This window comes from Microlunatus sp. GCM10028923 (assembly GCF_042666975.1).
Taxonomy (GTDB): Bacteria; Actinomycetota; Actinomycetes; order Propionibacteriales; family Propionibacteriaceae; genus Microlunatus.
Genome location: NZ_JBHTFF010000009.1, coordinates 1,172 through 113,852 on the forward strand (window position 1 = coordinate 1,172; position 112,681 = coordinate 113,852).

Consider the following 112,681-nt stretch of genomic DNA (forward strand, 5'->3'; position numbering starts at 1 on the left):
GCCGGTCGGAGCCCTGCCCTCGGCTTGCCTTCGCCGGTCTGATGGTGATCCGGCCGGGCCAGTGCCAGCACCGGCTGCAGCGGTCTGCAGCCTTCGGTCTGCCTTCTTCGCGGCATGGCCGCCTCGGCTTGCCGGTGCAGTCGCCGTGTTGGCCCCGACTCGTCCTCCGTGCCTTCAGCTATGTCGCTGCCGGTCGGAGCCCTGCCCTCGGCTTGCCTTCGCCGGTCTGATGGTGATCCGGCCGGGCCAGTGCCAGCACCGGCTGCAGCGGTCTGCAGCCTTCGGTCTGCCTTCTTCGCGGCATGGCCGCCTCGGTCTGCCGGTGCAGTCGCCGTGTTGGCCCCGACTCGACCTCCGCGCCTTCAGCTACGCCGCTGCCAATCGGAACCCTGTCCCTCGCCTTCGCAGACCTGATGGCGATCCGGCCTAGCCGGCACCGGCTGCCGCGGTCGGCAACCCGAAGCGAATCGCGTCAGTGCCGGTGCCTCCGGCAACTTCGACCCCGCTGACCGGTCACCTGCGCAGCGACACGCCGCAGAAACGCCTGCGTTTGTGCCCGGTCAGCGGCGGGGCGGGGGTGGTGGGGGCGTTGGGGTTAGGGGTTAGGGGTGAGGGATTTGGCGAGGGTGGCGAACTGGTCCGGGTGGCTGAGGGCGCCGATCCCGAGGCGGATCAGGGCGGGGCCGCCGTTGAGTACCTGGTCGTCGGACAGGCCGGTCAGCATCAGGGCCAGGACGCCGGTCCGGCCGTCCTGCCAACGTACGTTGAGGCCGATGTTGACCGTTCTGGGCAGGCTGCCGCCCTTGAACCCGACGGCGGCCGCGCCCTCCGGCACCAGCGAGGCGAGGCCGCGTTCCAGGTGCCCGCGAATCACCGGCAGAGCCGACCGGGGTCGGAAGGTGCCGGCGGCGACGGCGTGGTGCAGCCCGGCCAGCTCGGCCGCCGTGCCGTGGGCGTGGCCCTGGGTCCACGGCCACTGCTCCTCGGAGGTCGCCGGCATCTCCGGGATCCGGTCCCAGACCTGCTTGCGGAACGTCAGATCGTGGATGAAGCGCTGGGCCAGATGATCACCGATCACCCGCCGCAGGGCGGTCGGCGCACCGACCGGGGCCGCGTGTTCGGGCAAGATCAACTGCAGCACTTCGCCTTGCAGGGAACGGGTATCGGGACGGTGCCAGCCACCGGCCGCGGCGGCCCGGTGCAGGGCCGGATCGCCCAACCGGCCGCGCAGGTAGTCGGTGGCGGCGTTGTCGCTGAAGTCGATCATGGCCGCGACCAGGGTGTCCAGGGGTACGGTCCGGTCCGGGTCGTCCGCGATCCCGTACTCGTTGCACGGGATGCCCAGTGCGGTGAGGGCCGAGAAGTGGGCCCGGCCGTCGCTGACGTACGGATGCCGGGCGTCCCAGTCGCCGAGCCGAATCGGCTCCGCCGGGTCCAGGAGTCCCCGGCTGACCGCGGTCGCGTACGCCGCGAGATGGACGACCTTGATCGTCGAGGCGAGCACCCGGGGCTTGCGGTCCAGGTGTCTGATCCGCCCGCCGGACCCGTCGATTGCGGCGACCGAGACCGAGTCCCGGTGGCCCGCGATCCAGTCGAGCCAGGCTGCCGCCTCCGGGTCGGACGACCGGCGTGGTTCGGCGGCGGCCGGCGCGGAACCGAAGGCCAGTGCCCCCGGGATCGCCAGCGATCCGGCGATCAGGAAGCGGCGCCGAGTGAACATGGGTCTCCTCAAGCTCGATGGATTACGTAATATCGTAAATCTTATAAGTCCATCGGGTCACGGTCAATCGAACCGAGGGCGGTCCGCGTTCAAGATCATCTGCGTGGCTAGAATCCTGCTCCGGACACCCGGGGGATGGGGGACCCATGAGTGTGGTGCGTGCGTTCAGGCTGGTGGTGATCGCCGTGCTCTCGCTGGTGCTGCTGGCCTGGGTCGGGCGGGTGCTGTTCGGGGTGGACCAACGTGGTCCGCTGTTGCCGTTCCTCGCGCCGTTGTCGTTCGACGCCGTGATGGACGCGCTGGCGGTGCCACTGCTCGCCGGTGTCGCCTGGGGTGCCCTGCTGACGTTCGGCGGATCGTCCTGGGACTCGACGTCGAAGACGGTCAAGGGGCCGGTCGCCATGGCGACGGTGATCGAGTCGTCGACCACCGGGCTGTCGGTGAACGACGTGCCGCAGCACCAGCTGTATCTCGAGGTGAAGCCCACCGACGGCCAGCGGTACGTGAGCCAGTGCCGGCTGCTGGCGTCCGGGCGGGACGCGTGGATGATCAAGCCGGGGGTTGCCGTCCCGGTGCACTACGACCTGAACGACCCGGACTTCGTCACACCGGCCGAGCACGCCGAGCCGGAGGTTCGCCGGGCCGTGCTGCAGTGGCGGATCGAACGCGGGCTGGTCGAGCCGCGGTTGGTCCGCCCGCTCCTCGACGGCCGCTCCGAGCACGCGTCGGTGATCGACCTTCGGCCCACCGGGCGGCACCAGGACGGTCAGAGTGAACTGGAGGTCCGGCTGCTGGTCTCGCCGGACGGCCAGGACCCGTTCGAGACGACGAGCCGGGTGTTCGTCTACCCCGACTCGGTCTCGGAACTGCAGGTCGGCTCGCCGGTCCGTGCCTACTGGATGCCGGGCGACCGGGAGAACGTCGCGATCGCCGTCGGACGGGGGATCGGCCGATGAACTGGCTTCTTGATCAGCTGGTCTGGCTGGCGAACTTCCCGGCCAACACCGGTTACATCTGGGTCTTCGTCTCGGGCTTCGGTGCGTTCGGGGTGGGCCGGCACATGATCAACCGGAGCGGCCGGCAGTCGCGGCTGACCGAGCTGCGCCGGGAACGCGAGGCGCCGCTCGGGCTTCGGGACCGGCCGGTGCTGGAGGCGCTGCGGATGATCAAGGCCTGGCTGGCCCGGGTGGTGTTCGTCGGGTTGATCTTCGCCGGGGCGATCGGGATCGCCTCGCTCGGTGGCTTCACGCCCACGCTCAGCTACATCCATGCCAACGGTGTGACGGCGCCGGCCACGCTGGAGAACGACTACGTGACGTTCACCGCGAGCAACGGCCGCACCTACACGCTGCCGTACGACTTCTTCACCACCCCGGCCTACCCGGACCGGGACTTCTTCCACACCGGCGACGGCAAGATCGTCGTGCGCTACCTGGAATCCCACCCGCAGGCGTACGTCCTCGACACCGAATTGACGCCCGAAGAGTGATCACTCACTGCTGCCGGGCGTAGGCGCGGACGGCGAGCGGGCAGAACACCGCCACCAAGATCGCGCACCAGATCAAGGTGGTGACGACCGAGGTCCCGGGCGGGGTCCCGTTGAGCAGGGCCCGGCAGGCGTCCATCGCCTGACTGAACGGGTTCACGCCGGCCCGGGCTTGGAGCCAGCCCGGCAGCGAGTCGACCGGAGCGGCCAGGCTGGTGCCGAGCTGCAGCGGCAGGAAGGTGATGAACCCGATCGCGGTCACCCCGTTCGGGTCCTTGATCAACACGCCGAGGAAGACGGTGATCCAGCTGAGACAGCTGCCGAAGAGGATCGCCAGGCCCACCGCGGCGACGGCCGCTGGGACACCACCGGCGATCCGGAATCCGGCCAGGCTGCCCAACCCGAACAGGATCGCGGCCGCCGCCAGGTAGCGGACCAGGTCGGCCAGCAGGGAGCCGAACAAGGGCACGACCCGGGCGATCGGCAGGCTGCGGAACCGGTCGGTGATGCCGTTCTTCAGGTCCAGGCCGATGTTGGTGCCGGTGGACAGCAGGCCCGCCGTCGCGGCGCCCATGACCAGGACCCCGGGGAACAGGTACTGCACGTAGGCCGCGGTGGAGCCCGCGACGGAACCGCCGAACAGGTAGAGGAACACCGCGCCGAACAGGGCCGGCGTGACGACCGCGTTGATCACGGCGCCCGGGTTCCGGCCGGTCTTGATCAAGCTGCGCCGGGCCAGCACGGCGCTGTGCCGGAGCCAGCCGAGCGGTCGGGGCGGGGCGTCGGGCCAGGTGGTGATCATGAGGCGTTCTCCGTCGGTGTCGCGTGGGTCAGGACGTGGAAGGCCTCGTCGAGGCTGGGCAGGCGGAGCGCGAGTTCGGTCACCGCGACCGAGTCCTCGCGCAGCCGGGCGGCGATCTCGAAGAACTCGGCGTCGTCGGTGATCGGCAACCGGAGTCGCCGTCCCGTGTGTTCCGGGGTGTTCCGGCTCACCGCCGTCATGATCTTGGTCGCCTGAGCGGCGGCGGCCGGGTCGACCAGCCGGACCTCGACGGTACGGCCGCCGACCCGCGCCTTGAGGTCGTCCGGGGTGCCCTCGGCGATCACCCGGCCGTGGTCGATCACGGTGATCGCGTCGGCCAGGGCGTCCGCCTCCTCCAGGTATTGCGTGGTCAGCAACACGGTCACGCCGTCGGCGCGCAGGCCGCGGATCAGCTGCCAGAGCTCGTCGCGCTTGCCCGGGTCGAGGCCGACCGACGGCTCGTCGAGGAAGATCACCTCCGGCCGGCCGACCAGGCTGGCCGCGAGGTCGAGCCGCCGCCGCATGCCGCCCGAGTAGCCGGCCGCCGGCCGGTCGGCCGCCTCGGTGAGGCCGAACCGGTCCAGCAGTTCCCCGGCCCGGACGATCGCCTGCCGGCGGGGCAGGTCGAGCAGTTGGCCGATCATGATCAGGTTCGCCCGGCCGGTCAGTTCCTCGTCGACGCTGGTGTGCTGGCCGGACAGCGCGATCCGCCGGCGCACCTCGGCCGGCTGCCGTACGACATCGAAGCCGGCCACCGTCGCCCGGCCGCCGTCCGGGCGGACCAGGGTGGCCAGGATCCGGATCGCGGTCGTCTTGCCGGCACCGTTCGGGCCGAGCAGGCCGAGCACCCGGCCCCGCTCGACGGTCAGGCCGACTCCGTCCAGGGCCGTGGTCCTGCCGAATCTCCGGCTGAGGCCCTCGGCCTCGATTCCGTACGTGCTCACGCGATCTCCCTCTCGATTTCAGATGATGTCATCATCTGAATGGTGACAGTATCGTAGTCGGTCGTTCGACGAAAGGAGTGCGATGGCCCGGCTGACCCGCGCCGAGCAGCAGGTCCGGACGCGTGCCGCCGTGGTCCGGGCGGCGACCGAGGAGTTCGCCGAGCACGGCTATGCCGGCGCCAAGATCGACCGGATCGCCGACCGGGCCGAGCTGACCAGGGGAGCGGTCTACTCCAACTTCCCCGGCAAGCGGGCGCTCTACCTGGCCGTGCTGACCGAGCTCGTCGATGCCGGCCGCGCCGCCGATACCGCCGAACCGCCCGGCGACCCCGGTGCCGCCCTGGCTGCCTTCGCCCGGGTCTGGCTGGAACGCCTGCCACTGGCCGCCGACTCCGCCGAACAGGGCCGGCTGCAGCTGCGCTCGCTCACCGACGCCGCCGACGACGCGGTACGGGACACGCTGGCCCAGACGACCCGGCTGCAGGCGCTGCTGCTCGGGCTGGCGCTGGAATCGACCCGGCCGCCCCGGGCGCGCCGGCGACGCCGGGTGAAGCAAGCCGAGCTGGCGCTGACCCTGCTGGCCGGCGCGGCGCACCTGGCTGAGATCGCCCCCGGCTTCGGCGACCCGTTCGCCGTGGTCCAGGCCTGTGCCGGGCTGGCCGCGGCGGAGCCGGACGACGACTGGGACCCGCCGCACCTGGCCTACGCGCCCGAGGCCAAGGCCGAGCACGGTGCCGTGGTGCAAGATCAGGAGCCGGCCGAGGATCTGATCTCCGGCCGGCCGGTCCGGCTGGACGAGGACGGCGTCGTGGTGGTGCTCGGCACCGGCCGACTGTCGGCGGCGGAGGAGGCGGTCCGGGCGACCGACCATGATCAGGTCACCGTCGTCGTCACCACCCGGGATCCCGACGAGCGCGGCCGGCTGGTCCGGCTGCTGCTGGCCGACCTGATCGGCTGCCTGCGCCGGGTGTTCCCGCCGGAGAGCTGGGCCGGGCCGCGGCTGCTGCTCGACCAGGACGGCCGGTTCGCCGAGGCGCTCGGGGTGCCGGAGCCCGGCGACGACACGGAGGTGGCCGTCCGGGTCGCGGGCGGCGTGATCGTGAGCCGCGCCGAAGGGCGAGGCGCCGGCCACAGCGCGGCGAGCGCGACCGTGCCGCGCTGACGTACCCGGGACGGCTTAGGGTGACTCCATGCCGCGCTATGAGTTCCGCTGTCGCGAGTGCAGCACCACGTTCGAGGTCGACCGGCCGATGGTGGCCGCCGCCGATCCGGCCGACTGTCCGCAGGGTCATCCGGACACGGTGAAGCTGCTGTCCACCGTCGCGCTCGGCGGCCGGGCCGGTGCCGGCGCTCCCGTACCGGCGGGCGGCGGTGGCGGCTGCTGCGGCGGAGCCTGCGGCTGCGGCTAGAGCGGCTGTGGGCGGCCGAACCGGGCCGCGACCCCGGGGCTGTAGAGCACCGAGTCCGGCGGCCGGTCGGTCACGCCGGGCAGACCGGCGGCCGCGACAAGATCATCGTCGAAGTCGATCAAGGTCGCCCGCCGCAACGGCCACGGCTGGTGGGTGTTCGGCAGCCACAGTGTGCGCCGGCCCCGCGCGGTGAACAACGCCCAGCGCGCGGTCAGGAAGCTGTCCAGCTCATCGGCCCCGAGTTGATCATGGTCCGGCCGTACGTCGAGCGAGAACGACTCACCGGTCCGGTGCCGGCGGGACCGGTAGCCGATCACCCCGTCGCGATCGGCCTGCGTCGTCCTGGCCCAGCGGTACGGCAGCGAGTAGAGCGCCTGCGCGGTGATCACGGCGGCCAGCCGGGAGGCCTCCAGGGACCGGAACACGACGCCGCGGCGACCGCGCCCGTCGACGCCGTACAGCCGGACGTTCACCTCGGTGAAGGTGCCGAAGTACGGGATCGGTGGCCCGGGTAGGAAGCGGGCCCGGGCCAGCCGGAACGCGATCAGCCCGACCCAGCTCGACCCGTCGAAGCAGTCCGGCTCGATGCCGGGCGGCAGCAGCGGCGCGGCGCGGTGCGGCGGGATCCGCCAGTGCAGGAAGGTGACCGCCTGCCACAGCTGGGCCGCCATCGCCGGCCCGGTCAGCCCGGGTGAGGCGGCCAGGATCGGCTCCGGGACGATCACCGGGACTCGAGCGCCAGCAGGGTCGCCTTCGCCTCCGGGCCGCCGGCGTACTGGCCGATCCCGCCGCCGGACGGCACCACCCGGTGGCAGGGCAGCACGATCGGCAGCGGGTTCAGGGCACAGGCGGTGCCGACCGCGCGGAACGCCCGGGGGCTGCCGGCCCGCTCCGCGATCTGCCGGTAGCTGGCCGTGCTCCCGTACTCAATCGTGGGCAGTTCCCGCAGCACCTGCTGCCGGAATCCCGCGGTCAGCACCAGGTCCAGTTCAAGATCGAACTCGGACCGCCGGCCGGCGAAGTACTCGTCCAGCTCCCGGGCCACCGGATCCAGCCGGCGCGGCGCCCGCAGCACCCGCGGGCTGATCTTGTCCGACAGCTCGGCGATCACCCGGTCATGATCTTGCACCTGGTACGCGACCCGGGCCAGGCCGCGTTCGGTCGCAGCCAGCAGCAGTGGCCCGAGCGGGCTGTCCATGATCAGGTAGCCGACGTCGAGCAGGCCGGAATCCCCGGCCAGCTTGGCCAATCGGTCCTTCAGCCCGGCCAGTCCGGCCGGTTCCTCGTCGATCAGCGGACCGAGCGTTTCGTCGATCATGATCATGCTCCCTTCGGGTCCTGCAACAGTGTGCGCAGTGCGCGGATTCCGTCCGAGGCGGCCTTCCGGGCCGACGCGGCGGAGCCGCCGATCAAGTCGGCGACCTCGGCATGGCGGAGCCCGCCGAGATGGTGGTAAGCGACCGCCTGGCGCTGTTTCGGCGGCAGGCCGCGGACCGCGTCCCAGAGTTCGTCGGAGCGATCCTGCGGGGCCGGTTCGGGCGCCGGCTCGGTGATCTCGGCGACCGGGATCGGGCGTCGGGCGCGGGCCCGGGTGACGTCGATCGCCTTCCGGTGCGCGATCGTCACCAGCCACGCCTCGACCCGGCCGTCGTCGGGAAAGTCCGGCCAGGCCTTGAGCGCGGCCAGGAACGTCTCCGACCAGGCGTCGTCGGCGTCCGCGGTCGGCCCGAGCACGGCCCGGCAGACCCGGAGGATCCGCGCACCGTGCTCGGCGACCACCGTGTCGAACGGCTGCTTGGCCAGCGGCGTCATGTCAGAGCAGCCGCCCGGCCTCGGCCGGCACCGGCTGCTCCAGGTCGAGCAGCCGCTGCTTGCGCTCCAGCCCGCCCGCGTAGCCGGTCAGCCGGCCGTCCTTGCCGAGCACCCGGTGGCACGGCACGAGGATGCTGAGCGGGTTGTGCCCGACCGCCCGGCCGACCATCCGGGCCAGGGCACGCTCGCCGAGCTGCTCGGCCAGGTCGCCATAGCTGGTCGTCTCCCCGTACGGGATCGCCCGGAGCAACGCCCAGACTCGCTCCGAGAACGCGTCGCCCTGCGTCGCGGTCGGCACGTCGAAACCGGTCCGGCGCCCGGCCAGGTAGTCCTCCAGCTGGGCGACGGCTTCGGTGAACAGGGCGTCGTCCGCCGCGTCGACGTACTCGCCGATCGTGCCGGGGGCCGGCGGATGCCAGTGGCCGGGGAAGTAGATCCCGGTCAGCGCGTCACCGGCGGCCACCAGCGTGAGCTCGCCGATCCCGGTCGCGGCCCGCGTGTGTCGAACGGTCATGGCCCGATCCTTCCTTGTGGATGCTGTCACGAGGAAGACGCCCGGCGGCGGCGAAATGTGAGGTCGCCGGGGAACGAGGGCGGGGCGGTTTTTCACGTTACGTGAAAAACTGGCGCTTCCCGTCAGATATATCTCGCGGGAAGCGCCAAGAAGTGTGGGGAAGTGGTCGGGTCAGGGCCAGGTGCGGCCGGATTCCTCGGCCAGGGCCAGGATCAGGGCCTGGGTGCCGGAACGGCCGTGGCCGAGCCGCTGCACCGATCGGTAGAGCCGCTCGGCGAGCTCGACGCCGGGCAGCGCGAGCCCGGAGCGGCGTGCCTCGGCCAGGATGATCCCGAGGTCCTTGAGGAAGTGTTCGACGTAGAAGCCGGGGGTCCAGTCGCCGGCGATGGTCTTCGGTGCCAGCGCCGTCAGGGCGGCGGAACCACCGGCGCCGCGGCTGACCGACTCGAGCACCCGGGTCGGGTCGAGGCCGGCGGCGCTGGCGTACAGCAGCGACTCGGACAGGGCGATCATGGCGCCGGCCACCAGGATCTGGTTGGCCGCCTTGGTGTGCTGGCCGGCGCCGGGTCCGCCCTGGTGCACGATCGTCTCGCCGAAGCTGCGCAGCACCGGCTCGGCCGCCGCCACCGCGTCGTCGGCACCGCCGACCATGATCGACAACGTGCCGCGCTCGGCGCCGCCCTGGCCGCCGGACACCGGTGCGTCGACCGCACCGATGCCTTGTTCGGCGGCGACCTCGGCGATCCGCCGGGCCAGCTCCGGCTTGCTGGTGGTCAGGTCGACCACGGTGCCGCCCGGCCGCAGGTTCGCAATCACGCCGTCGTCGCCGAGCAGCACCTGCTCGACGTCGGACGGCATCCCGACGATCGTCGCGACCAGGTCCGAGCCCGCCGCCAGTTCGGCCACCGAGGAGGCGATCCGGGCCCCCGCCTCGGCCAGCGGGGCGGCCGCCTCCGGCCGCCGGGCGTAGGCGATCACGTCGAACCCGGCGTCGATCACGTGCCGGCACATCGGCCCGCCCATGATCCCGAGCCCGATCCAGCCGACGGTCGGTCCGGTCTCCCGCTGCTGTTCTGCCACGGCTGGTCCCTCCATGATCATCCGGTCGCCGGCGGTCGCCGAAGATGATCAACGTACCGGCCGGGGTCCGGGGCGGGGGACCGGGGGATCAGCGGCGGTACGCCTCCTCGTCGATCGAGGCGAGCCGGGACGACGCCACCCGCGGGGTGAGCCCGTACAGCTGCTGGAAGCTCATGATCAACGGGCGCCACCGGTCCGGGTCGATCCGGTTCGGCCGGCCGGGCAGCAGCAGTTCGGGATGTACGTGCACCCGGACCACCCGGAGCTCGGTCACCGGTGCGCCGTCCGATCCGGGCTCGCTGTGGAAGGCGACCACCTCGGCCTCCAGGGCGATCGGCGTCTCGGCCGGGATCGGCGCGTCCACCAGTTCGGCCGGCACCTGGGTCAGGCCGGCGCGGGCGAACTTGTCGGCGACGTGGGCGTAGCCGCGGGCGAGCTTGTAGGCGGCCGGGCTCGGGTTGCCGGTGGTGAGGGCGAGCCGGTTGACGACGTCGGCCTGATCGCTCGACGGCAGCGCGATCACGGCCTGGCCGGTGCGGCGCAGGTTCCCGTACGTCTGCGAGCCGTGACTGGCACCGAGCACGGCCCGGTCGCCCAGCCAGAACGCCGACGAGAACGGCGCGAGATTCGCCGTGCCGTCGGCGTTCCGGGTGCTGACCAGCACCACCGGCGTGCCGAAGTACAGGATCGCGGGGTTGGTCACGACGTGCCGGGTGTCCGGCGCCGTCAGCGGGGTCTGGTCGGTCAGGGTGTCGGTCATGCCCGGAAGACGCTCCGGACGGGCCCGATGTGAGGTCGGATCAGGTCGCGGTACGAAAATCCTGGAGGCCGATCACCGACAGCAGGGCCAGCTTGTCGGCGGCGTCGGTGCCCTCGAGCGGGAAGAAGGCGACCAGTCGGACGTCCTCGTCGGGCGTCAGCAGCACCTCGCAGTTCAGCCGGATCAGGCCGAGCTCCGGGTGCAGCACGTCCTTGCGGTCCGAGCGCCGTACCGCGACGTCGTGCTGCTCCCACAGCGCCCGGAACTCCGCGCTGCGGTCGATCAGGTCCCGGACCAGGCTGGTGATGTCGTGATCACCCGCCCGGCGCGAGTACGTCGAGCGGAGGTCGCTCACGTGCGAGGCCGAGAGCCGCGCCCAGCCCTCGGCCGGGGTCCGGTCCCGGATGCCCGGCTCGGTGAACCAGCGCCAGATCAGGTTGCGGTCGCGGCCGGCCCGGGCGTCGCCGTCGTGGATCCCCATCAGGGCGGCGAGCAGAGCGTTGTGCCAGAGCGCCTCGCCCAGGTCGCTGTAGATGCAGACCGGTACGTCGACGAGCCGGTCCGCCAGCGCGATCAGGCCCGGCCGGACGTGGCCGCCGGAGCGGCGCGGCGGCGCCGGGTAGCCGGCCAGGTGCAGCAGGTGGTCCCGTTGGTCCAGGTCGCACCGGAGCGCGCGGGCGATGGCGCCGACCACGGCCTCCGACGGCGCCGAGCCGCGGGCCTGCTCCAGCCGGGTGTAGTGGTCGGTGGACACCCCGGCGAGCTGGGCGACCTCCTCCCGGCGCAGGCCCGGGGTCCGGCGGCGCGGGCCGTCCGGCAGCCCGACGTCGGCCGGGTGCAGCAGCCGGCGCCGGCGGCGCAGGAAGTCGGCGAGTCCGGGGCGGTCGATCACGCCTCCATCGTGCCGCTCCTGCCGCAGCCGATCCAGGGAGAGCCCGTCCCTGGATGATCCGTGCCTGTCCCGGGACGTAACGCCGGGCCACGCTGGCGCCATGATCACTTCCTTCGAAACCCGGACCCTCGGCCGCACCGGCCCCGCCGTCAGCTCACCCGGACTCGGCTGCATGGGCCTGTCCGGCGCGTACGGCGACGTCGACGAGGACCAGTCCGTCCGCGTCATCCACGACTACCTCGACGCCGGCGGCACCCTGCTGGACACCGGCGACTTCTACGGCGCCGGGCACAACGAGACCCTGATCGCCCGCGCCCTCCGGGACCGCTCGCGGGACGACGTGATCCTGTCGGTGAAGTTCGGGGCGCTGCTCAACCCGGCCGGCGGGATGGGCGGGATCGACACCCGGCCGGTCGCCCTGCAGAACTTCCTCACCTACTCGCTGCGCCGGCTCGGTACCGACCACGTCGACGTCTACCGGCCGGCCCGACTCGACCCGGCGGTGCCGATCGAGGAAACCGTCGGCGCGATCGCCGAGCTGGTGAACCAGGGCCTGGTCCGCCACATCGGGCTGAGCGAGGTCGGCGCCGAGACGATCCGGCGGGCGGCCGCCGTCGCGCCGATCTGCGACGTGCAGCTCGAGTACTCGGTGCTCAGCCGCGGGATCGAGGACGAGATCCTGGACACCTGCCGGGACCTGGGCATCGGCATCACCGCGTACGGAGTGCTGGGCCGCGGCATGATCGGCGGCACCGGCGAACCCACCGGCGGCCGGGCGATCCAGCCGCGGTTCCAGGGCGACAACCGGGCCCACAACGAGGCGCTGGTCGCCCGGCTCGAGGAGCTGGCCCGGGCCAAGGGCGCCACGATCGCCCAGCTGGCGATCGCCTGGGTCGCCGCCCGCGGCGACGACCTGGTGCCGGTCATCGGGGCCCGGCGGCCGGACCAGGTGACGACCATGATCGACAGCGCCCGGGTGGTCCTGGAGCAGGCCGAACTCGACCTGATCGACGAACTGATCCCGCCCGGCTCCGCGCGCGGCGACCGCTACCCGACCCGGTACATGGCCGATCTGGACAGCGAACGCCGGTCCGGAACGTACGCCATTTCGTCAGAGAGCTGAGGTCGCTGCACAATCGGTTGAAGAGTCAGTGACCTGTCGTCCGGTGTCGGCCGGCGGTTGCTTCCCGCAGCTCGACCCGAGGACAGCCATGGCCCATGACGAAGAGCAGGAAATCGATGCGGTGCTGGAGCGGCTCCGGCAGCGGTTCAGCGGAATCGAACCGGACGCCATCGAGTCGACACTGCGTGCGGTGCACCAGCGGTTCGAGGGCAACCCGATCCGCGACTACGTGCCGCTGCTGGTCGAGCGGGCCGCGACCAGCGAACTGAACCGCAGCGCCGCCGGCTGACGGTCCGCTCCCGGGCTCAGCCGACTGCGGCGCGAGCCCGGTCCGCGTGGGCGGTCAGCACGGCGGCCACCTCTTCGGCCAGCCGTTCCCGGTCCGCCGCTGCCGGTTCCCGGAGTTGCAGCATGCCCTGAAGGGCGAGTTGCAGCGTGTGTTCCTGATCGGCGTCCGGCTGCGGGCCGACGTCGGCGACGGAGAAGTAGCCGATCACCAGCAGGGAGACGGCGTCCGCCTGCTGCCGGGCGGGCCAGTCGGTCCGGACGATCTCGTACGTCCTCCAGACGGGCAGCAGATCGCGCAGGATCGGGCCGCTCCCGTGTGCCTTGACCAGGTCGAGGGCGCCGGGCTGGTCGATCAGGCCGCCGAGCACCAGGTCGTCGGAGGTCTGCAGGGCGCGGATCAGCGGCCGGGTCACCCAGGACCTGGTCACGGTGACGCACAGCAGGTCCGGTTGCGCGACGGCGGGATCGGCCCGGACCTGCGCGGCCAGCTCGTCGAGCACGTCGGCGAGCTCCCCGGCGAGCAGCTCGAGGAACAGCTCCTCCTTCGTCCGCCAGTACTGGTAGGCGGTGCCCTTGCCGACGTGCGCGTGCTGGGCGACCGAGGCCATCGTGACCGCCTTGAACCCCTGCCGCAGGATCAACTGCCGCGCGGCATCGAGGATCGTGCCGGCGCGGGCGCTGCGCCGGCCGGGTTCGGTGGCTGGGTCGGTCATCGGCTCCTCAGGCGGCGGCCAGGTCGCTGTTGCGCAACCGGAAGTGCTTGGTCTGCGACAGCAGGCGGATCAGGGGCGGGAAGCGGAACATCAGCTTACGGATGCCGAGCGTGCGGTTGTGCCGGCGCTGCTCCTGGGCCGACGTCTGGGTGAAGATCCGCCGCATCGGGTAGGCCGACTCCTGGAAGTCGGCGATCGCCGGGCGGAGCTTGCGTTCCCACTCGGTCAGGGCGGTCTCCAGGTCGTCCGGGTGCCGCCGCAGCATCAGGCCGAGCAGGTCCGCGCCGGCCAGGCCCGAGGTCGCGCCCATCCCGGAGTACAGGGTCGGGCACCAGGCGGAGTCGCCGACCAGCACCACCCGGCCCTGGTGCCAGCGGTCCACCCGGGCGTGCTCGACCGAGTCGAAGAGGAACTCGTCGGCCCGTTCGAGGTGCTGCAGCGCCGCCTCCATCAGGTCGCCCAGCGGCTCGGGTCCGTAGAGCTCGCGGAGCCGGGCGGCCACGCCGACCTGCTTGGCCCTGGCGCGTTCGGCGGCGACATCGTCCGTCTGGTACGAGAACAGGACGGTGGGCGGGTGGTCGGCGAACGGGAAGACCCAGAACGACCGGCCCGGCTCGGAGAGGATCGCCCCGTCCTGCGACGCCAGCCCGGGCAGCGCCTCGGGCAGCTCGAACGCGGTGATCATGAAACCGAGCGGGTGCAGGTGATCTTCGTGCGGTCCCCAGACGAGCTTGCGTACGGTCGAGCGCAGGCCGTCGGCGCCGACCACGAGGTCGAAGCGTTCTGTTGTCGTGCGGTCGTTCCGAGTGTCGTGCAGGGTCACCGTGACGCCGTCGGCGTCCTGGTCGATCGCGGTCGGGGAGGTGGCGAACCGCAGGTCGGTATCGTCCGGCAGCGCCTCGAACGCCGCCCGCTCCACGTCGCCGCGCAACATCATCCACGGCCCGCCCGGAAGGTCCTGGAAGCCGAGGGCCGGCCGGCGCCGCCCCTGCCGGTCGACCTGGTGCGTTCCGCTCGCCGTGATCCGGTTGCGGATCCCGCGGAGCCCGATCCGTTCGGCGGCGATCCGGCCGCAGCCGTACATGGCGATGAGGTAGCCGCCCCGCCGCCGGGCCTCGGAACGCTCCACGATCACCGGATCCCAGCCGGCCGTGTGCAGGGCGGTGGCAGCCGAGAGGCCGGAGATTCCGGCCCCCACAACGAGTGCGCGCCGACGGACGGCGGTGGGCCGCGGGATGTCTGAGCTGGTCATGCACCAAGCCTAGACAAACTGACCAAAACAGTCAGATGGTCAGTTTGTTGTCTTGGTCACGACGTCGCGCCGGTGTAGCGCCGCAGACCCAGCCGCCAGCAGCCGACCGCGAGCAGGCAGGCGGCACCCGCACCGGCCACGGCGGATCCGAGCACCGCGACCTGCGGTCCGTGGAGCAGGGTCGAGGTCGGAATCGTGGCGATCAGGGTCAGCGGGAACAGATAGGTGAGGGCGAAGCGCAGCGGGCGGCGGTAGATGTCGGTCGGGTAGCGGGCCAGTTCCCAGGCCGAGCCGTAGAAGACGTCCAGTTGCAGGCGTGGTGCCCAAAACGCCAGGCAGGCGAGCAGGACGCCCATCGCCCAGGTCACCGCCAGCGCGACGATCAGGGTCAGGACCCAGGCGACCACGGTGCCCGCGGTCGGCGTCCGGCCGTGCCGGCCGAGCCCGATCATGATCACCACCAGCCCGAGCAGGAACTGGACCAGGGACAGCGGGGTCGAGCGCGAGAGGCTGGCCAGGAACAGGGTCGGCGCCGGCTGCAGCAGGAAGGTGTCGAGCTTGCCCTTGCGGATGCCGTTCTCGGGGAACCAGGACAGGTTCGGGTCGATGAAGGTGTGCTTGAGACTGCTGATCACCTGGAACGTCCCGATCAGGACGTACGCCTCCGGCTCGGTCCAGCCGACCAGCGAATCGGTGCGCGCATAGACGATGATCACGGTGGCCAGGCTGGCGAGCAGGCCGATGATCGACAGCAGGATGTCGAAGATCAGATTGATCCGGAAGGCGAGCGTGGCCTGGGCCGACCGGCTGAAGCCGGCGCCGAACAGCTTGATCAACTTCATGCGCCGACCACCGTATAGCGCCGCAGTCCGGCCCGCCACAGCAGTACGGCGGCCGTGATGAACACGACGATCCAGGCGGCCTGGTAGCCGAGCCCGGTGATCAGCGGGCCCAGGCCGTGCACCCGGCCCGCGACGACGTCGGCCGGCAGTCCGAGCATGCCGTAGAAGGGCAGCACCCGGCCCACCTCCGGTAACGGGCCGGGCAGGAAGGACAGCGGCGCGATGGTGCCGCCGAGCAGGGAGTTCAGGGTCCAGCCGAAGCCGACGATCGCGTGCACCCGTTCGGTCCAGAAGGCGGTCAGCGAGAGCAGGAAGATCCAGCAGAAGCTGAGGGTGGCGCCGAGGACGAAGACCGGGACCGCCGACAGCACGGCGGCGCGGTCCAGCGAAACGCCGAAGGCCACGCCGGTCAGCACGGCCACGGGCAGCCCCATGATCGTCAGCCAGGCCCGGATCGCGATGTTGGTGCCGATCGTGGCGATCACCACGGGCTGCGGGCGCAACAGATCGTGGCTGATCGTGCCGTCGTAGATCTTCTCGGAGAAGGTGAACTGCTCGAACGACTCGGTCATCACCGTCACCAGCAGCAACGCCACGTAGTAGGTCGCCACGTACGGATCCGCCGGATACACGGCCGACCAGACGAACAGGCCGATCAACGGGCCGAGCACCGCCTGCACGACCAGGGTCAGCAGGAACCACCAGGTGCCGGACCACTCCAGCACCTCCATCCGGATCCGCAGCATGATCAACAACAGCAGGCGGGCCGGCGAGATCATCAGACCCCCTCGCGGTAGGCGCGATCGATGACCGCCTCGAGCGGCGCCTCTTCGACGGCGAGATCGGCGACGTCCAGTTCGGTGAGCAGCCGTGCGGTGATCTTGGCGACGTCGGCCCGGGGCACCCGCAGCACCCAGGTCTCATTCGTCGTCTCGATCACCTCGCCGGCCGCGCGCAGCCGGTCCGGGTCCGCACCGGGTGCGGTGATCCGGAGCAGCTTGTACGGCGACAACCTGGCCGCGAGCTCGTCGAGCCTGCCGTCGTACTGCACCCGGCCCCGGTCGATCAGGACCAGCCGCGGACAGAGGGCCGCGACGTCGGCCAGGTAGTGACTGGTCAGCAGCACGGTGGCGCCGGTCTGCTCGGCGTACCCGGCGAAGTAGCGGCGCATCGCGACGGCGCCGACCACGTCGAGGCCGATCGTCGGCTCGTCGAGGAACATCACCTCCGGCCGGTACAGCAGCGACAGGGCGAGCCCGGCCCGCATCCGTTCGCCCAGGCTGAGCGCCCGCAGCTGGCGCGGCAGGAGTTCGCCGAGGTCCAGCAGCTCGGTCAGTTCGCCGAGGGCTCGCCGGTAGGCATCCTGCGGGACCTCGTACAGCAGACGTTGGTAGCGCAACGTGTCGAGCACGGTGAGCTCCTGCGATCCGCCGACCGGCTGGCTGCCGCGGACGAAGGCGATCCGGCGCAGGAAGTCGGACCGGCGTTGCCAGGGCGCCTGGCCCAGCACCCGGACCCGGCCCGAGCTGGCGTGCAGCAGTCCGGACAAGATCTTCATCGTCGTCGTCTTTCCCGCACCATTGGGGCCGATGAAGCCGACCACCTCGCCCGGTGCGAGCCCGAACGTCACGTTGCGGACCGCCGGCACTTCCCGGTAGCGGCGGTTGATCACCGACCTCAGGGTCTGCCGCCACCCGGAGCCGCGGATCGGTGCCCGATAGGTCATGCACAGGTCGTCCACCTCAACTGCTGTCACGCCAGCGACCCTAGAAAGGAAAGACGACAGCTGATGGCTTATTTTCCTGGCATAGTCGTGCCATGCGTGCGGAACGGCTCCTCCGGCTGCTGCTGCGGCTGCAGAGCGGCGGCCGCGCAACGGTCGGCGAACTGGCCCGGCACCTCGAGGTCTCGCCGCGCACGGTCCAACGTGATCTTGATGCGCTGAGTCTGGCCGGCGTCCCGGTGTACGCGACCCGGGGCCGGGGCGGCGGCTGGGCGCTGCTGCCCGACTACCGGACCCGGCTCACCGGCCTCACCCCGGCCGAGGTGATGTCCGTGTTCGTCGGCGCCACCGCGCACGTCCTCGCCGATCTCGGACTGGACGCGTCCAGCGACCGGGCCATGATCAAACTGATCGCCGCGCTGCCCGAGGGCACCCGCCGGGAGGCGGAGTTCGCCCGGCAGCGCCTGCTCGTCGATCACGCGGGCTGGGACGACCGGCGGGAGGTGCCGCCGTGGCTCGACCTGTGCCGGGAGGCGATCTGGGCCGAGCGGCGGATCATGATCGGTTACCGGGACCGGAAGCGGCCGTTCCCCGTCGAGCCGCTCGGGCTGGTCGCCAAGGCCCGTACCTGGTATCTGGTCGCGGCCCGGACCGACGGAGCACTCCGGACGTTCCGGATCAGCCGCCTGACCTCGGCCAGCCCGACCGCCGATTCCTTCACCCGGCCGCGCGATTTCGATCTTGCTGCCTACTGGTCCGAGACCCAGCGACGCTTCGCGGCAACCCTGCCGTCCTACCCGATCCGGCTGCGGGTGCGTGACCACGTGCTGCCGCGGTTCCGGCCGACCGCACCGGTGCGCTCCGACGGCGATGGCTGGTCCGTCGTCGAGGCCGATCTGGAGAACCCCGACGAGGCCTGTTCGACCGTGCTGTCGCTCGCCGGCGACGCCGTCGTCCTCGCGCCCGCGGAACTGTTGATCATGGTCCGAGACGCCGCACGCCGGATCCTCGGAACGGCGTAGTGGGCAAGAAAAGACCCGCCCTCGCGTGGAGAGGCGGGTTGATGAGACGACAATAGCACGCGCCCATGGCTGATCGACAACTACCAGCTCGCGGGCTTCGAGATCCCGGCAACCGGGTCCGGCAGCTGGCTTTGCTGAAGGTCGACCGGTCTCAGCCGCCTCCACCAGTGTCCTCCGACTCCGTCGGTCGGTTGGCCCTTCAGCGCGCCGGCCAGTGGTCTCGGTCCGGGGTTGATGACTCCGGTCGGTACGTGGTCGCGAGCAACCTGGATCGGCAGACCGAGATCCGAATCATTGGACACGACAATGGCCGCGTCAACCCGACTCTGCAGCACATCGGCGAGCAGGTGCGTCGCCACGTTGACGTCTGAGCCCTTCTCCTCGCGCTTCCGTACGGTGGCGAACAGGACCCCGAGGTTGTTGCGGCGAACCGAGAGCCCCGGCGTCCAGGAGAGTCGGCCTTGTGGATCCAGCATCACCGTCGGAGCTCTGGTGCCCGCGGGCTCGACCGTCATCACGGATTCCTTGGCCCAGGACGAGTAGTAGCCCTCTTCGATGGTGTCAACGGAGCCACTGCGGCGGAGGGCTTCCAGATAGAAATCCTGTCGTTGGGTCTGGCCCGGATCACTCGGGTCGTTCACCCGCGCTGTGCAATAGACGACGCGGTCCACGACCGCACCACCCCAGGATGCATACCGCCTGGCCAGGGCGCGGAGGTCGAGCCATTTCCATCCGGGCACGCTGCCGAGCTGGGCTACCGCGCCGTAATAGAGGTTGAACCCGTCGACATAGAAACCGACTCGCACAGCGTCACGCTAACGCAGTGCCGACCAGGCCCGGATGAGTTTCGACGTGCGGATCGAACTCGCCTCCGCGGCGAGGTCAGCGCCGCGGGCCGTCCTGGCGTCCGGCGACCCGGGGGAACAGCCAGATCGCGAAGCCGACCAGCACGGCGCCGGCGATCAGGGGCAGCACCGGCAGGGCCAGTTGCAGGGTGCCGACCCAGCGGCCGGCCAGCCCGAACGCCTGGACGGCGGCCTGGATCACCAGCCAGCGCAGCAGCAGGGGGCGCAGGGTCGAGGCCTCGAACCGGGCCGACCAGCCGGCCGAGCCGAGCAGGCAGGACAGGGCCACCAGTAGATGGACGACGGCGGTGGCGACGAACCCGGCCGGCGCCCACGGATCCGGCTGCACCAGGACGCCGAGCCCGATCAGGGCGGTGTACAGGGCGACGGCGACGCCGCCCGGCCGGATCAGCCAGAGCAGCAGGGCCGCCGAGGTCAGCACCAGCAGCGGGATAGCCGGCCAGAGCAGCAGCAGGCAGGCGGCGCCGAGGGCGAAGCCGACCAGCCGGAGCGCCCAGCCGGGGACCGGATGGCGTACGTCGACGTGGACCAGCGGCAGCGGCCGCTGCGACTCGGGCCGGTTGATCCGCAGCGCCCAGAGCAGCCGGATCCCGCGCTCCCGCCACGGCTCCAGCCGGCCGCGGGCGGATCGGGTCAGCCGGGTCCGGACCCGCCCGCCGACGGTTCCGCTACTCATCGGCGCCGCCTGAGCCGGCTCATCGCGGTCAGCGCCGCGTCGGCCGGTACGGACTCGCCGCCCAGCTCGGCGCCGGCCGGCCGCGGGTCCCAGCGGATGAGTTCGATCCCGGTCCGGGCCAGGCCGCGGAACCGCAGCACCCGCTCCAGCATGATCATCCGGTACGCGGTCCGGCCGCGGTCGCTCAGATCCCGGGTCACCGGGCGGGGGAGTACGTCGACCGCGACCACCCGGTGCCCGGTCCGGTGCCAGTCGATCGCGATCCGGGCCACGTCGTCGTCGAGGAAGGTCGAGCAGAGCACGATCATCGAGCCGGACGGCAGCCGCGGCACCCGTTCCCGGCGGCCGGGCTCGCCGAGCGGCGCGGCCAGGGCCAGGTGCAGGGCGAGCCGGCGGGCCTGGTGCTGGCCGCCGGCCGGCCGGACCGGGCGCTGCATCCGGCCCAGGTCCTCCAGCCCGACCCGGTCGCCGCCGCCCAGGTAGCGGTCGGCGATCGACAGGGCGGCGACCCGGGCGATGTCGAGCGAGGTGGCCTGGTCCTCCCGGACCTCGGTCGCGTCGCCCCAGCTGCTCACCACCGGGCCGATCTCGTCCCGCGAGTCCAGCACCAGCATCACGCAGGCGTCGGCGGTGGCGTAGGTCCGGCGGACGTACAGCTCCGCGAGCTGGCTCATGCCCTGGCCGCCGGTCCGGTCGGCGGCGCGCCGGGCGGTCACCCGCCAGTCGATCCGGCGCAGCCGGTCGCCCGGGGCGAACGGCCGGACGTCGTGCAGCTCGCCGCCGTCGCCGGCCCGGCGCCAGCTGTGCGGCCCGGTCAGACCCTGCAGCCGGAACGGCAGCGGCACCAGGGACAGTCGTTGCAGCCCGGGCAGTACGGTGATCGCGACCGGCCCGGTCTGCTGCGGCTCGGTCCGGGTCACGCCGGCGGTGCCGGCCTCGTACCACTCCACCCAGAACAGGTCGCGCCGCCCGGTCCGTACCGTCTCCATGGAGATGCCGACCCCATGATCACGATCTTCGAGCCGGGTCGCATCCAGGACGGCCTCCCGCGGCCGGTGGCCCGGCGCGTTCACCCGGACCATGATCAACTCGCCGGCCGGTTCCATGATCATCCGGGCCGGGATGACGCCCGGTGCCGGTTGTTGATCATCGGCCCGCAGGTCCAGCCGGCCGGGTGCGGCGGGCCGGCCGAGCCAGCCCCAGAGCACGAACAGCACCACCGGCAGCGCGAACGTGACCACGTCCGGCCGGCCGGCGAGCAGCGCGAACATGATCAAACCCACGGCCACCGGGAGGCTCAGCCCGGCCGCAAGGCTGAGCCGTGGCGGCAGCGTCTGCTCCGGGCGTGCTCGCTCGCGCGCGGGCGGGTCGTCGCGGGAGAGTACGGTCATCGGCCGGCCGGCTGGGCGGCAGCCCCGCGCAGGCTCGGCGGCGCGGCGACCTGGCCGAGCAGGGTCTTGATCACGTCGCCGGCCTGCAGCCCGGTCGCCCAGGCCTGCGGGTTCAGGGTCAGCCGGTGGGCCAGGGCGCTGACCGCGATCTCCTTGACGTCCTCTGGGGTGACGTACCCGCGCCCGTCGAGCACCGCGATGCCGCGGGCGACCAGCATCAGGGCCAGCGACCCGCGCGGCGAGCAGCCGACCTCGACGCCCGGGTGGGTCCGGGTGGCGGAGGCCAGGTCGACGCAGTAGCGGACCACGTCGCGGTCCAGCTCGACCCGCTCGGTCCCGGCCTGCATGGCCAGCACGGTGGCGGCGTCGACGACCGGCCGGACCGGCGCCTCCTCGCGGCGCCGCTCCAGCCGCCGGAGCAGGACGTCGATCTCGGCGTCGGGGTCCGGGTAGCCGACCGCGAGCCGGACCATGAAGCGGTCCAGCTGCGCCTCAGGCAGGGGATAGGTGCCCTCGTACTCGACCGGGTTGGAGGTGGCCATGACATGGAACGGCGGCTGCAGCCGGTGGCTGACGCCCTCGACGGTGACCTGCCGCTCCGCCATCGCCTCGAGCAGCGCCGACTGGGTCTTGGGCGCGGTCCGGTTGATCTCGTCGGCCAGCAGCAGGCCGGCGAACACCGGTCCCGGCCGGAACTCGAACGCCGACGCCGCCGGGTCGAACACGTACGACCCCGTGATGTCGGCCGGCAGCAGGTCCGGCGTGCACTGGAGCCGGCGGAACTCCAGCCCGAGCGCGGTGGCCAGGCTCCGGGCGGCGAGCGTCTTGCCCAGCCCGGGTACGTCCTCGAACAGCACGTGCCCGCCGGCGAGCACCGCGGCCAGCGCCGTCCGCAGGGCGGTCCGCATGCCGACGACGACGGTCCCCACCTCCTCCAGGACCTGTTCGCCCAGCCGTGCGACGTCGGCGACGTCCAACGCCCGGTCGGCCACTGCGTCGTTGATCCCTGTGCTGTCGTTCAACTCTGCGCTCCTTTGTCCTGCGGTACGGCCAGCAGTTGCTCCAACCGGTTCAGCACGCCGACGAACTCGTCGTAGTGCGGCCGGTCCGCCTCCAGCGTTCGATAGGCCCGTTCGCCGAGCAGCGCGCGGCAGCGCTCCTGGTCCTCGTCCCGGGTCAGGTCCAGACCGTGTTCGGCCAATGTTTCCGCCGCGAGGGTACGGAGCCGGCGGCCGGACCGGGCGTCCACCTGCGAGGCGTGGCCCTGCAGCGTCCAGGACAGCCGGGCCACCTCCCGCCGGGCGCCGCGGTCCCGGCCGCGGTCGTTCGGCTCCGGCCAGCCGGCGTTGTCGCCGAACTCGGTGAACAGCCGGAACGACCCGAAGAGGGCGACCGCGATCACGATCAGCAGACACTTCAGCGGATCCAGCCCGACCAGCCAGGCCCCGCCGCCGAGGATCGCCGCGACGACCAGGCTGCCGAGCGCCGTGGTCCGCAGTTCGGCCCGGTTCACCGGTCGGACTCCCGGCTCTCGTCGGCCGGCGCGCTCGGGCTGCCCGGGCTGCCGCCGCGGCTGATCCGGTCCACCGCCACGTCGGCGGCCGACCAGTGCTCGGCCAGGGCGAACAAGGCCTGCTTCGCGTGCCGGACGTCCTCCGCGGTGGCCGGCGCCGAGCCGAACCGGGCGGCCAGGTAGAGCCGGAGCAGTCGCTGCACCGGCTCCGGCGGCGCCGGCGTCCGGTCCAGGACGTCGACGGTGAACTCGGTCGGCGTCTCGGACTGCTCCCGCGGCACCCCGGACGCCTCGGCGGCCTCCTCCAGCGCCAGCCAGGCCCGGATGATCGCGTCGTTCGGGTCGGCGATCCGGTCCAGCAGCCGGGCCGCGGCGGCGGCGCCGCGGCGCAGCACCGGCAGTTCCGGCTCGGCCTGGACCTGGGCCAGTCCGGCCCCGATCGGCACCGGCTCGTCCTCCAGATCGGGCCGCATGGCCCGGAACCGGCGCCAGATCAGCCAGGCGACGAAGCCGAGCGCCGCGACACCGGCGAGGATGGCGAGGGTGAGCAGCACGTTGTTCAGCCAGCTCAGGTCGGGCGGCGGTTGCCGCTCCGACGGCGGCGGAGTCGCGCTGGCGAACGGGTTGCTGATCGGCTGCGGCGGCCGCGACATCGGCGCCGGGGTGCCGAAGATCAGGCCCCACCGGTCGACCACCGTCCACGGTCCGCCGACCCCGGCCGCGATCAGCGCCATCAGGCCGACGACGCCGGCCAGCACCAGCACCGCTCCCGCTGATCCAGACTTCCGTCGCACGGGTGATCACCCCCTCGTGGCGTGCTCCTCAACCTATCCTCTCGTCCCGCCGCCACGCGGGTAGAGTCGCCCCCGTGATCGAGCCCCACCACCAAGAGGTCGAGGTGGCGGGCTGTCGTACCGACTGCTTCACGTATGCGGAGGGGGTCCCCGGCGGCCCCGTGATGATCTTGGTGCACGGCTTCCGCGGTGATCATCACGGTCTCGCCCGGATCGCGGAGGAGCTGGCCGCCGCCGGAGGTCCGTACCGGATCGTGGCGCCGGACCTGCCCGGCTTCGGCAGCTCCGAACCGTTCCCGGACCGGCCGCACGACCTGTCCGCGTACGCATCCTGGCTGACCGGCTTCACCACCGCGGTGGCCGGCGGCCGTCCGGTGATCATGGTCGGCCACTCGTTCGGGTCGATCGTCGTCTCGGCCGCGCTGGCCGGCGGGCTGGCGGCCGAACGGGCCGTCCTGATCAACCCGATCGGGGCGCCGGCCCTGAGCGGTCCGCGCGGGTTCCTCAGCCGGCTGGCGGTCGGCTACTACTGGCTCGGCGCGAAGCTGCCGGCACCGATCGGCCTGCCGCTGCTGCGCAGCCGGGCGATCACCCGGCTGCTCAGCGAGGTGATGGCCAAGACCAAGGACCCCGAGCTGCGCCGCTGGATCCATGATCAACACCGGCAGTACTTCGGTGCCTTCGCCGACCGCGACGTCGTGCTGGAGTCGTTCCGGGCGTCGGTGTCGTCGGACGTCAGCCAGTTCGCCGCGGAACTCGATCTCCCGGTGCTGCTGATCGCCGGCGAGGTCGACGACATCACCGAGGTGGACCGGCAGCGGGTCCTGGCCGACCGGTTCCCGCGGGCGGAGCTGGTCGTGGCGGAGGGGGTCGGACACCTCATCCACTACGAGGCGCCGGCCCTGGCCGCCGAGGCGATCGGCGCCTTCGCGGGTCATACCCATGGCGTAGCCGGCCCTGAGTCCTGATCCCGCTCCAGTAGGGCTACCCCTACCGCAAGATCGGTAGACAGCCTGATGGAGATGCCGGGCGCCAACTGCGAGGGTTGAGCCGTGCCAAACCCAGGTGTGCCAAACCGTGATCGGCGCCCCGGCTCTGCGAGGTTGGGTCGTGAGCCACGGATCGTTAGTGTCGGGGCCGTGAGTGCTACCACATTGCCCGGTGCGCGGGTGGGTGTGGCGCCGACTGCGCGCCACGTTCCTGTGCTACGCATTGGCCCTGTGGAACGGTTTGGCCCGGTCAGTCGGGTGATCCCTGTGGGACGGACAGGCTCTGCGGAACGAGTTGGCGAACCGTCGTGACGCAGAACAGTCTGTTGACGCTCCTTGCGGTCGGCATCGCCGTGTGCGACGCCGCCTGCTTCGCCTTCGGCGCCATCCTGCAGCACGACGCGGTCCGGCGCACCATCTCGACGCCCTCGGGCCAGAACGCCAGCCTGGGGCTGCGGGGCATGCTCGCCCTGCTCCGGCAGCGGCGCTGGCTGGCCGGTCTGGCCCTGATCGCGCTCGGTGCCGGCCTGCACGTGGTCGCGCTGGTGCTCGCGCCGGTCTCGGTGGTCCAGCCGATCGGCGTCCTCGGGGTGCCGCTCGCCGTGATCGTCGCCGCCCGCCGCGGTCACGAGCACGCGACCCGGGGCGTGGTGGCCGGGATCGCCATCTCCGTCGTCGGTACGGCAGCGTTCGTCTGGCTCACTGCGGGCAAGGCGACGTCGGTGCCGCTGACCGGGGAAACCCTGGTCCTGGCCGGGATCCTGGTCGGCCTGCTGGTCGGCGCCGCGATCATGGTCGCGAAGGTGAACCAGGGCTGGGTCCGGGCGCTCGCCTGCGCCTTCGGCGGAGCGGCGGCGTTCGGCCTGGTCGCGGCGGGGATGCGGGCTCTGTCGCAACTCATCGCCGGTGATTTCAGCCGGATCACCCAGCCGGTCGTCATCGGCACGCTGCTCGGCATCATCGCCGCGGCCGCGATCGGCGGCACCCTGGTGCAGCAGGCCTACACGGTCGGCTCGCCCGAGGTGGTGCTCGCCTGCGTCACGGTGACGGACCCGTTCGTCGCCGTACTGATCGGCCTGATGCTGCTCGGCGAGGGCAAGCACATGGATCCGCTGACCGGGTTCGGGATGGCCGCAGCGGCCGTGGTCGCCACGGTCGGCGTGTTCGTCCTGGCCCGGCACCATCCGGACGCCCAGAAGCAGAAGGACAGCGACACCGACCGCGACGCAGGAATCAGCGGTCCCCGCGGGGAACTCGGCACCGGACAACCGGACGCCGCCACCGAACTGAACATGGGCGGTCAGTCGATCGCCGTGCCGTCGCCCGATCCGGACGACACCGACCCGAAGAGGACACTCGATGAAAATCCTGCTTGGCGCTGACACCTATCCGCCCAACGTCAACGGTGCCTCCACCTTCACCCACTCGCTGGCGAACGGCCTCGCGGCCCGTGGCCACGAGGTCCACGTGGTGTGCCCGTCGGTCGACGGCCCGCCCACCACCCGTGTCGTCGGCGGTGTGACCGAGCACCGGATCCGGTCCTACCGCTACCCGCTGCACGACAGCCTCCGGATCTGCACGCCCTGGCAGGCACTGCCGGCCATCGACCGGCTGATCCGGGAGCTCCAGCCGGAGGTCGTGCACTCGCAGTCGCACATGCTGGTCGGCCGCGGCGTGCTCCGGTCGGCCGCGCGGCAGGGCGTCCCCGCGATCGCGACCAACCACTTCATGCCGGGCAACGTGCTGGGCTACCTGCCGCTGCCGAAGGCGCTGTACGGCCCCGTGTCGCGCTGGTGCTGGAACGACCTCGGCCGGGTGTTCGGCCGGGCCGACGCCGTCACCGCGCCGACCCCGCTCGCGGTCCAGGTGATGCAGGACAACACCACGATCACCGGCGCCCAGGCGATCTCCTGCGGCATCGAGACCGACAAGTACTGGCGGGCCACGCAGGCCGCCGCCGCGCCGATGACGCCGACCATCCTGTTCGTCGGCCGGCTGGACGCCGAGAAGCACGTCGACCAGCTGATCAAGGCCGTGGCCCGGTTCCCGCTGGACCGGCCGGTGCGGCTGGAGATCGTCGGCAACGGCGACCGGCGGGCCTCGCTGGAGGCGCTGGCGGGCCGGCTCGGGCTCGGCGATCGGGTCAAGTTCCTCGGCTTCGTGGACGACGACGAACTGCTCCGGGCGTACGGCCGGGCCTCGGTGTTCTGCATGCCCGGCGTCTCGGAGCTGCAGAGCATCGTCACCCTGGAGGCGTTGGCGGCCGGCAAGCCGGTGGTCGCCGCCGACGCGGTCGCGCTGCCGCACCTGGTGCACCCGGGCGAGAACGGCTGGCTGTTCACGCCCGGCAACATCGACGAGCTGTCCGACCGGCTGCTCAGCCTGATCGCCGACCCGGCGCTGCGCCGCCGGATGGGCGCGGCCAGCCGCAAGATCGTCGAGCGGCACAGCATCGCGGCCACCCTGGACGCGTACGAGGGGCTCTACCGGCAGATCCAGCCGTCCGGCCGGCTGGTCTCGCTCAAGAAGCACCGCCGGTTCTCCCGCCGCGCCGCCTGATCCTGCGCGCGCCCTGAGCCTGGCGCAGGGCAAAGGTGGACCTCTGCGGTCCCGGCGGCCCGGAAGGGGTACGTTGCTCCCGTTCCCGGCACCGATCCGGGAGAGGGAGGAACGACGATGACTGCAGCACAGGAGGCCCCGACGGGCACGCTGCGGGTCAAGCGAGGCATGGCCGAGATGCTCAAGGGCGGCGTGATCATGGACGTGGTCACCGCCGAGCAGGCCAAGATCGCCGAGGACGCCGGAGCCGTGGCCGTGATGGCGCTCGAGCGCGTACCCGCCGACATCAGGTCGCAGGGCGGGGTGGCGCGGATGAGCGACCCGGACCTGATCGACGGCATCATCGAGGCCGTCTCGATCCCGGTGATGGCGAAGGCCCGGATCGGGCACTTCGTCGAGGCGCAGGTGCTCCAGGCGCTCGGCGTCGACTACGTCGACGAGTCCGAGGTGCTGACCCCGGCCGACTACGCGCACCACATCGACAAGTGGCAGTTCACCGTGCCGTTCGTCTGTGGCGCGACCAACCTGGGCGAGGCGCTGCGCCGAATCACCGAGGGCGCCGCCATGATCAGGTCGAAGGGCGAGGCTGGCACCGGCGACGTGTCCAACGCGACCACCCACATGCGCCAGATCCGTGACGAGCTGCGCCGGCTGCAGAGCCTGCCGGCCGACGAGTTGTACGTCGCGGCCAAGGAGCTCCAGGCGCCGTACGACCTGGTCGCCGAGGTGGCCCGGACCGGCAAGCTGCCGGTCGTCCTGTTCACGGCCGGCGGCATCGCGACCCCCGCGGACGCGGCGATGATGATGCAGCTGGGCGCCGAGGGCGTCTTCGTCGGCTCCGGCATCTTCAAGTCCGGCAACCCGGCCCAGCGCGCCGCCGCGATCGTCAAGGCGACCACCTTCTACGACGACCCGGACGTGCTCGCGAAGGTGTCCCGCGGCCTCGGCGAGGCGATGGTCGGGATCAACGTGGAAGAGGTGCCGGAGCCGCACCGGCTGGCCGAACGCGGCTGGTAGCGGGTGGGCGTGCTCGGGGTAGCGTCGGCGCGTGCTGCTGCCTGACTCGTCGGTGCCCGGGGCGGACCTGCCGGTCCGGTCGGTGCTGCCGGCCACGGTCGAGGCGGTGCGTTCGCACGGTGCCGCGGTGCTGGTGGCGCCGCCCGGATCGGGGAAGACCTCGCTGCTGCCGCTGGCCCTGGCCGACGCGCTCGAGGGTACGGTCATCGTCGCCGAGCCGCGCAGGATGGCGACCCGCGCGGCCGCGACTCGGCTGGCGGCACTGGTCGGCGAACCGCTGGGGCAGCGGATCGGTTACGCGATGCGTGGGGAACGCAGCGGCGGCCGAGGGTTGCGCGTCGAGGTGGTGACGACCGGGCTCCTGGTCCGGCGGCTGCAGCAGAACCCGGACCTGCCGGGTGTCGCCGCCATCGTGATCGACGAGTGTCACGAGCGGCACCTCGATGCCGATCTGCTGCTCGCGTTCTGCGTCGACATCCGGGCGAATCTTCGTGAGGACCTGGCGCTCGTGGCGACCTCGGCCACGGCCGACACGGTCAGGCTGAGTCGCGTCCTCGGCGCTGAGGTTCCGGCGCCCGTGATCACCGCGTCCGCTGCGCTGTTCGATGTGGGGATCGAGTGGGCCCCGCCGCCGATCCCCGTTCCGCTGCTTCCGGGTGGGCGGGTCGACCCGCGGCTGTTGGATCACGTCGCGGCGGTCGTCCGGCGCGCGGCTGCCGAGAACGACGGCGACCTCCTCGTGTTCGTACCGGGGGAGGCCGAGATCAACGGGGTGGCCCGCCGGCTGGCCGGGGAGAACGTCCTGCCGTTGTTCGGTCGCCAGTCGAGGGCCGACCAGGACCGCGCGCTGGCGCCGGCCGCCACGCGCCGGATCGTGGTCACGACGTCGGTGGCGGAGAGTTCGCTGACGGTGCCCGGGGTCAGGGTCGTGGTCGATTCGGGGCTGGCCCGGGAGCCGCGGACCGATCAGTCCCGCGGTCTCGGTGCGCTGGTCACCTGCCGGGTCTCGAGATCGGCGGCCGACCAGCGGGCGGGCCGAGCCGGGCGGGAGGCGCCGGGCCGGGTCTATCGGTGCTGGTCGGCCGCGGATCACGCGCATCTCGATGATCATGCGGCGCCGGAGATCGCGATCGCCGACCTGGCCGCCTTCGCCCTCGACCTCGCGGCGTGGGGTGCGCCGGCCGGTGACGGTCTGACCTTGATCGAGGCGCCGCCGGCGGTGGCGATGACCGCGGCCACGGAACTGCTGCGCCGCCTTGATGCCGTCGACGACCGCGGCCGGATCACCGAGCGGGGACGGCGGATGGCGGCGATCGGCGTACATCCCCGGTTGGCCCGGGCCCTGCTGGACGGGACGCCGCGGGTCGGCGCGGAACGGGCCCGGGAGATCGTCGCGATGCTCTCGGACGACTCCGGCCGGGATTTCGGCGATGATCTTCCGGCCCGCTGGCGAGCCCTCCGCCGTGGCGTCGATCGTGGGGCGACGGCCCGTTGGCGGGAAGAGACGAAACGCCTCGGCCGCGGCGGCCCGGTCGGTGGGCCGGCGCGTGACGTACCGGACGATCTTGGGGTGGGGATCGTGGTCGGGTTGGCCTATCCGGATCGGATCGCGCGGATCCGGGGCGCCGAATCGACGACGTACCAGATGGCCGGCGGTACGGGTGCCGCGCTCGACCCGGAGTCACCGTTGCGGACCTCACCCTGGCTGGCGATTGCGGTCGCCGACCGCCCACCCGGTCGCGCCGACGCCAGGATCCGGGCCGCGGCGCCGGTCGATGAGCAGACCGCGCGGGACATCGCCGGCGACCTCGTCACGACGACCGACCGGATCCGCTGGGACGACGGCCGGATCGTGACCCGGCGCGTTGAAGCACTCGGCGCGATCGTGCTCAACGACCTCCCGCTGGCCAACCCCGACCCGCTGCTCGTCCAGGCGGCCGTCCGCGACGGGATTCGGGCCAATGGCCTGTCGGTCCTGCGCTGGTCGGACGCCGCACTCGCCCTGCGGGAACGGCTCGCGTTCTGCCGGGCCCACCTCGGGGACCCCTGGCCCGCGGTCGACGACGACGCACTCCTGGCCGGCCTCGACGACTGGCTGGGTCCCGAACTCGCCTCGGTCCGAGGCGCGGGCGATCTGGCCCGGATCGACGTGACCTCGGCGCTCCGGCGACTGCTGCCCTGGCCCGCGGCGGCCCGGTTCGGCGAACTCGCGCCGGAACGGCTCCGGGTCCCCTCGGGCTCCGAGGTGCGACTCAGCTACGACGGCGTCGAGCCGCCGGTCCTCGCCGTGAAGCTGCAGGAGGTGTTCGGCTGGACCGCCACGCCGACCGTCGCGGACGGGCGCGTCCCCGTCGTGCTGCATCTGCTGTCGCCCGCCCGGCGCCCGGTCGCGATCACGAGCGACCTCGGTTCCTTCTGGGAGCAGGGCTATCGCCAGGTCCGAGCCGAGCTGCGGGCCCGCTACCCGCGCCACCCGTGGCCGGAGGATCCGCTCACCGCCGTCCCGACCAAGCGGCCGAAACCCCGACAGTGAGGGAATGATCATGCTCGACCGACCTGAGATCGTGTGCATCTGCGGTTCGACCAGGTTCGTGGCTGAGCTGCGTGCGGCGAACCGTGAGCTGACCTTCGCGGGCGCCATCGTCGTCGCGCCGGGCGAAGCGGGTGAGTTGATCACCGACGAGCAGAAGGCCGGGCTGGACGCCCTCCACCTGCGCAAGATCGACCTGGCCGACCGGGTGCTGGTCGTCAACCCCGGCGGATACGTCGGCGAGTCCACGAGCAGGGAGATCGCGTACGCCCGGGCCAACGGCAAGCCCGTCTCGTTCACCGATCCCGCCTGATCCGTACCTGGCCGTCCGGAGCTCGATCCGACGAGGGTGCAGGGCGTACTGTCAGGGCATCCCTCGCGGGGCGGATAGGTCCTAGTGTCGTTGTCGACAGCACCGGGCAGCCACGGACGAAGGAAATGATCATGCACACCAGAACACTCGGCCAGGGACTCGAGGTCTCGGCGATCGGGCTCGGCGCGATGGGCATGTCCCAGAGCTACGGCCCGAACCCCGGCGACCGCGACGAGATGATCATGGTGCTGCGGTCGGCGGTCGAGCACGGTGTCACGTTCTACGACACGGCTGAGGTGTACGGGCCGTACGTCAACGAGGAGCTGGTCGGCGAGGCCCTCGAACCGATCCGGGACCGGGTGGTGATCGCGACCAAGTTCGGCTGGGACATCCGGGACGGCGCGATGGCCGGCCTGGACAGCCGCCCCGAGCAGATCCGTCGGGTGGCCGAGGCGTCGCTGAAGCGGCTCCGGACCGACGTGATCGACCTGTTCTATCAGCACCGGGTCGACCCGGCCGTACCGATCGAGGACGTCGCGGGCACCGTCGGCGAGTTGATCACCGAGGGCAAGGTCAAGCACTTCGGGCTCTCCGAGGCTTCGGCCGCCACGATCCGCGCCGCGCACGCCGTCCATCCCGTCGCGGCGGTGCAGAGCGAGTACTCCCTGTGGACGCGGGATCCCGAGGCCGAGGTGCTGCCGACGCTGGCGGAACTCGGCATCGGGTTCGTACCGTTCAGCCCGCTCGGCAAGGGCTTCCTGACCGGCACCGTCGACACCTCCACCACGTTCAGCGAGGGCGACATCCGGCACCGCGTGCCGCGCTTCGAGGCGGAGAACCTCGCCGCGAACCAGGCGCTCGTCGACCAGGTCAAGGTGCTCGCCGAAGCGAAGGGCGCGACACCGGGACAGATCGCACTGGCCTGGCTGCTGGCCCAGCAGCCGTGGATCGTGCCGATCCCCGGTACCCGGCGCACCGCGCGGGTGCAGGAGAACGCCGCGGCCGCACAGGTCGCGCTGTCCGCCGACGAACGGGCCGATCTGGACGGGCTTGCCCAGCGGGTCGGCGTGCGCGGCAACCGCTACAACCCGGCTGGGATGGCCATGGTCAACCGTTGAGGGTTTGGGACTTCTCCGACATGCGGCGGTGATGCCCGAGGGTTCGATGCAGTGCTCGATCCGCGCGAACCACGAAGCCTCGGCCCGCTCGTCCGACGAGAATCGCGCGGCCGCGCTATGGTGTAGCTACACCCCCAGGTGGCTTCGGCCCCTGGTTAGAGGGCCCCACTACGGTGGGGCCCTCGGAATTTGTAGCCCATTTCGCAGGGCGATGGATCGTTCCCCGCGCGTCATCCAGTTCATCCGGGAGTTGGCATGCCGCCAGGTCTGTGGGCGTGATCTGCCGGTGCCAGGCTGGACCGGTCTGCTTCAGTTCGTTGCTGGCGCGCTTCGGCTCCACCGGAGACAGAAGACCGACCTGGCGATGGAGTTCTTCCTTGACGAGGCGCATGGGCATGACGAGGTCGGAGTCGTTCGTACACACGACGTAGATGTCGGCGATGCCCTTCATCGCGTCGATGAGCAGGCGGCTGGCCAACGCGACATCGGAGCCCTTCTCCTCGGTCTTCTTGACCTTCACACGCTTCGGTGCACCATCGGCATCCAGAACCGTCGGATGCAGCGGCATCACCCGAGGATCGATGCGGAACTTGCCCCGATAGATCTTGGTTCGGGGCAAGGTGTCAAGAGCCCGAAGATAGGCCTGTTGGCGCTGCGGCGATCGGAGATCCTTGCCGGGAAGCGCCTTGATGATCGCAGTGAAGTACGAGATCGACGTGACCCGATAATCGGGAAGCACCCGCTCCGCAAGTGCCTCAAGATCGAGCCACTTGTGTTGCGGATGGCCTTCCAACAGCCGCCGATAGAGGTTGAAGCCGTCGACGTATAACGATGCGGTGGGTCTCGTGTCGGCATCGTCCACGGAGTTCATGCTTGCACCGACCTCTGACACCTGCACGGGCCTGGGGAACGGGCGAAAGTCGACCTGAGCCCGCTTGTAGCCATGATCGACAAACCCTGCGGCAGCTTGAACTGACTGTGTCGGAGTCCGGCTGAGATCTCGGGCCGGGGCCGTGTCAGGGGCATGTCAGGTGGGTGACAGGCGGCGCTTCGATAGTCGTACCCATGAGAACTTCGACGACCGCGGCGACCGGCCTGCGGAACACGACAGACGGCGGCAGGTTCCTGGCCGTCTCGGGGCTGCAGAAGAGCTACGGCACAGGGGTTGTCACGCCGGTGCTGCGCGGCACCGACCTCGAGCTCGAACGCCATCGGATCGGGGTCATTCTCGGTCCGTCCGGTTCCGGGAAGTCGACGCTGATGAACATCATCGGCGGGATCGACCGGGCCGACGGCGGGACGGTGGAGGTGGACGGCGAGCGGCTCTCCGACTTCACCGATGATCAACTACTCGAGTACCGCCGGACGAGTGTCGGCTTCATCTTCCAGTTCTACAACCTGGTGCCGAACCTCACCGCGGGTGAGAACGTCGAGGTGGTCTCGAACCTCAGCGAGAAGCCGCTGAAGACCGACGAGGTGCTCGCCGCAGTCGGGCTGGGCGACAAGAAGAACCGGTTCCCGCGCGAGCTCTCCGGCGGTGAGCAGCAGCGGGTCGCGATCGCCCGGGCGATCGTGAAGAGCCCGCAGTTGCTGCTCTGCGACGAGCCGACCGGGGCGCTCGATCTGGAGACCTCGCTCGGGGTGCTCGCGCTGTTGCAGCGGGTCAACGCCGAGTTCGGTACGACGATCCTGATGATCACCCACAATGCCGCGATCGCCGACATGGCGCACTCCGTCTACCGGATGCGCGACGGCCAGGTCGAAGAAGTCACGCACCATGATCAGCCGGTGCCCGCGGAACGGATCCAGTGGTGAGCGCGCTCAACCGCCGGATCGGGCGGATGCTGCGCGAGCACCTGGGCCGCTACGTCGGCATCGCCGTCCTGGTCCTGCTGGGCAGCTTCTATTTCACCGCCGCCACCGGGGTGGCCGGCAGCATGGAGCGGATGGTGGTCGGGTTCGCCGACCGGAATCAGCAGGAGGACCTGACCTTCAGCACCGACCGGCCCCTCGACATCGACGCTTGGGAGGGTACGGCCGGCGCGACCATCGAGGCCGCGCTGCGACACGACGTCCGGCTGCCCGAGGGGGAGCTTCGGCTGCTCAGCCCCGGCACCAAGATCAATCTGGCCCAGGTGACCTCTGGCCGCGCCCTCACCGATCCGGGCGACCTGCTCGTCGATCCGCACTTCCTGCAGACCCAGGGGCTGAAGCTCGGTGATCAACTGACCCTCGACGGCAGGAGCTTCACCGTCGTCGGCACGGTGGCGGTGCCGAACTACGTGTATCCGCTGAAGGGGCTCTACGACGTCCTGCCGACCGCCGGGTTCGGCGTCGGCGTGGCGGCGCAGGCTGACATCGAGGTGCTTCCGTCGGCGACCGAGGCGACCACGACGTACAGCGTGCGTTTCCATGATCGCGATCAGCTCGAGGCACAGACGACCGCGCTGCGGAATCAGCTGGCCGATGACGGTTTCCGCCTCCGGGAGTGGATCGAAGCCGAGCACAACCAGCGGATCAACATGCCGTGGGGAAACATCTCGAGCATGCAGTCGATGAGCTTCCCGGTGGCGATCGCCTTCTTCGCCCTCGGCTGCGTGATCGTCGGCGTGATGATCACCCGTACCGTCAAGGCGGACAGCGTCATCGCCGGCAGCCTGTACGCCCTCGGCTACCGCCGGAGCGAGCTGACCCGGCACTACCTGGCCGTTCCGGTGCTGGTCACCCTGGCCGGCAGCCTGGCCGGGACGCTGCTGGCGCTGCCCGCCGTCGGGCCGGTGGTCGGCAGCATGCTGGCCTCGTACAACCTGCCGGACACCGGGCTGCAGTTCGCGCCGCACAACCTGGCGATCTCGGTGCTCGCGCCGGTGATCTTGATCGGTACGGCGAGCGCGCTGTCGATCCGCCGGATCCTCCGCAAGCCCGCCGCCGAGCTGATGAAGGGCGGCGAGAAGTCCGGCAAGGTGTCGGCCCTGGAGCGGGCGCTCCGGCTGGACCGGTTCCGGTTCGCCACCGCCTTCCGGATCCGCGAACAGGTGCGGAGCATCCCGCGACTGCTGTTCCTGGTGCTCGGCGTGGCCGCCGCCTCGATGGTCATGCTGTTCGGGCTGACGTACAGCCACTCGATGGACGTCGTCACCGAGCGCGGTGCGCTGACCCGGTACAACTACAAGATCGAATACAACTTCACCGAGGTGCAGAACCTGAAGGACGCACCGGTCCCGGCCGGCGCTGAGCCGTACAACACGATCCGGGTGCATCCGGAAGGGCGCGAGGCCGTCGGGTTCTACCTGACCGGGATGCTGCCGGATTCGGTCGGCATGAAGCTGAACGACACCCGCGGCTCTCCGCTGCCGCGGAACCAGGTCAACATCACCGAGCCGCTGGCGACCCGGCTGAAGCTCGGGGTGGGCGACACCCTCACGATCGTCAGCAAGCTGGACGGCGCCCGCTACAGCCTGCGGATCGACGGCATCGTTCAGGCCTACGGTGAGCAGTTCGTCACGATGCCGCTGGCGGAGTTCAACCAGCTGACCGGCCAGCCGGCGGGGAGCTATCGCACGGTGCTGGCCAGCCAGGAGATGGATTTCGACGAGTCGAAGCTCTCCGGCATGCTGGACACTCGCGATCCCGGCGCCTTCGAGCAGATCGGCACACCGACCTCGTTGATCATGGGATCGGTGTCGGCGCTCGCCGTGCTGATCGCGGTCGTGATCTTGTTCCTCGTCACGTCCTTGATCATCGAGGAGAGCCACGGGACCGTGGCGCTGTTCAAGGTGCTCGGCTATCGCCGCCGCGAACTCGCCGGATTGATCTTGAACAGTGCGACCCCGGCGGTGATCGTCGGGATCCTGCTCGGCTTCCCCGCCATGCTCGCGTTCGCGAACCTGCTCTTCGGGATCGTCGCCGACACGCTCAACATGCTGATCCCGATGACGGTGAACCCGTGGCACGTCGTGATCAGCTTCGCGACGATCTTCGTGGTGTACGAGATCACCAAGCGGCTGTCCGGGCGCAAACTCGGCAAGATCGCCATGAGCGACGCGCTCAAGGGGGCCGAATGAGCCCAGCGGACTGGTTGTGACTCAGATCACTGTTGAGGTTGACCCGAGGTCAAGGCGGAAGCTCGGCGCATCGGCAGGAAGCCGACCGAGCTTCGAAAGGCGAACCACCATGACGATCCCCGTTTCCGATCAGGACAAGATCACCGACCCGAGCGCCGGGACGGACCGCGCCGAGCTGCAGCAGACGATCGAGGAGATCGTCGAGTCCGGGCTGGTCGGCATGTCGCTGCACGTCCACGACGAGCAGGGTGCCTGGGCGGGAAGTGCCGGCGTGGCCGAACTGGGCGGGACCGCGAAGCCGCCGGTCGACGGTCACGCCCGGATCGGCAGCAACACCAAGACCTTCACCGCGACCGTGGTGCTGCAACTCGTGGCCGAGGGCAAGATCAACTTGGACGCACCGGTCGCCGACGAACTGCCCGAGTTCGGGCTGGACCGGCGGATCACGGCGCGGATGCTGCTGCAGCACACCAGCGGCCTGTTCAACTTCACCGGCGAGGTGTACGAGGACGGGTCGATCGTGTACGGGGTCCCGGTGCCGTACGGGACGAACGGCCGGGAGTGGCTGGACGACCGGTTCCACAGCTACCGGCCCGAGGAACTGGTCCGGCTGTCGCTGTCCAAGCCGGCCCGGTTCGAGCCGGGTACGGGCTGGAGCTACGCCAACACCAACTACGTGCTGGCCCGGCTGCTGATCGAGCGGGTCACCGGCCGCTCGCTGGCCGAGGAACTGCAGCAGCGGATCCTGGGGCCGCTCGGGCTGACCGGCACCGTGGTGCCGGGTGACTCGCCGGAGCTCCCCGAGCCGCATGCCCGGATCTACTACCGGGACGGGGAGCAGACCGTCGACGTCACCCGCTACAACCCGTCCTGGGTCTGCACCGGCGGCGACATGATCTCGACCGCCCAGGACCTGCACACGTTCATCTCGGCACTGACGGGCGGCAGGCTGCTGCCGGCCCCGCTGCTGACCGAGATGTGCACCCCGCGCGTCACGGGCGTCCCGAACCTGGACTACGGCCTGGGGGTGATCGTCGAGAAGACCGACAGCGGCAACACCCTGATCACCCACAACGGCGGCAACGTCGGCTCCATGGTGCTGATGTACAGCACGCTCGACGGCCGGAAGACCCTGACCGCCGTTCTGAACTGGGTGGACGACGCCGGCCTGTCCAAGGCGGCCGTGGTCCAGCAGGCCCGCCAGCGGCTCGTCAACCAGGTGTTCGGCGGATAGGACGTACGGGCAGGAGGCAGGATCGTGTCCATGAACGGAGTCACGATCGGGCAGGCGGCGGCCTTCGTCGGGGTCACCGTGAAGACGGTGCGCCACTACCACCGGCTCGGCCTGGTCAAGGAGCCGGACCGCGACAGCTCCGGCTACCGCAGGTACGGCTCGGCCGAGCTGCTCCGGCTGGTGCAGGCCCGGACCCTGGCCGCGGCCGGGGTACCGCTGGCCGAGGTCGGGCCGCTGCTGGACGCCGACCCGGCGCGGTTCGCCACCGCGCTGACCGACGTCGAGCGCCAGCTCACCGAACGGATCGAGGAGCTGATCGCGCGCCGGGACATGCTGCACCGGCTCGCCGACGGAGACCGGGCGCTGCTGCCCGACCGCGCCGTGGCGCTGTTGGAACGGATGTCCGGGCTCGGCATCCCGGCGTCGGAGCTGGCGGCCACCCGGGACGGCTGGGTGCTGGCCCGGGCCCTGGTCCCGGACGGCTTCGACGAGTTCCTCACCGACGTCGAGCAGGCCCTCGACGACCCCGCCTTCGTCGCGTTGAGCCTGCGGGCCATCGAAGCCGCGGGCTGGGAGCCGGACGACCCGCGGCTGGCCGAGCTCGCCACCGCGATGGCCGACCACTTCCTCGCCAACCCCGCCCAGCTGAGGATCGTGACCGGCCTGCAGGCCCGGACCGACGCGGCGACCCGGTACCACCTGATCGCCCATCACGGCGAGGAGCAGGGCTCGGCCGCGGCCACCGGGGCCGCTCTCGTCGAGGCCAAGCTCCGCGCCGCCGGGATCCGCATCCCCAGACCGGCCCCCTGACCGGGGGCAGGCCCGGCCAGCCGAACGATCCTGCGCCTGCTGCCCTGGCGGTGAGCCGCAGGTTCATGCCCAGCCGGCGCTATCCCGAATGCTGGCGGCTGGTGGCCGTGACCGCGGCCCGGATCGCCTTGTCCCGGGCGGCCGGGGTGCGGGCCTTGAGCACCGGGAGGATCAGGGCATAGCGGTCCGAGCGGCCCAGTACCGCGAAGGCGGCGGTCGCGCCGGGGTCGGCGGCCAGGGCGGTGGCGAGGTCGTCGGGCACCTCGGCCGTCGCCTGCGAGGCGTACGCGTTTCTGCCAGCGCCCGTCCGCCCTGGCCATTTCGATCTCGACCAGGCCGCCGGGGCGCATCCGGCCGGCCGCGATCAGCGCCTCGGCCTTGCCGACGTTGACCGCCGACCAGCTGCTTCCCCTGCGCCGTGGCGAATACCGCTGCAGGAACGACACGTCGTCCAGGCCATTGCGCTGCCCGTCGATCCAGCCGTGACACAGGGCGACGTCCAGCGCCTCGCCGATCGACAGGTACGGTGCGCGGGCGTTCCGCTTGCCGATCCGCAGCCAGGCGTCGGGCGCCCCGGGATGCCCGTCGAGCCAGGCGTCCCAGGCGGCGCCGTCGGGGAGTTCGAGGACGTCCATCACTTCCCCGCCATCTCGACGTAGTGCGGGTTGTGCATGATCGCCAGGAGGTTGCCGAACGGGTCGATCACCGCCGCGGTGGCGAACCCGTCGTCGCGCGGGGTGATCGGCTGCAGCGCGGTCGCGCCGAGCTCGAGCAGCCGGGCCAGGGTGCCCTCCAGATCGTCGACGTGCCAGTGCATCAGCGCGCCGCCTGCGGTGGACGGTACGCCCGGGAAGGCGTACCTGCGGTCGATGATGCCCAGCTCGGCCTGGAGGTCGCCGATCCGGAACTCCCGGTAGGCGGGTCGGCCGTCGGGGCCGGGGGTTTCGAAGTACGGCGCCACGCCGACGACCTGCTCGTACCAGGCAGCGGCGGCGGCGACGTCGTCGGCCCAAATGGTCAAGGTGGCGAATCCACGGAAGTTCATGAGCAGCACGCTACCGGCGCTTGTGGAAGCTATCGTTCCTCAAGTGCGACTGACTTCGATCCGGCTGCTGCGACTTCTGGGCCTGCTGCAGGCCCGCCGGGACTGGTCGGGTGCCGAGCTGGCCCGCCGTCTCGAGGTCAGCACGCGCACCGTCCGCAACGACATGGACCGGCTCCGCGAACTCGGCTACCAGGTGCAGTCGCGGACCGGCACCGCGGGCGGCTACCGGCTCGCGGCCGGCTCGGCGGTGCCGCCGCTGCTGCTCGACGACGAGGAGGCGGTCGCGGTCGGGCTCACCCTGCGGGCGGCCGCCGCGGGCTCGATCACCGGCATCGAGGAGACGGCGCTGCGGGCCCTGGCCAAACTGGAGCGCACCCTGCCGGCCCGGCTGCGGCCGCGGCTGGACGCGCTGCGGAAGGCCACCGTGGTGCACACCGGCGGCGGGCCGACCGTCGACCCGGAGACCCTGACCGTGCTGGCCGCCGCCTGCCGCGACCACGAACGGCTCCGCTTCGCGTACACGGGGCACGACGGCGCGACCAGCAGCCGCAGCGTCGAACCGCACACCCTCGTCTACACCGGCCGGCGCTGGTACCTGCTCGCCTGGGACCGCGACCGGGCGGACTGGCGCAGCTTCCGCGCCGACCGGGTCGTCCCGCGGCTGCCCACCGGCCCGCGATTCGCGCCGCGCGAGCTGCCCGACGACGCCGCTCGCCGGGTCGTCCGCGGCGCGGCCTCCACCGCGTACCGGCATCCCGCCCGGATCCTGTTCCAGGCGCCGATCGCGACCGTCGCCGCGCACGATCGCGTCACCCCGGCCGCCGGACTGCTCACCGCGGTCGACGACCGGAGCTGCCTGTTCGAGACCGGCAGCGAGTCGCTGCGGGAGCTGGCGCGCTATCTGGTCGGCCTCGACCTCCCGTTCGAGGTGCTCGAGCCGCCGCAGCTCCGGGACGAGCTGCGGGAGCTGGCCGCCCAATGCCTCGCCGCGGCGGGCCCTCGGTTACCTTGATCAACATGATCACTCGTACGGCCGCACCATGATCGGCGTCCTGGCGCTGCAGGGAGACGTCGCCGAGCACTCCCGGCTGATCCGGCAGGCCGGCGGCGAGGTGTGCCCGGTGCGGCGGCCGCGCGAGCTGGCGGGGCTGGCGGGCTTGATCATTCCGGGCGGGGAGTCGACGACGATCGGCAAGCTGCTGGTGGCCTTCGACCTGTACGACGAGCTGCGCGGCGCGATCAAGGAGGGGCTGCCGGTGCTCGGCACCTGCGCCGGTTTGATCATGCTCGCGGACACGATCGTCGGCGGCACCGAGGATCAGCGCACGCTGGGCGGGATCGACATGGTGGCCCGGCGGAACGCGTTCGGGCGGCAGGTCGACTCGTTCGAGGCCGACCTCGCGGTGCGCGGGCTGGACGACCCGTTCCGGGCGGTGTTCATCCGGGCGCCCTGGGTGGAGCGGGTCGGGTCGGGCGTCGAGGTGCTGGCCGAGTACGAGGGCCACCCGGTCGCGGTCCGCCAAGGATCGCTCTGGGCCACCTCATTCCATCCCGAGCTGGCCGGCGATCCGCGGATCCATGCGGCGTTCCTGTCAGCGACGGCGGTGCAGTAGCCAGGCAGCCAGGACGCCGCCGATGGCGCCGCCCAGGTGGGCCTGCCAGGAGACCCCGGCGGCGCCGGGCAGGACGCCGACGATGAGGCTGCCGTAGAACAGCAGCACGGCCACCGCGATCACCACCTGGCCGGGCTTGCGGGACCACACCCCACGCGCCAGCAGGTACGTCAGCCAGCCGAAGATCAGCCCGCTGGCGCCGATGATCACCGTGTTGGCCGGTGTCAGCAGCCAGGCGGTCAGGCCGGAGCTGATGATCGCGATCAGGCTGGACCAGATCCACCGGGCCAGCCCGCCGAGCAGGACCAGCAGGCCGAGCACGAAGAACGGCACCGAGTTGCTGATCAGGTGCGCCCAGCCGGCGTGCAGCAGCGGCGCGGTGAAGATGCCGGGCAGCCCGTCCAGTTCCTGGGCATGGATGCCGTACCCGTCCAGCCGGCCGCCGATCAGCGAGTCGAAGCCCTCCAGGATCCACAGCAGCGCCAGCAGACCGCCCATCACGACGGCGGACCGGACGGCGGTCGCCGCTCCGGCGCGGACCGGGGACGGGCCGGCGGGGGACAGGCTGCTGGACACGGTGGCTCCTCTGGTCCGGGTCTTCCGGGGCCATCCAGCTTGCCCGCTCCTGCCAAACCACGCGCGGCACACCCGCGATTCCGGGGCCACCCGGTGCGGCGGGTACGCGGACGATGTCGTCTCGGCGCCGGCCCATCCGGACGACTCTTCCTTTTCCGGTACGGATCCGGCGGCCCGGCCGGTGCGCTGCGGCGAGCTCCGGGTGATCGATTGACCGACCCCGGTCTCGCCCCTCGCAGACCGGTCGGGCCAGAATGGTGCACCACCTCCTCGGTCCACCGGGGGTCGAGTCCACTGTGAGAGAGGGAGCCACTCGATGGCGGAACCATTCACTGTCGGCATGATCGGCGCCGGAGCGATCGCCAGTGCCCACCTGCCCGCCTGGCTGAGCCTCGGCGTCCGCGTCCTGGTCTATGCCAAGGACGACCCGACGCCGCTGCTGAGCCGGGTCGGCGGCGGCGAGGCCGTCGGTTCGCTGGACGAACTGCTCGCCTCGGTCGACGCGGTCGACGTCTGCACCCCGACCACGACGCACGCCGAACTGGTCCGGGCGGCTGCCGCGGCCGGCCGGGACGTGCTGTGCGAGAAGCCGTTCGCGCTGTCCAGCGCCGACGCCGAGTCGATGATCACGGCCTGTGCCGACGCCGGCGTGCAGTTCTACCCGGCGCACGTGGTGCGCTACTTCAGCGAGTACGTGACCATGCACGACGCGGTGGCCGCCGGCAAGATCGGCGAGATCGCCGTGCAGCGGTTCACCCGGGCCGGTTCCCGGCCGGTGCGGCCCTGGTACCTGGACGACGCGCTGAGCGGCGGCCTGGTGGTCGACCAGAGCATTCATGATCTTGACTTCGCGCGCTGGAACGCCGGCGAGGTGGCGACCGTGTTCGCCCGCGACACCGGCGCGGATCCGGCGGTCCCGGTGCGCAGCACGCAGGTGATCTTGACCCACACGAACGGTGCGATCAGCTACGTGAACGGCACCTGGGCCCGGCCCGGTACGACGTTCCGTACCACCTTCCAGATCGCCGGCACCGGTGGGCTGCTGCAGCACGACTCCACCGAGCACCGGCCGCTGGCGATCGACGGCGGCGCCGCCGACGACTCCGGCACTGGCCTGTTGCCGGACGCGGGATTCACCGAAAGCCCTTATCTGACGGAGATCCGGGAGTTCCACGCCGCGTTCACGACCGGCGCGCCGACCCGGGTCACGGCCGCCGACGGCCTGGCTGCGGTCAGGATCGCCGAGGCCGCCGCGACCTCGATCCAGACCGGTCAGCCGGTCCACCTGACCAACGGTTCCGCCGACGATGCCGAGGAGGCAGCCCGATGAAGATCGCGATGATGTCGTTCGCCCATCTGCACGCGGTCTCCTACGTGCACGCGCTGAAGCGGCTCGGGATCGAGGTGATCGCCAGCGATCCCGATCATGACACCCGGCCGGCCGGTGAGGCGGGCGGTGCCGGCCTGGCCGCCGACCTCGGCGTACCGTACTTCGACGACTACCAGGCGCTGCTCGCGACGAAGCCGGACGGCGTGATCATCTGCTCCGAGAACGCCAAGCACCGCGAGCTGACCGAGCTGGCCGCGGCCGCCGGCGCGCACGTGATGTCGGAGAAGCCGATCGCCACCAGCACGGCCGACGCGCGGGCCATGATCGACGCCTGCGCCGCGGCCGGGGTGAACCTGATGGTCGCCTACCCGGTCCGGTTCTCGTCGGCGTTCGCCGCGACCAAGGCCGCGTACGACTCCGGGTCGCTGGGCCAGGTGCTGTCGGTGACCGGCACCAACAACGGCCGGATCCCGCTGGACTCCCGGTCCTGGTTCGTCGATCCGGCGCTGGCCGGCGGCGGCTCGCTGGCCGACCACACGGTGCACGTGGCCGACCTGCTGGACTCGCTGTTCGACGGCACCCGGGCCGCCGAGGTGTATGCCTCGGTCAACAAGATCCTGCACGCCGACAAGGTCGAGGTGGAGACGGCCGGCCTGGTGTCGATCCGGTACGCCAACGGGGTGCTCGCCACGATCGACTGCAGCTGGTCGAAGCCGCCGAACTACCCGACCTGGGGCGGGCTCACCCTGCAGCTGGTCGGCACCGGCGGGATCGCCGACATGGACGCGTTCAACAGCCGGGTGGACGGCTTCTCCGAGGCCGACAAGAAGTCCCTCTGGCTGGCGTACGGCGGCGACGCGGACACCGCGCTGGTCGCCGAATTCGTGGACTCGATCGCGACCGGCCGGCAGGCCCAGCCGGACGGCGAGGCGGGGCTGCGCTCGATGGAGATCGTCGAGGCCGCGTACCAGTCGGTGAGCAGCGGCGAGCCGGTGGCGATCAGCTGAACTGACGGTGCACCCGGGGTGACCTTTATGATGTGAACGCCCCAAGATCTTCCGGCGACGGCGACGGGCGGATCCAGGCATCGGAGGTGTGACGGCATGGGCAAGGGCTCGAATCTTCGAACCCTCGGCGACTTCAATCAGGCGGTCGTCCTCGATGCCATTCGCCGTTCCCCGCACGGCCGCAGCCGGGTGGAGCTGGGTGAGCTGACCGGGCTCACCCAGCAGACCATGTCCAACATCGCCCGGAAGCTGCTGCAGGCGGAGCTGGTGCTGGAGACCGGCAAGGTGGCCCAGGCGCGGGGCAAGCCGCGCACCCTGCTGGAGGTCAACCCGGACGGGCACTACGCGATCGGGGTGCACGTCGACCCGGCCAACCTGAACTTCGTCCTGGTCGATCTGGCCGGGCACGTCCGGGCGGACCGGCGGCTGCCGACGCCGTCGAACCACACCCCGGCCGGCATCGTGAACCTGATCAAGGTCACCTGCGACGCGTTGATCACGGAGGCGGCGATCGACCAGACCCGGCTGCTCGGGCTGGGCGTCGCGGCTCCCGGCCCGATCGACATCGAGTCCGGGGTGCTGCTGGATCCGCCCCAGCTGCCGTCCTGGCACAACGTCGGCCTGCGTTCGGAGCTGCGCGAGGCGACCGGGCTGCACGTCCTGCTGGACAAGGACGCCACCGCGGCGGCGACCGGCGAGCTGTGGGCGTCCAGCGAGCGGCGGCGGAACTTCCTGTTCTTCTATCTCGGCAGCGGCGTCGCGGCGGGCGTCGTGATCGGCGGCGAGGTGATCCGCGGCGTCAGCAACAACGTCGGCGAGGTCGGCGAGATCGTCGTCGATCCCGAGGCCGAGGATCTCGACTACGGCCGGCGCGGCTCACTGAACACGTCCTGCGCGCCGCAGGGGCTGGTCCGCCAGGCGGTCCGGCACGGGCTGCTGGACCCGCCGGCGACCGAGACGGACTATGCGGATCTGCAGCAGCGGTTCACCCGCCTGTGCCAGCTGGCCGACGAGGGCAACGCTGAGGCGACCGCGATGCTCGAGGCGTCGGCCCGCCGGCTCGGCGCCGGGATCGCGTTGATGATCAACATGCTCGATCTCGATCTTGCGGTGATCGGCGGGCCGATCTGGTCACTGGTCCGGGATCGCTTCCTGGAGGTCGTTCCGGAGGGCATGAAGGGCTGGCTGGTCCGTCCCGACGCCGAAGTTCGGGTCGAGGGCTCGATCGTCGGCGACCGGGTGGCGGCCCATGGTGCGGCGGCCCTGGTCCTTGATCATTTCCTGTCCTCGCACCCGTCCGTCCTGCTGATGGAGTGATCAGCCCGGCCATGGTTCAGTGAGGTTGCCAGGTCCGGAGCATCGGGTTCCATCGGCCGCTGGCTCGCGACGCACTGAGAACGTCGTTCAGGCAGGCACCAGCGAACGCCAGTGCTGCGGTCAGGTCTCGATAGCTCCGCGGATACTCGGCGAACCCCGCGGCGGCCGCGGGGAACCGGGTGGCCCACTCGGGGCTCGGTGCTTCCAGGCTGTTGGGCAAGATCATCCGTCGTCGGCGCGCCTCCCGATCCAGGACGGTTGCCAGGCGGGCGGCCTCGAAGGGAACGGCGGCCACGATGCGGACGATGTCGGCCAGGTCTCGATACCGAGTCGATGCGCTGGTGCCGCGCTGACCGTACAACTCGTACAGGGCACAGATCTTGTCGGCGAGATGCTTACGCACCAGATCGACGGCGACTCCTCTTCGGTTCGCCTCGTTGGCGAGTTTCGCCCCGAGCGACTTGATCAACTTCGCGGCTTCCAGTCGGTTCAGAGGTGGTGGCGGCATCGGCGTCATCCTCTCGCTGCGGCAGTTCGGCCCTGACTCTGACCGGACCATCGCGCCCGGTCAGAAAGGAAAGATCAACATCGGGTGTCAGTCGTTCCACGAGGTCAGGAAGTCGTGGTGCGAGAAGCCGAAGAAGCCGCACTTGCTGCTCCGGCGTCGCCAGGTCCAGTGCCGCGGCATCGGGTCGGTACCCGCCGGCCTTCAGCAACGCCGTGAGGAGGGATTCCCCGTCGGGAGACCCGAACCTGCCCGCGGCCGGCTCCAGGGCTTCGGCGAGTCGGGCTGAGGTCGCGGCCGAGGTGGTGAAGGCGTCGCGTACGACGACGGCGAGGTGATCGAAGTCGGTTGCCGGGGCAAGATCAGCAACGGTGCGGGCCACGGTGGTCACCGGTAGTCCGTCCACTCGGGTGATCTCCCGCGACGACAGCTCTCGCTTGCGGTACCGGACATCCCGTTGGGTCGTCTGTCGGCGCGACGGGACGGAGAACTCGTGCTTCGAGGGCACCAGATCGCCGAGCCCGTGGACGGCCGCGGCCGACTCGCCGGACACCACGGCTGCCGGTCGGTCGTCGGCCTGTGCAGCGCTGGTGGCCAACCAGGCCGCCCGGAGTTCCTGCAACGGGCCCGGCCCCGCTGACGGGAGAGCGTAAACGCCATGGCGTACCCGACGCAGGGTGCCTCGGTCGGCGAGGCGGGACAGGCTCATCTTCGACACGCCGGCTTCCTGCGCCTGGTAGGCCGTGACCAGGTTCCATTGACTCGAGCCGATCAGTTCCAAGGTCTCCAATACGTCGACGGCGCGCATGTCCACCTCCGATACTGCTTCCAAAGTAACACTCAGGGCGATACTTTAGAAGTATCTCGGGTGGGAAAGCTTGCTACTCTCCAGGTGCGGTCAGTCGGCGCGCCGGGTGATCATGAGGTTCGCCGGCAGCCGTAACTCCTCGCCGCCGACCCGCGCATGCACCTCGGCCGGCCGGACCTCGGTGCCGACCCAGTCCGGCGCCGCGAACCGGGTGATCAACTCGTCCTGGCCGGCGTCGGCGTGCTGGCTGCCCGGATCGTCCCGGGCCAGCAGGCAGAGCATGGCGCCGGGTTCGCAGAGGTCGCGCAGCCCGGTGACGTACGCGGTCCGGGAGGCGTCGTCGAGGCCGTGCAGCAGGCCGGAGTCGATCACCGTACGGGGCCGCAGCGGCAGGTCGCCCAGCCCGGTCGCGTCGGCGACCAGGAAGGTGACGTCGAGGGTGTCGTCGGTGATCTTGGCCCGGGCCTGCTCGATCGCGGCCGCGGAGAAGTCGAAGGCGAGCACCCGGTGTCCGCGGGCCGCCAGCCAGAGCGCGAGGTCGCCGGTGCCGCAGCCGGCGTCCAGGACCGGGTCCTCGACCGGTTCCCGGCTCAGCAGTTCGGCCAGGGCGGGCTGCGGACCGCCGAGCTCCCAGGGTGGTCGCCCGTCGGCGTACACCTGTTCGAAGTCCTGCCGGCTGCGGTGTTCGGCCATGAACTCATCGTGTCGCATCGCGAACCAGAACTACAGGTCCGGAGCCCGATCGCCTAGGCTCTCCTGGATAGTTTCGCGACAACACAAACACCTTCCCCACCAACCCCAACCCCAACCCCATCCAAGCATCGGAGACAGATCCATGAAGATCGGTGTCATCGGCACGGGCCAGTTCGCGGGAAGCTTCATCCGGCTATGGCAGCTGCACCCGGACGTCACGTCCATCGTCGTCACCGACCTGCTGCCGGAGCGGGCCGAGGAGACGAACGCGAAGTTCGGCATCGACGGCACGGTGCCGACGGCGGAGGAGATGCTCGCCTCCGATGTCGACGCGGTGGCGGTGATGACGCAGCGCTGGACGCACGGCGAGTTGGTGATCAACGCGCTGAAGGCCGGCAAGCACGTCTACTCGGCGGTGCCGATGGCGGTATCGGCGGAGGAGATCGCAGAGATCATCAAGCTGGTCGAGCAGACCGGCCTGATCTACATGATGGGCGAGACCAGCTACTACAACCCGGCCGTCGTCTGGACCCGGGACAAGATCGCGGCCGGCGAGTTCGGCCGGGTGTTCTACGGCGAGGGCGACTACGTCCACGACATGGACAACGGGTTCTACTCGGCGTACCAGTTCAGCGGCGGCGAGAACTGGAAGTCGACGGCGTCGTACCCGCCCATGCTGTACCCGACCCACGCGGTCGGCGGCGTGCTGGGCGCCTGGCCGACGCACGCAACCTCGGTCAGCTGCATCGGCATCGTGGATGACCGCGGCGACGGCGTGTTCGACCGCGAGGTGTCGATGTTCGACAACGACTACTCCAACATGAGCGCGCTGTTCCACCTGGCCGACGGTGGCGTGATGCGGACCAACGAGTTCCGCCGGGTCGGGCATCCCGGCCGGGTGCACGAGTCCCGGTTCCGGTTCTACGGCACCGAGGGCGTGATGGAGCAGACCTCGACGGGTGCGAGCTGGAGCGATCGCAAGGAGATCGAGGACATCAGCGAGCTCTTCTACACCCGGGAATACCAGGCCGAGCGGCACACAGATCTCGCCGGGCTCGATCCGGAGCTGCTGCACAGCTTCAGCTCCGGGATGGCCAAGGCGCATGATCGTTCCCGGCTGCCGAAGGAGTTCGAGGGCGCTCCGAACGGCCACGAGGGCTCGCACCACTTCCTCGCCGACGACTTCGCCAAGGCCGTCACCAAGAAGACGCAGCCGCCGATCAACGCCTGGGTCGCGGCCCGGTTCACCCTGCCGGGGGTGACCGCGTTCGCCTCGGCCCGGCAGGACGGGGCCCGGCTCGAGGTCCCGGACCACGGTCCCGGGCCGGACGTGGACCTGGCCGCCTTCCGCTGATCGTGCGAGTCCTCGCCACCGGCCTCAGAAGTCGGTGGCGAGGATCGCGAAGCTGAGCAGCCAGTGGGTGGAGGCGAAGTGGGCCTCCGTCACCAGCGGCTGGGCCGGCTCGCGGAGCTGGATCGCGGCGGCGACGAGCCGGCTGTGCCGCGGGTCCTCCACCGGCATCGAGCCGGCCAGCCGGGACAGCTGCCAGGACTTGGACAGCGCCAGCCCGGTCAGGTGCGCCAGCTGCCCGTCCGCGGTGTCCTCGACCGGCGCCGGGCGCAGCAGCCGGTCCAGGTCGGGGTCGGCCTTCGGCTTGCGGGCCAGCCCGGGCAGGAACCGGTCCAGCCAGGCCGGGAACTCGGCGTCGAGGACCCGCAGCATCAGCTCGGCCTCGCTCAGCGCCGGGGACAGGAAGTCGGTCCCGGACGGCTCGTACGCGAGCGGTGCCGCAGTGTCGCCGCCGTACGCCTTCCGGGCGTAGTCGTTGATCAACTCCACCACGTCGGCCCGGCCGATCACGGAGAACGCGTGGTGCATCAGGCTGAGCGCGAAGGCCGTGTTGCCGTGCAGCCCGTGCCGTACCGGATGCGGCAGCCGGGGCAGGAAGTCGATGATCAGGTCGGCGATGCAGGCGACGAGTTCGCTGGTCGCCTCGACCCAGGGATCGGCGAACTGGTCCAGGCAACGCCAGGTCTCGGCGCCGAGCATCGCCGCCCAGGCCCAGCCGTACGGGCGCTCGAATCCGTGATGATCATGGAGGTAGGCGACCTCGGCGGCGATCTTGGCGGGCGTCAGCCGGGCGTCCAGCAGGTCGCAGATCGGGCCGGTCAGGCGTTCGGCGTCCAGGGCCGGGCGGTGGATCGTCAGCAGCCGGACCAGGGACCACTGCAGGTGCACGCTGGAGTGCCAGTCGAAGCTGCCGTGGAAGGCCGGGTGCAGTTGGCGCGGGGTGACGTCGTTGTCGTAGACGTCGCGGCTGACGTGGTGGCTGGCGTACGGGTACTCGGTGCCGAGTGAGCGTGCCGCGACCCGTACCCAGGATCTGATCCGTTGCTGATCGACCATCGTGGCCCGCCCCTCTCGGTCGGTCGGTTCGTGACTGTGCCTACTGCGTGCGCGGGTGCACGGTCAGGGCCAGTCGCGCATGCAGGGTCTCGTCCGGCTGCACCCAGACGGTCGCCTTGGAGATCCGGCGGGCGTCGTGGATGCCGTGCGCCGGCCAGCTGCTCGACGGCGTCAGGGCGAGGAAGTAGCCGTCGCCGAACCAGGGGAAGCCGCGGCGGTGGCCGGACTCCAACGAGTACCAGGCGTACGGCCATGACTCGGCGTCCCAGGTCAGATCCAGCCCGAGGTCGGCCGTCGGATTCCGTACGGTGAGCTTGGGGTCGACGAAGTCGGTCAGGTACGCCAGCCGGGCGTGATCGGCGCGCGGGCCGACCACCCGGCGCAAGTTGATCATGGAGTCCTCGCCGACCGAACGCGGCCAGGGCATCACGTCGTTGTAGTTGGCGCCCGAGGTCGCGGTCGGGTCCGGGTGGACGACCGTCGCGCCGCTCTCGATCACCGTGTCGGAACCGAGCAGCGGCGCGCCGAGCACGACCTGCTGGCCCCACATGACCTCGACCGCTTCGGCGGCGTCGTTGTGCACCGATTCCTCGATCGTGATCGTCGGTCCGTCGACGGTGACGATCTTGGTCACCTGGAACGGGCTGCGGACCAGCCGGGTGGTCATGATCACCGACGGTCCGTCGACCCGCCAGTCGAACGGGGCGAGCCGGGTCTCGCCGTTGTAGCCCCATTCGACGCCGTGCGCGTGGGCGGTGTCGCCGCCGTTGGGGAACAGGGTCTGCCAGCCGCCCGGGAAGTGATCAAGCATCGACGCCTCGGCGTTGCCGGGCAGTGTCGGCGTGAGCGGCCGCAGGCCCCAGGGCGTACGCCAGAGCAGGTCGGGGTCGTCGTCGGTCCGGCGGAGCGAGGTCACGGTGCCGCCGAGGCCCGGGACCAGGTCGGCGACGAGGCCCTCGGAGCGGATCCGGAGCACTTCCCAGCCGCGTTCGGTGCGGGTTTCGATCGCGGCCGTCGGCTGCGGGACCGCGTCCTGCGGTGCGGGGTCCGGCCCGCGGTTCGCGGCGTGGTCGCCGTTGCGGTCGGCGCCGCCATCCTCGTCGCCTCCGCCTTGCGGCGCACGCTGGCGGGGATCCACGGATACAGGCTCGGTCATAGCGATGAAGCCTACTGATCGACCCACGCCCGCACTGACGCGCCGTCAGGATCGTGATTCAGTCGACGATCTTGATCGCGGTGATCCAGTCGGCGGCGTCGCTGGACATCATCAGTGTGACGTCGCCGCGGGGGAGCAGGAAGGTGAGATAGCCGCGGGCCGCGTCGCCGGGATCCAGCACGCCGACGTCCAGATCGCCGTGGGCGAAGGAGTCCTCGGCGCGGACCGGGTTGGCCAGGTCGCGGGCCGCGAAGAAGAACGCCGGATCGTATTCGACGACGCCGTCCAGGGCGCGGAGCTCGACCTGGACCCGGAGCCGGACCTCCGACGAGCCGGGCTTGCGGAGCCAGGTGTGGTCGATGACGGTGAGCTCGCCGCGTCCCTGCGGGGTGGTGAACTCGATGGCGTCCGGCTCGCCGGTCGGGTCGGACGCGACGGCCGGCGGCGCGGTGATCACCGGCGACGGGGCCGGCCGGCGGGCCTCCTCGGCGGCCTTCCGGTTGTCCTGGACGCTGCCGGTCACGATGATCACGGCGGCCAGGGCGAGGATCACGAAGGTGCCGACGGCGGGGGCGATCCGGAGCAGCAGGGATCGGCGGCGCGGCGGTTCGGGCGGCGGTTGGGGTGCCGGCGGCGGCGTACCCAGGGGTCGGTCGGCCAAGGGGAGCCCGGAAGCGGGTGGCGCGAAGGTGGGGCCGCTGGAGTTTCGACCGAGACCGGGGGCGGTCCGACTGGTCGAGTCCGCCCGCTCGATCTCGTGACTCACACCCATCACGTTACCGTGGCGCCGGACGAGATGCAGCAAGTCCGCGTCCGCCGCCGGCGCTGTCCACAGGCGGCGGCCGACTTTCTGCGTTGTCCACAGATTTTCTTCCCGGCGGCGGATTCGGCGCGAACTGCGCAGAACCATGGGCATGAAACGTGCCCCCTCTCATCGGCCTCCGCCGCCGACCGTCCGGCTCGACTCCCGCGACCCGCAGGAGCTGCTCGGCCTGATCCCGTACCTGCTCGGGTTCCGCCCCGAGGAGTCGTTCGTCCTGCTCCTGTTCCACGGCGGCGAGCTGCTGCTGTCCGCCCGGGTGGATCTGCCGCCGGTCGCCGAGGCGGACCAGTTGGCCGACTACGGGCATGCGCTCGCGGTCGCGCACCAGGCGACCGGCGCCGTCGCGGTGGCGTTCGGCAGCGACTTCACCGCGGCGACCGTGCTGCTGGACCGCTGGCGGGCCCGCTGGGCCGACGCGGAACGGCCCCGCCGGAGCTGCGTCCTGCACGACGTGCTGTACGCGGATGGCGAGCGCTGGTGGTCCCGGACGACGGCGTTCGGCCGATCCCGGACCGTCGGCGTCCCCTACGATCCGCGGGCCAGCGGCGCGGCCGCGGCCGCCGTGATGGCCGGCCTGCCGGCGCTGGCCAGCCGGGCCGAGCTGGAGGCTAGCGTCGCGGGCCCCGACGAGTCCGACCGGCCCGGTCTCGCGGCCCTGGCGGCCCGCGCGGTCCGTGACCTGGACAGGCTGGACCTGCCGGCCCGGCGGATGGCGATGATCGAGGCCGTGCAGGCGAGCTTGGCCGCCGAACCGTCGGACCAGGACTGTGCCCGGCTGGCCGTGCTCGCGGCGGCGATCGACGCGCGGGACGTGGCCTGGTCGATGATCACCGTCGACCGTGCCGACGACCACCTCGCACTCTGGCGCCGGGTGGTGCGCCGGACCGTCGACCGGTACGCGCTCGGCCCGCTGGCGTTGACCGGCACCGCGGCCTGGGTCGGCGGTCATGGAGCGCTGCTGAACTGCTGCGTCGAGCGCGGGCTGACGCTCGATCCGTCGTACAGCCTGATCACGCTGCTGGCCGAGCTGAGCAGCAGCGGCATCCCGCCGACGCTGTGGCACGAGCTCGGCCCGCGGATCCGGGAGGAGGTGTGGCCGGAGACCGGTTGATCAGTCGTCGTCGGTGACGTGCGGGAAGCCCTGCACGGCGATGGTGATCCGGCGGCTGTCGGGGGCGAGCTCGCGCTTGCTGGTCAGGGGCCGCAGCACCTCGCTGATCTTCTCGCCGATCTCCTTCAGCTCCTCTGCCGACAGGTTGGTGTCGATCTGCATCTCGAACCCGACGCCCTGCCAAGGCTCCGGCAGGTCGCGCTGGTGCCGCGCCCACGCCTCGATCCGCCGGGCCAACGCGCCGCGCAGCGCCTGGCCCATCGCCAGGGCGGCTCGCCGGGCGTCGCCGGCGAGGTTCTCCGGCTCCACCCGCATCCAGCCGTGCCGGATCTGCCAGGGCCGGTTGCGTCCCTTGCCACCCTCGGCTTCCTCGATGAAGCCGTACTTGGCCAGGGTGCGCAGGTGGAACGAGCAGTTCGCCGGACTCTCGTCGATCCGGTCCGAGACCTCGGTCGCGGTGAGCGGCCCCTCGTCGTCCAGGAGGTCCCGGATCCGCAGCCGGATCGGGTGCGCCAAGGCCCGCATCGCCCGCGGGTCCTCGAGCGGGTCGACCTTTTCGAAAGACATGTTTCGAATTTAGTCGGGCCTGGGCGGGTGGTCAACGTGGCCTGCGTGGCCGGGCTCGGCGGCAGGCGAGGGCTCGGCGCGGACCGTCGCGCGCGTGGCGGAGGGCCGGCGCGCGGCGGACGCGGGGCGCGGCGGACGCGGGGCGCGTGGCGGAGGGGCGGGGCGCTTGATCACCACCAGCCGCCGCTGATCCCTGGGCCCCCCTGAGACGGCGCCGGTCCGGGTGTCGACGCCGAGCTTCTCGTAGATCCGGCCGAGGTGCGTCTTCACGGTGGCCTCGCTGAGGAACAGGGCCTTGGCGATGTCGCGGTTGGACAGGCCGAGCGCGAGTTGGCCGAGGATGTCGTGTTCGCGGGGCGTCAGGGTGGGCCGGGGGCTGCGCATCTGGGCCATCACCCGGTGCGCGACGGGCGCGGACAGGGCGGTGCGGCCGGCGGCGGCGCTGTGGATGGCGGCGAACAGTTCCTCGGGGCGTTCCGCCTTGAGCAGGTAGCCGGTGGCGCCGGCGGCGATGGCGCGGGTGATGTCGGCGTCGGTGTCGTACGTGGTCAGGACCAGGACGTGGACGCCGCCGCCGGCCGCGACGATCTGCCGGGTCGCCTCGATGCCGTCGATGCCGTCGCCGAGCTGGAGGTCCATCAGGACCACGTCGGGGGCGAGTGCGGCGGCCTGGGCGACTGCCTCCTCGCCGCTGCCGGCCTCGCCGACGACCTCGATGTCCGGGGCGCTGTCGAGCAGGGCGCGCAGGCCGGCCCGGACCACGACGTGGTCGTCGCAGAGGAGGAGCCGGACGGTTCCGGACGGGGCCGGGCCGGAGCCCGCGGGGCCGGGGCTGGTCATGGGGTGGGGACCTCCAGGGTCGCGGGTACGGCGACGGACACGACCGTGCCGTCGCCGGGGGCGGACTCGACGGCCAGGGTGCCGCCGAGCTGGCCGACCCGGGCCCGCATGGCGGGCAGTCCGTGGCCTCGGTCGGCCGAACCGGGTGCGGGGGCGGCCGGGTCGAAGCCGCGGCCGTTGTCGGCGATGTCCAGCCGTACCTCGTCGCCGAGATAGGTGACCGTGACGGCAGCCCGGGTGGCGCCGGAGTGTTCGCGGACGTTGGCGAGCGCGCCCTGGGCGACCCGCAGCAGGGCCGACTGGACCCGGTCCGGCAGCGGTCCGGGCGGGCCGTCGACCTGGCAGGTCACGGTGCGTTCGGCGGTGGTCTCGCGGTCGGCCAGCGCGCGCAGGGCGGTCTGGAGGTCGCCGCCCTCGGCCAGGTCGGCCGGCGCCAGGTCGTGGACGAAGCGGCGGGCTTCGGCGAGGCCGCGTTCCGCGACCGCGGCCGCGGTGTGGACGTGCTCGCGTGCCCGTACCGGCTCCGAGTCCCAGAGCCGATCGGCGGCCTGCAGCAGCATCCGCTGGCTGGACAGGCCCTGGGCGATCGTGTCGTGGATCTCCATCGACAGCCGCTGCCGCTCGGCGAGGGTGCCCGCGCGGCGTTCGGTGGCGGCCAGCTCGGCGCGGGTCCGGACCAGGTCGTCGATCAGGGCGGCCTGCCGGGTGGACTGCCGGTCCATCACCACGAAGACCGCGGTGGCCAGCGCGGCGACCGCGGGCGGCCCGACGACCCAGTCCAGGTCGAACCGGCCGGCCAGCCTCAGCTGGGCGAAGATCACCAGGCCGGTGAACAGGATGATCATGACCAGGGCGAGCCGCAGCGGCAGCATCCGCAACGCCAGATAGAACAGCGGTACGGCGCACCAGGCGAAGCTCGGGGCCAGGTTCACCAGCACCGACCAGACCGCGACCACGCCGCAGAGCCAGATCAGGCGAGCTGCCCCGGCGCCGAGCAGCCGGGACAGGGCGAGGCCGTACAGCACGACGAGGGCGGCGGCCATCGCGTAGACGACGGCGGCCTGTACGTCGGCGCCGTGCCGCTGGGTGAACCGGAACAGGGCCGACCCGAGCAGCACGAAGAACGCGACGTGGATGACGAGCGCCAGCCGGCGGGCGTCGCCGGCACCGGCCGCCAGGTCGCCGGCGAGTGAGGCATCGCCGGTGAGTGAGGCGTCGCCGCCGGGTGGGGTATCGCTGCGGGCCGTGGGACCGCTGCCGGGCGCCGGATCCTTGCCGGGCGCCGGATTGCTGCCGGCCATGGGTCCGCTCCTCTCCGACCTGCGCGAACTCCCATTCTGGCCCAGCCGCCCTGGCCCGGGGGTCAACCGAATGGCTGACCCTGGCCTCACCCGTACGGCCGCCGAGGACCAGCCACTGCGACGACGCGCGGACGGGGGTCTCGGCAGCAGGCTGGAAGCACAGCAGGAAAAGCCAACACCACAACGGAATGGGGAGTCACCATGCAGGTCAAGAAGTTCTCGACGCGAGTCAAGGTCATCACCGCCGCCGCGGCCGTCGCCCTGGCCGGATTCGGCACCGCGGGTGTCGTGTCCGCCGCCGCTCAGCCGCCCGCCCAGCAGCCGGCCGCCGTGACCGAGAAGGCCACCACCACGAGCACCCACCTCACGATCGACGCCGCGACCGACGCCGCCCGGGCCGCGCTGGACGCCGCGGAGAAGGAGGGGCAGCGGGTCACCGTGGCCGTCGTGGACCGCAACGGCAACACCATCGTCACCCTGCGTGGCGACGGCGCCGGGCCGCAGTCCTACGAGTCGGCCGTCCGCAAGGCCTACACGGCGGTCTCCTGGAACGCGCCCACCTCGGAGCTGGTCAAGCGCCTCGAGTCCGCGCCGACGCTGAAGGACATCCCGGGCACCCTGTTCCTGGCCGGCGGCGTGCCGGTCACCGCGGACGACGCCCCGATCGCCGGCATCGGCGTCGCGGGTGCGCCGTCCGGCGACCTGGACGAGAAGTTCGCCCAGGCCGGTGCCGCCGAGCTCGGCTGACTTCGAACGACGAAAGGCTCTCGACACCCGGCGCGGTGTCGAGAGTCTTCGGCGTTCCCGGACGACCGGACGGGCTCCGCGGATCGGTCTATAGGGTGCGGCCATGAGCCGATTCGTCGTGTGTGGTGAGACCCTGATCGACCTGGTCCGGGTCGCGGAGCCGTCCGATGATCATTTCCGGACCACCTGGCAGGCCTTGTCGGCCGGCGGCCCGATGAACACGGCCGTCGCCCTGAGCCGGCTGGAGGCGGACAGTCACTTCCTGGGCCGGCTGTCCCGGGACGCGTTCGGTCGGCAGCTCCATGATCATCTCTCCGGCGCCGGGGTCGATCTTGATCTTGCCGTCGTCACCGATCAGGCCACCTCGCTGGCCGTGGTCGAACTGGACTCCGACGGAGTGGCGAGCTACACGTTCCACTTCGACGGAACGGCGAATTTCGACTGGCAGCCAGAGGAGTTGCCCGAACTCGGCGCCGCGGACTGGCTGCACATCGCCTCGCTGGCCTGTGTCGTCGAGCCGGGCGCCGGGGTGCTGCTCGACTGGGCTGCCGCGTCGAGTGCGCCGCTCTCGTACGACATCAACGTCCGGCCCACCGTGATCACCGACCCGAAGGTGTACTGGGCGAAGGTCGAGCCGTGGCTGGAACTGGCCGGGCGCAACGGCGGCATCGTCAAGGCGAGCGACGCCGATCTCGCGGCCCTCGCCGCGGTGGCGCCGGGCGGTGCCGACCCGGCCGGGACGGCCGCCCTGTGGCAGGAGCGGTACGGGCTGCGCGCGGTCGTGATCACCCTCGGCCCGGACGGCGCCGTGGCCGTCGACGCCGACGGTCGCACCGAGGTGCCCGGCCGTGAGGTCGAGGTGGTCGACACGGTCGGCGCCGGCGACACGTTCATGGCCGGCTTCCTGGACGGCTTCGTCGGCCGGCAGTTCTCGATGCGGGACGCGCTGCGCCGCGGGGTCGCCGCGGCGGCGATCGTCTGCGCACGGCAGGGCGCCCAGCCGCCCACGGCCGACGAGGTCGACGAGCTGCTCGCCACCGACTGAACCCGGAAACCCGCCCCTTCGGCACTCGGCCCGCCGAAGGGTTCCCTCGGCCTGCCCGGACCACACGGCGCTTTCGCGAGGGGTTGACACGGTTCAACGGTGGCGGCACCCTGGTCCTCGTACGAGATTAAGCAAGCACGTTCGACAATGTAGAACGGATGTCCGATGGCCGACGCCGACCAGCTCTCCGCGACCCAGCAGGTTCCAGCCGAGGGCGTGACGCCCGAGCGCGCCAAGAGCCCGATCCAGGCGATCGACCGCGCGGTCGCGCTGCTGGAGGCGGTGGCCCATGCCGGCCCGCAGGGCGCGAGCCTGAAGGAGCTGTCCGAGGCCACCGGCCTGCACGCGTCGACCGGCCGCACCCTGCTCAGCTCGCTGATGATCAACGGCCTGGTGGACCAGCTGGCCCGGAACCGCCGCTACGTGCTGGGCACCCGGCTGATCGAGTTCAACCGGATCTACGTGGCCCAGGCGGACCTGTCCGCGGTGGCGGCGCCGATCATGCGGCAGCTCTGGGAGGACACCGCCGAGACGGTGCACCTGTCCGTGCTGCAGAACGATCTCCGGGTCGACATCGCGGTGCTGGTCAGCCCGCAGCTGCTCAACGTCAACCCGACCGCCGCCCGGTTCGCCGAGGCCGGCCCGTCCAGCCTCTACCGCACCGCGGCCGGGAAGGTGCTGCTGGCCGGACTGTCCGACGACGGGATCCGGGCCACCCTGGATTCGCCCCGCTTCGCCGACGCCCACCACGCGCTGCCGGTCGAGCAGGTGCTCGAGCTGACCGCCGGGGTACGGGCTCAGGGCCACGCGACCAACTTCGAGGAGGAGGTCGCCGGGGTCTGCGGCGTCGCGGCGCCGGTCTCGGACAGCCGCGGGGTGACCATCGCGGCACTCTGCATCGGCTACCCGGCGGTCCGGCACGCGCCCGACTACGACGCGTCGCTGCTCGCCGCGGTCACGGCCGGGGCCAAGCAGATGTCCCGGCTGCTGGGCGGTGCGGCCGATGGCTGATCAAGGAACGGTTGATCATGACGTGATCGTGATCGGCGGTGGCGCGGCCGGGTGCAGCGCGGCGATCCAGGCCGCCCGGCTCGGCGCCGACACGCTGCTGGTGGAGAAGAACGGCGCCCTCGGCGGCACCACGACCGTGGCCGGCGTCGCACTGCCCGGGCTGTTCCACGCCTGGGGACGGCAGGTCATCGCCGGGATCGGCTGGGACCTGGTCACCGAGGCGGTCCGGATCGCCGGCGGCCGGCTGCCCGACTTCAGCGCCTGGCAGCTGCCGCACTACAAGCTCCAGATCCCTGTGTCGGCAGCGATCCTGGCCGCCGTGATCGACCAGGCCATGATCGACGCCGGGGTACGGCTGCGGCTGCACACCATGCCGGCGGAGGTTCGCTGGACCGGTGATCACTGGGTGGTCCGGCTGTGTACGAAGGACGGCCTGATCACCACCACCGCCCGCCGGCTGATCGACAGCTCGGGCGACGCCGTCGCGGCCGGGCTGGCCGGGCTGCCCCGGCGGCGCAACGAGCGCCGGCAGCCGGGCACGATCATGATCACGCTCGGCGGCTACCGGTACGAGGAGCTCGACTTCGAGGCGCTCGACCTGGCCTACGCCGAGGCGCTGCGGACCGGCGAACTGCAGCCGGCCGACCTGCTCAAGCCGGTCGACGCGGTACGGCAGTTCCTGCGAGCCCGCGGCCGGAACAGCATCCACGTGCCGGGCATCGACGGCGGTACCGCGGCCGGCCGGACCGAGGCCGAGCTGGCGGCCCGGGCGACCATGCTGCGGATCTTCCGCTTCCTCAAGCGGCAGCCCGGCCTGTCGGACCTGATCATCGAGGACTGGGCCGTCGAGTGCGGCATCCGGGAGACGTACACGATCGAGGCCCGGGGCATGATCACCGCGGCCGACTATCAGGCCGGCACCGTGCACGACGACGCGGTGAGCTACAGCTTCTACCCGATCGACGTGCACCGCCCCGACGGCGACGGGATCGACATCCGCCCGCTCCCGTACGGCACCGTCCCGACCATCCCGCGCAGCGCCATGGTGCCGCGGGACAACGGGTACCTGGTGGTCGCGGGCCGGCCGGTCGCCGGTGATCAGGAAGCCAACTCGGCCTATCGGGTGCAGGCCTCCTGCATGGCGATGGGCCAGGCCGCCGGCGCGCTGGCCGCACTGTCCGCCGATCGGGGCGGCGAGGTCGACGAGATCCCGATCACCGAACTGCGGGAGACGTTGCGGCGGCACGGAGCGATCGTGCCGCCCGACCTCACCCACGCACGGCAGCCGATCCCGGCCGCCCGTATCTCAGAGGAATGATCATGAAGCGCAACGACGTGCTCACCCGCCGGCCCCGGCCCTTGCGCACGGCCCGGCTGGCGATCTCGGCGATCCTGGTCGCGGCCCTGGCCGGCTGCGGCTTCGTCAACACCGACTCCGGCGGCGGTTCGGCCGACACGGTGACGGCACTGGTCTCGCCGGAGCAGAAGCGGGGCCTGGACGCCGTGCTCGGCACCTGCCAGCAGCAGACCGGGATCACCGTCGACCTGCAGCAGGCCGCCGTGAACGACCTGAACACCCAGCTCCGGGTCCAGCTGACCTCGGGCACCGCGCCCGACCTGTTCCGGGTCTCGCCCGGCAACAGCAGCCCGGTCGCGGCCGGCGTGCTGGGCCGGTCCGGCGAACTGACCGATCTGAGCGGCTCCGGCTGGGCCGAGCACCTCGGCGACGGGACCAGGATGCTCGCCGCGGTCGACGGCAAGGTGCAGGCCTTCCCGACCAGCCGGAATGCGATCGTCGTTGCGTACAACAAGAAACTCTTCGCCGAGCTCGGGCTGGAGCCGCCGACCACCTGGTCCGAGTGGCAGGCCGCGAACGCGAAGCTGCTGGCCGCCGGCAAGACGCCGATCGCGGCCGGACTCGCCCAGGGCGTGGCGATCCAGTTCCCGGTGTACGGTCTCGCCGCCTCCCTGGTCTACGGCCCGCGGCCGGACATCGACGCGGACCTGGCCGCCGGCAGCACCACCCTGGCGAAGTCGCCGGAGTGGAACGCGGTGTTCGAGAAGTTGATCACGCTGCAGCGGGAGAAGTACCTCAGCCCGGAGGCGCTCGGCCAGCCCGAGGACCAGGCGTTCCAGCAAGTCGCCGGCGGCGAGGCCGGCATGATCGTCATGGTCTCGGCCGGGCTGGCGCAACTGACCGAATACGCCGACGGGGGAGCGGAGACGATCGGGGTCTTCGCGCTGCCGGCCACCGACGATCCGGAGCAGACCCGGGTCGCCACGGCCCCGGACTTCCTGGCGATCAACGGGGCGTCGAAGAAGCAGGACGCGGCCCGCAAGCTGCTCGACTGCCTGGCCCAGCCGGCCCAGGTCACCACCTACGCCAAGACGCTCGGATCGCTGCCCGGGCTGGATCTCGAGGCCGTCGAGGTGCCGCCCGGCCTGGCGCCGATCGCGCCCTGGCTCGAGCAGCAGAAGACCACCCCGTTCGCCAACTACGTCTGGCCGAACGGCGACGTCCAGCAGCGGCTGCTGCAGAGCGGCCAGGAGTTGATCAGCGGCAAGATCGACACCGCGGAGCTGCTCGGCCAGCTCGACGCCGAGTACGCCAAGGGAACACCGTGAGCACTGGCCTGGCCGCCCGGCCCCGGCCGGTCGCCGCCGGACCAGGGCCGGTCCGGCGGTTCCGGCGCGGACACCGCGCCATGATCGTGCCGTACCTGTTCTGCGTGCCCGCCCTGATCGGGTACGGCCTGGTCGTCCTCTACCCGACCCTGGCCGGCGGTTACCACGCCTTTACCGACTGGACCGGCGGCGCCGAACCGGCCCGGTTCGTCGGCGTGGACAACTTCCTCCGGCTGGTCGAGCACCCGAACGCCCGCTCGGCGGTGATCAACACGCTGCTGATCGCGCTCGGCTGCACGGCCGTGCAGACCGCGCTCGGACTGGCGATCGCGGTCGCCCTGCACAGCAGGCTGCGCAGCCGGAACGTGCTGCGCACCCTGTTCTTCGCGCCGGCCCTGCTGCCGCCGGTGGTGATCGGCTTCCTCTGGCAGTACGTGCTCACCCCGGACGGCCCGCTCAATTCCGTGCTGCGCGGAATCGGTGCCGACGGGCTGGCCCGGAACTGGCTCGGCGACGAGGCGGTGGCCCTGCCCAGCGTGATCGCGGTGATCATCTGGCAGAACACCGGCCTCACCATGGTGATCTTCCTGGCCGGGCTGCAGGGCATCCCGGCCGAGTTGTACGAGGCCGCCTCGCTGGACGGCGCGACCGGATGGCGCCGGTTCACCCAGATCACGCTGCCGATGCTGATCCCGGCCACCACGATCACCCTGTCGTTGACCCTGATCGGCAGTCTCAAGCTGTTCGACCAGGTGTTCGTGATGACCGGCGGCGGCCCCGGCTACGCGACCGAGACGCTGTCCCTGGTGATGTACAAGACCGCCTTCGTCTCCGGCGAGTACGGCTACTCCGCCGCGATCGCGATGGTGCTGACCATGATCGTCTTCGCCTTCGCCCTGATCCAGCTGCGGGCCCTGCGCCGATTCGAGGTGGACGCATGAGAACGAAGCTCTCGCTGCGCGGTCTCGGCCTGGAGGCGATCATGATCATCGCCGCGCTGATCTTCGTCTTCCCGATCTACGTCTTCGTGGTGATCGCGTTCAAGAAGCCACAGGACGTCGTGGCCGCTCCGTTGACGCCGCCGACGGAACCGTACCTGGGGAACTTCGTCGAGGCCTGGCAGGCGGCCTCGCTGGGCAGCGCCTTCGGCAACAGTGCGGTGATCGCCTCGCTGAGCGTGGCGCTGCTGATCGTGTTCGGTTCGCTGGCCGGCTACCAGCTGGCCCGGCGCCGGACCAAGCTCAGCTACGGGCTCTATCTGATGTTCCTGCTCGGGCTGATGATCCCGCTGCAGCTGGGCATGGTGCCGCTCTACCAGTTCATGCGGGACGCCAACCTGCTGCGCACGTACACCTCGTTGATCATCTTCCACGTCGGACACCAGCTGCCGTTGACGATCTTCCTCTACGCCGGCTTCGTCCGGGCCCTGCCGCGGGACTACGAGGAGGCGGCCTACGTCGACGGGGCGTCCCGGCTGAAGACGTACGCCATGATCGTCTTTCCGCTGCTCCGGCCGGTCACCGGCACGGTGATCATCCTCAACGCGATCGGGATCTGGAACGACTTCCTGACCCCGATGCTCTACGTCGGCGGCAGCGCCCAGCAGACCCTGCCGGTGTCGATCTTCTCGTTCCGGGGCGAGTTCGCCACCCGGTGGGGACCGATCTTCGCCGGGATGGCGCTGGCGATCGTGCCGATCATGATCGTCTACTTCATGCTGCAGCGGTCGATCATCAAGGGCTTCGCCAGCGGGCTCCGCGGCTGACCGGCGTCGTCATGGCCGATCCACAGGTGATCGTCCCTAGACTGGCGACCCGACCCCCCGACCCCCAGGGAGCCCGTGATGCCGGAAGTTCGCAATCAGCTCGACCAACTCGTCGCCGGCGCCCGGAGCCGGCGCAGGCTGCTGAGACAGGCCGGACTGGCCGCGGTGGCGATCGGCGCCGGTGCCGGGATCGCGGGCTGTTCCACCGGCGGCAGCGCGGGACCCTCGACCTCGGCGGCGCCCTCGTCCGGCGCTCCCTCGTCCAGCAGCGCGGCGAGCCCGAGCGACTCGCCGAGCGCGAGTTCGAGCCCCAGCGCGAGCGGTTCGGGATCCCCGGCGCCGCAGGGCATCACGGTGGCCACCGCCGACGTGCCGGAGGGCGGCGGGGTGATCGTCCAGGAGAAGTATGTGGTGACCCAGCCGACGGCTGGCGAGTTCAAGGCGTTCAGCGCGGCCTGCACCCACCAGGGCTGCCCGGTGGACAAGGTCGAGAACTCCGAGATCGTCTGCCCCTGCCACGGCAGCCACTTCGCGATCGACAGTGGCGAACCGGTCGCCGGCCCGGCGGAGGCGCCGCTGCCGGCCGTCGAGTTCACCGTGTCCGGCGACAACCTGGTGCTGCCCGAGTAGTCCCCGGCGGGCGCTGTCGGACCGGGGTTCTACGCTGAGAAACGTGGCCGACCCGACCTCCTACCGACCCAAGCCCGGCTCGATCCCGGAGCAGCCCGGCGTCTACCGGTTCTCCGACGCGGACGGGCGGGTCATCTACGTCGGCAAGGCGAAGAGCCTGCGGCAGCGGCTGAACTCCTATTTCGCCGACCCGGCCGGCCTGCACACCCGGACCCAGGCGATGGTGTTCACCGCGGCCCGGGTGGACTGGACCGTGGTCCGGTCCGACGTCGAGGCCCTGCAGCTCGAGTACTCCTGGATCAAGGAGTTCGACCCGCGGTTCAACGTGAAGTACCGCGACGACAAGTCGTACCCGTGGATGGCCGTCACCTGGGCCGAGGAGTATCCGCGGGTGATGGTCGGCCGGGGCAAGAAGCGCAAGGGCAACCGCTACTTCGGTCCCTACTCGCACGCCTGGGCGATCCGGGAGACGGTCGACCTGCTGCTCCGGGTGTTCCCGATGCGGTCCTGCTCCAACGGCGTCTTCAAGAACCACAAGCAGATCGGCCGGCCCTGCCTGCTCGGCTACATCAACAAGTGCTCAGCGCCCTGCGTCGGCCGGGTCGACGCCGACGAGCACCGCGACATCGTGGACGACTTCTGCCAGTTCGTCGCCGGCCAGTCCGGGCCGTTGATCAAGAAGCTCGAACGCGAGATGGCCCAGGCCAGCGCCGCGATGGAGTACGAACGCGCGGCCGTGCTCCGGGACGACATCGGCGCCCTGCAGCAGGCCATGTCGAAGAACGCGATCGTGCTCGGCGACGGCACCGACGCCGATGTGATCGCGCTCGCCGAGGACCCGCTCGAGGTCGCGGTGCAGATCTTCCACGTCCGCGGCGGCCGGGTCCGCGGCGAGCGCGGCTGGGTCGCGGACCGGGTCGACGACATCGACACCGCCGGCCTGGTGGAGCAGTTCCTGCTGCAGTTGTACGCGGCGCCGGAGGAGGCCGACGGCCCGGAGCAGCCGCAGCTGCCGCGGGAGATCCTGGTGCCGGCGCTGCCGCCGTCGGCCGACTCGCTGACCGCGCTGTTCAGCGAGCGGCGCAAGGCGCAGGTGGCGATCCGGGTGCCGCAGCGCGGCGACAAGCGGACCCTGCTCGAGACCGTCGCCCGCAACGCCGGCGAGACCCTGGTCCGGCACAAGACCAGCCGGGCCGGCGACCTGTCCACCCGGAACCGGGCGCTGGAGGAGATCCAGGAGGCGCTCGAACTGCCGACCGCGCCGCTGCGGATGGAGTGCTTCGACATCTCCAACCTGCAGGGCACCGAGGTGGTCGCGTCGATGGTCGTCTTCGAGGACGGGCTGCCCCGCAAGAGCGAATACCGGCGCTTCGTGATCAAGGGCGTGGACGGGCAGAACGACGTCGCCGCGATGAAGGAAGTGATCACCCGCCGGTTCCGTCGGCTGATCGACGACCGGGCCCGGAACGGTCATGATCAACAGGCGGCCGACGATCCCGACGGCCCGATGCTGGTCGACCCGACCACCGGGGCCCCGCGCAGGTTCGCCTACGCGCCGGCGCTGGTGGTGGTCGACGGCGGCCCGCCGCAGGTGGCTGCGGCGGCCGAGGCGATGGGGGAGCTGGGCATCAACGACATCGCCCTGTGCGGGTTGGCGAAGCGGCTGGAGGAGGTCTGGCTGCCCGACGTCGAGGACCCGGTGATCCTGCCCCGCACCTCGGAGGGCCTCTACCTGCTGCAGCGGCTCCGCGACGAGGCGCACCGGTTCGCGATCACGCACCACCGGTCCCGGCGGAGCAAGTCGATGGTCGAGTCCGTCCTTGATCAGGTTCCCGGCCTCGGTGAGGTCCGTCGCCGTACCCTGCTGAAGCATTTCGGCTCGCTGAAGAAGCTCCGCGAGGCCCGGGTGGAGGAGATCGCCGCCGTCCCGGGCTTCGGCGACAAGACCGCCCTGGCGATCAAGGCGGCCCTGTCCGAGACTCCGAAGGCGGAGGCGATCAACACCGCCACCGGCGAGATCCTGGACTGACTCGGGGAGCGTGGTGGCTGGCTACAGGTTCCGGTAGGTCCAGCGGCCGCCGAGCAGGGTGCCGGACACCGGCATCGACCGCAGCTGCTCCGGGGTCGCGGCCAACGGGTCGACGTCGGTGATCACCAGGTCCGCCAGGTCGCCGGGTTGGGGTCGGGCCCGGCCGCCGGTCGACGCGTCCAGGGCCGCGGCGAGGCCGATCTCCTGCTCGGGGTGCCAGGCGGGCCGGTCGTCGGCGCTGCGGTGTACGGCGGCGGCGATCGTCAGCCAGGGGTCGAGCGGGGAGACGGGGGCGTCGGAGCCGAGGATCAGGGTGGCGCCGGCGTTCAGCAGCATCGCGTACGGGAACGCCCGCCCGGTCCGGCCGGCCCAGTGCCGGTCGGCCACGTCGCGGTCGGTCACCGCATGGTCGGGCTGCACGCTCGCGACGACCCCCAGCCGGGCGAACCGCTCGGCGTCGGCCGCATGGAGCAGTTGGGCGTGTTCGATCCGGCCGGCGATCCCGGCGGCCTGGAAGGCGTCCAGCGCGATCGTGTTCGCCTCGTCGCCGATCGCGTGCACGGTCGAGGCGAGGCCGGCCGCGGCGGCTTCCTTGATCATGGCGACCAGCTCGTCCCGGTCGCGCAGCAGGATGCCGTGATCATGTTCCGGGTCGCCCGGTTCCGGGTACGGGTCGTGGCAGAACGCGGTCCGGGTGTTCAGCGAACCGTCGGCGATGATCTTGAACGGCCCGACGGTGAGCAGTCCCGCCCCACCCGGCACCGGGTCACCGGTCCGCAACCCGCGGCGGACCGCTTCGCTGAACTCCGGCGGATAGATGCCGCAGTCGACCCGGAGCGCGGTGGTGCCGGCGGCGACCCGGCGCGCCCAGTGTTCGGGAGTGAACCGCCGCTCCAGATCGACGATGCCGACCACGCCGCGGGCCGCCGCGGCCTCGGCCGCCTCGGTCACCCAGCGGTCGAGCAGCGGTTCCGGCACCTGCCGGAGCTCCCGCGCCACAGCGGCCATCGCGTTCTCCCGGAGCACGCCGTCCTCGGACGGGACGGCGCCGAACCGCCGGAACGCCGCCGAGTTCAGCCAGCCGCTGTGCAGGTCGTTGCTGATCAACGCCACCGGCCGGTCGCCGGAGACCCGGTCCAGGTCGGCTCGGGTCGGCCGGTCCGGCCAGGTGCCGTCGCGGAAGCCGTACCCGACCAGGACCTGATCATGGTCGGCCTCCGGGTCGGCGGCGAGCCGCTCCGCCACCACGGCGAGCACGTCGGCCGCGGACCCGGTTCCGGTCAGGTCCAGCCGGCGCCGGGCCAGCGACCACTGCTCGAAATGGACGTGGAAGTCCCACAGGCCGCGGGTAACAAAGCGGCCGGCAAGATCGAGCTCTTCGACCGAGCCCGACGGGTCGTTGGTGATCATGCCGTCGACGATCATGATGTCGACCGGTTCCGTACCGCCGACCAGCCGCGCGTTGCGGAGCCGGATCGGGCCTGGCGTGTCGGTGATCATCGGGACCTCACTTTCTGATCATGACCGGTCACCCAGTCGACGATCCGGCGGTTGTAGTCGAGCCGGTGCGAGGGCCGGCCGTCGACCAGGAACTGGTGCGAGGCGTCGGGATAGCGGACCAGCTCGACCTCGACGCCGCGATGCCTGAGGGCGGCGAACCACTCCTCGGACTGCCCGATCGGGCAGCGGTGATCATGCTCGGCATGCAGCAGCAGGGTCGGCGTCCGGACCCGGTCGACCCGGCTGATCGGGGACTGCCGCAGCACCTCCTCGGGCGCCCGGTACGGGTCGCAGCCGAGCTCGGTGATCATCACCCCCGTCGCCACATCGTCGCTGCCGCCGAGGCTGAGCAGGTCGCTGATCCCGCCGCCGGCGACGGCAGAGCGGAACCGGTCGGTCAGCGTGGTCAGCTGCAGGGCCATGAAGCCGCCGTACGAGTAGCCCGCGACGGCCAACCGGTCCGGGTCCGCGGTGCCGTCGGCGACCAGCGTGTCCACCGCGGTGAGCAGATCGCCGGCGTCCTCGACGCCCCACCGGCCGAGCCCGGCGGTGTAGAACGGCTCGCCGTACCCGTCGCTGCCGCGCGGGTCGACCAGCAGTACCGCCCAGCCCTGAGCCGCCAGGACCTGGTGGTACGGGTTCGCCTGCTGGACCGCGTCCGGCCAGCACAGGTGCGGCCCGCCGTGCACGTCCAGCAACATCGGCCGCGGACCGTCGAGGTCCGGATCGCTGATCAGCCAGCCCGAGTACGACGTGCCGTCGGCCGCCGTGAACGCGCGCCGCTCCGGCATGATCAGCTCGACCTCCGGCAGCGCGGTGGCGGTGTGGCGGGTGAGCCGGCGCGGGCCGGAATCGGGCCGGTCGAGGTCCAGCACGACGACCTCGCCGTAGCTTCCTTGATCGGCGACGACCGCCGCGAGCCGGCCGGCCTGCGGACCGGAGCAGCCGACCACCATGCCGCCACCGATCAGCTCCCGGACCGCGCCGGTGCCGGGATCGACCGCGAGCAGCGGAAACCGGCTCCGGTCCGAGACCCCGAGGGCCAGTTCATGATCGTTCAGCCGGACCGGCCGGGCGCCGGCCCACTCGCCGCCGCCGGCAGCCGGGTTCAGCCCGCCGTCGAGCGGGCAGCGGACCGGAGCGGCGTCGGTCTCCGGACCGTACGGGTCGGCCAGCCGCAGCAGTTGATCATGGCCGATGACCGGATCGGGTCGCCCGGTCGCCCACAGCCCGTCCGCGGTCCAGAGCAGGGTCGCGATCCGCGCCCCGTCGGGGACCAGCCGGCGCGGCGCCGGCTGATGATCATCGTCGGCGGCGACCAGGAACGCGCCGTGGGTCAGCGGATAGTGGCCGGACGCGTGATCGTCGCCGAGGAAGGCGATCGCGGTGCCGTCCGGCGACCAGCACGGCTCGGTGGCGTCCCAGGCCAGGTCGGTCAGCTGCCGGACCACCTGGTCCTCGAGCGACAGCCGGTGCAGTTGCCGCCGCACGCCGACCCGCAGCCCGGCTCCGTCGGCGCGGTGGTCGGTGTCGGTGATCACGATCGGGGCGCCGGGTTCCGGCTGGCCGGGACCGGCGACCGGGGCCGCGAACGCGATCGCCGTACCGTCCGGCGACCAGACCGGCGGGCCCGCGCCGAGCGGCAGATCGGTCAGTTCGGCGCAGTCCCCGGTGGCCGGTTCGAACAGCCACAGCTGGGCCTGGCCGCCGGACGAGCGGAGGAAGGCCAGCCTGGTGCCGTCGGGCGACCAGGCGGGCGCGCTGTCGTCCACGCCGTCCACGGCGTCGAACAGGGGACGGGCGGGTGCGGAGCCGTCCGCGGCCACCTGCCACAACCGGCCGACGTTGCGATCGTTCTCGGTGTCCAGGGTGCGCAGCCGGTAGATGATCATGGCACCGTCCGGGCGCAGCGCCGGGGCGCTCGGGACCGGGATCTCCAGCAGGTCGGTCAGCCGGTAGCGGCGATTGCGCGGCGGCCCGTCGCCAGGCTCAGGGTTCGGTGGATTGATCAACATCGAGATCCATTCTGGTGCCGAGGCGGGGGATGGCCGCCAGAAGTTCCTGGGTGTACGGGTGCGCCGGGGAGCCGATCACCTGGTCGGTCGGGCCGAGCTCGACCAGGCGGCCGCGGCGCAGCACGGCGATCCGGTCGCTGACGTACCGGACGACGGCCAGGTTGTGCGACACGAACAAGATCGTCAGGCCCAGCTCGCGCTGCAGCTCCAGCAACAGGTTGAGCACGGATCCCTGGACGGACACGTCCAGCGCCGAGGTGATCTCGTCGGCGATGATCACCTCGGGCTCGGCGGCCAGGGCCCGGGCCAGGGCGACCCGCTGCCGCATCCCGCCGGACAGCTGGGCCGGCCGCGAGCGCCGTACCGTCTGGCCGAGGTGGGTCAGCTCCAGCAGCTCCGCCACCCGCCGGGTCCGCTCGACGGCACCGACCCGGCGGCCGGTCGCGACCAGGCCCTCGGCGATCGACTCCTCGATCGTCATCCGCGGGTCGAGCGAGGAGTACGGGTCCTGGAAGATCAACTGGATCCGGCGGCGGCGGCCGGACGGCCCCGGCACGGGCGCGATCACCTCGTCGCCGAGCAGCACCCGGCCCGCGGTCGGCGGCAGCAGCCCGACCGCGATCCCGGCCAGGGTGGACTTGCCGGAGCCGGACTCGCCGACCAGGCCGAGCGTGCTGCCCGTCGGCAGGTCGAGGCTGACCTGGTCGACCGCCGTGATCGCCGCCGGCCCGCGGCCGAACCGGACCGACACGTCCTCGAACCGCAGGCCGCCCGGCGCGGAGTCCGGTGTGGTGGTGATCATCGCAACCTCCCCACCGGCTCGGCCGGCTCCGGTTCCGCCGGGTCCGGGACCGGCTCGGCCAGTTCCTCGGCGATCGTCCGCAGCGGAGCGCTCTTGTCCGTCTCCAGATCCGGGATGCAGGCCAGCAGGGCCCGGGTGTACGGATGCTCGGCCCGGGTGGTCAGGTCGGCCGTCGGCAGCTGCTCCACCAGCCGGCCCTGGTACATCACCAGCACCCGGTCGCAGAAACCGGAGATCAACGCGATGTCGTGCGAGATCAAGATCACCGCGGCGCCGGTGGACCGCCGGGCCCGGTCCAGCTGCGCCAGCACCTGCCGCTGCACGGTCACGTCGAGCGCCGTGGTCGGCTCGTCGGCGATGATCAACTTCGGGTCGCCCATCAGGCTCATCGCGATGCTGGCCCGCTGCCGCATGCCGCCGGACAGCTGCTGCGGGTACTGCCGGATCCGCAGCTCGGGCTGGTCGATCCGGACCTGGGCCAGCCGGTCCACCGCCCGCCGGCGCGCCGCGGCACGGCCCTCGCCGAGATGGGTCTCGGCCACCTCGGCCAGCTGGGTGCCGAGCCGGAGCGACGGGTTCAGCGACGTCATCGGGTCCTGGAAGATCATGCTCAGCGTGGTGCCGAGCCGGCGCCGTTCGGCCCGGGACAGCGAGGCCGTCGAGGCGGGCACCGGCCGCCCGTCGAAGGTCAGCTCGACCGCGTCGACGACGGCCCGCGGGTCGCTCAGCCCGGCGCAGGCGAGGGCGGTCAGCGACTTGCCGGAGCCGGACTCGCCGACGATGCCGACCACCTCGCCGGGGAAGACGTCGAACGAGACGCCGGTGACCGGGGTCGTGCCGGCCCCGGGGAAGCTGATCTCAAGATCACGAACCGAGAGCACGGGGGCGTCGGCCGACGTGGCCTGGCCCTTCGACAGGCTCAGGGCGCGGGGGTCGGGTCGGGTGCGTCGGCTTCCCTTCCGTACCAGGGAATTCAGGCCGACCGAGGTGCGCAGGCCGGCGGCCGCGGCCAGCGCCTCGCCGAGCACGGTGAAGCAGATGCTGGCCAGGATGATCGCCAGGCCGGGGCCGAGGGCGGCGATCGGGCTGACGTACGCCCGGTTCATGCCCTCGTTGAACAGCCGGCCCCAGTCCAGGTACGGCGGCTGCAGCCCGATGCCGAGGAAGGACAACACCGAGAAGGCCAGCAGCATCCCGCCGGCGGCCGCCGCGGCGTTGACGATCAAGGGTTCGGCGATGTTGGGCAGCAGGTGCCGCAGTACGATCCGGGGCCGGCCGACGCCGAGCACCCGGGCCGCCCGGACGTAGTCGCGGCCGGCCGCCCCGGACGCCAGCGTGTACGTGAGCCGGGCGAACGACGGCGCGCTGGCACAACCCAGGGCCAGCACCGGACCGGCCAGGCCGCCGCTCCAGATCACCGAGAAGAACATCGCCGTGAGCAGCCATGGGAAGGCCAGCGCGACCTCGAGCGCGCCGACCAGCCAGCTCCGGGCCCGGCCGCGGAGGACGGCCGGGACGAGGCCGAGCAGCAGTCCGAGCCCGACCGCCAGCGCGGTCGCGGCCAGGGCCAGGCCGATCGAGAGCCCGGCCGCGGACAGCGTCCGGGCCAGGATGTCCCGGCCCAGCTCGTCGGTGCCGAACGGGTGCGCCGGGCTGGGCGGCGCCAGCCGGGCCGCCACGTCCATCGCCGCCGCCGGGCCGGAGGCCAGCAACGGACCGAGCACCGCGAGCAAGATCAACACCGCCACCGCCGTGATCGCCGCGACGCCGAGCACCCCGCGGAAACCGCGCCGGCGCGGCGCACCGGGTACCGCGTCGAGGGTCGGTCGGAGCCCAAGGGTCATGGTCAGGCCTCCCGGAGCGTGGAGCGCGGATCGATGATCACCAGCAGCAGGTCGACCAGCAGGTTGATCACCAGCACCAGCAGCGCGTACACCAGCACGATGCCCTGCACGGTCGGGTAGTCCTTGCCGGCGATCGCGTTGACGATCGTCGAGCCCATCCCGGGCCAGGCGAAGATCGTCTCCACCACCACGGTGCCGGCGACCAGCCCGGTCAGCATCATCCCGCTGGTGGTCAGCGCGGCGGTGATCATGTTCGGCAGCGCGTGCCGCAGGTAGAGCAGCCGCGGCGGCAGCCGCTTGGAGCGGGCGGTGCGCAGGTAGTCCTGATCGAGGACGGCGAGCGCCTCCACCCGCACGATCCGGGCCAGGTACGCCGCCGGGGCCAGCACCAGCGTGGCCACCGGCAGCACCAGGTGCGCGAGCGTGCCCTGGCCGGCCACCGGCAGCACGCCCAGCCCGACACCGAAGACGATGATCAGGCTGACCGCGAGCATGAACTCGGGGATCGCCACGAACAGCCCACTGATCATGGTGAAGCCGAGCTCGGTCCGCGGCCGGCGGCCGGCCTGGGTGGCCACCGCCATGATCATCCCCGCCGGCAGCCCGATCAAGATCACGAACACGAAGGCGAGCAGCGCCAGCGCGACCGTCACGCCGAAGCGCTGGCCGATGATGCTGCCGACCGGGATCTGGCTGACCAGCGAGGTGCCGAAGTCGCCGCGGAACAGCCCGGTCAGATAGTCCAGGTACTGCACCGGCAGCGGCTGGTCCAGGCCCAGCTGCTGCCGGCGCGCCTCGACCAGCTCCGCCGGCGCGCTGACCCCGAGCGCGGCCCGGATCGGGTCGCCCGGCACCAGCTGGATCAGCGCGAACGACGCCGTGATCACGACGACGACCGAGATCACCAGCCGGATCAGCCGGCGCCGGACGAAGTCGAGCCGCGGGGAGAGGGTCACGGACGGCTCACTGGTAGAGGCGGATCGAGGTCGGGTCGAGGGTGCCCCGGAAGGCGAACTCGGCCTTGTTGGCGAAGACGGGCTCGACCAGGTCGACCACCGGGATGACGTCGAACCGCTCGACCAGGGCCACCTCGGCCTGCACCCAGAGCGGGCAGGTCTCCTCCGGGCTCGCCGACGCCGCCTGCTTGGCCAGCCGGTTGTAGTCCGGGTTGTCGACGAACATGAAGTTGTTGCCGTTCGGCGGCGGCTCGCCGCCGAAGAAGTTCGCGATGAAGGACGGGAAGCCGCTGCCGACCAGGACGAAGCCGGCGTCCCAGTCGTGCGTCTTGTAGAGCTTCTCGTCCCAGCCGGCGCTGTTCAGCGACCGCAGCTCGGTGCGGACGCCGAGCTGCTTCCAGGAGTCGGCCACCAGTTCGGCCGCGGCCGGTCCGGTGGGCCGGCCCTCGTCGTAGATGAACTCGACCGACAGCGGCTTGCCGTCCTTGGTCCGCTGGCCGTCCGGCCCGGCCTTCCAGCCCGCCTCGTCCAGCAGCGCGCCAGCGGCGGCGAGATCGTAGTCCGGCAGCTTCCAGGGCGCCTGGTCCGAGGCGCAGGCGAGCGGGTCCAGGGTGACCAGCGAGGTCGGCGTGGTGCCCTTCCCGTCGGACAGTACGGTCGCGACGGCGGCCCGGTCCACCGCCGTGGCCAGGGCCTGCCGGACCAGCGGGTCGGTCATCACCCGGCCCGGCTTCTCGTTGAACATGAACTCCCCGATCGGGAACTTCACCCCGTCGGAGAACAGCCCGGCCTGCTCGGCCCGGGCCCGGTCCGGACCGGTCACCTGGGCCGCGGTCAGCTCGCCGGAGAGCAGCAGGTTCGCCGCCGTACTCTCCTCGGGGATGATCCGCAGCACCACGGTCTTCGGCAGCCCGGCCGTGGTGGCGCTGATCCCGTTCGGGCCCCAGGTCCACTCCGGCCGCCGCTCGAACACGTACCGGTCCTCGGCGGCCAGCTCGGTCAGCCGGAACGCGCCGGTGCCGTTGGTCTCGGTGGTGATCGACTTCGGATCCTTCAGCCCGGCGTCGCAGACCAGCTGGATCAGCCCGGTCTGCACCAGCAGGAACGGATCCGGGCCCGCGGACCGTACGGCGACCGTCCGGGCCGCGTCGTCGGCGGTGGCCTTGGTGCCGGCCTGGATCATCGAGCCGAAGTAGAAGGACGCGTTCTTCTTGTCCGCGTGGTAATTGATGTTCGCGGCCGCCGTACTCGCCGTGAACGGGGCGCCGTCGGAGCAGGTCACGCCGTCGCGGAGGGTGAACGTCGCCTCGGTCTCGGTCGCGGTCCACTTCTCGGCCAGCCACGGTTTCGGCTCGCCCGACTTGTCGGTCCAGAGCAGGCTTTCGTAGCTGTACGACATCGCCTCCCGGGCCGCCGGAGCGACCGAGTGCAGCGGATCCAGACTGCCCGGATCACCGGACAGGGCCATCGTGAACGTACCGTCGATCAACGGTTGTCGTGCGCCGGGTTCACCGGCCGGTGGTGCGCCGGTTCCGAGAAGCGCCCCGCATGCGGTCATCGGTAACAGCGCGACGGCGAGACCCAATCGGGTCATGATCATCTTCGGTGCCATCGCTGTTCTCCTCCTGTGAGTGGAATCAGAGCCAGCCGAGGGTTCCGGCCGCTTTGACGGTGACCCGGACGGACGGCTGCGGAAGGTAGGTCAAGGGGGTCTCGACGATCTCGACGATCTCCACCGAGCCGGGCCGGGCGCCGGCCTGGATGGCCCGGTCGCTGGCCAGCTCCGAGGCCCGGTCGATCGCCTGGCGGCGGTCGTCGATCGAGCTGGCCAGGGTCTCGGCGCGGCCGCTGACCGGGGCGATCGCCGCCCCGACCGCGTTGGCGACATCGGCATCCGCGGGGTGGATCACCCGGCTCGCGCCGGGCACCTTCTCCGGGATCAGGAAGCTGCCGCCGCCGACCGCGATCAGCGGCTTGTCGAACCGGCCGAGGGAGACCCGGTCCACCGCGTGTTCGAGGATCTGGTCGGCCTGCTCCAGGGCGGCGGCGAACGCGGTCCCGCGGTCGCCGTCCAGCCGCGGCGCGGTGATCCCGGGCAACGAGCCGCGGCCCAGCGCCAGGGCCGCATCGGTCAGCGTGGCCGTGGCGCCACCGAAGCAGAGCGCCTCGGTGGTGATCTTGTAACCGACCGACCGCGGGCCGAGCTGCGACCGGCCGCCGACGGTGCTGATGATCGTTCCGCCGCCCAGGGCGACGGCGTGGATGTCGGGCATCCGGAAGTTGGTACGGACGCCGCCGATCTCCGTGGCGAGCGTCGACTCGCGGGGGAATCCGCCGGCCAGCACGCCGAAGTCGGTCGAGGTGCCGCCGACATCGGCGACGATCGCCTCCGACTCGCCGGACAGCCGGGCCGCCCCGCGCAGCGAGTTCGCCGGGCCGGAGCCGATGGTGAGGACGGGGAACCGGGACGCGTGCTCCAGGGCCATCAGGGTGCCGTCGTTCTGCGCGAAGAACGTGGCCACCTCCAGCCCGTGCGCCTCGATCACCGAGGACAGCGCGTCGATCACCGCTCCTGCCACCGGCCGCAGCGCGGCGTTGAGGACCGTCGCGTTCTCCCGCTCCAGCAGGCCGAGGCTGCCGACCTCGTGACTGACCGAGATCGACGCATCGACCCCGACCCGCTCCCGGATCCGTTCGGCGACCCGCAGCTCGTGGTCCGCGATGGCCGGGCTGAACACGCCGGTCACCGCGAACCCGTCGGCCTGCTCGGCGACGGTGTCGATGAACCGGTCCAGTGCGGCCAGGTCCAGCCGGCTCAGCTCCAGCCCGTCCACCAGGTGCCCGCCGCCGATGATCACCGCGTCGGCGCAGACCGCCCGGCGAAGATCATCCGGCCAGCCGGTCAGCGGCGGCACCTCGGTGGTCGCCGGCGCGCCGATCCTGATCACGCCGAGCCGGGCCAGCCCGCGGCGTTCCAAGATCGCGTTGGTGGCGTGGGTGGTGCCGAGCATCACCCGGCCGACCCGGCCCGCGCGGTCACCGAGCTCGTCCAAGATCGTCTGCAGGGCGGCGCCGAGGCCGTCGTCGACCCGGGCCGTCGTCGGCTGCTTGTGCCGGGCCAGGATCCGGTCGGCGGTGTCCATGCAGACCGCGTCGGTGTTGGTGCCGCCGACGTCGATGGCGATGGTGAGATCGGCCGTGGCTTCGGTCATGATCACAACTCCCGGGCTGCTTCGATGGCGACGTGGTCGAGGTCGTACCCGAAGGCGCGCGGGCCGGCCAGTTCCATGCCGCGTTCGGTGCGCCAGATCGGGTCGCTGGGCCAGGCGAGTGCCGTCACCCGCTGCCCGTACGCGAGGTCCTCGGTGAAGATCGCCGCCGCGGACTGGGTGTCCACCACCGTGATCAGATCCGGCACGCTGGCCAGCACGGCGCCGTCCTCGAGCGCGATCAGGTTCTCGTTCTGGAACTCGATCCGGACCATCCGGCCCTTGTCCGGGCCGGTGCCGGCGATGATCAGATTGCCCCGGGCGAAGCCGCCGCTGGTCTGCCGGTCAACCTCGATGATCTTGCCCTCGACCAGAGCGGTGGCGTCCAGCACCCGGCACAACCCCTCCAGCGGGTCCGGCGCGGTCCGGACCGCGTGGCCGATCGCGATCGCGCGGCTGACGCTGCCGGCGATCACGCTGCGGCGGGCCTCCCGGCCCGGCATGATGTGGCCGCCGGCCATGGTGCTGGCCCCGCTCGCGACGCAGAGCGCGCGGACGTGCCGCTCCGACCAGTGCGCGTCGATCGGCCGCAGCCGGGCCACGTTGCCCAGCGCATCGACCATGATCACCAATCCCTGCGGCTGACCGACGATCGTGGTCGAGGTCATCTGGCCCTCGGGAAAGGCGCGGCCCATCAGGTCCGCGTCGAGCAGCGGGAGCCCGCCGCGGGCCGCCCAGGCGACCGGCGAGACCCCGTTGCTGCCGCCGATCTCGGACGCCATGATCGCCCGCGGAGGGTGCCCAATGGCTGCGGTCAGCTCCTCGATCACCCGGACCGACTGGTCGGCGCTGCCGAGCATCTCCTGGCCGACGGTCGGCGCGCCGATCATCGCCATCGCCGCGATCACGTCGTCGTCACCGAGCTCGTCGACCGGCAGCAGGGGGACCGGGCCGGCGGCGTCGAGCGCGGCCGTGGCCACCGCGACGGCTCCGGTGACCGCGCCGCCACCGCCGGTGCCGAGGATGGCGGTGCCGAGCGCCAGGTCGGGAAGCTGCTCCCGGCCGATCCGGTCGTTGGCTGAATCCATGGCACGACTATTCCGGCGCCGTCGTCGGCGAGCAATGTCCGACCGGCACAGAAGTTAGGCTCGGATTGTGGTGAACCACCAAGGCGGGTACGTCGCGGGGCTGGCCGCCGTGCTCAGCGACCCGCGACTCGAGCTGCGGCTGCTGGCCGGGCCGCGGCCCCACTCCGGCCGTCGGGTGACCGGCGTGATCCCGGCCGGCGGTCTGCCCGACCTGGACGCGGCCGGCCCCGGCGCGCTCGCGGTGATCACCGAGGAGTGGGACGCCAAGCTCACCGGCTACCAGGTCGACGTGGCCCTCCGGCACGCCGCGGCCGCTCCGGTCTCGGCCCTGGTCTTCCCGCGGCCGCGGTCCCTGGCGACGTCGGCCGGTCACCTGGCCGAGCGGGCCGGCCTGCCGGTGCTCGCCTGCGTGACCGCGATCGAGTCGGCCTGGCAGCTGGTGCTCCGGCTGGACCGGACCTTCCGGCAGCCGGACGCGGAACGCTCCGGCCAGATCCGGCAGGCAATCCTGGCCGCCACTGACCCGGCGCAGGACCCCGAGGCGCTGGTGCTCCGGGTCGCCGACCTGCTCGAGTGCGGGATCGAGCTCGTACCCGAGGACCATGATCGTTCCGGTGTCGATGACCAAGATCACGATGTGGAAGATGATCATGGCCGGCTGCTGGCTCCGGTGCCGGGGCTGCGGCCGATGCTGCTGGTGGCGGACCGTACCGACGCCGCGATCGAACTGGTCCTGCCGGTGCTCGCCCTGGCGCTCGGCCGGCTGCTCGATGATCAGGTGGACCGGGATCGGGCGCCGATGCGGATCAGATCGCAGTTGATCTTGCAATTGCTGCTGGCCGACCGCAGCCAGGTCGCCGACGTCGCCGTGGAGGCGGAGGGCACCGGGCTGCCGATCCACCAGACCCACCTGGGCGGCTGGCTCAAGATCACCGACCGGTCCGGCGCCGGCCGGGTCGCCGCCCAGCGCCGGCTCTGGCGGCTGCTGGAGCGGGTCGAGGCCGAGCTCTCCCGGCAGGGCTCGGCGGCCTGGCACGCCACCCTGCTGTCCGGCGGCATCGCCGTCGTGTGCACCCGCCCGGCCGGCGACGCCCGGCTCTACCGACTGGCCCGCTCGGCCCTGCACCGGCTGGTCGACCGGCTGTCGGTCGACGGCCTGTCGATCACCGGCGGCCTGGGCGGCGCGGCCACCGGCGCCGAGGGCCTGCGCCGCACGGTCGCCGAGGCCCGGATGTCGGCCGAACGGGCGGTCCAGGCCGGCGAGATCGGCGCGCTCGCCGACACCGACCGGGTCGGCCTGCGCCGGGTACTCGCCGACCTCAGCGCCGCGCCGCTCAGCGGCGGCCTGCTGGCGGACCTGCTGGCGCCGCTCGACGGGCTGCCGGGCGACCGGGCCAGGATCGCGGTCGAGACCCTGCAGGCCTACCTGGACGCGCAGGGCTCGCCGACCCGGGCCGCCGCCGCGCTGCACCTGCACCCGAACGCAGTCGCCTACCGGCTGCGCTGGATCAACGACACCCTCGGCCTCGACCTGACCGACCCGGACCAACGGTTCGCCGTCCACCTGGCCTGCCGCCTCCGGCTCGCCCGCCTCGGTGGCCAGTGACGCGGTTGGGAGCGCGCGCGACCGTCGACGGCTGAGATCGCCAAGCCGAAGCGGCCCGGCCGTTCGGCCGAAGATCTTGCGGTCGGATCACGAAGCGTCTGCGCCCGCCTGCACCGAGTGGACGCAAAAGCCTCGATCCGCCGCGCGATCGCGGTCAAAGCGTCCACTCGATGTTGCGGCTAGGGCGGCGACCGCAAGATCTACGGCGGCGGTCGAATGCGAAGGTTGCCGACCTCGCCCTTCCCGCCTGCCGACTCAACGGCGCTTCCCCGGCGCAACTCTGCCCGGCCGCAGCCCTCCGCGCCGGCCGCACCCTGCCGGCCCTCTTCGCTTTCGCGCGACGCCTTCGCAGCTCCGGGCTGCGCCGACCGCATCGTGCCGCACTGCTTTCGCGCCGTGCCTTCGCAGCCCGGCCTCGCCGCCAGCCCCTGCCGCCCTCTTCGCTTCCGCTCTCGCGCCTCCGCAGCCGCGCCGCGCCGACTCCTCCGCCTCCGCTCGCCATTCTCTTCTCGCGGCGGAGTCTCGCCCTCTCGCAGCCGCGACCGGTGCACGCGTCCGCGACTGTTGCACCGGTCGCGGACGGGAGGAACGGTCGCAGGTTCGCCCGAATCGGGGCGGCGTGGCGCGCGACGGTCCGGTCGTCGCCGCGCCGACTTTGCGCGGGCCGGGTCGATCAGGTCGGGGGTGTTGCCCCGCGTGACCTACTCCGCCTGGACCAGTGGCTTCACCCGTCGCCAGCCCGACCGGCGCCGCGGCGGCTCCGTGTCCGGAGGCCGCACCTGCGCTTTCCTCGTTCCGCGCCTGCCGCTCCGTGCTGCCGGCGGCTCGCTTTCCTGGTTCCACGCCGCCGCTCCGCGCTGCCCGCGGCCGCCGCACCGCGCCACCGCCGCCGCGCCGCGCCACCGCCGCCGCGCCACCGCCGCCGCGCCACCGCCGCCGCACCGCGCCACCGCCGCCGCACCGCGCCACCGCCGCCGCGCCACCGCTGCCGCACCGTGCCCCTCGCGCGGACTTCCTCGGCCCTTCTCCACCGCGCCCTTCTCTCCTCGCCGCTCCCTTTCGCGCCGCCCGTCCTCAGCCGCGACCGTCGTACGCAGCCGCGACTGTTGCACCGGTCGCGGACGGGAGGAACGGTCGCGGTTTCGGTCGGATCGGGGTGGCGTGGCCCGCCTTGGTCCGGTCGTCACCGGTGACCGCCATAATGGGGCCGGTGAACTCCAGCCAGCCGATCACGGCCGCGCCCGAGGACCTTGACCCCGCCGCCGAGCCGGCCACCCCTGACCTGCGGGTCGTCGTCGTCACCGGCATGTCCGGCGCGGGCCGGACGACCGCGGCGAACGCGCTCGAAGACCTCGGCTGGTACGTGATCGACAACCTGCCGCCGAGCGTGCTGCCCGAGGTGTGCTCGCTGGCCAGCGGCGCCGGGATCCGCCGGTTGGCGGTGGTGCTCGACGTCCGTACCCGATCGTTCTTCGAGCAGTTGTCGGCCATGTTCAGCGAGCTGACCGCGCGCGGACTGCTGCCGGAGATCCTCTATCTCGAGGCGTCCGACGACGTCATCGTGCGGCGGCAGGAGTCGGCCCGGCGGCCGCACCCGCTGCAGGGCGACGGCCGGCTGCTGGACGGCATCCACCGGGAGCGGCAGCTGCTGGCGACGGTCCGCGCGGCCGCCGACCTGGTGATCGACACCTCGGCGATCAACGTGCACCAGCTCAGTTCCCGGGTCGCGCACGCGTACGCGGGGGAGACGACGGAGCAGCTCCGGGTCACCCTGGTCTCGTTCGGCTTCAAGTACGGCATCCCGGTCGACGCGGACCTCGTGGTCGACGTCCGGTTCCTGCCGAACCCGCACTGGGTGCCGGAGCTGCGGCCGATGACCGGGCTGGATTCCGAGGTCAGCGACTACGTGCTCGGCGCCGAGGGCGCGAACGCGTTCCTGGACAAGCTGCAGGAGCTGCTGCAGATCATGGCGGCCGGCTACATCCGGGAGGGCAAGCGGTTCGCCACCATCGCGATCGGCTGCACCGGCGGCAAGCACCGCAGCACCGCGATGACCGAGGAGTTCGCGCGCCGGTTGCGCGAACTCGGATTGCCGACCAAGGTGTTGCACCGGGATGTGGGACACGAGTGATGGAGCTGGCGTGACGGGCTCCGGCCTGCCGACCTTGCCGTCGGTGGTCGCGTTCGGCGGCGGCCACGGGCTGTCGGCGTCGCTGAGCGCGTTGCGCCGGGTCACCGACAAGCTGGCCGCGGTGGTCACGGTCGCCGACGACGGCGGTTCGTCGGGCCGGCTGCGGGCGGAGTTGGACTGCCTGCCGCCGGGCGATCTGCGGATGGCACTGGCGGCGCTGTGCGGCGACGACGAGTCCGGCCGGACCTGGGCCGAGGTGCTGCAGTACCGGTTCGCGTCCGACGGCGAACTGAACGGCCACGCGATCGGCAACCTGCTGATCGCCGGCGTGTGGGCCCGGCTCGGGGACCCGGTCGCCGGGCTCGACCTGGTGGCCCGGCTGCTCGGCGCGAAGGGTCGGGTGCTGCCGATGGCCGCCGTACCGCTGGAGATCGAGGCGGACGTGATCGGGCTCGACCCCGCCCACCCGGACGAGACCGGGCTGGTCCGCGGGCAGGCTGCGGTGGCGACGACGACCGGCCAGGTGTCCGCGGTCCGGCTCACCCCGAGCGACCCGCCGGCCTGCCCCGAGTCGGTCGCGGTGGTCGAGGCGGCGGACTGGGTGGTGCTCGGACCGGGTTCCTGGTTCACCTCAGTGATCCCGCACCTGCTGGTGCCGGAGCTGGCCGACGCGATCCTGGCCACGAAGGCCCGGCGGCTGCTCACCCTCAACATCGGCTACGACGGTGAGACCGACGGCTTCAGCGCCGCCCGGCACCTGGAGCTGATGGCCGAACACGCGCCGTGCCTGCGGCTCGACGTAGTGCTCGCCGACAAGACCTTCGCCGCCGACGATCCCCATCTGAGTGCGTACGCGAGCTCGCTCGGCGCCGAGCTGGTGGTGGCCGACCTGGCCGCCCGGGACGGCACGCCCCGGCACGATCCGCTCCGCCTCGCGTCGGCGTACGCGGAGATCATGGGCATCCCCGGCTGAGGTTCAAGATCACGATGACCAGGGGGTGGACCTCGGCCCCGTCGTGTCGAAACTCAGCGCCTGTCCGTTCGCGGAGCGGAGCGGGGGTTCAAGGGGGTCGTCCCCCTTGCCGATCCGATCTGGCATCATGCACCAATGGCCATGACAGCTCAGGTGAAGGCGGAACTGGCGACGATCAAGGTCACCAAGCCAAGCTGTCGGAAGGCAGAGGTCGCCGCGATGCTGCGGTTCGCGGGCGGTCTGCACATCGTCAGTGGCCGGATCGTCATCGAGGCGGAACTGGATACCGGCGCTGCGGCGCGGCGGCTGCGGACCGACATCGCCGAGGTGTTCGGGCACCCCAGTGACCTGGTGATCGTCAACGGCTCCGGCATCCGGCGCGGGACCCGGTACGTGGTCCGGGTGATCAAGCACGGCGACGCGCTGGCGCGACAGACCGGACTGATCGACTCGCACGGACGGCCGGCCCGCGGGCTGCCGGCCCAGGTGGTCGGCGGCGGCGCGGACGAGTGCGCGGCGGCCTGGCGCGGGGCGTTCCTGGCCCACGGTTCGCTGACCGAGCCGGGCCGTTCGATGGCGCTCGAGGTGACCTGCCCGGGACCGGAGGCGGCGCTCGCCCTGGTCGGTGCGGCGCGCCGGCTGGGCATCTCGTCCAAGGCTCGTGAGGTACGCAACGTGGACCGGGTGGTGATCCGCGACGGCGACGCGATCGGCGCCCTGCTGACCCGGATCGGCGCCCACGAGTCGGTGCTGGCCTGGGAGGACCGGCGGATGCGGCGCGAGGTCCGGGCCTCCGCGAACCGGCTGGCCAACTTCGACGACGCGAACCTGCGCCGGTCGGCCCGGGCCGCGGTGGCGGCCGGCGCCAGGGTGGAGCGGGCGCTGGAGATCCTCGGCGACGACGTACCTGATCATCTGAAGGCGGCCGGCGTGCTGCGGATCGAGAACAAGCAGGCGAGCCTGGAGGAACTGGGCCAGCTGCACGAACCGCCGCTGACCAAGGACGCCGTCGCCGGCCGGATCCGGCGGCTGCTCGCCACTGCGGACAAGCGGGCCGCGGAGCTCGGCGTACCGGACACGGAGTCGAGCATCAGCCCGGAACTGCTCGACGCGGACTGATTCCCCGCGGTCAGCGGGGTGGTGCCGGGTCCGGACCGGAGGAGTAGACGGCCCGGATGGTGCTGAACTCGGGCACCCGGCCGCGGTCCGGGGAGAACCTGATGAACTCGCGGGCCGGCACCGTACGGCTCGGTTCGGTGCTCCGCAGCACGGTGAAGCCGGCCTCCTCGAGCCGCTCCGTGGCGTCCGCCGGGCTCAGCCCGGACAGCGCGGGCAGTTCGACCTGCCGGCCGTCGGTCAGGTCCCGCGGCGGCGCGGTGAACCGGGTCTCCGGCTTCCCCTCGAGGTATTCCTCCATCGCCGGTTTCCAGATCTCCTGGCCGGCGTCGCCGCTGCCGGAACCCTCCAGCACGTAGCCGGTCGACGGCACCCGGTAGCCCTTGACGCCGCCGGACCGGAAGTCGTCGCCGCCGCGCCGGAACGGCTCCCGGGTGACGTCGACGGAGATCATCGCCGCGCCGGCGATCTCGGGCGTGTAGCCGGCGAACGAGACGGCCTGGTTGCCGCTGGTGGTGCCGGTCTTCCCGGCCTGCGGCCGGCCGTCGTCGGTGGCGACCCGTTGCCCGGTGCCGGCTGTCATCACGCTGGCCAGCAGGTCGTTCATCGCGTTCGCGACGTCCTCGCTGATCACCCGTCGGCAGTTCCCGGACGGTACGGCGAGGCTGCTGCCGTCCGGCCTCGTGATCGACTCGATGATGATCGGGTCGCAGTGGATCCCGCCGGAGGCGAACGTCGCGTACGCCTCCGCCAGCGACAGCGGGCTGATCTCCACCGTGCCGAGGGTGAACGACGGCTTGTCCTGGTAGGAGGACAGCGGCTGGCCTTCGGTGGTGCTGACGATGCCGAGCTTCTCGGCCATCTCGACCACCCGGCACATGCCGGTGTCCAGTTCCAGCTGGACGTAGTAGGTGTTCACCGAACGCTGCGCTGCGCGGTACATGTCCATCTCGCCGTTGGTGCCGGTGGAGTTGGACACCTTCCAGTCGCCGTACACCTTGCCCTGCCCGTCGCAGGTCTCGAACGTCTCGCCGGAGAAGTCCATCGTGGCCCGCGCGTCGTACCGCTTGCTCAGCGGAATGCCCTTCTCCAGCGCGGCCGCGGAGGTGATCGCCTTGAACGTCGAGCCCGCCTGGAAGCCGCCCTGCTCGCCGATCGCGTAGTTCCAGTAGGTCTCGCCCTGCTCGGCGTCGTCACCCATCTCCGGCCGGCTCTGCGCCATCGCGACGATCAGGCCGGTGCCAGGCTGGATCATGTTCATGGTCGCGATCACCGGGTCGGTCGGGCCGACCACGTCGCTGACCGCCTGCTGGGCGATGTCCTGGGTCTCCGGATCGATGGCCGTCCGCACCGTCAGGCCGCCGCGTTTGATCAGGTTCTCCCGGTCCTCGGGTGTCGCGCCGAGGCTCGGCGTCTGCCTCAGCGCGTCGTACACGTAGTCGCAGAGGAACGGGTAGTCGGTGCCGACGCAGCCGTTCCGGGTGTTCCGGACCAGGTCGGCGTCGAACCCGGTCTTCTTGGCCGCGGCCACCTCGGCCGGCCCGACCGCGGACAGCTCGGCCATCCGGTTCAGCACCACGTCGCGGCGTTCCAGCGCCGCGCCCTCGTTGACCACCGGGTTGATCTGGGTCGGATTCTGCACCAGGCCGGCCAGCATCGCCGCCTGGGCCAGGGTCAGTTTCGCGGCCGTGGTGTCGAAATAGTGTTTCGCCGCCGCTTCGACTCCGTACGCGCCGTCACCGAAATAGGCGATATTCAGATAGCGCTCCAGAATCTGGTCCTTGGACCATTCCTGTTCCAGGGCGATGGCATAACGTAATTCCTGGATTTTCCGTTCGTACGTGCTCTCTTGCGCGGACCGGACGGCGGCCTCGTCACCGCGCCGCTTCGCCTCGTCGATCAGCACCATCTTCACGTACTGCTGGGTGATGCTGGACCCGCCCTGGGTGACCCCGCCGGACACCTGGTTGGTGAGGAAGGCGCGCAGCGTCCCGATCGGGTCCAGCGGGCCGTGCTCGAAGTACCGATGATCTTCGATGGCCAGCAGCGCGCGCGTCATCACCGGCGCGATCTCCTGCAGGGGCTTGTAAATCCGGTTCTCGGCGTAGAAGTAGGCGAGGACATCGCCGTTGACGTCGAGGATCGTCGTTCGCTCCGACTGGGCCGGCACCTCGAAGTCCGCGGGCAGGTTCTCCAACTGGTCCGACGCCGCTCGCGCGCCGAGTCCGAGGCCGCCCGCGAACGGCGCCACCAGGGCGGCCACCAGCAGCCCGGCGAGGGCACTGACGGCGACGAAGAGGACAGCCGAGGAAATGACGCGGACGACGCGCCGGGCGGACCGGAGCATTCTGTGCAGAGTAATCGCGCAGGCTGTGAATTCCAGGCGCCGATCACACAGGTTCTCTGCGGAACTCGGGCCGTCGATTCTTCGTTGAAATGTATTCGAGAACTCACGCGGTTTGCGGAATTCCGTACTGCCGTTCGGGGCGCGCCAGGCGGCCAGGTTGCGGTGCCGGGCCGGTCGCGGAAGACTCGACGCGCTCCCTCGTCCGACCGCGCCGATGACAGACCAGCGGGGTGGTGGTCTAATGCACGTACCACAGCCAGTTCCGGTCCGCAATCGCTCGGCGACGGTTCGTTAGTGTGGCCGTGGCGGGGGAATCACCCGACAGAGCTCATCTTGTACGAGGAGTGGAATCAAGCATGACGGTACGTGTTGGCATCAACGGCTTCGGCCGAATCGGCCGCAACTTCTTCCGTGCGGCGCTGGCTGCCGGCGCCGACCTCGAGATTGTGGCCGTCAACGACCTCACCGACAACGCAAGTCTTGCGCACCTGCTGAAGTACGACTCGATCCTGGGCCGGCTGCCCGGTGACGTCGTCGCGACCGACACCGACATCTCGGTCGACGGCAAGGCGTTCAAGGTGTTCGAGGAGCGGGACCCGGCTGCGCTGCCGTGGGGCGACCTGGGCGCCGACGTGGTGGTCGAGTCCACCGGCATCTTCACCGACGCCACCAAGGCGAAGGCGCACATCGACGGCGGCGCCAAGAAGGTGATCATCTCCGCTCCGGCGAAGAACGAGGACCTGACCGTGGTGCTCGGCGTGAACGACGACGCCTACGACCCGGCCAAGCACAACATCATCTCCAACGCGTCCTGCACCACGAACTGCCTGGCGCCGATGGCCAAGGTGCTGAACGACGAGTTCGGCATCGTCAAGGGCCTGATGACGACCGTGCACGCCTACACGCAGGACCAGAACTTGCAGGACGGTCCGCACAAGGACCTGCGCCGGGCCCGGGCCGCCGCGCTCAACGTGGTGCCCACCTCGACCGGCGCCGCGAAGGCGATCGGCCTGGTGCTGCCGGAGCTGAAGGGCAAGCTGGACGGCTACGCGCTGCGCGTCCCGGTGCCGACCGGCTCGGCCACCGACCTCACCTTCGAGGCCGGCCGGGAGACCACCGTCGAGGAGGTCAACGCTGCGGTGAAGGCTGCCGCGGAGGGCGCCATGAAGGGCTACCTGCGTTACACCGAGGACGAGATCGTCTCCAGCGACATCGTCACCGACCCGGCCTCCTGCATCTTCGACTCCGGCCTGACCAAGGTGATCGGCAACCAGGTCAAGGTCGTCGGCTGGTACGACAACGAGTGGGGCTACTCCAACCGGCTGGTCGACCTGGTCGGCATCGTCGGCAAGAGCCTCTGACCGACCCACCGAGCTGTCCCTCCGCCCGCCGGAGGGACGGCTGGGTGAACACTTCGCGGACTGCCGGTGCCCTCTGATCGCCGGGCACCGGCCGTCCGCCGGGTCGCCGCCAGCCACGGATTCCGTGCCGCTACGGTGATCCTGAACCGCGCCGCCGACTCCGGCCGGAGCGCGAACGAGCCGTCACAACCGCTGCGACCTGCCGCGAAACGCCTGCGGCGCTGACGTCCGGCGAGGAAAGGACAACTGGTGAAGAGCGTTGATGATCTTGGGGACCTGCGCGGGAAGCGGGTCCTGGTCCGGTGCGACCTGAACGTTCCGCTGGACGGTGACCAGATCACCGACGACGGGCGGATCCGGGCCTCGCTGCCGACGCTGACCAAGCTGCGCGAGGCCGGTGCCAAGGTGATCGTGCTGGCGCACCTGGGCCGGCCCAAGGGTCAGGTCAAGCCGGAGTTCTCGCTGGCGCCGGCCGCGAAGCGGCTGGCCGAGCTGCTCGACACCGAGGTCGCGCTCGCCGAGGACGTCGTCGGCCCGTCCGCGACCAAGATCACCGCCGACCTCGCCGACGGCGCCGTGGCGATGCTGGAGAACGTCCGGTTCGAGCCGGGCGAGGAGTCCAAGGACGAGGCGGTCCGCGGCGAGCTGGCCGACAAGTACGCGGCGCTGGGCGACGTGTTCGTCTCCGACGGCTTCGGTGTGGTGCATCGCAAGCAGGCCTCCGTGTACGACCTCGCCGCCCGGCTGCCCGCGGCCGCCGGCACCCTCGTGTTCGCCGAGGTCGAGGTGCTGCGCCGGCTGACCGAGGAGCCCGCCCGCCCGTACGTGGTCGTGCTCGGCGGCGCCAAGGTCTCCGACAAACTGGCCGTGATCGACAACCTGATCAAGACCGCCGACACGCTGGCGATCGGCGGCGGAATGGTGTTCACCTTCCTCGCCGCGCAGGGCCTCGAGGTGGGCAAGAGCCTGCTCGAGGAAGATCAACTCGAGACGGTGAAGGGCTACCTGGAGCAGGCGGAGCAGTCCGGCAAGCGGATCGTGCTGCCGACCGACATCGTCATCGCGCCGGAGTTCAAGCAGGATGCGCCGCCCACCGTGGTCGCGGCCGGCGCGATCCCGAGTGATCAACTCGGGCTGGACATCGGCCCGGAGTCCGGGCAGGCCTTCGCCGAGTTGATCAAGGACGCCAAGACCGTGTTCTGGAACGGCCCGATGGGCGTGGCCGAATGGGAGAGCTTCGCCGCCGGCACCAAGGCCGTGGCGCAGGCCCTCACCGAGGTGGACGGGCTGTCCGTCGTCGGCGGTGGCGACTCGGCCGCTGCCGTCCGTGATCTCGGGTTCAGCGACGACGACTTCTCCCACATCTCCACCGGGGGCGGGGCGTCGCTGGAATACCTCGAAGGCAAGGAGCTTCCGGGGCTCGCCGTACTCGAAGAGAAGAAGGACTGAACCGTGGCACGCAAGCCCCTGCTGGCCGGCAACTGGAAGATGAACCTGAACCACGTCGAGGCGGTCGGCCTGGTCCAGAAGCTTGCCTGGACGCTGGAGGACAAGAAGCACGATCCGGATAAGTCCGAGGTCGTCGTGCTGCCCCCGTTCACCGACCTGCGCACCGTGCAGACGCTGGTGGAGGGCGACAAGCTCAAGCTCGGCTTCGGCGCCCAGGACGTGTCCGAGCACGCCGGCGGGGCGTACACGGGCGAGATCTCGGCGGCCATGCTGGCCAAGCTCAACTGCGCGTACGTGACCGTCGGGCACTCCGAGCGGCGCCAGTTCCACGCTGAGGACGACGCGGTGGTCAACCGCAAGTCGAAGGCCGCGCTCGGCGCCGGGATCACGCCGATCATCTGTGTCGGCGAGGGTCTCGAGGTGCGTCAGGCCGGCGAGCACGTGGCCTACACGGTGACCCAGCTGGACGGCGCCCTGGACGGGCTGTCCGCCGAGCAGGTGGCCGGGCTGGTGATCGCGTACGAGCCGGTCTGGGCGATCGGTACCGGCGAGGTGGCCACGCCGCAGGACGCCCAGGAGGTCTGCGCCGCGATCCGGTCCCGGGTCGGCGAGCTGCACGGCGCCGAGGTGGCGGACCAGGTGCGGGTGCTCTACGGCGGCTCGGTGAAGGCGAACAACGTGGCGGCGATCATGGCGCAACCGGACGTGGACGGCTGTCTGGTCGGCGGCGCGAGCCTCGTTGTCGAAGAATTCGCCGCGATTTCACGCTTCTACGCCCTGCCAGTGATCTGACCAATCCCGTCCCCGTCGGGGGTGAGATTCGGTCAATCTTTGGGTTAGAGTACCTCGGTGATTGTTGCGCCCGTTCCGATGATGACCGTGCCTGTGTTGGTCTTCTCGATCCTCCTGGTGATCACTAGCGTGATCCTGGCCCTGTTCATCCTCATGCATAAGGGGAGAGGCGGCGGTCTCTCAGACCTGTTCGGCGGGGGAATGTCGACGTCCATGGGCGGAACGTCCGTGGCGGAGCGCAATCTGGACCGACTGACGATCATCATCGCAGCGGTTTGGCTGGCCAGCATCGTGGCCTTGGGTCTGCTCTACAAGCTGCAGAGTTGAGCGCGGATCATCTCCGCTGCCGCTCCGTTTCGGCTTGATCATCGCTTTCCTGTGCTCGACATCTGAGGGAGATTTCTACCGTGGCTAGTGGGAGCGCCATCAAGGGCAGCCGTGTCGGCTCCGGCCCGATGGGCGAGGCGGAGCGTGGCGAAACGGCTCCGCGGCTCTACGTTTCGTACTTCTGCGCGAACGCGCACGAGACCAGACCGGCCTTCGCGGCCGAGGCACAGATCCCGGACACCTGGGACTGCCCGCGCTGTGGCCTGCCGGCCAACCTGGACTCCGACAATCCGCCGCCCCCGCCGCGGATCGAGCCGTACAAGACGCACCTCGCGTACGTGAAGGAACGCCGCACCGACTCCGAGGCGGACGACATCCTCAGCGAGGCGCTGCAAGCCCTGCGGGACCGCCGCGCTCGCGGCGAAGTGATCTACTGATCAACCTTTGAAGGGCCTCGCCGCGGTGCGGATCGCGGCGAGGCGGTACGGCCTGCGGATTTCATGATCATGATCGACTGCGGATCAGCTTGATCAACTTCGCTCCCGTCGACGCGAATACGGCGCCCGCGGACGTCGTCTTCGGCTTCGCACAGGTCAGACAGCATGCGTTCGACCGACGCTCAGCGGAGAACCTCGTCGAGCGTCTTCGCTTTGAGGACGCGCGAGAGCCAGGTCGCGAGCTGGGCTGGGGATGCGCCCCGGACGGCCACGACGGTCGCGTGTGGGAGCGGGCCGAACTTTTCGCTGAGCTGCCCTTCCAAAGCGTGTGCGAGAGCCTCGGCGCGGAGCATCTCGGCAGTGGTCATGTAGGCCTCCTCTGCGGTCGGTCCAAGTTGGCTGAACAGTTCGTGTAGTTCCTCGGGGCGTGACTCGCCCGCTAACTCAATGTACGTCACCAGCGCCCGGAAGTCCTCGAGCCCACCGCTGGTCTCGAGGATCGCGCGGAGGTCGTCGGCCCAGGGCCGCAGGTCGTCGGCGAGGTGGGTGTTGCCGGACGCGATTCTGAGCAGCAGCAGCGCCATCCGGGCGGACGGAGTGAGTGGCCGGCCGCGCAGGTCCTGCGGGTCGATGAGGGTCAGATCGTCCAGCAGGAAGCGAAACCGAGGCTGATAGGCCGCCACCGCGTCCCAGGCGTCGGCGTCGAGGTCGAGCAGGTCGGCGAGGTCGGTCGGGCCGGTCCACGGGCGACGGTTGTGGTGGACGACCAGGGGCAGGACGGGCGGCAGCCGGGTGGCTCCGTGGTGGTCCTTGAGATAGCGGTCCCAGATCCGCACGACGTACTGCAGCATGCGGAACGGCATGGTCGGGTCGGTGCGGCTCTGGTGCTCGACCAGGACGTAGATGAAGGATTCGCTGCCGTCCAACGGAGCCGAGAACAACAGATCCGAGTGGCGCCAGCTGAGGTCGGTATCGACGAAGCTCGCCGGGACCCGGGTCAGTTGATCAAGGTCCAGCCGTGCGACCAACTCGGCGGGAAACACCGAGCGGAGCTGGGAGGCCGCGTTCGCCGGCTCGCCGAGGACGCGGCGGAACACCGCGTCGTGATGGTGGCTGGGCTGCGACATGGGGCCAACCTAGGGCGCGGTGCCGACGTTTCGTACACCGTCCGGATCGACTGGGCACAACAGCAGCGACACGCCGCAAAAGAGCCTGCTTTTGTGCCCAGTCAGCGTTAGAAAACTCCGCGCTGAGTGAGGTCGGCGGGGAGTTCGGTGGCGGCGTCGCGGTCCAGCAGCCACAAGGTACGGTCTCGGCCGCGGGCTCCGGCGCCGGGGACCTGGACCGGGCCGGTGCGGAGCAGGGCCAGGGCGACGGCCTTGGCCTTGTCGGCGCCGCTGACCAGGAACCAGACCTCGGCCGAGTTGTTGATCACCTCGAGGGTCAGGCTGGTCCGTTCCGGCGGCGGCTTGGGGGAGGAGCGGACGGCGATCACCCGGCCCGCCTCGTACGAGGATGGGTGCTCCGGGAAGAGGGACGCGACGTGACCGTCCGGGCCGAGGCCGAGCAGGCAGATGTCGAAGCCGGCGTCGCCGAGTTCCTCGTCGTACGCCTCGGCGGCGGCATCGAGTTCGGTGCCGTCGGCCGCGGGCATCGGGTGGATCCGGTCGGCCGGGATGCCGAGCGGGGCGAGCAGGGCGATCGCCGGCTCGGCGTTGCGGTCCTCGCTGTCGGCCGGGACGAATCGCTCGTCGCCCCACCACAGCTCGACCCGGTCCCAGGCGACGGCGGAGTTGCCGCCCTCGGCGGCGAGCCGCTGATAGGCCCGGGTGGCGATCCGGCCGCCGGTCAGGCAGAGCCGGACCACCTGGCCGGTCGCCTGCAGCTCGACGATCCGGGCCAGCAGCCGGGCCACCAGGGCCTCGGCGACGGCGTCCGCGTCGGCGTGCAGCAGGACGCTCCCGTCGTTCACCGGGCGGCCTTCCTGGTGCTCTTCTTCGCGGCCGACGTCTTCTGGGCGCTGCCTCGGGCGGCCGCGGTCTTCTGGGTCGCGCCCTTCGCCGCGGCGGTCCGCTGCCCGGCGGACTTCTTGGCGGCGGACTTCTTGGCCGGGCCGCGGCCGTTCTGCCGCCGGTACGCGTTCAGGGTGGCGGCGAAGACGTCGTCGTGGTCCATCCGGCGCAGTTCCTCGGTGATCAACTCGGTCACCTCGCGGCGCTTCAGCGCGACCAGCCGGTTCGGCTGGCCGGGGACCGAGTAGGAGGCCAGTCGGCCGTCCGGCCGGGTGATCGCGATGTCACCGGCCGCCGTGGTCATCCGGACGGCCGTGATGCCCGGCCCGTCGCTCGGGCGCAGCTTGACCTCGACCTTGAGCCGGGCCCGCAGCCAGGCGGCCAGCAGCTCGGCCGACGGGTTGGACCGCTCGGCCTCCACCTCGGCACCGCGGATCCGGGCCGGGTACTGGTCCAGCGACGCCGCCAGCAGTGCCCGCCAGGGCGTCAGCCGGGTCCAGCTCAGGTCGGTGTCGCCCTCCTCGTACGTCTCGGCCCGCTCCCGCAGCGCCGCCAGCGGCCGGGTCCCGGTCGCCGAGTCGGTGATCCGCCGCCGGGCCAGCTGAGCGAGCTCGTCCTGGGCCGGGTTGTTCGGGCACTTCCCGGGCCACCAGATGACCACCGGCGAGTCCGGCAGCAGCAGCGGCCGGACCACCGACGCCTGGTGCCGGGCCAGCTCGCCGCGCATCCGGATGATCACCACCTCGCCGGTGGTGCCCTCGCCGATCCGTACCTCGGCGTCCAGACCGGCCCGCCGGCCGTTGCCGGACACGACGAGCAGGATCCGGCAGGGATGCTCCCGGCCGGCCGCGACGGCCGACTCCAGGGCGTCCTGGTAATGATCTTCGTCGGTGACGATGATCAAGGTGAGCACCATGCCCATGGTGGGGGCGCCGGCGTTGCGCCGGGCCCGCAGCAGGGCGCTGGAGATCTTCGCCGACGTGGTGTCGGACAGACTGATGATCATGCTGCGTCCTCTCGGTTCATGATCACGGCCGGCGCCAGGAGAACCCGTCACGAGCCAGCATCTGGTTGGCCTCCTCGGGTCCCCACCCGCCCGGCTGGTACGTCTCGGGGCGGGTGCCGAGGCTGGCCCAGTAGTCCAGGATCGGGTCCAGGATCTGCCAGGACAGCTCGACCTCCTCGTGCTGCGGGAACAGCGGCGGGTCGCCGAGCAGGACGTCCAAGATCAATCTCTCGTACGCCTCCGGGGAGGACTCGGTGAACGAACCGCCGTAGGCGAAGTCCATGTTGACCTCGCGGATCTCCATCTGGGTGCCCGGCACCTTGGCGCCGAACCGGAGCGTGACGCCCTCGTCCGGCTGGATCCGCAGCACCAGGGCGTTGTAGCCGAGCTCCTCGGTGTCGGTCTCGGTGAACGGCAGGTGCGGCGCCCGCTTGAAGCCGAGCGCGATCTCGGTGACCCGGCGGGCCAGCCGCTTGCCGGTGCGCAGATAGAACGGCACCCCGGCCCAGCGGCGGTTGTCGATGTCGACCCGGATCGCGGCGTAGGTCTCGGTCGTCGAGTCGGCCGGGATCCCGTCCTCGTCGCGGTAGCCGCGGACCTTCTCGCCGCCGGCCCAGCCGCCGCCGTAGATGCCGCGCGCGGTGTGCTTGGCCAGGTCCCGCGGCGGTCGCGCCGCCGCCAGCACCTTCTGCTTCTCCGCCCGCAACTGGCGCGCCTCGAACGAGGTCGGCTCCTCCATCGCGGTCAGCGCCAGCAGCTGCAGCAGGTGGTTCTGGATCACGTCCCGGGCGGCACCGATGCCGTCGTAATAGCCGGCCCGGCCGCCGATGCCGACGTCCTCGGCCATGGTGATCTGCACGTGGTCGACGTAGTTGTTGTTCCAGACCGGTTCGAACAGCTGGTTGGCGAAGCGCAGCGCCATCAGGTTCTGCACCGTCTCCTTGCCCAGGTAGTGGTCGATCCGGAACACCGACGACGACGGGAAGACGCTGGACACGACCTGGTTCAGCTCGCGGGCGGTCTCCAGGTCCTGGCCGAACGGCTTCTCGATCACCACCCGGCTCCACCGGCCGGGCAGCTGGTCGGCCATGCCGTGCTCGCGCAGCTGGCCGACCACGGTCGGGAACAGGCCGGGCGGGATGGACAGGTAGAAGGCGTGGTTGCCGCCGGTGCCGCGGGCCTCGTCGAGCTCGGCGATCGTGCTGCGCAGCCGCGCGAAGGCCTCGTCGTCGCCCAGCTCGCCGCGGACGAACCGGATGCCCTCGGAGAGCTGCTTCCACACCTCTTCGCGGAACGGCGTCCGGGCGTGCTCCTTGACCGCGTCGTGCACGATCTTGGCGAAGTCCTGGTGCTCCCACTCGCGGCGGGCGAACCCGACCAGCGCGAACCCCGGCGGCAGCAGCCCCCGGTTCGCGAGGTCGTACACGGCCGGCATCAGCTTCTTGGTGGACAGGTCACCGGTGACGCCGAAGATCACCAGCACACACGGCCCGGCGATCCGGGGCAGCCGGCGATCCTGCGGATCCCGGAGCGGATTGGGACGCCCCTCAGTGATCATCAGGCGTTGCTTCCCGAGTTCGAGGCGGCCGTGGCGGCGTCCAGGGCCGCGGTCACGGTGTCGACCAGTTCGGTCCAGGAGGCGGCGAACTTCTCGACGCCCTCCTGCTCCAGGACGGCCACCACGTCGTCGTACTCGATGCCGAGCTCGGCCAGCCCGTCCAGCACGGCCTGCGCGTCGGCGGCGGTACCGGTGACGGTGTCGCCGCGCACCTCGCCATGATCGGCGAACGCCTGCAGGGTCTTCTCCGGCATCGTGTTCACGGTGTCGGCGACGACCAGCTCGGTGACGTAGAGGGTGTCCGGGTAGTCCGGGTCCTTGGTGCCGGTGGACGCCCACAGCGGCCGCTGCCGCCGGGCCCCCTTCGACTCCAGCGCGGCGAACCGGTCGCCGCCGAACTCCTCCTCGAACAGTGCGTACGCGAGCCGCGCGTTGGCGATCGCCGCCTTGCCGCGCAGCGCCTTCGCCAGCTCGGAGCCGATCTCACCCAGCCGCCGGTCCACCTCGGTGTCCACCCGGGACACGAAGAACGACGCCACCGAATGGATCTGAGCAAGATCACGACCGGCCGCGGCCGCCTGCTCCAGGCCGGTCAGGTAGGCGTCGATCACCGCGCGGTAGCGCTCCAGCGCGAAGATCAGCGTCACGTTGACGTTGATCCCCTCGGCGATCGCCGCGGTGATCGCGGGCAGCCCGGCCTCGGTGGCCGGGATCTTGATGAACGCGTTCGGCCGGTCCACCAGCGCCCAGAGCTGCTTGGCCTGGGCGATGGTGCCCTCGGTGTGGTGGGCGAGCCCGGGATCGACCTCGATCGACACCCGGCCGTCCACGCCGCCGGTCGCCGCCGCGGTGGCGGTGAGCACGTCGCAGGCGTTGCGGACGTCGTCGGTGGTGATCTTGGTGATCGCCTCCGCCGGCGTCGTGTCCACCGCGGCGAGTTCGGCGATCTGCTCGTCGTACGCCGTGCCCTTGCTCAACGCCGAAGCGAAGATCGTCGGGTTGGTGGTGACCCCGACGACGTGCGAGTCCTTGATCAATTCGGCCAGGTTCCCGGTGTTCAGCCGCTCCCGGGACAGGTCGTCCAGCCAGATCGAGACGCCGGCCTCCGACAGTGCCTTCAGTCGATCGGTCATGCCAGTAGCTCCTCGGGGTGAGTTAGCGATCCTGCAGGTTCGGCACGTCGTCCCCCGGACCGATCGGGCCGGAGGCGGAGGCGTGCGCCGGGGCCGGCCCGGTCAACGCCTTGGCCGCCGTCAGGCTCTCCTCGGCCGCCGCGGCGACGGCCTCGGAGGTGAAGCCGAACTCCTTGAAGACGGTGCCCGCCGACGCGCTCGCGCCGTAGTGGTCGATGCTGACGATCCGGCCGGCGTCGCCGACCAGGTCCCGCCAGCCCTGCCGTACGCCGGCCTCGACGCTGACCCGGGCCCGTACCTGCGGCGGGATCACCGAGTCGCGATAGTCGTCGTCCTGGGCGTCGAACCATTCCTTACAAGGCAACGAGACCACTCGGGCGGCTATTCCCTTGGCCTTGAGTTGATCTTGGGCGGCGACGGCCAGCTGCACCTCGGAGCCGGTACCGATCAAGATCACGTCCGGCTCGCCGTCGGCGTCGCGCAGCACGTAGCCGCCCTTGGCCACTCCGGAAGCGTCGGCGAACCCGTCGGTGCCGCGGGGGTAGGTCGGCACGTTCTGCCGGGTCAGCGCCAGGCCGGCCGGGCGGTCGGTGTTGGACAGGATCGTCGCCCACGCCACCGAGGTCTCGTTGGCGTCCGCCGGCCGGACCACGTCCAGGCCGGGGATCGCGCGGAGGGCAGCGATCTGCTCGATCGGCTGGTGGGTCGGGCCGTCCTCGCCGACGCCGATCGAATCGTGCGTCCAGACGTACGTCACCGGCAGCTTCATCAGCGCCGCCAGCCGCACCGCGGGCCGCATGTAGTCGCTGAAGACCAGGAACGTGCCGCCGTAGGGGCGGGTCCCGCCGTGCAGCACGATGCCGTTGAGGATCGAGCCCATCGCGTGCTCGCGGATGCCGAAGTGCAGCGTCCGGCCGAACGGGTTGCCGGGGAACTTCTTGGACTGCCGGTCGTCGGGCAGGAAGCTCGGCTGGTTGTCCATCGTCGTGTTGTTGGAGCCGGCCAGGTCGGCCGAGCCGCCCCACAGCTCGGGCAGGACGTCGGCCAGCGCGTTCAGCACCTTGCCGGAGGCGGCCCGGGTGGCCAGGCCCTTCGGGTCGGCGTCGAAGGTCGGGAACGCGGCCGCCACGTCGTCCGGCAGCGCCCGGGCACTGAGCCGGTCCAGCAGCGCCTTCCGCTCCGGGTTCGCCTGGGCCCAGGCCTCGAAGCCCTTGGTCCACTCGGCCTCGGCGGCGGCGCCGCGCTCGCCGAGCTTGCGGGCGTGCGCCAGCACCTCGTCGGCCACCTCGAAGGACTTGGCCGGATCGAAGCCGAGCACCTCCTTGGTCGCCGCGACCTCCTCCTCGCCGAGCGCGTTGCCGTGCGCCGCGTACGTGTTCTGAGTGGTCGGGGCCGGCCAGCCGATGATCGTCTTCAGCTCGATGAAGCTGGGCTGGTCGGTCACCTCGCGGGCTGCCGCGAGCGCCGCGTCGAGGGCGGCGACGTCCTCGACGTAGTTGGTGTCGTCGTTGGTCCAGTCGACGGTCTGGACATGCCAGCCGTACGCCGCGTACCGGGCCGCGGTGTCCTCGGAGAGGGCGATGTTGGTGTCGTCCTCGATCGAGATCTTGTTGCTGTCGTAGATCAGGGTCAGGTTGCCCAGCCGCTGCGTCCCGGCCAGCGAGGACGCCTCGCTGGCGATGCCCTCCTCGATGTCGCCGTCGGAGGCGAGGACGTAGATCTGGTGGTCGAACGGCGAGGTGCCCGGGGCCGCCTCGGGGTCGTACAGGCCGCGCTCGCGGCGGGCGGCCATCGCCATCCCGACCGCGTTGCCGACGCCCTGGCCGAGCGGCCCGGTGGTGGTCTCGACGCCCGGCGTGTGGCCGTGCTCGGGGTGGCCGGGGGTCTTCGAGCCCCAGGTCCGCAGCGACTTCAGGTCGTCCAGCTCGAGGCCGAAGCCGCCGAGGAACAACTGCAGATAGAGGGTGAGGCTGGAGTGCCCGCAGCTGAGCACGAAGCGGTCCCGGCCGATCCAGGACGGGTCGTTCGGGTTGTGCCGCATCACCTTCTGGAACAGCAGGTACGCGGCCGGGGCCAGACTCATCGCCGTTCCGGGATGTCCGTTGCCGACCTTCTGTACGGCGTCGGCGGCGAGCACCCGGACGGTGTCGATCGCGCGCGCGTCCAGCTCGGTCCAGCCCTCCGGCAGCACCGTCTTCTCTGTGGTGTTGGTCACTCGGTTCCCCTTGCTCGTTCCAGGCGATGAACAGGCCTGAGCCTACTCGGAGCGGACCTCCGCGTCGTGCCAGGGCGGAGCCGTGGACACGAGCTTGCGGGCCGAGTGTGCGCCCGCCGACCGGGGACCCTAGACTGCCGGAGGCGGACCGCCCACCGTAGCGGTTTCCGTCGACGAGTTGACCCCCAAGCACGAGTGAGCGAGACAAGTCTGTGACGAGCGTCGAGGTGCCCGGTCCGACAGCGACCGAGCCCCGATCCGACCCGCAGACGGACCAATCGGCCGTCCGCGTCCGCGACGTGCTCGCCGCCTACGTCGGCCTGACCAAGCCCCGGATCATCGAGTTGCTGCTGGTCACCACGGTGCCGGCCATGTTCCTCGCCGCCCGCGGCATCCCGTCGCTGGCGCTGGTCGCGCTGACCCTGGTCGGCGGCACCCTGGCCGCCGCCAGTGCGAACGTCTTCAACTGCGTGCTCGACCGCGACATCGACGAGCGGATGCGCCGGACCCGGCGCCGGCCGTTGCCGCGGCACGCCGTCGGGCCGCGGGCCGCGACGATCTTCGGCGCCGTGCTCGGCGTGGTGTCGACGCTCTGGCTCGGCTTCTTCGTGAACTGGCTGTCGGCGTTCCTGGCGCTGGGCGCGAACGCCTTCTACATCTTCGTCTACACGCTCTGGCTCAAGCGCCGTACCTCGCAGAACATCGTCTGGGGCGGTATCGCCGGTTGCTTCCCGCCCCTGATCGGCTGGACCGCGGTGACCGGGTCGCTGGACTGGGCCCCGTTCATCCTGTTCGGCGTCGTGTTCCTCTGGACGCCGCCGCACACCTGGGCACTGGCCATGCGCTACCGCGAGGACTACGCCGCGGCCGAGGTGCCGATGCTGCCGGTGGTGAAGTCGGCACCGGTGGTCACGAAGCGGATCTGGATCTACTCGCTCGCCACGGTCGGCATGTCGCTGCTGCTCTGGCCGGTGGCCGGGACCGGCTGGCTCTACCCGCTGGTGGCGGGTGTGCTCGGCGCCGCGTTGATGGTCGAGGCCACGCTGCTGGTCCGGCGCGCCGTGCAGGGACGTACGGACGCCGCGCTGAAGCCGATGCGGCTGTTCCACTGGTCCAACTCCTACCTGGCGCTGCTGTTCGTCGCCGCCGCGGTGGATCCGCTGATCTTCGGCTGATCCCGTCGAGGGCCAGGGAAACTCCTGGCCTGTTTTGCATCCTCCAGGTGAATTTGTGGCATCGAGGGGTAGCGGCGCGCCCTCTCCTCGGGGTTGACTCGGATCTGCAGGCAGCATCCGACTCGACTGCGAGGAGACGAATGATGTGCACTGACCACGAACCCACCAGGTCGACCCTGCGGAGACGCGGCTTCCTGCGCGGCGTCGGCATCGCCGGGCTCGGCGTCGCGGGCGTCGGGGCGATCGGCGTTCAGCCGGCGTTCGCGGCGACCTCCCAGAACGGCTGGCCCGCGGCCGAGAACCTCGCCGTGAACCGCGACTTCAACGTGGGCGGCGTGAAGTTCCCGCAGGGCGTCGCGCCGGGCGCTCCCGAGACCATCCTCGGCTTCGTCGCCCGGCAGTACGTCGACACGGTCGAAGCGCTGATCGTGCCCGGCTGCTGGGGCTTCAACTACCGCACCATCGGCGGCGGCACCACGCTCTCCAATCACGCCAGCGGCACCGCGCTCGACTTCAACGCCCCGAAGCATCCGCAGGGCAGCCGGGGCACCTTCAATTCCGCCCAGGTCTCGGCGATCCGCGCGATCCTGAACTACTGCGGGGGCGTCGTGCGCTGGGGCGGTGACTACAGCGGCACCGCCGATGAGATGCACTTCGAGCTGAACAAGCCGCCCGGCGACCCGGCCGTGGACGCCCTGGTGACCAAGATCGGCGGCACTCCGCCGCCCCCGCCGACCATTCAGGAAGGCAGCACGGGCGAAGCGGTGAAGCGGGCCCAGACGGCGCTCAACGCGAAGGGCGGCTACGGTCTCGTCGTCGACGGCGTGTTCGGCGCCAAGACGAAGGCCGCCGTGATCGACTTCCAGACCAAGAACGGCCTGACGGCGGACGGTATCGTCGGTCCGAAGACCTGGGAGAAGCTGCTCGCCTGACCCCTTGACGGAGAGGAAACGATCATGAGAGTCAAGAAGTCGATCATGGGCGTCATCCTCGGGGGTGTCGCCGCGGTCGCGCTGATCGCGGGCATGATCATCGTCGGGACGACCGGCTCCGCCCGCGCCGAGGATCCGGCCACGTTCTTCGCGGCCGCGAAGGACCCGGCCCAGGCCGGTGAGCGGGAGTTCGGCGTACCGGCGTCGGTGGCGATGGCGCAGGCGGCGCTGGAGTCCGGCTGGGGCGAGTCGTCGCTGACCAAGGAGGGCAACGCCTACTTCGGGATCAAGTGCGGCACCGACAACGGGCCGATCTCCAACCGGTGCATCGAGAAGGTGACCCAGGAGTGCGATCCGCAGGGCAACTGCTGGGACGAGGTGGCCCTGTTCCGTGGGTACGCCAGCGCCGTCGACTCGTTCCGTGATCATGGACACTTCCTGCGGAACCGGCCGCGTTACGCCGCCGCGTTCGATCACACGGGCAACCCGGACCAGTTCATCCGCGAGGTGCACAAGGCCGGTTATGCCACCGATCCGGCGTACTCGGACAAGATCATCTCGATGATGCAGAAGTACGACCTCTATCAGTACAACGTCGGCGGCGGTACGCCGAGCAAGCCGACGATCAAGGAAGGCTCGAAGGGCGACGCGGTCAGCGAGGCACAGCAGCTGCTGAACGCCAAGGGCTCCTACGGGCTCACCGTCGACGGCGTCTTCGGCGCCAGGACCAAGGCTGCGGTGATCGACTTCCAGACCAAGAACGGGCTGACCGCCGACGGCATCGTCGGCCCGCAGACCTGGGCGAAGCTGCTGGCCTGAATCGCCGTTCGCCGGGGTGGTGGCGGGGTAGCTTGGCGCCATGCAGATCTCCATCGACACGAGCTACCTGCCGCACCAGGATCCGGACGCGTCGCTGAGGTTCTACCGCGACGCGCTCGGGTTCGAGGTGCGCAGCGACGTCGGCAAGGGGGCGATGCGCTGGATCACCGTCGGCCCGCCCGGGCAGCCCGGCATCTCGATCCTGCTGGCGCCGCCCGGTGCCGATCCGGGCGTCACCGACGACGAACGCCGCACCATCTCCTCGATGATGGCGAAGGGCACCTACGGCTGGATCCTGCTCTCCACGCCGGACCTGGACGGGACCTTCGCGAAGGTGCAGGCCACCGACGCCGAGGTGATCCAGGAACCGACCGAGCAGCCGTACGGGGTGCGCGACTGCGCGTTCCGCGACCCGGCCGGCAACCAGATCCGGATCCAGGAGACGCGCTGACCCTCTGCGCATCATGCGCAGCACCGGATGCGCATTTCGCGCAATTCCGGGTTAGGCTGGGGCGGTGGGTGCTGAGCAACGCCGCGAGGAGATCCTGCGGCTGGCCACCGAACTCGGTCCGGCCGGCGTCGACGAACTGGCCGACCGGTTCGGCGTCACCGCGTCGACGATCCGCCGCGACCTGGCCCGGCTGAGCGACAGCGGCCGGCTGGCCCGCACCTACGGCGGTGCGATCGCGGTGCCGGAGACCTCGTGGCGACAGCGCGGTGGCGAGGCGGCCGAGGCCAAACGTTCCATCGCCCTCTGGGCCGCCGGCCGGATCGAGCCGGGCGCCTCGGTACTGCTCGACGCCGGCACCACCGTCGCGCTGGTGGCGCGGCAGCTGCCCGCGGGCCTCGGGCTGACCGTGACGACCGCCAGCATCCCGGTGATCGGCCAACTGCACGGCCGGCGCGACGTCGCCACCGTCTGTCTCGGCGGCCGGATCCGCGCGCTCAGCGACGCCTTCGTCGGGCCGCTCACCGAGGCGGCCCTGGAACGGCTCACCTTCGACGTCGCGTTCCTCGGCGCCGACGGCGTGACCAGCGACGGCGGCCTCTGCGAGGCGGAACCCGAGCAGACCCGGCTCAAGGAACTGATGGCCCGCCGGTCCCGGCAGGTGTACGTGCTCGCGCACGCAGCCAAGCTGAACCACCGGCCGTTCCACGCCTGGGCCCGGCTGGACCGGCCGTGGACCCTGGTCACCGACGCCGGGGCGCCGGACGAGGTCGTGGCCGAGTTCCGGTCCGGCGGCGTCGAGGTCGTGGTCGTACCGTCGGGCCGGCCGTGACGCTCCGGGTCACCGTGATCGGCGACGACCTGACCGGCACCGTCGAGAGCGCCGCCGTCTTCGGTCGGTACGGGTTCCGCGGCACCGTCGGGATCGGCCTGCGGCCGGACGCGCGGCCGGGGCCGGGCACGGTGATCTGGGTGGTCGACACCGACACCCGGCAGCGGCCCGCGGCCGAGGCGACCGAGCGGGCCCGGACCGCGCTCCGGGCGGCGCCGGCCCCGTTGCTGGTCGGCAAGATCGACTCGTTGCTGCGCGGCCGGCTGGTCGCCCACCTGACCGCCCTGGAACCCGACCGGTACCCGCTGGTGTTCGCGCCGGCGCTGCCGGTGCAGCGGCGGGTGGTGACCGGGGGAGTGGCCCGCAGCCTCGACGACGGCCGGCCGATCAGTGCGCCGCTGGCCGAGCTGCTCGCCCCGCTGCCGACCGCCGTGGTGCCCGAGCTCGACGAGCCCGAACTGAGCGAGCGGATTGCGCAGACCGCGCAGCAGGGCCGGGTCGCGCTCTGTGACGCCTCGGACGATGCCGCGCTGGACCGGGTGGTGGCGGCGAGCCTCCGCCTGCCCGGGATTCGCTACGCGGGCTCGGCCGGTTTGGTCGCGGCCCTCGCCCGCCGACTCGCCGCGACGATCCCTGAGCCCGTCGAAGGGCAAGGCCCGGTCCGCCTCGGCACTTCGACAAGCTCAGTGCGCGTTCGCCGGGCTGACCCGTCGGGCTCGGTGGGCGTTCGCCGAGCTGACCCGTCGGGCAGGGTGGGCGTTCGCGGGGCTGGCCTGTCGGGCACGGTGCGCGTTCGGCGGGCCGTCCTCTTCGTCGTCGGTACGGCAGCGCCGACCCTCACCGGACAACTCGACGCGCTCACCGCGGCCGTCGCCGGCACCCGGGTCTGGACCCGGCCGGGCGGGCCTGCGGGCTGGCCGGAGCGGACGGTGGCCGAGGTCCGGTCGCACCTGGCCGGCGGAGCACCGGCCGTGCTCCGGCTGCCCGAGCGACAGTTGCCCGTGCCGACGGATCAGACCGTCGACGCGGACGACGCGAGCCTGGTCGCCGAGCTGGCCGCTGTCACCGAGCAGGTCCTGGCCGGGATCGAGGTGCCCCTGGTCCTGACCGGCGGCCACACCGCCCGCGCCGTGCTGGACCGGCTGGGCATCGCGACCCTGGACCTGCGCGGCGAGATCCACCACGGCGCCGTCGAACTCGGCACCGGCGCGCCCGGCAGCTTGCCTGGCACCGGCGCCGGCCGGACCGTGGTGACCCGCCCCGGAAGCTTCGGCGGACCGGACTCGCTGGTCCGCATCCTCGACCGACTGACCGACCCGACCCGACAGGACCGACGATGACCATGATCAACACCGGAAGCGACCTGCCGTTGGTCGCGGTGACGATGGGCGATCCGGCCGGGGTCGGCCCGGAGATCTGTGTCGGCGCGCTGCGCGGCGACGGGCCGGCGGCCGCGGTGGACCGGTGGTGCCGGCCGGTGGTGATCGGCGACGCGGCCCGGCTCCGAATGGCGGCGCAGCTGCTGGCCGCGCCGGTCGAGGTGATCACGATCAAGGAACCGGGGCAGGCCCGGTTCGCTCCGGGCGTGATCAACACGATCGACCTCGGCCTGGTGCCGGCCGACCTGCCCTGGGGCGAGGTCAGCCCGGTGGCCGGCGACGCCGCGTACCACTTCATCAGGGTGGCTGCCGAGCTCGCCCAGCGCGGCGAGGTCGCGGCGATCTGCACGGCGCCGATCAACAAGGCCGCGCTGCACGCCGGCGGCCACGTCTTCCCCGGGCACACCGAACTGCTGGCCGATCTGACCGGCACCCCCGAGGTGTCGATGATGCTGTCCACCCCCAAGGTCAAGGTGATCCACGTGACCACCCACGTCGGTCTGCTGGACGCGATCGCCATGATCGAACCGGGCCTGGTCGAGCGGACCATCCGGCGCGGCCAGGACGCGATGCTGGGCGCCGGGATCGAGCGGCCGCGGATCGGGGTCTGCGCGATCAATCCGCATGCGGGGGAGAACGGCCTGTTCGGTTACGGCGAGGAGGCGACCAAGATCGAACCGGCGATCGCCGCGGCCCGGGCCGCCGGGATCGACGCGCACGGCCCGCTGCCCGCCGACACCGCCTTCTTCCTGGCCGGCCGCGGCGACTACGACCTGATCGTGGCGATGTATCACGACCAGGGCCACGGCCCGGTCAAGGTGCTCGGCATCGAGGCCGGGGTCAACATCACCGTCGGCCTGCCGGTGATCAGGACCTCGGTCGACCACGGCACCGCGTTCGACATCGCCGGCACCGGCCGGGCCTCGGCCGACAGCATGATCGAGGCCCTCCGCCAGGCCGCGGAGCTCGGCCGCCGCTAGTCGGTCCAGTCCAGCTGCGGCTCCGGTACGCCGACCGTCCGGCCGTGTTCCTGCGCCTCGGCCCGGGCCAGCTGATCACCCCGGCGGTAGCGGAACACCCGGCCCGGGAAGATCACGAAGTTCTCCTCGTCGTTGTGGAAGTCGGCGTACCAGCCCGGCTGGTCGAGCACCCCGGCCAGCGCGTCGGCCAGCTCCACGGCGTGCTCGTCGCCGACCTCGAACACGAACTCGGTCCACACCGGCGGCTGGTCGGCCGAGGCCGTCTTCATCGCGTACCTGCTCAACCGCCGTGTGGTCAGCGGGAACGCCTCCAGGCTGGTCCCGACCCGCAGGCTCTCCATGATGATGGCTCCTTCGTACACCCGTCTGCTCCTCTCGTCGAACCGTCAGCGGGGACGCTACCCGGGGCCACTGACAACAGTCCGAAGCAGCCGTTGAGGAGCATGATCAGCACTTAGGGAATTCCTGAGCCGGTGTTGATCATCACCTGGGATTCGGTCCGCTAAAGTCTTACCTAGGTCGGCTCTCCTGGGTACCCGCAGGCCCGGTTGAGAGCCGACCGACCTCTTTCCTGCGGCGCCTCTTGATCAGCTTCCTGATCAGCGGCACGGTCAGCGCGAAGCCGATGATCATCAGGCTGACCAGCGATGCGTACCGGTCGATCGTCAGCACCAGATCGACGGCGTGCTGGCCCAGCCCGTAGCCGAGACCCGCGACCAGTCCGGTGATCAACAGCGACCCGGCCGCGTCCAGCAGCAGGAAGGTGATCAGTCGCATCCGGGTCCAGCCGGCCAGGGCGAACACGACCGCGCTCGGCACCCCGGGCAGCGGAGCCAGCACCACGGCCAGCCGCAACAGCCAGGGGTTGAGCCGCCGGACGTTCTCGGCGAACTGCTTGGTCCGCTCGCTGGTGGTGAAGAAGTTGATAATGCCGAGCCCCCACTGCCGGCCGGCCCACCAGGTCAGCCAGTCGAGTTTGATCATGCCGGCGACCCCGGCGACGATCGCCAGCCACAGCGGCAGCTCACCGATCCGGGCGAACGCGGCGGCGGTACCGATCTCGGCCAGCCCACCGCCCAGGAACTCGAGCAGCACCGGGTGCGAGGCGATCAGGAAGGGGCGCAGCGGCCGGACCACCAGCCCGAGGATGATCACACCGCCGATGGCGGCCATCAGGGCGATGTCGACCGCGGTGGCCCGGCCCCGCCAGGGCACCCAGCGCCGGCCCTGCGCGGCGAACGGAAAGCTGGTCATGCTGCCGAGCCTGGCGGCACCGGGCCGCCGGGAGCAGAGGCACGGTGTCATGAGATGCCGTGCACGCTGCACGCCCGGCCGCGCTGCTACGGATGCGGAGGATCAGCGACCGGACCGGCCGGAACTCTTCCGGACGATCAAGGTCGTGTCCAGGATCCGCCGCTGCGGCCCGTCCGGCGCCTCGCCGCGGATCCGGCCGATCAGCAGCTGGGCGGCGGCGACGCCGATCTCGTACGCGGGCTGGACGATCACCGACAACGGCGGCTCGATCACCGGCGCCCAGGCCGAGTCGTCGAAGCTGATCAGCCCGACCTCGGCGGCGATCGGCTTCCGCAGTTGCTTCAGCGCGGAGATCATCCCCAGGGCCAGCATCGAGTCGACGGTGAGCAGCGAGTCCGGCGGATGATCACCGGCCATCAGCTCGGTGATCACGTCCAGCCCGCTGTCGTGGAACGGCACCACGCCGACCAGCTCCGGCAGCCCGTGCCGCCGTACCACCTCGAGATAGCCCAGCCGTCGCTGCTCGGCCGTCGCGGCGTAGGACGGCCGGGTGATGCAGGCCGGCCGGCGCCAGCCCTGGGCCAGCAGATGCTCGGTCGCCGCGACGGCCCCGTCGTAGGAGGAGGCGGTGACGAAGTCGAACGGCCGGTCCAGCTCGCGGTCGACGACGACGATCGGGATCCCGCTGCCGCCGAACCAGGACAGGTCGGTGGTGGTGGAGCGCGGGCTCAGGATCAGCCCGGCCACCCGCTCCTGCACCGCGACCTCGAGGTACTGCTGTTCCTTCGCCTCGTCCTCGTCGGTGTTGCCGAGCAGCACCGAGTAGCCGGCCTCCTGGGCGGCGTCCTCCACGCCCCGGGCGACGGCCGTGTAGAAGGGGTTGTTGATGTCGGGGATGATCAACGCCCAGACCTGGGTGTCCTGCCGGCGCAGGTTCCGGGCGACGCCGTTGATCCGGTAGCCGAGCCGGGTGGCCGCGTCGCGGACCCGTGCGGCCAGTTCCGGATCGACCCGGCCCTTGTTGTTCAGCGTCCGCGACACCGTGGCGACCGAGACCCCCGCGGCCTCGGCGACATCGGCGACCCGGACCGGTCGACCCGGTCGCCCGGAGGGTGGCGACGCCCGCTTCACCGGGACCGATCGGCCGCCGGTACGACCTGCCACGGCGTGGCCGAGGTGAGCTGCGCCGTCGGCGCCGGCCAGGCTTCGTCGCCGATCAGCAGCCGGTCGAGGTCGAGTGTCCCGTACACGACCCGGAGCGTACCCCGCTCGCCGTCCGTTCCCGGATTCCAGGAACCGAAGGCGTCCCCGCTGGTCCAGAACGCCCGCCGCCCGGCCGGCACCGACAGGGTCCGGCTGCGGCCGTCGTACCCGGTCTCGTTCAGGGTCGCGTACGCCGACCAGGACGCCATCGCCCGGGCGTAGTGGTGGCCGCACTCGGCCTCGTCGAACGGGTTCCGCCGGGCCCCGTCGTACCGGTCCCGGATGGCCCGGATGATCTCCAGCCCTGGCTCGGTCGCACCGACCTGGAGCAGGCCGGTGGCGGCCGTGTACTCGAAGCCGGTCATCACCTCGTTGAAGTACGGGAACGGCCGCGCCGGCCGCCGGTCCTCGTCGTAGCTGCACATCAGCAGCGCCGACTCGTCGCCCAGCGCGAACGTGCGCATGTGGTTGAAGTGGTGCCCCAGCCCGCGCCGGAAGTTGCGCCGGTGCACCGACTCCAGCGCGGTCCGGACCTGGGTCGGATCCAGCACGCCGCCGAGCCCGGCCAGCCGGGCCGCGTACTCGCCGACCAGTTGGTCGACCAGGCACCCGTCGGCCAGCTGGAGATCGGGATCCAAGGTGTCGGCCGACCCCATGCTGGAGTGCCGCAACCCGGGCGCGATGGCGTCGACGCTGTCCACGCCGCGCACCTCGTGCCGGTAGTAGTCGCCGTTGAAAAGGTGCTCGTCGATCCAGGCCGCGCCGGAGTCGGCGAGCCGGCGGCAGGTGGCCGCGAAGTTGTCCTCGCCGAGCGCGTCGGCCATCTCGGCGCAGCCGCGCAGCGCGGCCAGGTACCAGGCGCCCATCTGCGGATTCGGCCCGTAGTACTCGACGTCCATCGTGTTGTGCTGGACGCCCTCCATCACCCCGTCCGCGTCGGCGTCCCAGCCGCCCGGGATCCAGCAGAACTCCAGCGTCCGCCGGGCCGCCGGCCACAGCTCGCGCAGGAACGCGTCGTCGCCGCTGAGCCGCCAGTCCAGGTAGAGATGGACCAGGCAGGCCATCTGCCCGTCCGCCGCCGCGACCCGCCAGTTCTGGGCCTCGGTCGCCGGCAGCCCGGCCCGGAAGCTCATCAGGCCCCGGTCGTCGGTGCAGAGCAGGTACTGGGTCCGGCGGAACGACCGGGAGATCTCCGGGAACAGCAGGGTGGTCGCGAACTCGTACCCCCAGACATGGGTGCAGGTGCCGTAGCAGCTGCCGGTCCGGTCGCCGACGCCCTCCCAGCCGTGGAAGCGGCCGTCGGCGGTCTGGAAGACGGTCGGGCTGCGCAGGGTGCTCAGGTTGGCCAGCGCCGCCTCGGTCACCTCGTCCGGCGCGTCGGTCTCCAGCACGGCGCGTACGGTCTCGACGGTGTCCCGTTCCAGCTCGGGCAGCCGCTCCGCGACCTGGTGCGCGGTCTGCCACGAATCCGGGTAGGCGACGCTGTAGGCGTTGCCGACGATCGCGTCGGAGTAGTCGTTGACCCCGCCGCCGTCGGTGGAGTTCCAGGCCCGCCGGTTCGGGAACGACCAGGTGAGCAGGAAGGTCAGCTCGGTCTCCGTACCGGGGGCGAGCGTGAGCGACCCGGCCAGCGAGGCGACCGGCCGCGCGGCCGTGCTGCTGCGCGGGTCGAGCCGGCCGTCGTCGAGCAGGTCGTCCCAGAAGTCCAGCAGCGAGTTGCCCCAGCTCAGATCGGCCCAGCCGAGCCGGTGGCTGACCGAGGCGTCCGGCCTGTCCGGCCGGAGCAGGGCGAGGGTGAACTCGCCGGCCGCCTCGGCGGAATGATCAAGGTCCGGAGCGGTCATCGTGACGCCGGCCAGGGTGTCGCCGGCACGGTAGCTGTTGATGTTGCCGCCGGTCACGTCCTCGGTGCCGTTGGCCCCGACGAAGTTGCTCAGGCTGAGCGCGACCGACACCTCGACCGGTGCGTCGGTCGGGTTGTTGATCTTGTGCCGGAGCACCGCGACCGGCAGGCTGCTGCGGCCGGTGTCGCCGAAGATCATCGGGTTGAAGCCCTGCACGGTCAGGTCGACCGGAAACTCCGGATCGGTCAGTCGCACCTGCCCGAACGGATAGGCCGCGTCGAACTCCGCCCCGGCGAACCGGGGGAGTCCGTGGTTGGCGGCCGGTGAACCGAAGGCCCCCTCATAGAGCCAGTACGGCAGCGGCCCCTCCGCGACCAGCGCCCGGGCCGGACCGCCCTCGGTCCTGGCCCGGACGGCGAAGAACCCGGTTGCCGGCCGGAACCCCTTGGCCGGACGGTTGCCGAGCTCGAAGTCGCGCAGGTCGCCACGGCCGCCGAGGCAGATCGTGCCGGTGCCGATGCCGCCGAGCGGCAGGGCGATCCGGTCCAGGTGGGCGGCGTCATAGGTGCGCAGCACAGGCCAGTCAGCAGCGGTCATCGTGTCCTCAATCTCGGGAAGGGGTACGGAAGTCGATCATGGTCAGCGGCGGTCGAGCAGCCTGCGGCCATGATCGAGAACGGTCGTCGCGGCCGCCGCCCAGAGCAGGGCGAGCGGACCGAGGGCGAGGAAGCCGAGGGCCAGACTGACCGCCGGCAGGACCGAGCCGAGCAGCCCCGCCGCGCACAGCACGGCGATCACCGGCACCGGCCGCCGGGTGGTGGCGTACAGCCCGACCAGCCAGGCATCCTTGGCCGAGCACCCGCTCAGCAGCCGGTACGGCAGCGCCACGACCATGATCACCAGGGAGATCAGGGTCACCGCACCGCCGGCGGCGGCCGACCCGACCAGCCAGAGCAGCCGCTCGGTCGACCAGAGCTGGACAGCGACCGCCGTGAGTGCACCGGCCAGCGCCGGCGGGGCCGCGACCGGCAGGGCCGTCCACAGGTCCCGGCCGAGTCCGCGGAGCAGCCCGCCGAGGCCGCGGTGATCACCGGCCAGCAGCACCATCGCGGTCCGCAGCAGCGGCGCGACGGCGAGCAGGAACAGGCAGCCCAGCAGCGTCGTACCGACGATCCCGAGCCCGGGCGCCAGCACCCGGACCAGGCCGAGCGGTAGCACCGCCAGGGCGGACCCGAAGATCAACACCGGCAGGTTGGGCCAGATCAGCCCGGCCGCCCGGCGGACCGGGTCCGGATGCTGCTGCGGTGCGTCGTCCAGCGCCGGCAGATTCCGGGATTCCATGATCATCCCCGGATCCCGACCGACGCGACGCTCTCGATGAACGCGCGCTGGAACACGATGAAGACGACCAGCATCGGCAGCACGACGACGGCGATGCCGGCGAACACGACCCCGGCCGGACCGCCGCCCTGGCCGGCGGCCAGGGTGACCAGGCCGATCGGGAGGGTCATCTTCTCCGGCGTGGAGAGGAAGATCAACGGGCCGAAGTAGTTGTTCCAGGAGGCCTCGAAGCCGAGGATGGCCAGCGCCGAGAGCGCCGGTCCGGCCAGCGGGATCATGATCTGGAACAGGATCCGGAGATGCCCGGCGCCGTCGATCCGGGCGGCCTCGTCCAGTTCCCGCGGGATCGTGTTGAAGTACTGCCGGAGGAAGAAGATCGCGAACACGTTGATCAACGCCGGCAGCCAGAGCGCGGCCAGGGTGTCGACCAGCTCCAGCCGGCGCATCAGGATGAAGATCGGGATGATCGTCAGCTGGCCCGGCACCATCAACGCGCTGAGCAGCAGCAGGAACACCTGGTCCCGGCCGCGGAACCGGATCCGGGAGAAGGAGTACGCGGCCAGCGACGCCGTGAACAGCGAGCCGATCACGCTGATCAGGGCGACGATCAGGCTGTTCATGGCCATCCGGCCGACCGGGATCAGGTCGGCCATCTCGCCGAAGCTCTGCAGGCTGAACGGGATCGGCAGCCAGCGCGGCGGCAGCTGGAACGCCTCGGCCGGCTCGGTCAGGCTGGTGGTGATCATCCAGACCAGCGGCGCGACCATCAGCACGCCGATCACGAACAGGACCAGACTGATCAGCAGCCGGCCGAGCCGGAACGGGCGCCGCCGCCGGACCGGCCCGCTGCGGTTGAGCCGTGGTGCGTCGGCGGTCGAGGGTGTCGTGGTGGTCATGCGTTGTGCACCCACTTCCGGGAGCCCCAGAACTGCAACAGGGTGACCAGCATGATCACCAGGAACAGGGCCAGCGCGATCGTCGACCCGTATCCGACCTGGAAGGCCTGGAAGGCCGTCTGGTACAGGTACATCACGGCGGTCATGGTGGCGTCGTTCGGCCCGCCCCGGGTGATGATCTGGATCGGGTCGAAGATCTGGAACGCGCCGATGAACGTGATCACCGAGGCGAAGAACATGGTCGGCGACATCATCGGCAGGGTGATGTGGAAGAACGTCTGGAACCGGTTGGCCCCGTCACAGCGGGCGGCCTCCACCATCTCCGACGGCACCGTCTGCAGTCCGGCGAGCATGATCAGGAACGTGTACCCGATCGTGTGCCAGAAGTCGATCCCGATGATCGACGGCAGCGCCCAGGCCGGATCGGTGAACCAGCCGGGCGGCTCGATGCCGAGCCCCTTCAGGTAGAAGCTGAAGATCCCGAAGGTCGGGTCGAGCACGTACTTCCAGAGCAGGGCGACGGCGGCCCAGGAGATCAGGAACGGGAAGAAGACGGCGGTCCGGACGAAGTAGGACAGCACCTTGTTGATGCCGCGGTTGACCGCGATGGCCAGCAACAGGCCGCCGACCAGGTGGGTGACCACCGAGGCGAACGCGAACAGGAAGGTGTTGCCCAGTGATCGCAGCAGCAGGCTGTCGCCGACCAGCTGGCGGAAGTTGTCCAGCCCGACGAACTCCGGCGGGGTCAGCAGATCGTAGGAGAACAACGACATGCCGAGCCCGACCACGAACGGGCCGAGGATGAACACGGCGAACAGCAGCAGGGTGGGCGAGAGGAAGAGCCAGCCGGCCAGCGGGTTCGCCCGGCCCGGCCCGGTCGGCCGGCGGTCCGGTCCGGTCCCACGCCGCCCGGCACCCTGTTGATCATCCACCGCGGCCTCGGTGGTCACGCTCATGCCAACAGCTCCTGCAGCTTCGCGTTGGCCTCGGTCAACGCCGCCTGCGGTTCCTTGGTGCCGCTGACGCCCTGCAGCCAGGCCTCCTCGATCACCTTCTGGCACTCCGCGCCGCGGTCCGGGCCGGGGATCGGCGTCGCGCCCTCGAGCAGTTCCTGCAGCAGTTCGGTGTTCTTCGGTGCGTCCTCGAGGAACTCCGGGCTCTTGGCATCCGAGATCCGGGCCGGCACCGCGTTGCCGCCGCCGGCCGTGATCGCGTCGCCGAACTCCTCCGAGATCAGGTACTTGATCAAGGTCCAGGCGGCGTCCTTGTTCTTGGACTGTTTGAGGATCGGCCAGGCGTCCCACCCGACCGGGGAGCCGACGCCGGCGTTCTTCGGCCAGCGGACCAGTTGCACCTTGTCGATGAACTTGACCCGGCGCACGTCGTTGGTCGGCCACCGGCCGCCGCCGAAGGTGGCCAGCTTGCCCTGCGCCATCAGGGCCGGCGCCTCGAAGCTGCCGCCGGGCTTGGGTGCCAGCCCGTCCACGACCAGGGACCGGGCGAACGTCAGCGCCTCGACCGCGGCGGGCGAGTCGTACTGGGCGGTCTTCCAGTCGGCGCTGAGCGCCGAGGTGCCGTTGTTGGTGAGCCAGGCCATCACGTCGGTGAAGTAGCCCTCGCCGGCCACGCCGAGGAAGGCTCCGGTCTTCTCCTTGATCGTCTTGCCGGCGGCCCGGAACTCCTCCCAGGTCCAGGCCTGGGGGATCTCGAGGCCGGCCTTGGCGAACAGGTCGGTGTTCAGATACATCGCCATCGTGTTGTAGCCGCCCGGCATGAAGTAGGTCTTGCCGTCCGGCGAGGCGTACTCCTGCAACCACTTGCGCAGGTTCGGCGGAGTGTCCGCGTAGTACGCGTCGACGGCCGCTTTGTCCTTCTCGATATAGGGATCCAGCGGTTCGAGCAGCTGCTTCGAGGCGAAGATCCGCTGGCCCTCGGTGGCGATCTGCACCACGTCCAGGGACTGGCCGCCGGCCAGCCGGGTGGCGACCGTGTTGGCGAACTCGGCCCAGGAGTCGGCGGCGATGCCCTGGGCCTTGAGGGTGATCTCCGGGTACTGCTCGCGGAACTTGGTGAACAGCTTGTCGTAGGACTTCTGGAGCTCGGCGTCACCGTAGTAGATGAACGTGACCGTGCCGGAGGTCGCACCGGCTGGACCGCCGTCACCCTCCCCGCCGCAGCCGGCCAGCACCGAGCCGAACGCCGGCACGAGGGCCGCGCCGCCGACGCGGGTGAGGAAGGTGCGCCTGGAGTGGCCTGACTGGCCGGGAGGGGTGGGAAGTCGATTCATGACGTGCCTCCATTGGCGAGTAATCGATTACTCGAGACCCTAGAGGCGCGACTTACGGCTGTCAAGAGGTTCGAATCCGGGTGATCCGTATCGTCGGCGACTCGGTTCGGCTGTGGCCGGCCGGCCCGGCCGACGGGTCGGTGCCGGGGCGCTGCTGGTGATCATCGGCCTGATCACCGCCGTCGTGATCTTGGTCAGGCGTCGATC

107 protein-coding genes and 1 pseudogene are annotated in these 112,681 nt (G+C 71.2%); 50 read left to right on the top strand and 58 right to left on the bottom strand.

Annotated features, from left to right (window positions below; all coding sequences use genetic code 11):
* Positions 1-595: 595 nt before the first annotated feature.
* Positions 596-1,720: a serine hydrolase gene (locus ACFQU4_RS21605; protein ID WP_377495791.1), complete on the bottom strand. Its 1,125-nt coding sequence runs from the start codon at positions 1,718-1,720 to the stop codon at positions 596-598.
* 146 nt (positions 1,721-1,866) lie between these two features.
* Here ACFQU4_RS21605 and ACFQU4_RS21610 point away from each other — a divergent pair, with 146 nt between their 5' ends.
* Positions 1,867-2,676 carry a hypothetical protein gene (locus tag ACFQU4_RS21610; RefSeq protein WP_377495793.1) on the top strand — a complete coding sequence of 270 codons (810 nt, stop codon included), beginning with the start codon at positions 1,867-1,869 and terminating at the stop codon, positions 2,674-2,676.
* Positions 2,673-3,209, top strand: coding sequence for a hypothetical protein (locus ACFQU4_RS21615; protein WP_377495795.1), 537 nt, complete (start codon positions 2,673-2,675; stop codon positions 3,207-3,209). Before ACFQU4_RS21610 ends, ACFQU4_RS21615 begins: the two co-directional genes overlap by 4 nt.
* Positions 3,210-3,213: 4 nt before the next feature.
* On the opposite strand, the gene ACFQU4_RS21620 is transcribed toward ACFQU4_RS21615, so the two are convergent.
* Together ACFQU4_RS21620 and ACFQU4_RS21625 are read right to left on the bottom strand one after the other, a co-directional pair.
* Positions 3,214-4,008 (bottom strand): ABC transporter permease, encoded by a 795-nt coding sequence (locus tag ACFQU4_RS21620; RefSeq protein ID WP_377495797.1) that lies wholly within the window; start codon positions 4,006-4,008, stop codon positions 3,214-3,216.
* Positions 4,005-4,952 carry an ATP-binding cassette domain-containing protein gene (locus ACFQU4_RS21625; protein ID WP_377495799.1) on the bottom strand — a complete coding sequence of 316 codons (948 nt, stop codon included), beginning with the start codon at positions 4,950-4,952 and terminating at the stop codon, positions 4,005-4,007. Before ACFQU4_RS21625 ends, ACFQU4_RS21620 begins: the two co-directional genes overlap by 4 nt.
* 82 nt (positions 4,953-5,034) lie before the next feature.
* Between ACFQU4_RS21625 and ACFQU4_RS21630 the strand changes: the two genes are divergently transcribed.
* Together ACFQU4_RS21630 and ACFQU4_RS21635 are read left to right on the top strand one after the other, a co-directional pair.
* A complete protein-coding gene (locus ACFQU4_RS21630; protein ID WP_377495801.1) occupies positions 5,035-6,114 on the top strand; it encodes a TetR family transcriptional regulator in 1,080 nt (359 codons plus the stop codon).
* Between the two features lie 28 nt (positions 6,115-6,142).
* A complete protein-coding gene (locus ACFQU4_RS21635) occupies positions 6,143-6,361 on the top strand; it encodes a zinc ribbon domain-containing protein (protein ID WP_377495803.1) in 219 nt (72 codons plus the stop codon).
* On the opposite strand, the gene ACFQU4_RS21640 is transcribed toward ACFQU4_RS21635, so the two are convergent.
* The 7 genes from ACFQU4_RS21640 to ACFQU4_RS21670 form a co-directional block, all read right to left on the bottom strand.
* Entirely contained in the window at positions 6,358-7,086 is a 729-nt protein-coding gene (locus ACFQU4_RS21640; RefSeq protein WP_377495805.1) for a YqjF family protein, read from the bottom strand. The genes ACFQU4_RS21635 and ACFQU4_RS21640 overlap by 4 nt on opposite strands.
* A complete protein-coding gene (locus tag ACFQU4_RS21645) occupies positions 7,083-7,679 on the bottom strand; it encodes a methylated-DNA--[protein]-cysteine S-methyltransferase (protein ID WP_377495807.1) in 597 nt (198 codons plus the stop codon). The genes ACFQU4_RS21640 and ACFQU4_RS21645 overlap by 4 nt, the downstream gene beginning before the upstream one ends.
* A 2-nt stretch (positions 7,680-7,681) precedes the next feature.
* Positions 7,682-8,173: an RNA polymerase sigma factor gene (locus tag ACFQU4_RS21650; RefSeq protein ID WP_377495809.1), complete on the bottom strand. Its 492-nt coding sequence runs from the start codon at positions 8,171-8,173 to the stop codon at positions 7,682-7,684.
* Position 8,174: 1 nt separating this feature from the next.
* The gene (locus ACFQU4_RS21655; RefSeq protein WP_377495811.1) at positions 8,175-8,687 is read right to left on the bottom strand and encodes a methylated-DNA--[protein]-cysteine S-methyltransferase; all 513 of its coding nucleotides are present in this window, start codon (positions 8,685-8,687) and stop codon (positions 8,175-8,177) included.
* Between the two features lie 171 nt (positions 8,688-8,858).
* Complete coding sequence (locus tag ACFQU4_RS21660) at positions 8,859-9,767, bottom strand: NAD(P)-dependent oxidoreductase (protein ID WP_377495813.1); 909 nt, start codon at positions 9,765-9,767, stop codon at positions 8,859-8,861.
* A gap of 88 nt (positions 9,768-9,855) precedes the next feature.
* Entirely contained in the window at positions 9,856-10,527 is a 672-nt protein-coding gene (locus tag ACFQU4_RS21665; RefSeq protein ID WP_377495815.1) for a flavin reductase family protein, read from the bottom strand.
* Positions 10,528-10,567: 40 nt separating this feature from the next.
* On the bottom strand, positions 10,568-11,419 hold the full coding sequence (locus ACFQU4_RS21670; protein WP_377495817.1) for a helix-turn-helix transcriptional regulator: 852 nt from the start codon (positions 11,417-11,419) through the stop codon (positions 10,568-10,570).
* A 100-nt stretch (positions 11,420-11,519) separates the two neighbouring features.
* Here ACFQU4_RS21670 and ACFQU4_RS21675 point away from each other — a divergent pair, with 100 nt between their 5' ends.
* Both ACFQU4_RS21675 and ACFQU4_RS21680 read left to right on the top strand, forming a co-directional pair.
* The gene (locus tag ACFQU4_RS21675; protein ID WP_377495819.1) at positions 11,520-12,542 is read left to right on the top strand and encodes an aldo/keto reductase; all 1,023 of its coding nucleotides are present in this window, start codon (positions 11,520-11,522) and stop codon (positions 12,540-12,542) included.
* Between the two features lie 88 nt (positions 12,543-12,630).
* Positions 12,631-12,831, top strand: a complete 201-nt coding sequence (locus tag ACFQU4_RS21680) for a three-helix bundle dimerization domain-containing protein (RefSeq protein WP_377495821.1) — start codon at positions 12,631-12,633, stop codon at positions 12,829-12,831.
* Positions 12,832-12,847: 16 nt separating this feature from the next.
* Here ACFQU4_RS21680 and ACFQU4_RS21685 read toward each other — a convergent pair whose 3' ends face one another.
* From ACFQU4_RS21685 to ACFQU4_RS21705, 5 genes are read right to left on the bottom strand one after another with little or no spacing between them, the layout of a single operon-like run.
* Positions 12,848-13,543, bottom strand: a complete 696-nt coding sequence (locus ACFQU4_RS21685; protein ID WP_377495823.1) for a TetR/AcrR family transcriptional regulator — start codon at positions 13,541-13,543, stop codon at positions 12,848-12,850.
* Between the two features lie 7 nt (positions 13,544-13,550).
* On the bottom strand, positions 13,551-14,795 hold the full coding sequence (locus ACFQU4_RS21690; RefSeq protein WP_377495825.1) for an FAD-dependent monooxygenase: 1,245 nt from the start codon (positions 14,793-14,795) through the stop codon (positions 13,551-13,553).
* A 56-nt stretch (positions 14,796-14,851) separates the two neighbouring features.
* Positions 14,852-15,637, bottom strand: a complete 786-nt coding sequence (locus ACFQU4_RS21695; protein WP_377495827.1) for an ABC transporter permease — start codon at positions 15,635-15,637, stop codon at positions 14,852-14,854.
* Complete coding sequence (locus tag ACFQU4_RS21700) at positions 15,634-16,416, bottom strand: ABC transporter permease (protein ID WP_377495829.1); 783 nt, start codon at positions 16,414-16,416, stop codon at positions 15,634-15,636. Before ACFQU4_RS21700 ends, ACFQU4_RS21695 begins: the two co-directional genes overlap by 4 nt.
* A complete protein-coding gene (locus ACFQU4_RS21705; RefSeq protein WP_377495831.1) occupies positions 16,416-17,393 on the bottom strand; it encodes an ATP-binding cassette domain-containing protein in 978 nt (325 codons plus the stop codon). Before ACFQU4_RS21705 ends, ACFQU4_RS21700 begins: the two co-directional genes overlap by 1 nt.
* Positions 17,394-17,455: 62 nt before the next feature.
* On the opposite strand from ACFQU4_RS21705, the gene ACFQU4_RS21710 reads away from it, so the two are divergent.
* Complete coding sequence (locus ACFQU4_RS21710; RefSeq protein WP_377495833.1) at positions 17,456-18,382, top strand: helix-turn-helix transcriptional regulator; 927 nt, start codon at positions 17,456-17,458, stop codon at positions 18,380-18,382.
* A gap of 80 nt (positions 18,383-18,462) precedes the next feature.
* Here the strand turns inward: ACFQU4_RS21710 and ACFQU4_RS21715 are convergent, their stop codons facing one another.
* The 6 genes from ACFQU4_RS21715 to ACFQU4_RS21740 form a co-directional block, all read right to left on the bottom strand.
* Positions 18,463-19,188 (bottom strand): NYN domain-containing protein, encoded by a 726-nt coding sequence (locus tag ACFQU4_RS21715; RefSeq protein ID WP_377495835.1) that lies wholly within the window; start codon positions 19,186-19,188, stop codon positions 18,463-18,465.
* A 76-nt stretch (positions 19,189-19,264) separates the two neighbouring features.
* Positions 19,265-19,924, bottom strand: coding sequence for a hypothetical protein (locus tag ACFQU4_RS21720; protein WP_377495837.1), 660 nt, complete (start codon positions 19,922-19,924; stop codon positions 19,265-19,267).
* Positions 19,921-21,315, bottom strand: a complete 1,395-nt coding sequence (locus ACFQU4_RS21725) for a DUF58 domain-containing protein (protein WP_377495839.1) — start codon at positions 21,313-21,315, stop codon at positions 19,921-19,923. The genes ACFQU4_RS21720 and ACFQU4_RS21725 overlap by 4 nt, the downstream gene beginning before the upstream one ends.
* The gene (locus ACFQU4_RS21730) at positions 21,312-22,337 is read right to left on the bottom strand and encodes an AAA family ATPase (RefSeq protein ID WP_377495841.1); all 1,026 of its coding nucleotides are present in this window, start codon (positions 22,335-22,337) and stop codon (positions 21,312-21,314) included. The genes ACFQU4_RS21725 and ACFQU4_RS21730 overlap by 4 nt, the downstream gene beginning before the upstream one ends.
* Entirely contained in the window at positions 22,334-22,828 is a 495-nt protein-coding gene (locus tag ACFQU4_RS21735; protein WP_377495843.1) for a hypothetical protein, read from the bottom strand. The genes ACFQU4_RS21730 and ACFQU4_RS21735 overlap by 4 nt, the downstream gene beginning before the upstream one ends.
* A complete protein-coding gene (locus ACFQU4_RS21740) occupies positions 22,825-23,622 on the bottom strand; it encodes a DUF4129 domain-containing protein (RefSeq protein WP_377495845.1) in 798 nt (265 codons plus the stop codon). The genes ACFQU4_RS21735 and ACFQU4_RS21740 overlap by 4 nt, the downstream gene beginning before the upstream one ends.
* 74 nt (positions 23,623-23,696) lie before the next feature.
* Here ACFQU4_RS21740 and ACFQU4_RS21745 point away from each other — a divergent pair, with 74 nt between their 5' ends.
* The 7 genes from ACFQU4_RS21745 (at position 23,697) to ACFQU4_RS21775 (ending at position 32,148) form a co-directional block, all read left to right on the top strand.
* Positions 23,697-24,590, top strand: a complete 894-nt coding sequence (locus ACFQU4_RS21745) for an alpha/beta fold hydrolase (protein WP_377495847.1) — start codon at positions 23,697-23,699, stop codon at positions 24,588-24,590.
* A 329-nt stretch (positions 24,591-24,919) separates the two neighbouring features.
* On the top strand, positions 24,920-25,993 hold the full coding sequence (locus tag ACFQU4_RS21750) for a hypothetical protein (RefSeq protein ID WP_377495849.1): 1,074 nt from the start codon (positions 24,920-24,922) through the stop codon (positions 25,991-25,993).
* On the top strand, positions 25,971-27,170 hold the full coding sequence (locus tag ACFQU4_RS21755; protein ID WP_377495851.1) for a glycosyltransferase: 1,200 nt from the start codon (positions 25,971-25,973) through the stop codon (positions 27,168-27,170). Before ACFQU4_RS21750 ends, ACFQU4_RS21755 begins: the two co-directional genes overlap by 23 nt.
* Before the next feature lie 117 nt (positions 27,171-27,287).
* Positions 27,288-28,187 carry a pyridoxal 5'-phosphate synthase lyase subunit PdxS gene (gene pdxS, locus ACFQU4_RS21760; protein WP_377495853.1) on the top strand — a complete coding sequence of 300 codons (900 nt, stop codon included), beginning with the start codon at positions 27,288-27,290 and terminating at the stop codon, positions 28,185-28,187.
* Between the two features lie 31 nt (positions 28,188-28,218).
* On the top strand, positions 28,219-30,720 hold the full coding sequence (gene hrpB / locus ACFQU4_RS21765; RefSeq protein WP_377495855.1) for an ATP-dependent helicase HrpB: 2,502 nt from the start codon (positions 28,219-28,221) through the stop codon (positions 30,718-30,720).
* 4 nt (positions 30,721-30,724) lie between these two features.
* Entirely contained in the window at positions 30,725-31,030 is a 306-nt protein-coding gene (locus ACFQU4_RS21770; protein WP_377495857.1) for a hypothetical protein, read from the top strand.
* Between the two features lie 131 nt (positions 31,031-31,161).
* Positions 31,162-32,148 (top strand): aldo/keto reductase, encoded by a 987-nt coding sequence (locus ACFQU4_RS21775; protein ID WP_377495859.1) that lies wholly within the window; start codon positions 31,162-31,164, stop codon positions 32,146-32,148.
* A gap of 115 nt (positions 32,149-32,263) precedes the next feature.
* Here the strand turns inward: ACFQU4_RS21775 and ACFQU4_RS21780 are convergent, their stop codons facing one another.
* Positions 32,264-33,010 carry an NYN domain-containing protein gene (locus tag ACFQU4_RS21780; protein ID WP_377495861.1) on the bottom strand — a complete coding sequence of 249 codons (747 nt, stop codon included), beginning with the start codon at positions 33,008-33,010 and terminating at the stop codon, positions 32,264-32,266.
* Between the two features lie 203 nt (positions 33,011-33,213).
* On the opposite strand from ACFQU4_RS21780, the gene ACFQU4_RS21785 reads away from it, so the two are divergent.
* The 4 genes from ACFQU4_RS21785 (at position 33,214) to ACFQU4_RS21800 (ending at position 38,256) form a co-directional block, all read left to right on the top strand.
* Positions 33,214-33,963 (top strand): ABC transporter ATP-binding protein, encoded by a 750-nt coding sequence (locus ACFQU4_RS21785; protein ID WP_377495863.1) that lies wholly within the window; start codon positions 33,214-33,216, stop codon positions 33,961-33,963.
* Positions 33,960-36,212, top strand: a complete 2,253-nt coding sequence (locus ACFQU4_RS21790; protein ID WP_377495865.1) for an ABC transporter permease — start codon at positions 33,960-33,962, stop codon at positions 36,210-36,212. Before ACFQU4_RS21785 ends, ACFQU4_RS21790 begins: the two co-directional genes overlap by 4 nt.
* A gap of 109 nt (positions 36,213-36,321) precedes the next feature.
* A complete protein-coding gene (locus ACFQU4_RS21795) occupies positions 36,322-37,446 on the top strand; it encodes a serine hydrolase domain-containing protein (protein WP_377495867.1) in 1,125 nt (374 codons plus the stop codon).
* A 30-nt stretch (positions 37,447-37,476) separates the two neighbouring features.
* On the top strand, positions 37,477-38,256 hold the full coding sequence (locus ACFQU4_RS21800) for a MerR family transcriptional regulator (protein WP_377495869.1): 780 nt from the start codon (positions 37,477-37,479) through the stop codon (positions 38,254-38,256).
* Between the two features lie 79 nt (positions 38,257-38,335).
* Here ACFQU4_RS21800 and ACFQU4_RS21805 read toward each other — a convergent pair whose 3' ends face one another.
* Positions 38,336-38,518 carry a YdeI/OmpD-associated family protein gene (locus ACFQU4_RS21805; RefSeq protein ID WP_377495871.1) on the bottom strand — a complete coding sequence of 61 codons (183 nt, stop codon included), beginning with the start codon at positions 38,516-38,518 and terminating at the stop codon, positions 38,336-38,338.
* A 372-nt stretch (positions 38,519-38,890) separates the two neighbouring features.
* Positions 38,891-39,301: a VOC family protein gene (locus ACFQU4_RS21810; protein ID WP_377495873.1), complete on the bottom strand. Its 411-nt coding sequence runs from the start codon at positions 39,299-39,301 to the stop codon at positions 38,891-38,893.
* A 43-nt stretch (positions 39,302-39,344) separates the two neighbouring features.
* Between ACFQU4_RS21810 and ACFQU4_RS21815 the strand changes: the two genes are divergently transcribed.
* Entirely contained in the window at positions 39,345-40,313 is a 969-nt protein-coding gene (locus ACFQU4_RS21815; RefSeq protein ID WP_377495875.1) for a helix-turn-helix transcriptional regulator, read from the top strand.
* 28 nt (positions 40,314-40,341) lie between these two features.
* Complete coding sequence (gene pdxT / locus ACFQU4_RS21820; protein WP_377495877.1) at positions 40,342-40,914, top strand: pyridoxal 5'-phosphate synthase glutaminase subunit PdxT; 573 nt, start codon at positions 40,342-40,344, stop codon at positions 40,912-40,914.
* Here the strand turns inward: pdxT and ACFQU4_RS21825 are convergent.
* Positions 40,894-41,490, bottom strand: a complete 597-nt coding sequence (locus ACFQU4_RS21825; RefSeq protein ID WP_377495879.1) for a rhomboid family intramembrane serine protease — start codon at positions 41,488-41,490, stop codon at positions 40,894-40,896. The two genes, pdxT and ACFQU4_RS21825, sit on opposite strands and share 21 nt — an antisense overlap.
* Positions 41,491-41,806: 316 nt before the next feature.
* Between ACFQU4_RS21825 and ACFQU4_RS21830 the strand changes: the two genes are divergently transcribed.
* The 3 genes from ACFQU4_RS21830 to ACFQU4_RS21840 all read left to right on the top strand — a co-directional run bounded on the left by ACFQU4_RS21830 (position 41,807) and on the right by ACFQU4_RS21840 (position 45,144).
* Positions 41,807-42,820: a Gfo/Idh/MocA family protein gene (locus ACFQU4_RS21830; protein ID WP_377495881.1), complete on the top strand. Its 1,014-nt coding sequence runs from the start codon at positions 41,807-41,809 to the stop codon at positions 42,818-42,820.
* The gene (locus ACFQU4_RS21835; protein WP_377495884.1) at positions 42,817-43,827 is read left to right on the top strand and encodes a Gfo/Idh/MocA family protein; all 1,011 of its coding nucleotides are present in this window, start codon (positions 42,817-42,819) and stop codon (positions 43,825-43,827) included. Before ACFQU4_RS21830 ends, ACFQU4_RS21835 begins: the two co-directional genes overlap by 4 nt.
* 96 nt (positions 43,828-43,923) lie before the next feature.
* Entirely contained in the window at positions 43,924-45,144 is a 1,221-nt protein-coding gene (locus tag ACFQU4_RS21840; RefSeq protein WP_377495886.1) for an ROK family protein, read from the top strand.
* Positions 45,145-45,160: 16 nt separating this feature from the next.
* Here ACFQU4_RS21840 and ACFQU4_RS21845 read toward each other — a convergent pair whose 3' ends face one another.
* From ACFQU4_RS21845 to ACFQU4_RS21855, 3 genes are all read right to left on the bottom strand, one after another.
* Positions 45,161-45,547 carry a nucleotidyl transferase AbiEii/AbiGii toxin family protein gene (locus tag ACFQU4_RS21845; RefSeq protein WP_377495888.1) on the bottom strand — a complete coding sequence of 129 codons (387 nt, stop codon included), beginning with the start codon at positions 45,545-45,547 and terminating at the stop codon, positions 45,161-45,163.
* Complete coding sequence (locus tag ACFQU4_RS21850; protein WP_377496347.1) at positions 45,540-46,457, bottom strand: type IV toxin-antitoxin system AbiEi family antitoxin domain-containing protein; 918 nt, start codon at positions 46,455-46,457, stop codon at positions 45,540-45,542. Before ACFQU4_RS21850 ends, ACFQU4_RS21845 begins: the two co-directional genes overlap by 8 nt.
* Positions 46,458-46,547: 90 nt before the next feature.
* Entirely contained in the window at positions 46,548-47,150 is a 603-nt protein-coding gene (locus tag ACFQU4_RS21855) for a class I SAM-dependent methyltransferase (RefSeq protein WP_377495890.1), read from the bottom strand.
* 142 nt (positions 47,151-47,292) lie between these two features.
* On the opposite strand from ACFQU4_RS21855, the gene ACFQU4_RS21860 reads away from it, so the two are divergent.
* Positions 47,293-48,504, top strand: coding sequence for a Gfo/Idh/MocA family protein (locus tag ACFQU4_RS21860; protein ID WP_377495892.1), 1,212 nt, complete (start codon positions 47,293-47,295; stop codon positions 48,502-48,504).
* Between the two features lie 24 nt (positions 48,505-48,528).
* Here ACFQU4_RS21860 and ACFQU4_RS21865 read toward each other — a convergent pair whose 3' ends face one another.
* From ACFQU4_RS21865 to ACFQU4_RS21875, 3 genes are read right to left on the bottom strand one after another with little or no spacing between them, the layout of a single operon-like run.
* Positions 48,529-49,557, bottom strand: coding sequence for a DUF2891 family protein (locus tag ACFQU4_RS21865; protein ID WP_377495894.1), 1,029 nt, complete (start codon positions 49,555-49,557; stop codon positions 48,529-48,531).
* Positions 49,558-49,597: 40 nt separating this feature from the next.
* A complete protein-coding gene (locus tag ACFQU4_RS21870) occupies positions 49,598-50,713 on the bottom strand; it encodes a hypothetical protein (RefSeq protein WP_377495896.1) in 1,116 nt (371 codons plus the stop codon).
* A 58-nt stretch (positions 50,714-50,771) separates the two neighbouring features.
* Positions 50,772-51,374, bottom strand: coding sequence for a hypothetical protein (locus ACFQU4_RS21875; RefSeq protein WP_377495898.1), 603 nt, complete (start codon positions 51,372-51,374; stop codon positions 50,772-50,774).
* 253 nt (positions 51,375-51,627) lie between these two features.
* Here ACFQU4_RS21875 and ACFQU4_RS21880 point away from each other — a divergent pair, with 253 nt between their 5' ends.
* Positions 51,628-52,647: a DUF4192 domain-containing protein gene (locus tag ACFQU4_RS21880; RefSeq protein WP_377495900.1), complete on the top strand. Its 1,020-nt coding sequence runs from the start codon at positions 51,628-51,630 to the stop codon at positions 52,645-52,647.
* Here the strand turns inward: ACFQU4_RS21880 and ACFQU4_RS21885 are convergent, their stop codons facing one another.
* From ACFQU4_RS21885 to ACFQU4_RS21895, 3 genes and pseudogenes are all read right to left on the bottom strand, one after another.
* The gene (locus tag ACFQU4_RS21885; protein ID WP_377495902.1) at positions 52,648-53,214 is read right to left on the bottom strand and encodes a helix-turn-helix domain-containing protein; all 567 of its coding nucleotides are present in this window, start codon (positions 53,212-53,214) and stop codon (positions 52,648-52,650) included.
* A 204-nt stretch (positions 53,215-53,418) separates the two neighbouring features.
* Positions 53,419-54,054 (bottom strand): annotated as a pseudogene (locus tag ACFQU4_RS21890) (response regulator); the annotation flags it as partial.
* A complete protein-coding gene (locus tag ACFQU4_RS21895) occupies positions 54,051-55,355 on the bottom strand; it encodes a sensor histidine kinase (RefSeq protein WP_377495904.1) in 1,305 nt (434 codons plus the stop codon). The pseudogene ACFQU4_RS21890 and the gene ACFQU4_RS21895, both read right to left, overlap by 4 nt.
* Positions 55,356-55,556: 201 nt before the next feature.
* Here ACFQU4_RS21895 and ACFQU4_RS21900 point away from each other — a divergent pair, with 201 nt between their 5' ends.
* The 7 genes from ACFQU4_RS21900 (at position 55,557) to ACFQU4_RS21930 (ending at position 62,548) form a co-directional block, all read left to right on the top strand.
* Positions 55,557-56,102: a heme-binding protein gene (locus ACFQU4_RS21900; protein ID WP_377495906.1), complete on the top strand. Its 546-nt coding sequence runs from the start codon at positions 55,557-55,559 to the stop codon at positions 56,100-56,102.
* Positions 56,103-56,205: 103 nt separating this feature from the next.
* Complete coding sequence (locus ACFQU4_RS21905) at positions 56,206-57,147, top strand: carbohydrate kinase (RefSeq protein WP_377495908.1); 942 nt, start codon at positions 56,206-56,208, stop codon at positions 57,145-57,147.
* 165 nt (positions 57,148-57,312) lie between these two features.
* Positions 57,313-58,158 carry an IclR family transcriptional regulator gene (locus ACFQU4_RS21910; RefSeq protein WP_377495910.1) on the top strand — a complete coding sequence of 282 codons (846 nt, stop codon included), beginning with the start codon at positions 57,313-57,315 and terminating at the stop codon, positions 58,156-58,158.
* Entirely contained in the window at positions 58,151-59,476 is a 1,326-nt protein-coding gene (locus ACFQU4_RS21915; RefSeq protein WP_377495912.1) for an FAD-dependent oxidoreductase, read from the top strand. The genes ACFQU4_RS21910 and ACFQU4_RS21915 overlap by 8 nt, the downstream gene beginning before the upstream one ends.
* The gene (locus ACFQU4_RS21920; RefSeq protein WP_377495914.1) at positions 59,473-60,783 is read left to right on the top strand and encodes an ABC transporter substrate-binding protein; all 1,311 of its coding nucleotides are present in this window, start codon (positions 59,473-59,475) and stop codon (positions 60,781-60,783) included. Before ACFQU4_RS21915 ends, ACFQU4_RS21920 begins: the two co-directional genes overlap by 4 nt.
* Complete coding sequence (locus ACFQU4_RS21925) at positions 60,780-61,724, top strand: carbohydrate ABC transporter permease (protein ID WP_377495916.1); 945 nt, start codon at positions 60,780-60,782, stop codon at positions 61,722-61,724. The genes ACFQU4_RS21920 and ACFQU4_RS21925 overlap by 4 nt, the downstream gene beginning before the upstream one ends.
* The gene (locus ACFQU4_RS21930; protein WP_377495918.1) at positions 61,721-62,548 is read left to right on the top strand and encodes a carbohydrate ABC transporter permease; all 828 of its coding nucleotides are present in this window, start codon (positions 61,721-61,723) and stop codon (positions 62,546-62,548) included. Before ACFQU4_RS21925 ends, ACFQU4_RS21930 begins: the two co-directional genes overlap by 4 nt.
* A 95-nt stretch (positions 62,549-62,643) precedes the next feature.
* Here the strand turns inward: ACFQU4_RS21930 and ACFQU4_RS21935 are convergent, their stop codons facing one another.
* Positions 62,644-62,910 (bottom strand): hypothetical protein, encoded by a 267-nt coding sequence (locus tag ACFQU4_RS21935; RefSeq protein WP_377495920.1) that lies wholly within the window; start codon positions 62,908-62,910, stop codon positions 62,644-62,646.
* Here ACFQU4_RS21935 and ACFQU4_RS21940 point away from each other — a divergent pair.
* Together ACFQU4_RS21940 and uvrC are read left to right on the top strand one after the other, a co-directional pair.
* Positions 62,903-63,178, top strand: coding sequence for a Rieske (2Fe-2S) protein (locus tag ACFQU4_RS21940; RefSeq protein WP_377495922.1), 276 nt, complete (start codon positions 62,903-62,905; stop codon positions 63,176-63,178). The genes ACFQU4_RS21935 and ACFQU4_RS21940 overlap by 8 nt on opposite strands.
* Positions 63,179-63,221: 43 nt before the next feature.
* The gene (gene uvrC, locus ACFQU4_RS21945) at positions 63,222-65,207 is read left to right on the top strand and encodes an excinuclease ABC subunit UvrC (protein ID WP_377495924.1); all 1,986 of its coding nucleotides are present in this window, start codon (positions 63,222-63,224) and stop codon (positions 65,205-65,207) included.
* A 21-nt stretch (positions 65,208-65,228) separates the two neighbouring features.
* On the opposite strand, the gene ACFQU4_RS21950 is transcribed toward uvrC, so the two are convergent.
* Genes ACFQU4_RS21950 through ACFQU4_RS21985 form a run of 8 tightly spaced genes read right to left on the bottom strand, consistent with a single transcriptional unit; the run spans position 65,229 to position 76,621 of the window.
* Complete coding sequence (locus tag ACFQU4_RS21950; RefSeq protein WP_377495926.1) at positions 65,229-66,707, bottom strand: amidohydrolase family protein; 1,479 nt, start codon at positions 66,705-66,707, stop codon at positions 65,229-65,231.
* Positions 66,704-68,722: a S9 family peptidase gene (locus ACFQU4_RS21955; RefSeq protein WP_377495928.1), complete on the bottom strand. Its 2,019-nt coding sequence runs from the start codon at positions 68,720-68,722 to the stop codon at positions 66,704-66,706. The genes ACFQU4_RS21950 and ACFQU4_RS21955 overlap by 4 nt, the downstream gene beginning before the upstream one ends.
* Positions 68,697-69,524 (bottom strand): ABC transporter ATP-binding protein, encoded by an 828-nt coding sequence (locus ACFQU4_RS21960; protein ID WP_377495930.1) that lies wholly within the window; start codon positions 69,522-69,524, stop codon positions 68,697-68,699. Before ACFQU4_RS21960 ends, ACFQU4_RS21955 begins: the two co-directional genes overlap by 26 nt.
* On the bottom strand, positions 69,521-71,368 hold the full coding sequence (locus tag ACFQU4_RS21965; protein WP_377495932.1) for a dipeptide/oligopeptide/nickel ABC transporter permease/ATP-binding protein: 1,848 nt from the start codon (positions 71,366-71,368) through the stop codon (positions 69,521-69,523). Before ACFQU4_RS21965 ends, ACFQU4_RS21960 begins: the two co-directional genes overlap by 4 nt.
* 2 nt (positions 71,369-71,370) lie before the next feature.
* Entirely contained in the window at positions 71,371-72,324 is a 954-nt protein-coding gene (locus ACFQU4_RS21970; protein WP_377495934.1) for an ABC transporter permease, read from the bottom strand.
* A 7-nt stretch (positions 72,325-72,331) separates the two neighbouring features.
* On the bottom strand, positions 72,332-73,936 hold the full coding sequence (locus ACFQU4_RS21975; RefSeq protein ID WP_377495937.1) for an ABC transporter substrate-binding protein: 1,605 nt from the start codon (positions 73,934-73,936) through the stop codon (positions 72,332-72,334).
* A gap of 25 nt (positions 73,937-73,961) precedes the next feature.
* On the bottom strand, positions 73,962-75,536 hold the full coding sequence (locus ACFQU4_RS21980; RefSeq protein WP_377495939.1) for a hydantoinase/oxoprolinase family protein: 1,575 nt from the start codon (positions 75,534-75,536) through the stop codon (positions 73,962-73,964).
* Positions 75,537-75,538: 2 nt separating this feature from the next.
* A complete protein-coding gene (locus ACFQU4_RS21985) occupies positions 75,539-76,621 on the bottom strand; it encodes a DUF917 domain-containing protein (protein WP_377495941.1) in 1,083 nt (360 codons plus the stop codon).
* Between the two features lie 67 nt (positions 76,622-76,688).
* Here ACFQU4_RS21985 and ACFQU4_RS21990 point away from each other — a divergent pair, with 67 nt between their 5' ends.
* From ACFQU4_RS21990 to whiA, 4 genes are all read left to right on the top strand, one after another.
* Positions 76,689-78,227, top strand: a complete 1,539-nt coding sequence (locus tag ACFQU4_RS21990) for a PucR family transcriptional regulator (RefSeq protein WP_377495943.1) — start codon at positions 76,689-76,691, stop codon at positions 78,225-78,227.
* A gap of 1,228 nt (positions 78,228-79,455) precedes the next feature.
* Complete coding sequence (rapZ, locus tag ACFQU4_RS21995; protein WP_377496349.1) at positions 79,456-80,358, top strand: RNase adapter RapZ; 903 nt, start codon at positions 79,456-79,458, stop codon at positions 80,356-80,358.
* 10 nt (positions 80,359-80,368) lie between these two features.
* Positions 80,369-81,331 (top strand): uridine diphosphate-N-acetylglucosamine-binding protein YvcK, encoded by a 963-nt coding sequence (gene yvcK / locus ACFQU4_RS22000; RefSeq protein WP_377495945.1) that lies wholly within the window; start codon positions 80,369-80,371, stop codon positions 81,329-81,331.
* Positions 81,332-81,466: 135 nt separating this feature from the next.
* Complete coding sequence (gene whiA / locus ACFQU4_RS22005; protein ID WP_377495947.1) at positions 81,467-82,450, top strand: DNA-binding protein WhiA; 984 nt, start codon at positions 81,467-81,469, stop codon at positions 82,448-82,450.
* Positions 82,451-82,460: 10 nt separating this feature from the next.
* Here the strand turns inward: whiA and ACFQU4_RS22010 are convergent, their stop codons facing one another.
* On the bottom strand, positions 82,461-84,794 hold the full coding sequence (locus ACFQU4_RS22010; RefSeq protein WP_377495949.1) for a transglycosylase domain-containing protein: 2,334 nt from the start codon (positions 84,792-84,794) through the stop codon (positions 82,461-82,463).
* A gap of 356 nt (positions 84,795-85,150) precedes the next feature.
* On the opposite strand from ACFQU4_RS22010, the gene gap reads away from it, so the two are divergent.
* The 5 genes from gap to ACFQU4_RS22035 all read left to right on the top strand — a co-directional run bounded on the left by gap (position 85,151) and on the right by ACFQU4_RS22035 (position 89,160).
* Positions 85,151-86,155, top strand: a complete 1,005-nt coding sequence (gene gap, locus ACFQU4_RS22015) for a type I glyceraldehyde-3-phosphate dehydrogenase (protein ID WP_377495951.1) — start codon at positions 85,151-85,153, stop codon at positions 86,153-86,155.
* Positions 86,156-86,404: 249 nt separating this feature from the next.
* Positions 86,405-87,604, top strand: a complete 1,200-nt coding sequence (locus tag ACFQU4_RS22020; RefSeq protein ID WP_377495953.1) for a phosphoglycerate kinase — start codon at positions 86,405-86,407, stop codon at positions 87,602-87,604.
* Positions 87,605-87,607: 3 nt separating this feature from the next.
* Positions 87,608-88,396, top strand: a complete 789-nt coding sequence (gene tpiA, locus ACFQU4_RS22025) for a triose-phosphate isomerase (protein ID WP_377495955.1) — start codon at positions 87,608-87,610, stop codon at positions 88,394-88,396.
* A gap of 81 nt (positions 88,397-88,477) precedes the next feature.
* A complete protein-coding gene (gene secG, locus ACFQU4_RS22030; protein ID WP_377496352.1) occupies positions 88,478-88,723 on the top strand; it encodes a preprotein translocase subunit SecG in 246 nt (81 codons plus the stop codon).
* A gap of 80 nt (positions 88,724-88,803) precedes the next feature.
* Positions 88,804-89,160: an RNA polymerase-binding protein RbpA gene (locus ACFQU4_RS22035; protein ID WP_377495957.1), complete on the top strand. Its 357-nt coding sequence runs from the start codon at positions 88,804-88,806 to the stop codon at positions 89,158-89,160.
* A 182-nt stretch (positions 89,161-89,342) separates the two neighbouring features.
* Here the strand turns inward: ACFQU4_RS22035 and ACFQU4_RS22040 are convergent, their stop codons facing one another.
* The 6 genes from ACFQU4_RS22040 to tkt form a co-directional block, all read right to left on the bottom strand.
* The gene (locus ACFQU4_RS22040) at positions 89,343-90,287 is read right to left on the bottom strand and encodes an Rpn family recombination-promoting nuclease/putative transposase (protein WP_377495959.1); all 945 of its coding nucleotides are present in this window, start codon (positions 90,285-90,287) and stop codon (positions 89,343-89,345) included.
* A 107-nt stretch (positions 90,288-90,394) separates the two neighbouring features.
* Positions 90,395-91,132: a 6-phosphogluconolactonase gene (pgl, locus tag ACFQU4_RS22045; protein WP_377495961.1), complete on the bottom strand. Its 738-nt coding sequence runs from the start codon at positions 91,130-91,132 to the stop codon at positions 90,395-90,397.
* Positions 91,129-92,178, bottom strand: coding sequence for a glucose-6-phosphate dehydrogenase assembly protein OpcA (locus ACFQU4_RS22050; protein WP_377495963.1), 1,050 nt, complete (start codon positions 92,176-92,178; stop codon positions 91,129-91,131). Before ACFQU4_RS22050 ends, pgl begins: the two co-directional genes overlap by 4 nt.
* Positions 92,179-92,200: 22 nt before the next feature.
* A complete protein-coding gene (gene zwf / locus ACFQU4_RS22055; protein ID WP_377495965.1) occupies positions 92,201-93,736 on the bottom strand; it encodes a glucose-6-phosphate dehydrogenase in 1,536 nt (511 codons plus the stop codon).
* Positions 93,736-94,869 carry a transaldolase gene (gene tal / locus ACFQU4_RS22060; protein WP_377495967.1) on the bottom strand — a complete coding sequence of 378 codons (1,134 nt, stop codon included), beginning with the start codon at positions 94,867-94,869 and terminating at the stop codon, positions 93,736-93,738. Before tal ends, zwf begins: the two co-directional genes overlap by 1 nt.
* A 22-nt stretch (positions 94,870-94,891) precedes the next feature.
* Positions 94,892-97,084, bottom strand: a complete 2,193-nt coding sequence (gene tkt, locus ACFQU4_RS22065) for a transketolase (protein ID WP_377495969.1) — start codon at positions 97,082-97,084, stop codon at positions 94,892-94,894.
* Positions 97,085-97,311: 227 nt separating this feature from the next.
* On the opposite strand from tkt, the gene ACFQU4_RS22070 reads away from it, so the two are divergent.
* From ACFQU4_RS22070 to pdxA, 7 genes are all read left to right on the top strand, one after another.
* Positions 97,312-98,259, top strand: coding sequence for a heme o synthase (locus ACFQU4_RS22070; RefSeq protein WP_377495971.1), 948 nt, complete (start codon positions 97,312-97,314; stop codon positions 98,257-98,259).
* Between the two features lie 143 nt (positions 98,260-98,402).
* Positions 98,403-99,191, top strand: a complete 789-nt coding sequence (locus ACFQU4_RS22075; protein WP_377495973.1) for a peptidoglycan-binding protein — start codon at positions 98,403-98,405, stop codon at positions 99,189-99,191.
* A 24-nt stretch (positions 99,192-99,215) separates the two neighbouring features.
* A complete protein-coding gene (locus tag ACFQU4_RS22080; protein ID WP_377495975.1) occupies positions 99,216-100,010 on the top strand; it encodes a glucosaminidase domain-containing protein in 795 nt (264 codons plus the stop codon).
* Positions 100,011-100,050: 40 nt separating this feature from the next.
* Positions 100,051-100,461, top strand: a complete 411-nt coding sequence (locus ACFQU4_RS22085; RefSeq protein ID WP_377495977.1) for a VOC family protein — start codon at positions 100,051-100,053, stop codon at positions 100,459-100,461.
* A 64-nt stretch (positions 100,462-100,525) separates the two neighbouring features.
* The gene (locus ACFQU4_RS22090) at positions 100,526-101,290 is read left to right on the top strand and encodes a DeoR/GlpR family DNA-binding transcription regulator (RefSeq protein ID WP_377495979.1); all 765 of its coding nucleotides are present in this window, start codon (positions 100,526-100,528) and stop codon (positions 101,288-101,290) included.
* Positions 101,287-102,630 (top strand): four-carbon acid sugar kinase family protein, encoded by a 1,344-nt coding sequence (locus tag ACFQU4_RS22095; RefSeq protein ID WP_377495981.1) that lies wholly within the window; start codon positions 101,287-101,289, stop codon positions 102,628-102,630. Before ACFQU4_RS22090 ends, ACFQU4_RS22095 begins: the two co-directional genes overlap by 4 nt.
* Positions 102,627-103,649, top strand: coding sequence for a 4-hydroxythreonine-4-phosphate dehydrogenase PdxA (gene pdxA / locus ACFQU4_RS22100; RefSeq protein ID WP_377495983.1), 1,023 nt, complete (start codon positions 102,627-102,629; stop codon positions 103,647-103,649). The genes ACFQU4_RS22095 and pdxA overlap by 4 nt, the downstream gene beginning before the upstream one ends.
* Here the strand turns inward: pdxA and ACFQU4_RS22105 are convergent.
* From ACFQU4_RS22105 to ACFQU4_RS22140, 8 genes are all read right to left on the bottom strand, one after another.
* Positions 103,646-104,011 carry a hypothetical protein gene (locus tag ACFQU4_RS22105; protein WP_377495985.1) on the bottom strand — a complete coding sequence of 122 codons (366 nt, stop codon included), beginning with the start codon at positions 104,009-104,011 and terminating at the stop codon, positions 103,646-103,648. The genes pdxA and ACFQU4_RS22105 overlap by 4 nt on opposite strands.
* A gap of 148 nt (positions 104,012-104,159) precedes the next feature.
* Positions 104,160-104,903 (bottom strand): DedA family protein, encoded by a 744-nt coding sequence (locus tag ACFQU4_RS22110; RefSeq protein ID WP_377495987.1) that lies wholly within the window; start codon positions 104,901-104,903, stop codon positions 104,160-104,162.
* A 102-nt stretch (positions 104,904-105,005) separates the two neighbouring features.
* A complete protein-coding gene (locus tag ACFQU4_RS22115; protein WP_377495989.1) occupies positions 105,006-106,034 on the bottom strand; it encodes a LacI family DNA-binding transcriptional regulator in 1,029 nt (342 codons plus the stop codon).
* The gene (locus ACFQU4_RS22120) at positions 106,031-108,547 is read right to left on the bottom strand and encodes a GH116 family glycosyl-hydrolase (protein WP_377495991.1); all 2,517 of its coding nucleotides are present in this window, start codon (positions 108,545-108,547) and stop codon (positions 106,031-106,033) included. The genes ACFQU4_RS22115 and ACFQU4_RS22120 overlap by 4 nt, the downstream gene beginning before the upstream one ends.
* Before the next feature lie 42 nt (positions 108,548-108,589).
* Positions 108,590-109,297: a hypothetical protein gene (locus tag ACFQU4_RS22125; protein ID WP_377495993.1), complete on the bottom strand. Its 708-nt coding sequence runs from the start codon at positions 109,295-109,297 to the stop codon at positions 108,590-108,592.
* Positions 109,294-110,187, bottom strand: a complete 894-nt coding sequence (locus tag ACFQU4_RS22130) for a carbohydrate ABC transporter permease (RefSeq protein WP_377495996.1) — start codon at positions 110,185-110,187, stop codon at positions 109,294-109,296. The genes ACFQU4_RS22125 and ACFQU4_RS22130 overlap by 4 nt, the downstream gene beginning before the upstream one ends.
* Positions 110,184-111,143, bottom strand: coding sequence for a carbohydrate ABC transporter permease (locus ACFQU4_RS22135; protein WP_377495999.1), 960 nt, complete (start codon positions 111,141-111,143; stop codon positions 110,184-110,186). Before ACFQU4_RS22135 ends, ACFQU4_RS22130 begins: the two co-directional genes overlap by 4 nt.
* On the bottom strand, positions 111,140-112,474 hold the full coding sequence (locus ACFQU4_RS22140; RefSeq protein ID WP_377496001.1) for an ABC transporter substrate-binding protein: 1,335 nt from the start codon (positions 112,472-112,474) through the stop codon (positions 111,140-111,142). Before ACFQU4_RS22140 ends, ACFQU4_RS22135 begins: the two co-directional genes overlap by 4 nt.
* Positions 112,475-112,681: the final 207 nt, after the last annotated feature.

Excerpts from the sequence above, each read along its gene's own strand:
- ACFQU4_RS21690 (WP_377495825.1), bottom strand. The coding sequence starts at position 14,795 with ATGACCAGCTCAGACATCCCGCGGCCCACCGCCGTCCGTCGGCGCGCA.
- ACFQU4_RS21915 (WP_377495912.1), top strand. The coding sequence starts at position 58,151 with ATGGCTGATCAAGGAACGGTTGATCATGACGTGATCGTGATCGGCGGT.
- ACFQU4_RS22040 (WP_377495959.1), bottom strand. The coding sequence starts at position 90,287 with ATGTCGCAGCCCAGCCACCATCACGACGCGGTGTTCCGCCGCGTCCTC.
- ACFQU4_RS21635 (WP_377495803.1), top strand. The coding sequence starts at position 6,143 with ATGCCGCGCTATGAGTTCCGCTGTCGCGAGTGCAGCACCACGTTCGAG.
- ACFQU4_RS22120 (WP_377495991.1), bottom strand. The coding sequence starts at position 108,547 with ATGACCGCTGCTGACTGGCCTGTGCTGCGCACCTATGACGCCGCCCAC.
- ACFQU4_RS21860 (WP_377495892.1), top strand. The coding sequence starts at position 47,293 with ATGAAGATCGGTGTCATCGGCACGGGCCAGTTCGCGGGAAGCTTCATC.
- ACFQU4_RS21955 (WP_377495928.1), bottom strand. The coding sequence starts at position 68,722 with ATGTTGATCAATCCACCGAACCCTGAGCCTGGCGACGGGCCGCCGCGC.
- ACFQU4_RS21620 (WP_377495797.1), bottom strand. The coding sequence starts at position 4,008 with ATGATCACCACCTGGCCCGACGCCCCGCCCCGACCGCTCGGCTGGCTC.
- secG (WP_377496352.1), top strand. The coding sequence starts at position 88,478 with ATGACCGTGCCTGTGTTGGTCTTCTCGATCCTCCTGGTGATCACTAGC.
- tal (WP_377495967.1), bottom strand. The coding sequence starts at position 94,869 with ATGACCGATCGACTGAAGGCACTGTCGGAGGCCGGCGTCTCGATCTGG.
- ACFQU4_RS21950 (WP_377495926.1), bottom strand. The coding sequence starts at position 66,707 with ATGATCACCGACACGCCAGGCCCGATCCGGCTCCGCAACGCGCGGCTG.
- ACFQU4_RS21865 (WP_377495894.1), bottom strand. The coding sequence starts at position 49,557 with ATGGTCGATCAGCAACGGATCAGATCCTGGGTACGGGTCGCGGCACGC.
- ACFQU4_RS21985 (WP_377495941.1), bottom strand. The coding sequence starts at position 76,621 with ATGGATTCAGCCAACGACCGGATCGGCCGGGAGCAGCTTCCCGACCTG.
- ACFQU4_RS22125 (WP_377495993.1), bottom strand. The coding sequence starts at position 109,297 with ATGATCATGGAATCCCGGAATCTGCCGGCGCTGGACGACGCACCGCAG.
- ACFQU4_RS21630 (WP_377495801.1), top strand. The coding sequence starts at position 5,035 with ATGGCCCGGCTGACCCGCGCCGAGCAGCAGGTCCGGACGCGTGCCGCC.
- ACFQU4_RS21885 (WP_377495902.1), bottom strand. The coding sequence starts at position 53,214 with ATGTCTTTCGAAAAGGTCGACCCGCTCGAGGACCCGCGGGCGATGCGG.
- ACFQU4_RS21880 (WP_377495900.1), top strand. The coding sequence starts at position 51,628 with ATGAAACGTGCCCCCTCTCATCGGCCTCCGCCGCCGACCGTCCGGCTC.
- ACFQU4_RS21870 (WP_377495896.1), bottom strand. The coding sequence starts at position 50,713 with ATGACCGAGCCTGTATCCGTGGATCCCCGCCAGCGTGCGCCGCAAGGC.
- ACFQU4_RS21645 (WP_377495807.1), bottom strand. The coding sequence starts at position 7,679 with ATGATCGACGAAACGCTCGGTCCGCTGATCGACGAGGAACCGGCCGGA.
- ACFQU4_RS21840 (WP_377495886.1), top strand. The coding sequence starts at position 43,924 with ATGGGCAAGGGCTCGAATCTTCGAACCCTCGGCGACTTCAATCAGGCG.
- ACFQU4_RS21685 (WP_377495823.1), bottom strand. The coding sequence starts at position 13,543 with ATGACCGACCCAGCCACCGAACCCGGCCGGCGCAGCGCCCGCGCCGGC.
- ACFQU4_RS21855 (WP_377495890.1), bottom strand. The coding sequence starts at position 47,150 with ATGGCCGAACACCGCAGCCGGCAGGACTTCGAACAGGTGTACGCCGAC.
- ACFQU4_RS22110 (WP_377495987.1), bottom strand. The coding sequence starts at position 104,903 with ATGACCAGCTTTCCGTTCGCCGCGCAGGGCCGGCGCTGGGTGCCCTGG.
- ACFQU4_RS21720 (WP_377495837.1), bottom strand. The coding sequence starts at position 19,924 with ATGAGTAGCGGAACCGTCGGCGGGCGGGTCCGGACCCGGCTGACCCGA.
- ACFQU4_RS21785 (WP_377495863.1), top strand. The coding sequence starts at position 33,214 with ATGAGAACTTCGACGACCGCGGCGACCGGCCTGCGGAACACGACAGAC.
- gap (WP_377495951.1), top strand. The coding sequence starts at position 85,151 with ATGACGGTACGTGTTGGCATCAACGGCTTCGGCCGAATCGGCCGCAAC.
- ACFQU4_RS21910 (WP_377495910.1), top strand. The coding sequence starts at position 57,313 with ATGGCCGACGCCGACCAGCTCTCCGCGACCCAGCAGGTTCCAGCCGAG.
- ACFQU4_RS21920 (WP_377495914.1), top strand. The coding sequence starts at position 59,473 with ATGATCATGAAGCGCAACGACGTGCTCACCCGCCGGCCCCGGCCCTTG.
- pdxT (WP_377495877.1), top strand. The coding sequence starts at position 40,342 with ATGATCGGCGTCCTGGCGCTGCAGGGAGACGTCGCCGAGCACTCCCGG.
- ACFQU4_RS21930 (WP_377495918.1), top strand. The coding sequence starts at position 61,721 with ATGAGAACGAAGCTCTCGCTGCGCGGTCTCGGCCTGGAGGCGATCATG.
- ACFQU4_RS22075 (WP_377495973.1), top strand. The coding sequence starts at position 98,403 with ATGTGCACTGACCACGAACCCACCAGGTCGACCCTGCGGAGACGCGGC.
- ACFQU4_RS21650 (WP_377495809.1), bottom strand. The coding sequence starts at position 8,173 with ATGACGCCGCTGGCCAAGCAGCCGTTCGACACGGTGGTCGCCGAGCAC.
- ACFQU4_RS21975 (WP_377495937.1), bottom strand. The coding sequence starts at position 73,936 with ATGGCACCGAAGATGATCATGACCCGATTGGGTCTCGCCGTCGCGCTG.
- ACFQU4_RS22140 (WP_377496001.1), bottom strand. The coding sequence starts at position 112,474 with ATGAATCGACTTCCCACCCCTCCCGGCCAGTCAGGCCACTCCAGGCGC.
- ACFQU4_RS21675 (WP_377495819.1), top strand. The coding sequence starts at position 11,520 with ATGATCACTTCCTTCGAAACCCGGACCCTCGGCCGCACCGGCCCCGCC.
- ACFQU4_RS21710 (WP_377495833.1), top strand. The coding sequence starts at position 17,456 with ATGCGTGCGGAACGGCTCCTCCGGCTGCTGCTGCGGCTGCAGAGCGGC.
- ACFQU4_RS21605 (WP_377495791.1), bottom strand. The coding sequence starts at position 1,720 with ATGTTCACTCGGCGCCGCTTCCTGATCGCCGGATCGCTGGCGATCCCG.
- ACFQU4_RS21965 (WP_377495932.1), bottom strand. The coding sequence starts at position 71,368 with ATGACCCTTGGGCTCCGACCGACCCTCGACGCGGTACCCGGTGCGCCG.
- ACFQU4_RS21835 (WP_377495884.1), top strand. The coding sequence starts at position 42,817 with ATGAAGATCGCGATGATGTCGTTCGCCCATCTGCACGCGGTCTCCTAC.
- ACFQU4_RS21960 (WP_377495930.1), bottom strand. The coding sequence starts at position 69,524 with ATGATCACCACCACACCGGACTCCGCGCCGGGCGGCCTGCGGTTCGAG.
- ACFQU4_RS22085 (WP_377495977.1), top strand. The coding sequence starts at position 100,051 with ATGCAGATCTCCATCGACACGAGCTACCTGCCGCACCAGGATCCGGAC.
- ACFQU4_RS21850 (WP_377496347.1), bottom strand. The coding sequence starts at position 46,457 with ATGCGCGCCGTCGACGTATTGGAGACCTTGGAACTGATCGGCTCGAGT.
- ACFQU4_RS22010 (WP_377495949.1), bottom strand. The coding sequence starts at position 84,794 with ATGCTCCGGTCCGCCCGGCGCGTCGTCCGCGTCATTTCCTCGGCTGTC.
- ACFQU4_RS21810 (WP_377495873.1), bottom strand. The coding sequence starts at position 39,301 with ATGAACTTCCGTGGATTCGCCACCTTGACCATTTGGGCCGACGACGTC.
- ACFQU4_RS21655 (WP_377495811.1), bottom strand. The coding sequence starts at position 8,687 with ATGACCGTTCGACACACGCGGGCCGCGACCGGGATCGGCGAGCTCACG.
- whiA (WP_377495947.1), top strand. The coding sequence starts at position 81,467 with ATGGCCATGACAGCTCAGGTGAAGGCGGAACTGGCGACGATCAAGGTC.
- ACFQU4_RS21900 (WP_377495906.1), top strand. The coding sequence starts at position 55,557 with ATGCAGGTCAAGAAGTTCTCGACGCGAGTCAAGGTCATCACCGCCGCC.
- ACFQU4_RS21800 (WP_377495869.1), top strand. The coding sequence starts at position 37,477 with ATGAACGGAGTCACGATCGGGCAGGCGGCGGCCTTCGTCGGGGTCACC.
- ACFQU4_RS22135 (WP_377495999.1), bottom strand. The coding sequence starts at position 111,143 with ATGAGCGTGACCACCGAGGCCGCGGTGGATGATCAACAGGGTGCCGGG.
- ACFQU4_RS22050 (WP_377495963.1), bottom strand. The coding sequence starts at position 92,178 with ATGATCATCAGTCTGTCCGACACCACGTCGGCGAAGATCTCCAGCGCC.
- ACFQU4_RS21755 (WP_377495851.1), top strand. The coding sequence starts at position 25,971 with ATGAAAATCCTGCTTGGCGCTGACACCTATCCGCCCAACGTCAACGGT.
- ACFQU4_RS21795 (WP_377495867.1), top strand. The coding sequence starts at position 36,322 with ATGACGATCCCCGTTTCCGATCAGGACAAGATCACCGACCCGAGCGCC.
- ACFQU4_RS21905 (WP_377495908.1), top strand. The coding sequence starts at position 56,206 with ATGAGCCGATTCGTCGTGTGTGGTGAGACCCTGATCGACCTGGTCCGG.
- ACFQU4_RS22080 (WP_377495975.1), top strand. The coding sequence starts at position 99,216 with ATGAGAGTCAAGAAGTCGATCATGGGCGTCATCCTCGGGGGTGTCGCC.
- ACFQU4_RS21610 (WP_377495793.1), top strand. The coding sequence starts at position 1,867 with ATGAGTGTGGTGCGTGCGTTCAGGCTGGTGGTGATCGCCGTGCTCTCG.
- ACFQU4_RS21830 (WP_377495881.1), top strand. The coding sequence starts at position 41,807 with ATGGCGGAACCATTCACTGTCGGCATGATCGGCGCCGGAGCGATCGCC.
- ACFQU4_RS21665 (WP_377495815.1), bottom strand. The coding sequence starts at position 10,527 with ATGACCGACACCCTGACCGACCAGACCCCGCTGACGGCGCCGGACACC.
- ACFQU4_RS21770 (WP_377495857.1), top strand. The coding sequence starts at position 30,725 with ATGATCATGCTCGACCGACCTGAGATCGTGTGCATCTGCGGTTCGACC.
- ACFQU4_RS21700 (WP_377495829.1), bottom strand. The coding sequence starts at position 16,416 with ATGATCTCGCCGGCCCGCCTGCTGTTGTTGATCATGCTGCGGATCCGG.
- ACFQU4_RS21680 (WP_377495821.1), top strand. The coding sequence starts at position 12,631 with ATGGCCCATGACGAAGAGCAGGAAATCGATGCGGTGCTGGAGCGGCTC.
- pdxS (WP_377495853.1), top strand. The coding sequence starts at position 27,288 with ATGACTGCAGCACAGGAGGCCCCGACGGGCACGCTGCGGGTCAAGCGA.
- ACFQU4_RS21895 (WP_377495904.1), bottom strand. The coding sequence starts at position 55,355 with ATGGCCGGCAGCAATCCGGCGCCCGGCAAGGATCCGGCGCCCGGCAGC.
- ACFQU4_RS21775 (WP_377495859.1), top strand. The coding sequence starts at position 31,162 with ATGCACACCAGAACACTCGGCCAGGGACTCGAGGTCTCGGCGATCGGG.
- ACFQU4_RS21980 (WP_377495939.1), bottom strand. The coding sequence starts at position 75,536 with ATGACCGAAGCCACGGCCGATCTCACCATCGCCATCGACGTCGGCGGC.
- ACFQU4_RS21695 (WP_377495827.1), bottom strand. The coding sequence starts at position 15,637 with ATGAAGTTGATCAAGCTGTTCGGCGCCGGCTTCAGCCGGTCGGCCCAG.
- zwf (WP_377495965.1), bottom strand. The coding sequence starts at position 93,736 with ATGATCACTGAGGGGCGTCCCAATCCGCTCCGGGATCCGCAGGATCGC.
- ACFQU4_RS21615 (WP_377495795.1), top strand. The coding sequence starts at position 2,673 with ATGAACTGGCTTCTTGATCAGCTGGTCTGGCTGGCGAACTTCCCGGCC.
- ACFQU4_RS22130 (WP_377495996.1), bottom strand. The coding sequence starts at position 110,187 with ATGACCACCACGACACCCTCGACCGCCGACGCACCACGGCTCAACCGC.
- ACFQU4_RS21725 (WP_377495839.1), bottom strand. The coding sequence starts at position 21,315 with ATGACCGTACTCTCCCGCGACGACCCGCCCGCGCGCGAGCGAGCACGC.
- pdxA (WP_377495983.1), top strand. The coding sequence starts at position 102,627 with ATGACCATGATCAACACCGGAAGCGACCTGCCGTTGGTCGCGGTGACG.